Source organism: Allolucifera butyrica (assembly GCF_900476375.1).
In the GTDB taxonomy this organism is placed as follows: Bacteria; Bacillota; Negativicutes; order Sporomusales; family UPPP01; genus Lucifera; species Lucifera butyrica.
In genome coordinates this window covers 1-108,488 of sequence record NZ_UPPP01000059.1, presented here as the reverse complement: position 1 = coordinate 108,488, position 108,488 = coordinate 1, and the positions used below count along the sequence as shown (strand labels likewise).

At 48.0% G+C, this 108,488-nt stretch carries 107 protein-coding genes, 1 pseudogene and 2 riboswitches; of the genes and pseudogenes, 23 read left to right on the top strand and 85 right to left on the bottom strand.

From position 1 onward, the window contains the following. The 5 genes and pseudogenes from LUCIF_RS05355 to LUCIF_RS05335 form a co-directional block, all read left to right on the top strand. Positions 1–504 (top strand): annotated as a pseudogene (locus LUCIF_RS05355) (hypothetical protein); the annotation flags it as partial. After that, entirely contained in the window at positions 483–1,331 is an 849-nt protein-coding gene (locus LUCIF_RS05350; protein WP_122626843.1) for a TIGR03915 family putative DNA repair protein, read from the top strand. The pseudogene LUCIF_RS05355 and the gene LUCIF_RS05350, both read left to right, overlap by 22 nt. 70 nt (positions 1,332–1,401) lie before the next feature. Then, positions 1,402–2,190 carry a tRNA 2-thiocytidine biosynthesis TtcA family protein gene (locus LUCIF_RS05345; protein ID WP_122626842.1) on the top strand — a complete coding sequence of 263 codons (789 nt, stop codon included), beginning with the start codon at positions 1,402–1,404 and terminating at the stop codon, positions 2,188–2,190. Between the two features lie 169 nt (positions 2,191–2,359). Beyond that, the gene (locus tag LUCIF_RS05340; RefSeq protein ID WP_122626841.1) at positions 2,360–2,857 is read left to right on the top strand and encodes an Lrp/AsnC family transcriptional regulator; all 498 of its coding nucleotides are present in this window, start codon (positions 2,360–2,362) and stop codon (positions 2,855–2,857) included. Further along, on the top strand, positions 2,854–4,014 hold the full coding sequence (locus tag LUCIF_RS05335) for an aminotransferase class I/II-fold pyridoxal phosphate-dependent enzyme (RefSeq protein ID WP_122626840.1): 1,161 nt from the start codon (positions 2,854–2,856) through the stop codon (positions 4,012–4,014). Before LUCIF_RS05340 ends, LUCIF_RS05335 begins: the two co-directional genes overlap by 4 nt. A 77-nt stretch (positions 4,015–4,091) precedes the next feature. Here LUCIF_RS05335 and LUCIF_RS05330 read toward each other — a convergent pair whose 3' ends face one another. The 11 genes from LUCIF_RS05330 to hisG form a co-directional block, all read right to left on the bottom strand. Next, entirely contained in the window at positions 4,092–5,324 is a 1,233-nt protein-coding gene (locus tag LUCIF_RS05330) for a divergent polysaccharide deacetylase family protein (protein ID WP_122626839.1), read from the bottom strand. A 10-nt stretch (positions 5,325–5,334) separates the two neighbouring features. Continuing rightward, positions 5,335–6,486, bottom strand: coding sequence for a zinc ribbon domain-containing protein (locus LUCIF_RS05325; RefSeq protein WP_165865896.1), 1,152 nt, complete (start codon positions 6,484–6,486; stop codon positions 5,335–5,337). An 8-nt stretch (positions 6,487–6,494) separates the two neighbouring features. Then, the gene (locus tag LUCIF_RS05320; RefSeq protein ID WP_122626837.1) at positions 6,495–7,259 is read right to left on the bottom strand and encodes a sulfite exporter TauE/SafE family protein; all 765 of its coding nucleotides are present in this window, start codon (positions 7,257–7,259) and stop codon (positions 6,495–6,497) included. A gap of 420 nt (positions 7,260–7,679) precedes the next feature. Further along, on the bottom strand, positions 7,680–8,333 hold the full coding sequence (hisIE, locus tag LUCIF_RS05315; protein WP_207857025.1) for a bifunctional phosphoribosyl-AMP cyclohydrolase/phosphoribosyl-ATP diphosphatase HisIE: 654 nt from the start codon (positions 8,331–8,333) through the stop codon (positions 7,680–7,682). Next, on the bottom strand, positions 8,330–9,088 hold the full coding sequence (hisF, locus tag LUCIF_RS05310; RefSeq protein ID WP_122626835.1) for an imidazole glycerol phosphate synthase subunit HisF: 759 nt from the start codon (positions 9,086–9,088) through the stop codon (positions 8,330–8,332). Before hisF ends, hisIE begins: the two co-directional genes overlap by 4 nt. After that, positions 9,088–9,822: a 1-(5-phosphoribosyl)-5-[(5-phosphoribosylamino)methylideneamino]imidazole-4-carboxamide isomerase gene (hisA, locus tag LUCIF_RS05305; RefSeq protein WP_122626834.1), complete on the bottom strand. Its 735-nt coding sequence runs from the start codon at positions 9,820–9,822 to the stop codon at positions 9,088–9,090. Before hisA ends, hisF begins: the two co-directional genes overlap by 1 nt. Next, a complete protein-coding gene (gene hisH, locus LUCIF_RS05300) occupies positions 9,819–10,427 on the bottom strand; it encodes an imidazole glycerol phosphate synthase subunit HisH (protein ID WP_122626833.1) in 609 nt (202 codons plus the stop codon). Before hisH ends, hisA begins: the two co-directional genes overlap by 4 nt. 12 nt (positions 10,428–10,439) lie before the next feature. Next, positions 10,440–11,027 carry an imidazoleglycerol-phosphate dehydratase HisB gene (hisB, locus tag LUCIF_RS05295; protein ID WP_122626832.1) on the bottom strand — a complete coding sequence of 196 codons (588 nt, stop codon included), beginning with the start codon at positions 11,025–11,027 and terminating at the stop codon, positions 10,440–10,442. Positions 11,028–11,041: 14 nt separating this feature from the next. Continuing rightward, positions 11,042–12,103, bottom strand: coding sequence for a histidinol-phosphate transaminase (gene hisC, locus LUCIF_RS05290; protein ID WP_122626831.1), 1,062 nt, complete (start codon positions 12,101–12,103; stop codon positions 11,042–11,044). After that, positions 12,079–13,446: a histidinol dehydrogenase gene (gene hisD, locus LUCIF_RS05285; RefSeq protein WP_122626830.1), complete on the bottom strand. Its 1,368-nt coding sequence runs from the start codon at positions 13,444–13,446 to the stop codon at positions 12,079–12,081. Before hisD ends, hisC begins: the two co-directional genes overlap by 25 nt. Beyond that, a complete protein-coding gene (hisG, locus tag LUCIF_RS05280; protein WP_122626829.1) occupies positions 13,443–14,108 on the bottom strand; it encodes an ATP phosphoribosyltransferase in 666 nt (221 codons plus the stop codon). Before hisG ends, hisD begins: the two co-directional genes overlap by 4 nt. A 154-nt stretch (positions 14,109–14,262) precedes the next feature. Between hisG and LUCIF_RS05275 the strand changes: the two genes are divergently transcribed. Continuing rightward, complete coding sequence (locus LUCIF_RS05275) at positions 14,263–15,216, top strand: D-2-hydroxyacid dehydrogenase (RefSeq protein ID WP_122626828.1); 954 nt, start codon at positions 14,263–14,265, stop codon at positions 15,214–15,216. A gap of 24 nt (positions 15,217–15,240) precedes the next feature. On the opposite strand, the gene LUCIF_RS05270 is transcribed toward LUCIF_RS05275, so the two are convergent. From LUCIF_RS05270 to LUCIF_RS05260, 3 genes are read right to left on the bottom strand one after another with little or no spacing between them, the layout of a single operon-like run. Next, on the bottom strand, positions 15,241–15,768 hold the full coding sequence (locus tag LUCIF_RS05270; protein WP_122626827.1) for an HD domain-containing protein: 528 nt from the start codon (positions 15,766–15,768) through the stop codon (positions 15,241–15,243). Between the two features lie 5 nt (positions 15,769–15,773). Beyond that, positions 15,774–16,961 (bottom strand): ATP phosphoribosyltransferase regulatory subunit, encoded by a 1,188-nt coding sequence (gene hisZ / locus LUCIF_RS05265; protein WP_122626826.1) that lies wholly within the window; start codon positions 16,959–16,961, stop codon positions 15,774–15,776. 12 nt (positions 16,962–16,973) lie between these two features. Beyond that, positions 16,974–17,276 (bottom strand): YerC/YecD family TrpR-related protein, encoded by a 303-nt coding sequence (locus LUCIF_RS05260; protein WP_122626825.1) that lies wholly within the window; start codon positions 17,274–17,276, stop codon positions 16,974–16,976. Between the two features lie 179 nt (positions 17,277–17,455). Then, positions 17,456–17,564, top strand: a riboswitch (SAM riboswitch). A gap of 117 nt (positions 17,565–17,681) precedes the next feature. On the opposite strand from LUCIF_RS05260, the gene LUCIF_RS05255 reads away from it, so the two are divergent. The 4 genes from LUCIF_RS05255 to LUCIF_RS25975 all read left to right on the top strand — a co-directional run bounded on the left by LUCIF_RS05255 (position 17,682) and on the right by LUCIF_RS25975 (position 20,887). Then, positions 17,682–18,740 carry a methionine ABC transporter ATP-binding protein gene (locus LUCIF_RS05255; RefSeq protein WP_122626824.1) on the top strand — a complete coding sequence of 353 codons (1,059 nt, stop codon included), beginning with the start codon at positions 17,682–17,684 and terminating at the stop codon, positions 18,738–18,740. Continuing rightward, positions 18,709–19,377, top strand: coding sequence for a methionine ABC transporter permease (locus tag LUCIF_RS05250; RefSeq protein WP_122626823.1), 669 nt, complete (start codon positions 18,709–18,711; stop codon positions 19,375–19,377). The genes LUCIF_RS05255 and LUCIF_RS05250 overlap by 32 nt, the downstream gene beginning before the upstream one ends. Positions 19,378–19,494: 117 nt before the next feature. Then, entirely contained in the window at positions 19,495–20,319 is an 825-nt protein-coding gene (locus tag LUCIF_RS05245; protein WP_122626822.1) for a MetQ/NlpA family ABC transporter substrate-binding protein, read from the top strand. A 394-nt stretch (positions 20,320–20,713) separates the two neighbouring features. After that, on the top strand, positions 20,714–20,887 hold the full coding sequence (locus LUCIF_RS25975; protein WP_165865895.1) for a hypothetical protein: 174 nt from the start codon (positions 20,714–20,716) through the stop codon (positions 20,885–20,887). 144 nt (positions 20,888–21,031) lie between these two features. Here LUCIF_RS25975 and LUCIF_RS05235 read toward each other — a convergent pair whose 3' ends face one another. The 9 genes from LUCIF_RS05235 to LUCIF_RS05195 form a co-directional block, all read right to left on the bottom strand. After that, the gene (locus LUCIF_RS05235) at positions 21,032–22,063 is read right to left on the bottom strand and encodes a hypothetical protein (RefSeq protein ID WP_122626820.1); all 1,032 of its coding nucleotides are present in this window, start codon (positions 22,061–22,063) and stop codon (positions 21,032–21,034) included. A gap of 130 nt (positions 22,064–22,193) precedes the next feature. Further along, positions 22,194–22,931, bottom strand: coding sequence for an FCD domain-containing protein (locus tag LUCIF_RS05230; protein ID WP_122626819.1), 738 nt, complete (start codon positions 22,929–22,931; stop codon positions 22,194–22,196). Between the two features lie 128 nt (positions 22,932–23,059). After that, positions 23,060–24,457, bottom strand: a complete 1,398-nt coding sequence (locus tag LUCIF_RS05225) for a hypothetical protein (protein ID WP_122626818.1) — start codon at positions 24,455–24,457, stop codon at positions 23,060–23,062. 64 nt (positions 24,458–24,521) lie between these two features. Further along, a complete protein-coding gene (locus LUCIF_RS05220) occupies positions 24,522–25,826 on the bottom strand; it encodes an FAD-dependent oxidoreductase (RefSeq protein ID WP_207857021.1) in 1,305 nt (434 codons plus the stop codon). A gap of 225 nt (positions 25,827–26,051) precedes the next feature. Then, a complete protein-coding gene (locus tag LUCIF_RS05215) occupies positions 26,052–27,512 on the bottom strand; it encodes a PLP-dependent aminotransferase family protein (RefSeq protein WP_122626816.1) in 1,461 nt (486 codons plus the stop codon). Between the two features lie 65 nt (positions 27,513–27,577). After that, positions 27,578–28,036: a DUF6917 domain-containing protein gene (locus LUCIF_RS05210; protein ID WP_122626815.1), complete on the bottom strand. Its 459-nt coding sequence runs from the start codon at positions 28,034–28,036 to the stop codon at positions 27,578–27,580. A gap of 16 nt (positions 28,037–28,052) precedes the next feature. Continuing rightward, on the bottom strand, positions 28,053–29,867 hold the full coding sequence (locus LUCIF_RS05205; RefSeq protein ID WP_122626814.1) for a cobalamin-dependent protein: 1,815 nt from the start codon (positions 29,865–29,867) through the stop codon (positions 28,053–28,055). A 3-nt stretch (positions 29,868–29,870) separates the two neighbouring features. Beyond that, entirely contained in the window at positions 29,871–30,104 is a 234-nt protein-coding gene (locus tag LUCIF_RS05200) for a hypothetical protein (protein ID WP_122626813.1), read from the bottom strand. 332 nt (positions 30,105–30,436) lie between these two features. Further along, positions 30,437–31,060: a TetR/AcrR family transcriptional regulator gene (locus tag LUCIF_RS05195; RefSeq protein ID WP_122626812.1), complete on the bottom strand. Its 624-nt coding sequence runs from the start codon at positions 31,058–31,060 to the stop codon at positions 30,437–30,439. A 139-nt stretch (positions 31,061–31,199) separates the two neighbouring features. Between LUCIF_RS05195 and LUCIF_RS27270 the strand changes: the two genes are divergently transcribed. Beyond that, positions 31,200–31,538, top strand: a complete 339-nt coding sequence (locus LUCIF_RS27270; RefSeq protein WP_122626811.1) for a helix-turn-helix domain-containing protein — start codon at positions 31,200–31,202, stop codon at positions 31,536–31,538. Next, the gene (locus LUCIF_RS05185) at positions 31,487–32,377 is read left to right on the top strand and encodes an IS3 family transposase (protein WP_122626810.1); all 891 of its coding nucleotides are present in this window, start codon (positions 31,487–31,489) and stop codon (positions 32,375–32,377) included. Before LUCIF_RS27270 ends, LUCIF_RS05185 begins: the two co-directional genes overlap by 52 nt. Before the next feature lie 39 nt (positions 32,378–32,416). Here the strand turns inward: LUCIF_RS05185 and purD are convergent, their stop codons facing one another. From purD to LUCIF_RS05140, 9 genes are all read right to left on the bottom strand, one after another. Beyond that, positions 32,417–33,691, bottom strand: coding sequence for a phosphoribosylamine--glycine ligase (purD, locus tag LUCIF_RS05180; RefSeq protein WP_122626851.1), 1,275 nt, complete (start codon positions 33,689–33,691; stop codon positions 32,417–32,419). Between the two features lie 28 nt (positions 33,692–33,719). Beyond that, complete coding sequence (gene purH / locus LUCIF_RS05175) at positions 33,720–35,261, bottom strand: bifunctional phosphoribosylaminoimidazolecarboxamide formyltransferase/IMP cyclohydrolase (RefSeq protein WP_122626809.1); 1,542 nt, start codon at positions 35,259–35,261, stop codon at positions 33,720–33,722. Next, complete coding sequence (gene purN, locus LUCIF_RS05170; protein ID WP_122626808.1) at positions 35,236–35,892, bottom strand: phosphoribosylglycinamide formyltransferase; 657 nt, start codon at positions 35,890–35,892, stop codon at positions 35,236–35,238. Before purN ends, purH begins: the two co-directional genes overlap by 26 nt. After that, positions 35,885–36,958 carry a phosphoribosylformylglycinamidine cyclo-ligase gene (gene purM / locus LUCIF_RS05165; RefSeq protein ID WP_122626807.1) on the bottom strand — a complete coding sequence of 358 codons (1,074 nt, stop codon included), beginning with the start codon at positions 36,956–36,958 and terminating at the stop codon, positions 35,885–35,887. The genes purN and purM overlap by 8 nt, the downstream gene beginning before the upstream one ends. 30 nt (positions 36,959–36,988) lie before the next feature. Beyond that, positions 36,989–38,428 carry an amidophosphoribosyltransferase gene (purF, locus tag LUCIF_RS05160; RefSeq protein ID WP_122626806.1) on the bottom strand — a complete coding sequence of 480 codons (1,440 nt, stop codon included), beginning with the start codon at positions 38,426–38,428 and terminating at the stop codon, positions 36,989–36,991. Positions 38,429–38,460: 32 nt separating this feature from the next. Next, positions 38,461–39,174 (bottom strand): phosphoribosylaminoimidazolesuccinocarboxamide synthase, encoded by a 714-nt coding sequence (gene purC, locus LUCIF_RS05155; RefSeq protein WP_122626805.1) that lies wholly within the window; start codon positions 39,172–39,174, stop codon positions 38,461–38,463. Between the two features lie 23 nt (positions 39,175–39,197). Next, positions 39,198–39,692, bottom strand: a complete 495-nt coding sequence (gene purE, locus LUCIF_RS05150) for a 5-(carboxyamino)imidazole ribonucleotide mutase (protein ID WP_122626804.1) — start codon at positions 39,690–39,692, stop codon at positions 39,198–39,200. Between the two features lie 72 nt (positions 39,693–39,764). Beyond that, positions 39,765–41,138 (bottom strand): NCS2 family permease, encoded by a 1,374-nt coding sequence (locus LUCIF_RS05145; RefSeq protein WP_122626803.1) that lies wholly within the window; start codon positions 41,136–41,138, stop codon positions 39,765–39,767. Positions 41,139–41,302: 164 nt separating this feature from the next. After that, positions 41,303–41,403, bottom strand: a riboswitch (purine riboswitch). A gap of 88 nt (positions 41,404–41,491) precedes the next feature. Next, complete coding sequence (locus LUCIF_RS05140) at positions 41,492–42,328, bottom strand: 2-keto-4-pentenoate hydratase (protein ID WP_122626802.1); 837 nt, start codon at positions 42,326–42,328, stop codon at positions 41,492–41,494. 233 nt (positions 42,329–42,561) lie between these two features. On the opposite strand from LUCIF_RS05140, the gene LUCIF_RS25970 reads away from it, so the two are divergent. Beyond that, on the top strand, positions 42,562–42,735 hold the full coding sequence (locus LUCIF_RS25970) for a hypothetical protein (protein ID WP_165865894.1): 174 nt from the start codon (positions 42,562–42,564) through the stop codon (positions 42,733–42,735). Between the two features lie 78 nt (positions 42,736–42,813). On the opposite strand, the gene guaA is transcribed toward LUCIF_RS25970, so the two are convergent. From guaA to tsaD, 9 genes are all read right to left on the bottom strand, one after another. Further along, a complete protein-coding gene (gene guaA, locus LUCIF_RS05135; RefSeq protein WP_122626801.1) occupies positions 42,814–44,355 on the bottom strand; it encodes a glutamine-hydrolyzing GMP synthase in 1,542 nt (513 codons plus the stop codon). Between the two features lie 420 nt (positions 44,356–44,775). Then, entirely contained in the window at positions 44,776–45,516 is a 741-nt protein-coding gene (gene pdaB / locus LUCIF_RS05130; RefSeq protein WP_122626800.1) for a polysaccharide deacetylase family sporulation protein PdaB, read from the bottom strand. 62 nt (positions 45,517–45,578) lie between these two features. Then, positions 45,579–46,055, bottom strand: a complete 477-nt coding sequence (locus tag LUCIF_RS05125; protein ID WP_122626799.1) for a DUF1003 domain-containing protein — start codon at positions 46,053–46,055, stop codon at positions 45,579–45,581. A 502-nt stretch (positions 46,056–46,557) separates the two neighbouring features. Further along, positions 46,558–48,201: a chaperonin GroEL gene (gene groL / locus LUCIF_RS05120; RefSeq protein WP_122626798.1), complete on the bottom strand. Its 1,644-nt coding sequence runs from the start codon at positions 48,199–48,201 to the stop codon at positions 46,558–46,560. Positions 48,202–48,239: 38 nt separating this feature from the next. Continuing rightward, positions 48,240–48,524: a co-chaperone GroES gene (gene groES, locus LUCIF_RS05115; RefSeq protein ID WP_122626797.1), complete on the bottom strand. Its 285-nt coding sequence runs from the start codon at positions 48,522–48,524 to the stop codon at positions 48,240–48,242. 423 nt (positions 48,525–48,947) lie between these two features. Further along, the gene (locus LUCIF_RS05110) at positions 48,948–49,532 is read right to left on the bottom strand and encodes an ANTAR domain-containing response regulator (RefSeq protein WP_207857019.1); all 585 of its coding nucleotides are present in this window, start codon (positions 49,530–49,532) and stop codon (positions 48,948–48,950) included. Further along, positions 49,533–50,954, bottom strand: coding sequence for a sensor histidine kinase (locus LUCIF_RS05105; RefSeq protein ID WP_122626796.1), 1,422 nt, complete (start codon positions 50,952–50,954; stop codon positions 49,533–49,535). A 65-nt stretch (positions 50,955–51,019) separates the two neighbouring features. After that, positions 51,020–52,345 (bottom strand): radical SAM protein, encoded by a 1,326-nt coding sequence (locus tag LUCIF_RS05100; RefSeq protein ID WP_122626795.1) that lies wholly within the window; start codon positions 52,343–52,345, stop codon positions 51,020–51,022. A 165-nt stretch (positions 52,346–52,510) separates the two neighbouring features. After that, positions 52,511–53,545: a tRNA (adenosine(37)-N6)-threonylcarbamoyltransferase complex transferase subunit TsaD gene (gene tsaD / locus LUCIF_RS05095; protein ID WP_122626794.1), complete on the bottom strand. Its 1,035-nt coding sequence runs from the start codon at positions 53,543–53,545 to the stop codon at positions 52,511–52,513. 114 nt (positions 53,546–53,659) lie between these two features. Between tsaD and LUCIF_RS05090 the strand changes: the two genes are divergently transcribed. Continuing rightward, positions 53,660–53,860, top strand: a complete 201-nt coding sequence (locus LUCIF_RS05090) for an alpha/beta-type small acid-soluble spore protein (protein ID WP_122626793.1) — start codon at positions 53,660–53,662, stop codon at positions 53,858–53,860. 129 nt (positions 53,861–53,989) lie between these two features. Here the strand turns inward: LUCIF_RS05090 and rimI are convergent, their stop codons facing one another. From rimI to thiL, 4 genes are read right to left on the bottom strand one after another with little or no spacing between them, the layout of a single operon-like run. Further along, a complete protein-coding gene (gene rimI / locus LUCIF_RS05085; RefSeq protein WP_122626792.1) occupies positions 53,990–54,439 on the bottom strand; it encodes a ribosomal protein S18-alanine N-acetyltransferase in 450 nt (149 codons plus the stop codon). Beyond that, a complete protein-coding gene (gene tsaB, locus LUCIF_RS05080) occupies positions 54,436–55,146 on the bottom strand; it encodes a tRNA (adenosine(37)-N6)-threonylcarbamoyltransferase complex dimerization subunit type 1 TsaB (RefSeq protein WP_122626791.1) in 711 nt (236 codons plus the stop codon). The genes rimI and tsaB overlap by 4 nt, the downstream gene beginning before the upstream one ends. Then, complete coding sequence (gene tsaE, locus LUCIF_RS05075) at positions 55,106–55,603, bottom strand: tRNA (adenosine(37)-N6)-threonylcarbamoyltransferase complex ATPase subunit type 1 TsaE (protein WP_122626790.1); 498 nt, start codon at positions 55,601–55,603, stop codon at positions 55,106–55,108. The genes tsaB and tsaE overlap by 41 nt, the downstream gene beginning before the upstream one ends. 16 nt (positions 55,604–55,619) lie before the next feature. Further along, positions 55,620–56,618 (bottom strand): thiamine-phosphate kinase, encoded by a 999-nt coding sequence (gene thiL / locus LUCIF_RS05070; RefSeq protein WP_207857017.1) that lies wholly within the window; start codon positions 56,616–56,618, stop codon positions 55,620–55,622. A 164-nt stretch (positions 56,619–56,782) separates the two neighbouring features. Between thiL and LUCIF_RS26965 the strand changes: the two genes are divergently transcribed. Together LUCIF_RS26965 and alr are read left to right on the top strand one after the other, a co-directional pair. Beyond that, entirely contained in the window at positions 56,783–58,357 is a 1,575-nt protein-coding gene (locus LUCIF_RS26965; RefSeq protein WP_122626789.1) for a sigma 54-interacting transcriptional regulator, read from the top strand. A 35-nt stretch (positions 58,358–58,392) separates the two neighbouring features. Further along, positions 58,393–59,505 carry an alanine racemase gene (gene alr, locus LUCIF_RS05060; RefSeq protein WP_122626788.1) on the top strand — a complete coding sequence of 371 codons (1,113 nt, stop codon included), beginning with the start codon at positions 58,393–58,395 and terminating at the stop codon, positions 59,503–59,505. 47 nt (positions 59,506–59,552) lie between these two features. Here alr and LUCIF_RS05055 read toward each other — a convergent pair whose 3' ends face one another. The 9 genes from LUCIF_RS05055 to splB form a co-directional block, all read right to left on the bottom strand. Further along, the gene (locus LUCIF_RS05055; RefSeq protein ID WP_243638690.1) at positions 59,553–60,146 is read right to left on the bottom strand and encodes a GerMN domain-containing protein; all 594 of its coding nucleotides are present in this window, start codon (positions 60,144–60,146) and stop codon (positions 59,553–59,555) included. Further along, on the bottom strand, positions 60,146–61,231 hold the full coding sequence (locus LUCIF_RS05050) for an N-acetylmuramoyl-L-alanine amidase family protein (protein WP_207857013.1): 1,086 nt from the start codon (positions 61,229–61,231) through the stop codon (positions 60,146–60,148). The genes LUCIF_RS05055 and LUCIF_RS05050 overlap by 1 nt, the downstream gene beginning before the upstream one ends. 165 nt (positions 61,232–61,396) lie before the next feature. Next, positions 61,397–61,747 carry a type II toxin-antitoxin system PemK/MazF family toxin gene (locus LUCIF_RS05045; RefSeq protein ID WP_122626787.1) on the bottom strand — a complete coding sequence of 117 codons (351 nt, stop codon included), beginning with the start codon at positions 61,745–61,747 and terminating at the stop codon, positions 61,397–61,399. Position 61,748: 1 nt separating this feature from the next. Then, a complete protein-coding gene (locus LUCIF_RS05040) occupies positions 61,749–62,027 on the bottom strand; it encodes a CopG family ribbon-helix-helix protein (protein ID WP_165865893.1) in 279 nt (92 codons plus the stop codon). Between the two features lie 84 nt (positions 62,028–62,111). Further along, a complete protein-coding gene (locus LUCIF_RS05035; RefSeq protein ID WP_122626786.1) occupies positions 62,112–63,671 on the bottom strand; it encodes an NAD(P)H-hydrate dehydratase in 1,560 nt (519 codons plus the stop codon). Continuing rightward, the gene (gene acpS, locus LUCIF_RS05030; RefSeq protein ID WP_122626785.1) at positions 63,634–64,050 is read right to left on the bottom strand and encodes a holo-ACP synthase; all 417 of its coding nucleotides are present in this window, start codon (positions 64,048–64,050) and stop codon (positions 63,634–63,636) included. Before acpS ends, LUCIF_RS05035 begins: the two co-directional genes overlap by 38 nt. A gap of 167 nt (positions 64,051–64,217) precedes the next feature. Continuing rightward, positions 64,218–64,991, bottom strand: coding sequence for a flagellar motor protein MotB (locus tag LUCIF_RS05025; protein WP_122626784.1), 774 nt, complete (start codon positions 64,989–64,991; stop codon positions 64,218–64,220). 3 nt (positions 64,992–64,994) lie between these two features. Next, positions 64,995–65,777: a flagellar motor stator protein MotA gene (gene motA / locus LUCIF_RS05020; protein WP_122626783.1), complete on the bottom strand. Its 783-nt coding sequence runs from the start codon at positions 65,775–65,777 to the stop codon at positions 64,995–64,997. Positions 65,778–66,031: 254 nt separating this feature from the next. After that, positions 66,032–67,057, bottom strand: coding sequence for a spore photoproduct lyase (splB, locus tag LUCIF_RS05015; RefSeq protein WP_207857011.1), 1,026 nt, complete (start codon positions 67,055–67,057; stop codon positions 66,032–66,034). Between the two features lie 227 nt (positions 67,058–67,284). Here splB and LUCIF_RS05010 point away from each other — a divergent pair, with 227 nt between their 5' ends. Beyond that, positions 67,285–67,755 carry a hypothetical protein gene (locus tag LUCIF_RS05010; protein WP_122626781.1) on the top strand — a complete coding sequence of 157 codons (471 nt, stop codon included), beginning with the start codon at positions 67,285–67,287 and terminating at the stop codon, positions 67,753–67,755. A 94-nt stretch (positions 67,756–67,849) separates the two neighbouring features. On the opposite strand, the gene LUCIF_RS05005 is transcribed toward LUCIF_RS05010, so the two are convergent. After that, complete coding sequence (locus LUCIF_RS05005) at positions 67,850–69,544, bottom strand: FAD-dependent oxidoreductase (RefSeq protein WP_122626780.1); 1,695 nt, start codon at positions 69,542–69,544, stop codon at positions 67,850–67,852. A gap of 187 nt (positions 69,545–69,731) precedes the next feature. Here LUCIF_RS05005 and LUCIF_RS05000 point away from each other — a divergent pair, with 187 nt between their 5' ends. Continuing rightward, a complete protein-coding gene (locus tag LUCIF_RS05000; protein WP_122626779.1) occupies positions 69,732–70,889 on the top strand; it encodes an MFS transporter in 1,158 nt (385 codons plus the stop codon). A gap of 53 nt (positions 70,890–70,942) precedes the next feature. On the opposite strand, the gene LUCIF_RS04995 is transcribed toward LUCIF_RS05000, so the two are convergent. From LUCIF_RS04995 to LUCIF_RS04895, 22 genes are all read right to left on the bottom strand, one after another. After that, a complete protein-coding gene (locus tag LUCIF_RS04995; protein WP_122626778.1) occupies positions 70,943–71,476 on the bottom strand; it encodes a permease in 534 nt (177 codons plus the stop codon). Beyond that, positions 71,476–71,955, bottom strand: coding sequence for a permease (locus LUCIF_RS04990; protein ID WP_122626777.1), 480 nt, complete (start codon positions 71,953–71,955; stop codon positions 71,476–71,478). The genes LUCIF_RS04995 and LUCIF_RS04990 overlap by 1 nt, the downstream gene beginning before the upstream one ends. A 35-nt stretch (positions 71,956–71,990) precedes the next feature. Further along, the gene (locus tag LUCIF_RS04985; RefSeq protein ID WP_122626776.1) at positions 71,991–72,350 is read right to left on the bottom strand and encodes a PadR family transcriptional regulator; all 360 of its coding nucleotides are present in this window, start codon (positions 72,348–72,350) and stop codon (positions 71,991–71,993) included. A 148-nt stretch (positions 72,351–72,498) separates the two neighbouring features. Then, positions 72,499–72,741 carry a hypothetical protein gene (locus LUCIF_RS04980; protein WP_122626775.1) on the bottom strand — a complete coding sequence of 81 codons (243 nt, stop codon included), beginning with the start codon at positions 72,739–72,741 and terminating at the stop codon, positions 72,499–72,501. A gap of 102 nt (positions 72,742–72,843) precedes the next feature. Beyond that, the gene (locus tag LUCIF_RS04975) at positions 72,844–73,527 is read right to left on the bottom strand and encodes a ferredoxin-like domain-containing protein (RefSeq protein WP_122626774.1); all 684 of its coding nucleotides are present in this window, start codon (positions 73,525–73,527) and stop codon (positions 72,844–72,846) included. A 100-nt stretch (positions 73,528–73,627) separates the two neighbouring features. Further along, positions 73,628–75,028, bottom strand: coding sequence for an ATP-dependent zinc metalloprotease FtsH (ftsH, locus tag LUCIF_RS04970; RefSeq protein WP_122626773.1), 1,401 nt, complete (start codon positions 75,026–75,028; stop codon positions 73,628–73,630). Between the two features lie 277 nt (positions 75,029–75,305). Continuing rightward, entirely contained in the window at positions 75,306–76,265 is a 960-nt protein-coding gene (gene hydG / locus LUCIF_RS04965) for a [FeFe] hydrogenase H-cluster radical SAM maturase HydG (protein WP_243638687.1), read from the bottom strand. Next, the gene (locus tag LUCIF_RS27510) at positions 76,240–76,725 is read right to left on the bottom strand and encodes a radical SAM protein (RefSeq protein WP_243638686.1); all 486 of its coding nucleotides are present in this window, start codon (positions 76,723–76,725) and stop codon (positions 76,240–76,242) included. Before LUCIF_RS27510 ends, hydG begins: the two co-directional genes overlap by 26 nt. 97 nt (positions 76,726–76,822) lie before the next feature. Next, complete coding sequence (locus LUCIF_RS04960) at positions 76,823–77,086, bottom strand: TM1266 family iron-only hydrogenase system putative regulator (RefSeq protein WP_122626772.1); 264 nt, start codon at positions 77,084–77,086, stop codon at positions 76,823–76,825. A gap of 305 nt (positions 77,087–77,391) precedes the next feature. Further along, positions 77,392–80,778: a UvrD-helicase domain-containing protein gene (locus LUCIF_RS04955; protein ID WP_207857009.1), complete on the bottom strand. Its 3,387-nt coding sequence runs from the start codon at positions 80,776–80,778 to the stop codon at positions 77,392–77,394. 101 nt (positions 80,779–80,879) lie between these two features. After that, positions 80,880–81,626 carry an ABC transporter permease gene (locus tag LUCIF_RS04950; protein WP_243638685.1) on the bottom strand — a complete coding sequence of 249 codons (747 nt, stop codon included), beginning with the start codon at positions 81,624–81,626 and terminating at the stop codon, positions 80,880–80,882. Further along, on the bottom strand, positions 81,620–82,582 hold the full coding sequence (locus LUCIF_RS04945) for an ABC transporter ATP-binding protein (RefSeq protein ID WP_122626769.1): 963 nt from the start codon (positions 82,580–82,582) through the stop codon (positions 81,620–81,622). Before LUCIF_RS04945 ends, LUCIF_RS04950 begins: the two co-directional genes overlap by 7 nt. Beyond that, positions 82,569–83,462, bottom strand: a complete 894-nt coding sequence (locus tag LUCIF_RS04940) for an AraC family transcriptional regulator (RefSeq protein WP_243638689.1) — start codon at positions 83,460–83,462, stop codon at positions 82,569–82,571. Before LUCIF_RS04940 ends, LUCIF_RS04945 begins: the two co-directional genes overlap by 14 nt. Before the next feature lie 188 nt (positions 83,463–83,650). After that, entirely contained in the window at positions 83,651–84,934 is a 1,284-nt protein-coding gene (locus LUCIF_RS04935) for an MFS transporter (RefSeq protein ID WP_122626767.1), read from the bottom strand. Positions 84,935–84,963: 29 nt separating this feature from the next. Further along, entirely contained in the window at positions 84,964–87,453 is a 2,490-nt protein-coding gene (locus tag LUCIF_RS04930) for a glycoside hydrolase family 31 protein (protein ID WP_122626766.1), read from the bottom strand. An 83-nt stretch (positions 87,454–87,536) separates the two neighbouring features. Next, positions 87,537–88,397, bottom strand: a complete 861-nt coding sequence (locus LUCIF_RS04925; protein ID WP_122626765.1) for an SDR family oxidoreductase — start codon at positions 88,395–88,397, stop codon at positions 87,537–87,539. Between the two features lie 19 nt (positions 88,398–88,416). Next, positions 88,417–89,454 carry a mannonate dehydratase gene (gene uxuA / locus LUCIF_RS04920; RefSeq protein ID WP_243638688.1) on the bottom strand — a complete coding sequence of 346 codons (1,038 nt, stop codon included), beginning with the start codon at positions 89,452–89,454 and terminating at the stop codon, positions 88,417–88,419. A gap of 47 nt (positions 89,455–89,501) precedes the next feature. Next, entirely contained in the window at positions 89,502–90,911 is a 1,410-nt protein-coding gene (gene uxaC / locus LUCIF_RS04915) for a glucuronate isomerase (protein ID WP_122626763.1), read from the bottom strand. A 194-nt stretch (positions 90,912–91,105) separates the two neighbouring features. Then, positions 91,106–92,107: a LacI family DNA-binding transcriptional regulator gene (locus LUCIF_RS04910; RefSeq protein ID WP_122626762.1), complete on the bottom strand. Its 1,002-nt coding sequence runs from the start codon at positions 92,105–92,107 to the stop codon at positions 91,106–91,108. Between the two features lie 290 nt (positions 92,108–92,397). Beyond that, positions 92,398–94,347, bottom strand: coding sequence for an oxidoreductase (locus LUCIF_RS04905; RefSeq protein WP_122626761.1), 1,950 nt, complete (start codon positions 94,345–94,347; stop codon positions 92,398–92,400). A 14-nt stretch (positions 94,348–94,361) separates the two neighbouring features. Next, entirely contained in the window at positions 94,362–95,642 is a 1,281-nt protein-coding gene (locus tag LUCIF_RS04900) for an MFS transporter (RefSeq protein WP_122626760.1), read from the bottom strand. A gap of 326 nt (positions 95,643–95,968) precedes the next feature. Next, on the bottom strand, positions 95,969–97,396 hold the full coding sequence (locus LUCIF_RS04895) for a sigma-54 interaction domain-containing protein (protein WP_207857007.1): 1,428 nt from the start codon (positions 97,394–97,396) through the stop codon (positions 95,969–95,971). Positions 97,397–97,592: 196 nt separating this feature from the next. Here LUCIF_RS04895 and LUCIF_RS04890 point away from each other — a divergent pair, with 196 nt between their 5' ends. Genes LUCIF_RS04890 through LUCIF_RS04880 form a run of 3 tightly spaced genes read left to right on the top strand, consistent with a single transcriptional unit; the run spans position 97,593 to position 99,734 of the window. Beyond that, positions 97,593–98,018 (top strand): MarR family winged helix-turn-helix transcriptional regulator, encoded by a 426-nt coding sequence (locus LUCIF_RS04890; RefSeq protein ID WP_122626759.1) that lies wholly within the window; start codon positions 97,593–97,595, stop codon positions 98,016–98,018. A 30-nt stretch (positions 98,019–98,048) separates the two neighbouring features. Beyond that, positions 98,049–99,254 (top strand): MFS transporter, encoded by a 1,206-nt coding sequence (locus LUCIF_RS04885; protein WP_122626758.1) that lies wholly within the window; start codon positions 98,049–98,051, stop codon positions 99,252–99,254. Between the two features lie 36 nt (positions 99,255–99,290). Next, the gene (locus tag LUCIF_RS04880; RefSeq protein ID WP_165865892.1) at positions 99,291–99,734 is read left to right on the top strand and encodes a universal stress protein; all 444 of its coding nucleotides are present in this window, start codon (positions 99,291–99,293) and stop codon (positions 99,732–99,734) included. 58 nt (positions 99,735–99,792) lie between these two features. Here the strand turns inward: LUCIF_RS04880 and LUCIF_RS04875 are convergent, their stop codons facing one another. Genes LUCIF_RS04875 through LUCIF_RS04865 form a run of 3 tightly spaced genes read right to left on the bottom strand, consistent with a single transcriptional unit; the run spans position 99,793 to position 101,556 of the window. Beyond that, the gene (locus LUCIF_RS04875; RefSeq protein ID WP_165865891.1) at positions 99,793–100,470 is read right to left on the bottom strand and encodes a flavodoxin family protein; all 678 of its coding nucleotides are present in this window, start codon (positions 100,468–100,470) and stop codon (positions 99,793–99,795) included. Then, entirely contained in the window at positions 100,451–100,978 is a 528-nt protein-coding gene (locus tag LUCIF_RS04870; RefSeq protein WP_122626755.1) for a flavodoxin family protein, read from the bottom strand. The genes LUCIF_RS04875 and LUCIF_RS04870 overlap by 20 nt, the downstream gene beginning before the upstream one ends. Further along, positions 100,975–101,556, bottom strand: coding sequence for a PadR family transcriptional regulator (locus LUCIF_RS04865; RefSeq protein ID WP_122626754.1), 582 nt, complete (start codon positions 101,554–101,556; stop codon positions 100,975–100,977). Before LUCIF_RS04865 ends, LUCIF_RS04870 begins: the two co-directional genes overlap by 4 nt. Positions 101,557–101,775: 219 nt before the next feature. Between LUCIF_RS04865 and LUCIF_RS04860 the strand changes: the two genes are divergently transcribed. Then, the gene (locus LUCIF_RS04860; protein ID WP_207857003.1) at positions 101,776–103,269 is read left to right on the top strand and encodes an arylsulfotransferase family protein; all 1,494 of its coding nucleotides are present in this window, start codon (positions 101,776–101,778) and stop codon (positions 103,267–103,269) included. A gap of 100 nt (positions 103,270–103,369) precedes the next feature. Beyond that, positions 103,370–103,951: a spore coat protein gene (locus LUCIF_RS04855; RefSeq protein ID WP_122626752.1), complete on the top strand. Its 582-nt coding sequence runs from the start codon at positions 103,370–103,372 to the stop codon at positions 103,949–103,951. A 105-nt stretch (positions 103,952–104,056) separates the two neighbouring features. On the opposite strand, the gene LUCIF_RS04850 is transcribed toward LUCIF_RS04855, so the two are convergent. The 5 genes from LUCIF_RS04850 to LUCIF_RS25965 form a co-directional block, all read right to left on the bottom strand. After that, on the bottom strand, positions 104,057–104,257 hold the full coding sequence (locus LUCIF_RS04850; RefSeq protein WP_122626751.1) for a small, acid-soluble spore protein, alpha/beta type: 201 nt from the start codon (positions 104,255–104,257) through the stop codon (positions 104,057–104,059). Positions 104,258–104,349: 92 nt separating this feature from the next. Further along, the gene (locus tag LUCIF_RS04845) at positions 104,350–106,413 is read right to left on the bottom strand and encodes a thioredoxin domain-containing protein (RefSeq protein WP_122626750.1); all 2,064 of its coding nucleotides are present in this window, start codon (positions 106,411–106,413) and stop codon (positions 104,350–104,352) included. Positions 106,414–106,612: 199 nt separating this feature from the next. Then, the gene (locus tag LUCIF_RS04840) at positions 106,613–106,807 is read right to left on the bottom strand and encodes a Flp family type IVb pilin (protein WP_207857001.1); all 195 of its coding nucleotides are present in this window, start codon (positions 106,805–106,807) and stop codon (positions 106,613–106,615) included. A gap of 52 nt (positions 106,808–106,859) precedes the next feature. Continuing rightward, on the bottom strand, positions 106,860–108,029 hold the full coding sequence (locus tag LUCIF_RS04835) for a sensor histidine kinase (protein WP_122626749.1): 1,170 nt from the start codon (positions 108,027–108,029) through the stop codon (positions 106,860–106,862). A 24-nt stretch (positions 108,030–108,053) separates the two neighbouring features. Beyond that, positions 108,054–108,488 (bottom strand): CpaE/TadZ family protein (locus LUCIF_RS25965; protein ID WP_207856999.1); only part of this gene is annotated, 435 nt, incomplete at its 5' end.

Here is a 108,488-nt window from a genome sequence, read left to right as displayed (position 1 = left end):
CCGCCGCTGTGGCGGGAACACCGGCTTTATCAGGCGGACTGGCTGCTCCGGTTTTACGGTTTTGCCGCCAGCGAGCTTCTTGATGAGCAGCGGCAAAATTTCAATCCTTATGTAGATCCTAAATGCAACTGGGCTCTCAATCATATGGATTTTTTCCCTGTGGATGTAAACCGGGCGCCCTTTAATGACCTGCTGCGGGTGCCGGGCATTGGCGTAACCGGCGCCAAACGGATTTTGACGGCACGCCGTACAGCAACTCTCCGGTTCGACGATCTGAAAAATCTGGGGATTGTTCTGAAACGGGCGCAGTATTTTGTCCTTTGCAATGGAAAAGCGGCGGACGGCATAAAAATCACTCCTAATGCCATGCTCCACTCTTTATTATCGGCAAAAACTCTGGAACTCTATCATTCGAATTTCGCCTTACCGTCAGAACAGCTCTCCTTATTTGGTCCAACGTCATTCCGGGAGGATCTGCCAGCATGCCCATCCGCTCTGATCTAATTTACCACTATGACGGCAGCTTTGACGGCTTATTGTGCTGCGTATTTGAAAGTTATGAAAAAAGAGAACTTCCATTGGATATTCTTCTCACCGGTGGATCCCAGTCCGGGCTCTTTTCCGGCAAGGAAATTCCGACTGAATTGCCGAAAGCCGGCCGGGTCCTGGCTTCCATTCCTAAAAAGATGGGAACGGCGGCGCTGGATTTTGTACGGCACGCCTTTTTAACCTGTCTGCCGCAAAAAGAGTTAACCATTCTGCAATTTCTGCGGCTGGGATACCGTTATGGACCCTCCGTAATAAATATGCTGACCAACGAAACCGTAAATACCCTCTTTAAGGCGGTTAAGCATTTAGAAAGAGAAAGTCATTTACTAAAAGGTTTTTTGCGATTTTCTATCTTCAACAACGTTCTTGTGGGCGAAATAGCCCCGAAAAATTACGTGCTGCCGCTCTTAGTGCAGCATTTCTGCGAGCGGTATCCGGAAGAACGCTTTCTAATTCACGATAAAAACCATGGCATGGGGCTGGTTTACCAGCCTTACCAGTCTGCAGTCATTCCCATAACAGCGCTTGAACTGCCGGCAGCCGATGCGGAGGAACAACGGTTTCGCGAATTATGGCAGTTGTTTTATGATACCATTGCCATAAAGGAGCGGTACAACCCGACCTGCCGCATGAGCCACATGCCCAAACGGTACTGGGAATCCATGACCGAGTTTAGCCGTACATCCAATACTCCGCCCAAGCTGCCCGGCTCCGGCGAAAAGTTACTGCCGGAAACTAAAAGCAAGTATTTGCTCGAAAAACTGCCGGCAGCACCTGAATAAAAATAATTGCTGCCCGACAACCCGATTTTGTTTTATAATATTTTTATACATTTTAACGTGAGGTTAGTCTATGCGTAAACATCTTCCCAAAGATTATTTCAGTCATTTATGGCGGGCAATCATTGAATTTGACATGCTGGCACCGGGTGACCGCGTTCTCATCGGCTTATCCGGCGGCAAAGACAGTGTTTTTCTAACCTATGCATTATCACTGATCCGGCAGCACCTTCCCTTTTCCATTGATTTGGCTGCCTACACCCTGGATCCCATGTTTACTCCCGATTTTGATCTTTCGCCGCTGGCTGATTTTTGCTCCCGTCTGGATATCCCTTTTTCCACCGAACAGTTCAACATTGCCGGTATTATCGAAAAAAACCACGGCAACGACCCTTGCTTTTCCTGCGCCTTTTTCCGGCGCGGCGCAGTCAATAACTTCGCCGTAAAGCACGGTTTCAACAAAGTTGCCTTAGCTCATCATCATGACGACGCCGTGGAAACTTTTTTTATGGGACTTTTATATTCGGGCCAACTGCGGACTTTTTTACCTGTCACTCATTTAGACCGTACCAAACTGACCGTAATCCGCCCCCTGATCTATTTCCGGGAAAAGAAATTGGTCGGTACATCCCGGCTGCATGGCTTTACGCCCATTCCCAGTCCCTGTCCGTTCAACGGCAAAACCAAACGCCAGGAAATTAAAGAAATGATCCGTGATCTGCAAAAAAATAACAAGGCGGTCTATACCCATCTGGCTGCCGCCATGCGCGCCGACGCCGCGATGGAATTATGGCCGCCGGAACCCGGCCGGGCGGAAATGAAGCAAAAATTTGTTTCCTTCTGGAACAAGAAAGACCGCTGACGCGGTCTTTCGGCTTGTGGCGCAGAAGGATTCTTTCGGACAGGCGTTGAATTTTTTACAAATGTTTTAATCTTTTCCTTTCCAGGGAATAATTGTTCAATATCATTTTAAACTAAATTATTAACCTATTTACAGAAAAATAAAAATAGATTTGAGGAGTGGGCTACCAATGGAGAAAGATGCAGAAGTAAAAGAATTACTGGAATTACTGGAGAAAAATCATAATCATACGGTGGAAGAAATGGCAGTCATGCTTGGCCGGTCTCCGGCCGAAGTACAGGCCCAAATTAAACAATTGGAAGATGAAAAAATCATTGTTACATATCAGCCCATTATTAACTGGGAAAAAGCCGGCGTCGATTCGGTTACGGCAATTATTGAAGTAAAAATCACCCCGCAGCGGGAAGTCGGTTTTGATGCTCTGGCGGAACGCATCTACCGTTTTCCCGAAGTGCGCAGTTTATATCTTATGTCCGGCGCGTTTGACCTCCTGGTAATGCTGGAAGGACAGACCCTCCGGGAAATTGCCGATTTTGTATCCACCAAGCTGTCGACCATTGAAGGCGTCATCAGCACCACCACCCATTTTATGCTAAAACAGTATAAATACGCCGGCGTCATCATTGAAGATGAAGAAGAAGACCATAGACTGGTGGTGACACCGTGAGCTGGGCTGACCGCGTATCCCCTGTCGTAAAAGCCATTCCGCCTTCCGGCATACGCCGTTTTTTTGATATCGTCGCCGAAATGAAAGGAGTCATTTCCCTGGGAGTCGGCGAACCGGATTTCATTACCCCCTGGCATATCCGGGAAAGCTGCGTATACGGCCTGCAGAAGGGTTACACTGCCTATACCTCCAATTACGGCTTATTGGAACTGCGGGAGGAAATTGCCCGGATCATGCAGAAGGACTACCGGATTTCTTATAATCCGCGCAATGAAATTCTGGTTACCGTGGGCGTCAGCGAAGCGCTGGATCTTGCCATGCGGGCCATTCTCAGCCCGGGCGATGAAGTTCTGATCCCGGAACCTTGCTACGTATCGTATAAAACTTGCGCCACCCTGGCTGGCGGCGTTGCCGTCCCGGTGCCGACAACCATGGACACCGAATTCCGGGTCACCGTAGACCAATTGGAAAAACTGGTCACGCCCCGCACCAAAGTTCTGTTGATCGGCTATCCCAACAATCCCACCGGCGCCATCATGCCGAAACAGGAACTGGAGGCAATTGCCCGTTTCGTCCAAAAGCACGACCTCATTGTCATTGCCGACGAAATTTATTCCCTTCTTACTTACGAAGGCAAGCATGTCTGTTTTGCCGGGCTGCCAGAAATGCGGGACCGGACCATCCTGCTAAACGGATTTTCGAAAGCTTATGCCATGACGGGCTGGCGAATCGGTTACGCCCTTTCCAATCCCGACTTTATCGGCGCTATGACCAAAATTCATCAATACACCATGCTGTGCGCGCCAATTACGGCACAGGTAGCCGCCATTGAAGCCTTACGGCGCGGCGAGCACAGTATGCAGGAAATGGTAGCCGAATATAACCGGCGGCGGCGGCTCATGCTGGACGGATTCCGGCAAATGGGACTGACTTGTTTTGAACCGAAAGGAGCTTTCTATATCTTCCCTTCCATCCGGCAAACAGGATTGACTTCCCTTCAGTTCGCGGAAGAACTTTTAAAAGCGGAAAAAGTGGCGCTGGTCCCGGGTGACGCCTTCGGCCAGAGCGGCGAAGGATTTGTCCGCTGTTCCTATGCGTCTTCCATTGCTAATCTTTCCGAAGCGCTGGAGCGGATCGGCCGGTTCATTTCCCGCTAACCGCAAAATTCATATATTGGACGTGCAAAAAACGCCTGCCTCTTTAACGAGAGGCAGGCGTTCCCTTTTAAATTAAACTATTTTACTAACTGGGAAACAAATACCAGCCGGATTCCATCCGCTTCCAAATCCGGTATGGCTTCCCGAATCGCTATAGCCGTATTGGAACGCGCATGGCCGATGACAATTATACTGCCATAACGCAAGGCAATTTGAGCCGCTCTCTGCAATTGCTCTTTGATTGCGGCAATGTCGGAACTATTGTCAATAAACAGGCTGTTTTCCCCCGTGGGGACACCGGTCTGTTTCGCCATGTCAAAGGCTACGGACCGGCTGCTTGTCCGGCTGTCAATAAAAAATAGATCATTATTTTTTATGACGCCCAGAACCGCTTTCATAACCCGGGGGTCCGCAGTAGCCCGCGAACCTTCATGATTATTTACGCCAACAATACCCGGTACCGACTGAATCGCCTTGGTAACAATGTCGCGAATCTCAGCATCGCTCATAGCAACCTGAATACTGGTCTTCTCCTGCCCCACAGAGGCGGACATCGGCTCCATGGGAAGGTGCAGCATGACCTGCTGTCCGGCGGCAAGACCCCGGGACGCCGCTTCATTACTGAAAATATGATACGGCAAAACCGAAAAGGTAAGCGGTCTTCCCATACTGGCAAACATACCGATTGGCTCCTGGTTGTAACCAAAATCGTCAATAATAATTGCCATTTTAGCCCGTTCGGGAGCAGGCGGCCGAACTTCCGTTTTCTTCTCCGGCACTAGCGCCGTTTTTCCCCCGGCTACCTTTTCCTGAGCAATATAGACCTTTTCGGCAATCATCGTAACCGGATCACCGGCCAGTGTGTCTTTCAGGCCAATATCCATTCTCAGAACATCCATACCCTTATAGGTATCCGGCTGAGCGGCAAATACCTCCCCGCCGGCCGCTTTTATGGCTGACTGAATAGCGCTTTGAACATTGTCCAGGCTGGCATTCGCCGGCGCCGCTGCCAGCACTTCCCGCAGAGTCCAGCGAATGGTCCCCTCAACCTCCTTGCGCGGTACTTCCCTTTTACTGTCTTTCACATCCTTCACGCTAAGCCCTGCTTTTTGCATTCCCTGGTCGACAGCACTATGAATTTTGTTAGTTGCAGCGGAAAAATCGGCAACTACACCGGCACCGGTTTTTTCCGTATTATACTTGTGGCCAGAATCCTGTTTCTCTTTGTCCGGCAACTGAAAATAAAGAATGGCAGCCAATAGCGCCATTCCGAGCAAAATCCAGCCCTTTCTGCTGCTTCGTTTAGCCATATAATTTCTCCTATTGTTTTTTATCGATTAATCTGCGTTCCAGCCGCTTACCGCAAACGAGGCAGCCTTCCCCGGCATAAGCCGTATCCACCTCTTCCCGGGCAACATCGCCGCAGTTTCCGCAGCTTCGCTTTATAAACCAGCGATAACCGCCGGCATTGATTGCCTTTTCCAGCACCGGATACAGGCGGTCCAGATCACCGTAACTGTCGAAAAGCATCGCATCCAGTTCGTCCGTATCCCGGTAACGTACAGTCAGCGCGGCTGGCGATTCGTTTCGGCTGCGGGAAGTCGCCGCAACCCGGTAATAGGAAATAACGGTCCAACATACCGGTCCGGCGGCGGTCTGCCGGTAGACAAAATAAAGAGCCTGATCCGAAACGGCCAGCGCGCCCCGGCATTGAAATGCCTTATGAATCGCTTCCACTACGAGATAAAACGAATCGCCCAGCCATAAATTGGCCGGCGCCGCCTGCATTAGCTCCTGCAAAAATGGCGACAGTTCCCGAAAATCGGGAATCATTTCTGCGGCGGAACAATTCACTTCCAGTTGGCCGCCAACTACTGTAATGGCCGCTTTCTCCGCTTTAAAAGCCTTTATCAAAGCCGGCATCGTATCTACCCTGGCCTTGTAAATAATGATACCGGGGATTCTGTCTAAAGCCAGTTGAATAGCAAAATAACTGCGCAAGAGCCGCTTTTCCAGCCGGCGTGCCAAGCTTTCCCGGCGAGAGCAGGCCTTCAAAATGAGACTGTAATTCTCAAATTCAGAATCTTGCGCTGGATGCTCATTCACTGCCGGCGAAAATTTCTTCTTGGCAACCGTCGTGATATGAATGTTCAGCCGGCGTTTTAACGTTTGGACCAATTCCCCGGCCTCAATCCGTATCTGTTCTTCCGGCAATCCCAACTGCCGTTTTTCCCGGATAAACTCATCGTAATACCTGACGATATCTTCCACCGTCTCAACGGGCCGGCTTTCTGCCGTTACCTGTTGATTTTCCGGCTCATTCCCAACTTCACTCAATATTAGTTTTTGGCCGCAAAAGGGACAAAAATGAAAGGCCCGCTGCGCCAGATCAGCGCCGCAAAAGGGGCAAAACTTAAAATATTCCTTCTTCTCCTGCTCCATCAGCCTTTTCACCTTCCCTCTATCATACATTTTGCTGCTTAGGATAATAAATCCCAAATTTGCTTGCCGATCAGCACCGCCGTCACACAGATAAACAGCGGACGAACATAGGCAACTCCCTTGCGGATGGCGACCTGTGAACCGACGATCGCCCCGGCAATCATGCCCAGTCCCATGACCAGCCCGTATTGATAATTTACGGAATGCAACACCACAAAGGTAATAATGGCAGCAATATTACTGGCAAAGTTAAGCACCTTGGCATTGCCTGCCGCCACAACAAAATCAAATCCAATCATTACAAACGCGAAAACCAGAAACGAGCCCGTACCCGGCCCGAAAAAACCATCATAAAAACCTAACGCCGCAGCCGCAAGACCGCTTAAAACTGCTGTTTTACCCGTTATCCCCGTATACGTCGAACAGGTTCCCCAATTTTTTTTGGCAACCGTATAAATCGTTACGGCCACAAGCAGTACAACTACTAAGGGCCGCAAAAATTCGGACGGAATTTGTTTTACCGTATACGCTCCCAAAACCGAACCGGCAAAGGACAGGGGAAAAAGCCAGGCTACCAAACGGTACTTTACCTTACCGGAATACATAAAGGATAAGGTACTGGTCAGAGAAGACATGGAACTGGCCAGTTTATTGGTGCCTAAAGCCAGCGGCATCGGCAGGCCGGTCAGCAGTAAAGCCGGCAACGACACAAGGCCGCCGCCCCCGGCTACCGAATCAATAAAAGAAGCGACAAAACCGGCTCCCAATAAGAAAATAGTCATTTGCAAAGTTAATGATTCCATTCAGGGTCTCCTTCAACACGTTAGCTGTCTAAAATACAATACTGCCAAGGCAATCATTCTCTTATAATAAGTATTCAAGCAAAAACGGCAGACTCCTGCCGCTTAACACAAATGCCCTCATTTTCCCCGGTTTCTCTTTCGATATAAGAAAAACCGCTGATGCGGTCTTTCGGCTCTTGGCTCATGGTACAGGGCGCGGGGAAACTATCTGAAAATCATTTTTGACGCCAATTCAGGCAGAAGGATCGTCTTGTCATAAGCGGAGGTTAAGTGGCAACGGCGGGGCGTTGATAAGGCGATTCTTCTGCCGTTAACGGCTTTCTATGCAGTCTTTAAAACTATACTTATAATAAAGCCGCCAGCCACAACCGTGACTGGCAGCCTAATAGCTAACAGGGAATCATAAACTTTTTTGATTTCTTATTTCCGCCGGCTTTGCAGTTCCGCCAGCAATTCCGCGGGGGTAATCCCGTGATAGGCCAGCAGCACCATGCAATGATACCAAAGGTCGGCCATTTCGTACAGGATTTCGGCCTTGCTGTTGTTCTTGGAGGCAATGACCGTTTCCGTCGCTTCCTCACCTACCTTTTTCAGAATCTTATCCTGACCTTTGGTAAAAAGGTAGTTGGTATACGAACCTTCCTTGGGGTTGGCTTTGCGGTCGGTAATGACCTGATACAGTTCCTGCAGAATAGCGGCCGCCGACCCGCCATACACCTTTTCCGGGTCAAAAAGTTTCGCTGCTTCGCTCTTTGTCTCTCCCAACTTCCGGCTAAAGCAGGAAAACGTTCCTTCGTGGCAGGCGGCCCCTGTCTGTTCCACTTTCACCAGCAGCGAATCGGCGTCACAATCATAATAAATATTCCTAACCGTTTGCACATGCCCGGACGTTTCCCCTTTTTGCCACAAACGGTTCCGGCTGCGGCTATAAAACCAGGTAACGCCGGTCTCCACCGTTTTGGCGAGCGACTCCCGGTTCATATAGGCCAGCATCAATACGGCGCCTGTTTTTTCGTCCTGTATGACAGCGGGAACTAACCCGTTAACATCAAACTTTATCCCGTCTAAATTCATAATCTGACCTCCACATTGCGCGATTGCAAATATTCTTTTACCTGACGCACTGTAAACCGGCCGTAGTGAAACACCGAAGCCGCCAGCACGGCATCGGCCTTGCCTGCCGTCAGCACCGCATAGAAATGTTCCAGTTCCCCGGCGCCCCCCGAAGCAATGACCGGTACATCCACCGTCTCCGACACAGCCCGCGTAAGGGGGATATCGTAACCGTCCTTCGTGCCGTCCTTATCCATACTGGTGAGAAGAATCTCTCCGGCACCAAGGGCCGTGGCTTTGCGCACCCAGTCGAGCACATCCAGGCCGGTGGGCGTCCGTCCGCCGTTAACATACACTTCCCATTGGTCCTTGCCGGTCTGCCGGGCGTCGACCGCCAGAACAATACACTGCCGGCCGAAACGTTTGGCCCCTGCTGCAATTAAACCGGGCTCCTTGACGGCGGCCGTATTCAGAGAAACCTTATCCGCGCCGGCTTTCAGCATTTTGCGGATGTCTTCCACGGTGCGGATACCTCCGCCCACCGTAAAGGGAATAAAGACTTGCGCCGCCGTGCTTTCCACCACCTGCACCATGGTATTGCGTTCCTCGCAGGAAGCGGTAATATCCAAAAACACCAGTTCGTCAGCTAGTTCCCGGTCATAAACCGAGGCCAGTTCCACCGGGTCGCCGGCATCCCTCAGGCCGATAAAGTTAGTTCCTTTTACGACCCGCCCGTCTTTTACGTCCAGGCAGGGAATGATTCGTTTGGTATACATCAAACCACCTCTTTCCCGGCTGCCCGGATCGCGGTCTTCAAGTCCACCATGCCGGTGTAAATGGCTTTGCCGACAATGACACCCTCAATTCCCGCCGACTGAACAGCCTGCAGCGCTTCAATATCTTCCAGCCCCCGCACGCCGCCGGACGCAATGACCGGGATCCCCGCGGCCTGTGCCAAAGCAGCAGTGGCCTCTACATTGACCCCGGACAAGGTCCCGTCGCGGGAAATATCGGTGTAAATAATCCGCTCCACACCGGCGGCAGCCATTTGGGATGCCAGCTCCGCCGCCTCCACGCCGCCGCTCACACCCCAGCCATCCACCGCGACCTGTCCGTTCCGGGCGTCAATCCCGGCTACAATCCGGCTGCCATAGCGCCGACAGGCTTCTTTTACGAGTTCCGGCTGCCGGACCGCTACGGAGCCTAAAATAACCCGCTGTATACCGCATTGCAAAAGAGCGGCAATATTCTCCATAGTACGAATGCCCCCGCCCAGTTGCACCGGAATCGATACGGCCCGGACAATGGCGGTAATTACCTTTAGGTTTACGGGCTGTCCGGCCCGTGCCCCATCCAGATCCACTACATGCAAAAACTCCGCTCCCTCGGCAGCCCAGCGGACAGCCATTTCCACCGGATTATCGGCAAATACCGTCTCGGCGTCAAACCGGCCCTCGGTCAGGCGGACACATTTACCGCCCCGGATGTCAATCGCCGGAAAAATGATCATGCTTTCATCTCCTTGAAGTTTGCCAGGATGGCCATCCCTACGGCACTCGATTTTTCCGGATGGAATTGTACGGCCTGCACATTATTCCGGCCCACGGCCGCCGTCACCTCACCGCCATAGTCGGCCACCGCCGTGACCAGCCCGGGATCGGCCGGTACGGCATGATAACTGTGAACAAAATAAACGAAAGAATGCGGTGCCAGACCGTCTAACACCGGACTGGCAGCGCGAAATTCGAGACTGTTCCAGCCGATTTGGGGAATTTTCAAGCCGGGCGTCACCAGCTTGCGGACCATACCGGGAAAAATGCTCAGTCCGGCCACGCCCGGATCCTCTTCACTGCCGTCGAACAGCATTTGCAGACCGACACAGATGCCCAAAAACGGGGTTCCGCGCTCAATGACCCGGTGAATCACTTCCTCCAGGCCATATTGGCGCAGATTACGCATACAGTCGCCAAAAGCGCCCACGCCAGGTAATACGACTTTATCCGCTTGCCCGATTTCATCAGCCTGACGGGTTACGGCAACTGCCGCGCCCAGTTTTACAAATGCCTTTTCCACACTATATAAGTTGCCCATCCCATAATCAATAATGGCAATCATTGTACTCTCCCCCTATAAAGTGCCTTTGGTGGACAACACACCGGCAATCCGCTCATCAATCCGGCTGGCTTCCGCCAAGGCCCGGCCCAGAGCCTTAAAAATCGCTTCCACAATATGATGGGCATTTTTGCCGGCCAACAGGCGCACATGCAATGTTAATCCGGCATGCACGGCCAGAGCCCGTAAGAATTCTTCCACCAGTTCCGTATCAAATTCACCGATGCGGCCGGCAGGCAAAGCGGCATCAAAGACTAAAAAAGGGCGGCCGCTGATATCCACCGCCACCATGGCCAGGGCTTCATCCATAGGGACAAAAGCGGTGCCGTAGCGCCGGATTCCCTGCCTGTCACCCAGGGCGCGGTTAAGTGCCTGCCCCAGGACAATTCCCGTGTCTTCCGTCGTATGATGGCCGTCAATGTAAAGATCCCCCTGGGCCTCAACCGTTATATCAAATAATCCGTGCCTGGCCCAGAGGGTCAGCATGTGATCCAGAAATCCGATGCCTGTCCTGACAGCAGCCGTTCCCCGTCCCTCCAGGCTCAATTCAACGGTAATATCCGTTTCCGCCGTCTTTCGCGTTACTTCTGCGCTGCGGTTCATTTCCTTCACCTCACTTATCGATCCTTGCCATACTGACGGGCCGCCGCCAGCAAACTGTCATTTTCCGCCGCCGTACCCACGGTAATCCGGACACAGCCGGTAAGGCCGGACGCTTTGCTAAAATCCCGGACACCAATTTCCCCTTGCCGGAAACACTGCAAAAGAAGTTCCGGCGCTTGCGCCTGGACAAGCAAAAAATTAGTGGCCGAGGGAAAAACCGTGAGTCCCTTCACCCGGCTCAACTCGCTGCTCAAACGCTCCCGTTCCGCAATAATTTCCCGGATGCCGGGTGCAAAATCATCCCGCCGGGCATAAACGACTTCCGCAGCCGTCAGCGACAACGCATTCACATGATACGGCAGCAGGACTTTACTTACCTCTCTCGCCAGGGCCTCGCCGGCCACCATGTACCCTACCCGGGCGGATGCCAGTCCATAGGCCTTGGAAAAGGTTCTGGCAACAATCAAATTGGGATATTTACCGAGCAGGGACAGCGCCGACGGGCCGGCGGCAAACTCCTGATACGCCTCATCCACAATTACCGGGCAGGACGCCCGGGACAAAATGTATTCAATATCCGGCAGGGGGATTACATTGCCTGTCGGATTATTCGGCGTGCATAAGATAATCAGACCGGCTTCCGTTTTCGCGGCCGCCGCCAAAACTTTTTCCCGGTCCAGGGAAAAATCCGTCTCTAGTTGGACAACAGCCGGCCGGCTGTCGGACAGTTTCGCATAAATCCCATACATGGAAAAAGACGGCGCCGGAAATACAATATGCCGGTCCCGTCCGCCAAAAATCTGGCATAATACCGCCAGAATCTCGCTGGAACCGCTGCCGATGAGCACCTGCCCGGCCGTTACCCCTAGGCTCCGGGCGATCATGGTCCGTAAGGTTGTCATATGCATGTCGGGATAACGGTGAAAAGGCAGCGCCGCCAGCCGGGCAGCCACCTCGTCCCGCACCGCCGGCGGCAGATTGGCCGGCCGTTCGTTGGCGTCAAGCCTGATTTTCCACGCTGTTTCCTCTACCGAGTAGGGTTTTAAGGTTTCTAAACCCGGTCTGATTTGCCACATAGTCTTTCTCCTCTCACCCGGATCGCGTTGGCATGCGCCGCCAAACCTTCCGTCTCGGCCAAACGGATTATGTCCTGGCTTACCCCGGCCAGCGCTTCCGGCGTATAGGCTATAATGCTGGTCTTTTTCATAAATGTCTCCACATTCAGAACCGAATAAAAACGGGCTGTTCCGCCGGTCGGCAGGACATGATTCGGACCGGCCAGGTAGTCTCCCAATGGTTCCGGCGAATAAGGCCCCAAGAATACAGCCCCGGCATTTTTCACGTAAGGCAGCAGTTGGAACGGCTCGGCCGTAACGATTTCCAAATGTTCCGGCGCCGCTAAGTTGGCAAGTTCCATCGCTTCCATTATATCCCCGGCGACAAGTAACAGGCCGTTTTTCGCCAGCGCCGCCTGAGCGATTTCCTGCCGCGGCAGCCGGGCCAGCTGTCTTTCCGCCGCCAGCATGACCTGATCCGCCAATGCCGCATCATCGGTAATCACAATGCTTGAGGCCAGTACATCGTGTTCCGCCTGGCTTAACATATCGGCGGCCACATATTCCGGATCCGCCGTCCCGTCGGCCACAATTAAAATTTCACTGGGACCGGCCAGCATATCAATGTCGCAATACCCGTAAACCGCCTTTTTCGCCAGGGTAACAAAGATGTTGCCCGGCCCGGTGATTTTATCCACCTGCGGCACCGTTTCCGTACCAAAGGCCAGCGCCGCTATGGCCTGGGCCCCGCCGGCTTTAAAAATCCGGGTCACACCGGCTTCTTTCGCCGCCGCCAGTACATAGGGATTCATACTGCCGTCCCTGGCCGGCGGCGCCACCATAATAATCTCCCCGACACCGGCCACTACCGCCGGTACGGCGTTCATAACCACCGAAGAAGGATAGGTTGCCGTTCCTCCCGGGACATAGATTCCCACCCGGTTCAGGGGAAGGCAGTTTTGACCAAGCATGGCGCCTTGCTCCCGGTAAGTCAGCCAGGACCTAGGCATCTGCTCTTCATGATAACGGCGCACATTGGCCACGGCTTTACGCAGGGAAGCAAGAACCGGCGCCTCTATTTTTTCATAAGCTGCCTGCCACTCTTTTTCACTGACTTCCAGTGCAGCAGCCGACAAATCTACGCCGTCAATCGCCCGGGTATAGTATAGCAGCGCCTGGTCGCCCTGCTGCCGGACCTCCCTGACAATCCGGTCTACAACCTGAGCTGCCGTCAATTCCTCGCCAAAGAGTTCCTTGACCCGCCGGCGGGCCGTTTCTCCCAACTCCAGCTGGTCAAAGGAAGGTTTGGTTAAAAGGCTTCTTAGTTCCAAACGGGTTAAGTCCCGCGTTTCTATACGTCTCATTCGGCAGCCCCGCTTTCCAAGACAGCGCGGATCTCTTCCGCCAGCTGATGAATCCGGTCGAATTTCACCTTGAAACTGACCCGGTTGGCAATCAGCCGGGCCGTAGCCGGATGAACCTCAGCCACTTCAATCAGGTTGTTTTCCCGCAAAGTACGCCCCGTTTCCACCAAATCAACAATTAATTCCGCCAACCCGACCATGGGCGCCAGCTCAATCGAGCCATTCAGTTTAATAATCTCCACTTGAATTCCCATACTGTGGAAAAACCGTTCGGCCGTCGCCGAATATTTAGTGGCCACCCGCATATGGGCATAATCACTGAGTTTTTCCTTTAATAACTCCTTAGGAACAGCGACCATCATCCGGCAATAGCCAAATTTTAAATCCAGTAATTCATAAACATCTTTATTTTCTTCCAATAACACATCCTTGCCGATAATGCCGATGTCTGCCGCGCCGTATTCCACATAGGTAGGCAAGTCGCCGGTTTTGGTAATAATAAACCGGATCCTTTTTTCTTCATTGGCAATCACGAGCTTCCGGGAATTTTCACTCAATCCCTGGGCCGTATAGCCTGCTTTCGCCAGAATCCGGGCTGCCGGCTCAAACAATTTTCCCTTCGGCAAGGCGACCGTCAAATAATCCATATCACTTGATGTCATCCAGCAACCTCCTGCATTTCTTTAGTTATTTAAAGTATTAATATATTGAATATCTTATCATCCACTAAAGAATTCGTCAACCCTGCAAGTAGGAAATTCTATGTATATGTAGAATAAATTGGCACGATACTAAATGTAATAAAGGGGGGTTATCATGTCACCCGCACTGAATATCCTCGTCTTAAACCATCTGTCGGCCCGTCATATCGACGCTATCCAGAATGTGGCTCCTAACGCCAATATAATATGCAGCACCCCGGAGCAAGCCGGCGAATCTATCCAGGACACGGAAATCCTGCTTGCCTGGGGCTATATGGATATCCGTCCCTTAGTTGCCGCCGCGCCGAATCTTAAATGGGTACACGCCTTGACCGCCGGGGTGGAAGGTCTGCTTTTTCCGGAACTGCAGCAAAGCGATATTATTATTACCAATTCCAAAGGCATTCATGGAATTCCCGTATCAGAACATGTTTTGTCCCTTCTTCTGGCTTTCACCCGCGGTATCAACCTGTTCATTCGCCAGCAGCAAAATAAAACCTGGGAACGGGTCCGTACCGACGAACTCTACGAAAAAACCATAGGAATCATCGGTTTGGGCAGTATTGGCCGGGAAATTGCCAAAAAGGCCAAATGCCTCGGCATGCATGTTCTTGCCACCAAACGAACCCTGACAAATGAAATTTTTGTGGATAAACTGCTGCCGCCCGAACAGCTTCCCGAGTTGCTGGCCGCGGCGGATGTCGTCGTCGTCGCCTTGCCGCTCATTGAAGAAACCCGGGGGCTGTTTACCCTGGAACACTTCCGGGCCATGAAACGGTCTGCCTACTTTATCAATATTGCCCGGGGACCGGTCGTATGCCAGCAAGACCTGATCACCGCCCTGCAGCAGGAACTGATCCGGGGAGCCGGCCTGGATGTGTTCGAGCAGGAACCGCTGGCCGCAGACAATCCCTTGTGGGAAATGCCCAATGTTATCATAACGCCGCATGTTGCTGCGTTGTCGCCTTTTTATCTGGACCGGGCCATAAAACTATTTGCCGAAGACCTTGCCCGGTACTGCCAGGGAAGAGAAGTGTCGAACCGGATTGACAAAATGAAAGGGTACTGACATAAAACCATAAAAATGGGATAATTAATTTTTATCATCCGCTTGCCGCAATATAATCAGCTCCGGTGGATCCTCTTCCACCGGAGCTGCATGATGTTTGGCCACGATCTCGACAACTGCGGCCTCAGTTCCGGCCTGTTTCAACAACTGTGCCCCGCGGGCGGGATGATGAAAATAAATATAGAAGGCATGCCGCAAATTGGCAAAACGGCCGCCGCGCCCCGGACGGCCCCAGCGGGCGGCCGGTCCCGGCAGCAGTCTCCGGGCCAGAACGGTAATCACTTTATCGGCCGTGCTTACATCCCCTTTTGTTTTTCCCACGTCATGCAAGAGAGCGCTTTTTATCAAAACGAACCGCCGGATCTGAGCCCTACCGGCAATCAAACGAAGCACCGTATAGGCCACATTGAGCGTATGCCGCTGGTCAGGCCGGTTCATTTGCCAAAAGAGTCTCTCTTCTGCCGGCGTTAAATACTGCTTGACAAACGCCCGGTCTGCGGGAGTAATTTTTGCCGTGAGCGCTGTAATAAACTGTTTTATACGCTGCCGCATCCCGCTTACCCGCCAATATATAACAGGGTGCCATACCCTTTTTGACATCGTTCGGCTTCCGCCTCTGCCTCCGTCTGCGGCGAAAGAGCCAATTCAACGGTCCGTCCCTGCCGGCGAAGCCGTCCGGCCTCCCCGATCGCCTGCGGCAATTTGCCAGCCAGCCAGCCAATATATATGTCTTTGGGCTCACAGGCAACGGAAATTCCTTGCCGCTCAAGAGCCAGCAAGACCCGTTCAATCCCTAAAGCAAAGCCGGTAGCAGGACAATCGACGCCAAAAGAAGCCAGCATTTTGTCATAGCGTCCGCCGCCACAGAGGGGAAAACCTAATCCCGGGGTATATCCCTCAAATACCATGCCCGTATAATAGTCAAAATCCCGGATAATGCCCAAATCAAAATTAACGTATTTTTCAACGCCATAAGCAGTTAACAATTGATATATTGACGATAAATTCGTCAAAGCCTGCCGGCTGGTTTCATTCCGGACCAGGCCATAGACGCGATTCAGCATATCCTCTTTGCCATAAAACAGGGGAATATTTTGCAGCAATTCCTGCGCGGCTGCGTCCAATGCGCTTTTTTGCAGAACTTCACCCAATCCTACCAAATCCCGGCTGACCATGAAGTGCTTGACCAATTGCCGTTCTCCGGCGGACAAACCGCTCTCCTCCATAATACCGTTTATAAACCGGACCTGGCCAAGACTAATCTGGAAATTTTGCAAGCCTGCCTCTAACATAGACTCAACCGCCAGGGCCACGACTTCGGCGTCGGCCGCCGCATCCGCCCCGCCCAGCAATTCCACTCCGGCCTGGTAAAATTCACACTGCCGGCCTGCTTGCGCTTGTTCATACCGGAATACGTTGGTCAGGTAAAACAGCTTTACCGGCAGAACATCTTCCTTCAGTCTGGTCGCAGCCACCCGGGCTATGGGCGTAGTCATATCGGGGCGAAGCACTAAAATCTGATTGCTTTTATCAAAAAACTTGAACATGTCCTGCAATATGTCATTGCCGGCGCCGGCAACCAGGGTTTCCGCATATTCAAAGGTCGGCGTCACAACCTCATCGTAGCCCCAGCGAGTGAACAAACCGGCAATTGCATTTTCAATCATCCGCTTCCGTTTCGCTTCCTGCGGTAAAAAATCGCGGGTACCGTAAGGAATCTTGAGTACCATATCATTCTGTTTCATCACCAATACACCTCAATCCATTTCTCCGTCCAAACGTGCCAATACAATTTTATACCCGTCCGCACCATAGTATAAACACCGTTTTACCCGGCTGATCGTCGCCGTACTGGCGCCGGTTTTAGCGACAATATCATCATAGATATGCCCATGTTTCAGCATGTGGGCTACTTCCAGCCGCTGGGCCATCGATTTCAGTTCGCTTATGGTGCAAATGTCCTCAAAAAACTGATAACATTCTTCTTCATTTTTGAGCGACAAAATAGACCGTACCAGTTGGTCTGTTGCCTCGTCTTTCAATTTCGGATTCGCTGCCATCCTTTTCTCCCTCCATAGTATGATATAGTATTCATTCTCTGCCAATTCATTCATTTCCTGCCTTTACTTCTTTTATTCTTTATCGTATAAAAATATTTGTAAAAATTAATCTTTTTTTGTTCATCTTGACAGGACTATCCATCCATGGTACTATTTGTTTCAACAACTGAATCAGATGTTTTTCATCAAGAGTTGGCTGAGGGATAGGCCCAATGAAGCCGCGGCAACCATTCGTGTCTGAACGAAACGGTGCCAATTCCTGCAGGATGGATTCCTGGCAGATGAAGAATAGTCTTTAACGTGTTTAAAGCCTCTTCTTGTCTGAAGAGGCTTTATTGTTTGTTAAGAGAGCCTGCTGGAATTAATGCATTTCTTAAGTAGGCTCTAGGAGAGGAGAATGACCCCGTGATACAGCTAAAGGGAATTGAAAAAATCTATCAGGGCTCCGCCGCATCCGTTCACGCCTTACAAGGCGTAGACCTTACGGTCAATCGCGGCGAAATATTCGGTATCATTGGTAAAAGCGGCGCCGGCAAAAGCACTTTGATCCGCTGCATCAACATGCTGGAACAGCCGGACAGCGGATCCGTAACCGTAGACGGGGAAGAACTTACTTCCATGACGGAACCGCATTTGCGCCAAGTACGGCGAAAAATCGGCATGATTTTTCAGCATTTTAATCTGTTATCATCGCGAACGGTATTTGAAAATGTTGCATTTCCTTTGGAACTGGCGGGAAAAAGCAAAGCGGAAATTGCCGCCGCCGTGCTCCCCTTATTGGAGCTAGTCGGCTTGGCGGATAAAAAAGACCAATATCCTGCTCAATTGAGCGGCGGTCAAAAACAGCGGGTTGGAATTGCCCGGGCTCTGGCCAATCAACCGAAAGTGCTGCTCTGCGATGAAGCCACATCCGCCCTGGATCCTCAGACGACCAAGTCCATTCTGGAACTGCTGCGGAATATTAACCGTCAATTGCAGTTGACCATTGTCTTAATCACCCATGAAATGCATGTAATCAAAGAAATCTGCGACCGGGTCGCCGTGATTGACGGCGGCAAAATTATCGAACAGGGCCCGGTGCTGCAATTGTTCACCAATCCGCAGACAGCCATTACCCGGGATTTTATCAGTGCTATTATCAACCATGACTTACCGGCTCTATTTCATGACACGGAATTCTCGCCTGAGCCTTTGCCGCATACGAATCTGGTTTTGCGTCTGTCTTTCATCGGGCGCAGTGCGGAAGAACCGGTGATTGCCGGCATGATCCGCCGCTTTAATGTAGACACAAGCATTCTTTACGGTAATATTGACCACATTCAGCGTACCACTTTCGGCACGTTGATTATCGAATTATCCGGCGAACAAAGTTCCCTCCAAAGTGCGCTGCATTACTTGCGCACCCGGGAATTACGAATTGAGGTGATTGGTTATGTCGCAAGACATGATCGCGCTGCTGGCTAAATCACTGTGGGAAACCACCTATATGGTAGGCATCTCGTCCTTTATCGCCGCCTTGGCGGGCATTCCCCTGGGGGTCGTCCTGGTCACAACCGACCGGGGCCACATTCTGGAAAATCTGCCGTTTAACCGTCTTCTGGGAGCGGTGGTGAATGCCACCCGTTCGACGCCGTTCATTATTCTCATGGTGGCTATTATTCCCTTTACCCGGTTGATTGTTCACACTTCCATCGGCACGAACGCCGCGATTGTGCCCCTCAGCATTGCCGCCATTCCTTTTCTCGCCCGCGTTGTGGAATCGGCTCTGAAGGAAGTCGACTACGGAGTGGTCGAAGCATCCAAAGCCATGGGCGCCTCCCCTGCCCAAATTATCACTAAAGTTCTCATCCCGGAAGCTCTTCCTGCCATTGTGCTGGGAATTACGCTCACCATAATCAGTCTTATCGGTTATTCAGCCATGGCCGGTGCTATTGGAGGAGGTGGATTGGGAGATTTGGCCATCCGTTATGGCTATCAGCGTTTTCGCGTCGATATCATGCTGGCAACCGTTATCATTTTGATTGCGCAAGTACAAGTTGTGCAATCCTGCGGCGATTATTTTGCCCGCCGTCTTAATAAGAAAGACTCAAAGGGTCTTTAAATGGAAGGAAAGTATTTTACTTTTCGGGAGTCTGAGAAGAATGCATTATTTAGAAATAACCCGAAAAGTTATACTTTCTGATCCCACAAAAAATAAAAACCAACAGGGGGATTTTTCATGAAAAAAATTGTTTTCTTATTCATCGCATTGCTAACTGTCGCCTTTGTCGCCGGTTGCGGCAGTGACAAGGCCGGAACGGCCAGCCAGGCGGCAGCACCGGCCAAAACGGTCTTAAAAGTAGGGGCAACGCCCGTTCCCCATGCCGAAATACTCAAGGTGGTTAAGCCCATCCTGGCCAAAGAAGGCATTGATCTGCAAATCATAGAAATGAGCGACTATGTCCGTCCCAATATGGCCGTTGCCGACAAAGAGCTGGACGCCAACTTTTTCCAGCATATTCCTTATTTGAAAAAGTTCAGCGCCGAACATAACCTGCAATTAACTTATACCGCCGCGGTTCATATTGAGCCCATGGGCATTTATTCAAAGAAAGTCAAAAATCTCAATGACGTTCCCAATGGTGCGCAAGTAGCCATTCCCAATGACCCGACAAATGGCGGCCGCGCCCTGCTTCTCCTGGCGAAAGCCGGTTTGATCAAACTCAAAGACGGCGCGGGCATCAATGCCACCACCAAAGACATTATCGACAATCCTAAAAATCTGAAAGTGGTAGAACTGGAAGCCCCGCAGTTACCTCGCGCCTTAGACGATGTTACCCTCGCCGTCATCAATACCAATTATGCGCTGGAAGCCAAGCTGGTGCCGACTAAGGATGCGCTGTTCATTGAACAAAAGGATTCTCCTTATGTGAACGTACTGGTAGTCCGCAAAGGGGACGAAAATAGACCGGAAATCCAGGCATTAACCAAAGCGCTTACTTCCGATGCAGTCAGGAAGTTCATTAATGAAAAGTACAAAGGTGCCGTGGTTCCCGCTTTTTAGCTGCCAAAAGGACGCAATTGCGTCCTTTTTTCATGGGATCGAGCCTGCAAACAGTATACAAATTCATTATCATTGTCCACTCCCAAAGCCAACGCATTGCAAAAATCCCTATAAATATACAAATACCCTATTGATTTTTGTAAATATTTGTCTTATACTGAAATCAAGAAGAACAAATAAGTTCTTCGGAAATGGGGTGATTCCATTGAAAGAGTTCGTGGAAGAGGAACCACAGCTTTACGAAGGGATTGATTCCAGTGGGACAAGTACTTTTACACAGGCAATTTAATACGGGTTCGAAAACACGCTTGTACAATGGAGATTGTACTTTGATATAGCAGAGGAATAAGGAGCACATAAGTGCTCCTTTCCTGTACCGGGAGGGAATTAACATATGGGCAGAGAAACTGTAAGCGGCATGATCACTTCCCTACTCACCTGGTTATTAGTTCCCAGTCTGGTGATCGGGTTCATTTATTTACTGATACATAGTGAAAGCATTTTACTGTGGAGCAGTTTGCCTCTTTTAGCTATCATTTTTATTATAAAAAATCATATCGATAATTAATAGAAAAAACCGCTCCCGGAGCGGTTTTTTGTGGGATCAGAAAGTATAACTTTTCGGGTTGTTTCTAAATAACACATTCTTTTTAAGATAGCCGAAAAGTAAAATACTTTCCTTCCATTTAAACACCCTTTGGGTCTTTCTTACTTAAAAGCACATCACATCAGGACTTTCCCACGGCCGGGCATAGGTCAAAATGCTATCCACAAGTTCTTTGGCTCCCTGCCTGCATACATTGTAGACAGGAACCCGGATATTCTTTTGAATAGCGACTTGCAGCCGGATAAAATCTACAGTTGCCGGTTGATAACTCATGCTTTCAGTCCGGTATTCCGGATAAAAGGGATTAATGGTTACGGCCATTAACGGCACCCGTTTCAAGACCCCTACCAATGCACCGGCCCTGTCCAAATCTTCCAGTAATTGATTCAGCAGGCCAATCTCCCCTGAAACCAGCAATTTGACCGGATCGGCAAAAGCCAATACCACCCGCCGGGCATTACGGCGAAATATTTCACTCATCAGACGGAGGGCCGCCATGCTAACTATGCCGGGAATATATAAATAACTATCTTCCGGGGCGGATTTTAGGAACAGGCCGGCCGTATCCCGGACCGAAAGCAGGGATGACAGGGGCCAATCCTGTATTTTTTCCAGTTCCGGTGTCAGAAGAGTAACCCGGTCGAGATTCCGCCGTGCCAATTCAGCAGCCCGCGGTACAACCAAGATATTGCAAATCCCCCAAATCCATTCCGTCTCCCTTGCCAGCCGGGATATATCCGGAGTTCTGGCTGCGCCTGTAGCCAAAACGAACCCGTCCGTTTCCACCATGGGCGCAATCCGGTTTAAGGCACCGTCAAATAAAATAGCGCCAGGTCCGATCCGACGCAGTATTTCGGTCAAACTGCGCACTTGACTGCTTTTATTGGGTCCGGCGGTCACCACCAACCCGGGTTTCTTTACCCGGGTTACAACCACATCGCCCAAGGGCGTGGTAAGTCCCGTTTTCTGAAGAATATCTAACTTTGCCGTACCGGCGGTCAGACATTTTTCTGCAGTCACCACTATATCCCCTGTCTCCGCTCTCAGTTTCGGTTTAGGCAGCCCCGTTATATTGTCCAGACCTTCCCCGTCATAGCCAATACTGGTTAGACAGAAAGAAATGTCCCGCCGCCGCAATTCCTGAATAACGGCCGCCGTGGTTGTTGTCTTTCCTGTATTTTTGGCAGTGCCGGCGAGACCTACTTTTATTTCGGCAAATATAGGTCCCCACCTCTTTCCGGCTCTACTGGCTTAAAATGGCTTCGCTTTATTTATTGTTCCTGCGTTCCCAATAGGTCTCCACATCCTGAATCAGATTGTTAATATGCGCAACCATGGCTTCTTTGGCCGCATCCGGCATCCCGCTATGAATAGCCTGAAAAATATTCTGATGGTCAATGTATACTAAACTGTGCACATGTTTGCGGATATATTCCAATACCGGCGACAACTGGGTATCCTGCCGGATTAATTCAATCGACATGGCCAAAATCTTATTTCCGGCCATTTGGGCAATAGCGGCATGAAAATTAACATCCGCCTGGGCCGCCCCGCCGCCATTCTCCATTATACTCCGCTGTTTTTCCAAGGTCGACTGCAGCTGTTCCTTTTCCGCGCCGTTACCATTCAGAGCCGCCAAAGCTGCCAATTCTCCTTCTATCGCCCTGCGGGCTATCAGAACTTCCAAAAGCTGCTCCTTCGTATGTCCCTGCAGCGCACTCGCGAATTCCGCCCCCCACTGCAGGCTTTTTTCCCTGTTGGCCAATTCAGTTAGCCTGTCGCTTCCCCGCGCCGACAATATCCGTCCTTGATAACCCGCTTTTTCCGTATAGCCGGAATGGTCAAAATCGCGCAGCACTCTTCCTACCGTTGCCTCGCTAATACTGATTCCCCGGCTGTTCAATACCGCGCTGATAGCACCGCATCCTACGGGCTGGCCGGTTTTACTTATCAAGGACAATATTTCTTGTTCCAGCTGTTCTTTCTCACCTAACATATCCATCATCCTTCCTTATCACAGAAAAACATCATGCAGCTCATCCATGATGAGTATTCGATATAAGCCGAACGATTTCCTTCCCATTTTAAGGAAGAATAGGAATCGTTAAAAGGGCCCAAATTGGGCCCTTTTCGCTATGCCAGAAAGCTTGTTACAATCACGCCGGCCACTAATCCCAACAAAGTCGGCCAAAGATTTCGCCGTGCCAAATCTTGCGGATCAACCCCGGTCATAGCTGCTGTGACCGCCAGAAAGCCCCAGGGAACCAGGGTTGCTCCCGTCCAGATTGCCGCCATTTGAGCCATAGAAGCCAAAACAGCCACATTCGCTCCGATTGGTTTGCCTAAAGCCATGGCAATACTGGCCCCCAGCGGAATGGCTGCATAGCCGGACCCGTCAAACGCGGCAAGGACGCCGGCGACAGTAACCATAACCGCCACCATAAAGGGATTAATCGGCACATGAGCGGCAATATAATATCCCCAGTCGAACATCAGCCCTTGCGCATTCTTGTCACGGAGGATATCTTTCAGTGAATCGCCCCCCAGCCAGAAGAAGCCGGCTATAATAACCACGGGCCCGAATACTTTTACAGCAAACTGCCAACCGCTACGGGCATGTTCCATGACTTTGGCAAACGCTTTGTCTTCGTATTGGAAAATCGCACTAACCATAGTAAGAGCTAGTACGGTACCGCCAATCAGCGCAGTAGCATCGTCTCCAACTATTTTCCGCGTAACCAGGACATAAATATCAAGTACAAGCGCCAGGGGAATACCCCAGGCCATAATCCTGCCAATCGTACTGGCCTGAATCGTCGCAGTGGCCGCCGCCGCCTTTTTAGCCATATCCTCATCAACCTGTGCGAATGAGCCGGTAACCTTGCTGTTCTTAATTGCCTTGCGGGCGATTAAGAAAGCGACAACTGCTGCAACAACCGATACGGATGCCCAAACAGGAATGTTCGCCGCGATAACTTTTTCAATAGGTATCTTGGTCAGTTTGGCAGTAACCGCAGGTGTTCCCTGAATAATAAAGTCACTGGATAATGCAATTCCTTTGCCGAATAACGCCATAGACATTCCGGCAATAATCGGCGGTAACCCGCCCACAATAGCCAGTGGTACCACTAAAGCGCCGAGCAGTGCGGCCGCGGGAGTTGGCCAGATAAACCAGGATACAATCATCATTGCTATACCGACAACCCAATAGGAAATACCGGGGTTGTTCAACATACCACGGAGTGGTGCGACGATAAGCTTATCCGTACCCATATCCGCCATGGTCTTGGTCATCATGACTACGAGAGAAATAACAATAATAATATTTAAAAGATCCGTTGTTGAAGCCATAATTGCGTTAAATGCCACTTGTAACCCGCCGACCAGACTGCCTTTCAGAATCGTGCCCACAACCAGCAAACCGATTGATGTAGGTAACAGCGCGTCCCGTCTGGTAGCAAGACAACCCAGCGTAATTAAAACGAAAGCCATGAAGACCCAATCCACAAAGGACAATGTTGCAACCTGCATAGAATACCTCCTCAATTATTAGTGCAAATTGGGGACCGGTAGCAACGGGTCGTCGAAGCCTTTTTCATCCCAGTTTCCGGGTAAAAACATCCGTCATACCGGCGGCCCGGACCCGTTCCCGGATCGCCGCCACATCCGTCGTATACAGGTTCAGTTGTTTCATTCTTTCGAAATATACGGAACCGGAGAAAGTATATTTTTTGGCTAGTCCTTCTTTGGTCTGCATACGTTCCCTGACATGGGCTATTGCATCGCCACAGGCGAGAGAAACCGGTATTTCCAGCGGTTCCAGGCCGAAAGCCTGACGAGCGGCATTGTGCCCGGCAAGGGTTCCGGTAACAATCGCTTCCGTATGACCGACCAAGAGACCTGCTTTTTCTCCGCCGCAAAAAACATTATTAAGTCCCGTAACTTTTAAAGCATTATCCCGGGGCAGCATGCCCAGGTAGCGCATGGAATTGCCGATTCCACCGGCATAAGGGTCTTCAAAGCGGGCATTTTCGCAACCGGGAATCTGACGCAAAATATCCAGCGGATAGTAGGCCGTCATTAATTTGGCGTGGCCCGTATCCAACAAAACAATATTTTCGGCAAATTCTTTTAGTGCGTATTGCTGACAGGCCTTTTGTCCCAGCGAGGCAAGACTTTTTTGCAGATGGGGCGGAACCGGAACCACACAGACTCCCGTTTTCTCCAGTTGTTCACGAATCTCCGAGGATAAGGAATCTTTATGTAGTTTACAGGACCCGCTCATAGCCCCAAAACTACCATCTGCTTTCTCGCCGATCACTTCTTTGATGCCGGCTTTCGCCGCAATACTGAGACGGGGACCGAAAGTCGGACAGCGATAAATACACATCGCACAACCGTTGCCATACTTTAGACAATTTCCCTGGGGACCGGCCGTACCGGACACATCCACAAACACGTCCCCTTCGCCTTCCAGGGTTTCGCCGTCCCTATGGAAAATTTCGGCTGTCACTTTGCTAACGATTCCTTCATTCATTGTCACATCCTTGACCCGGGCTTTCAAATGAATCAGGATCCCTGCCGCCAGGAGAGCTTGACGCACAGCGGGTTCTATGGTCGATACATCATAAAGGCTGGCATGTTTGTGGCCGGGAAACTCAATATTTTTGTGGCGCGAATTCAGGTCGGTAATGGCAAACAAGTCACCGCCGCCCATGGCGACGATTTCTTCTGTTGCGGTAAAACGGCCGTTATTCCGCATGATACCGCCAACTAGTCCGGTACCCAGGAGCATATCCGTTCTCTCAAATAATTCCACCTCACAGCCTGCCTTGCGGGCCGCCAGGGCCGCGGCGCTGCCGGCCCAACCGCCGCCAACTACGACTATTTTTCTTGTCACCTTGCTCCCTCCCGCTTGTATAATTAGGAACCCAGCCATGTTGTCCGTTCCTGCTGCATCTTTGGCCTCATTAAGCCGCAGTAAGAACTCATCTTTGATGAGCTATTAATTCTACAAAATCTTACATAATCCCTGCTATGGATACAGCAAAATGGTTGGTATTTTTTGAAGTTTATCAACAATTCAACCTATTTGCTGCTTCCTTTTGATTCATGTCCGGGAAAATCAGATGATTCCCGCATAACGGGCAATAATTTCCATTAACCGCACCTGCGCTTTCACGCCATACCGCATAACATCCTTCAGCAAGTTTCCCTTACTGTCGGTCGTCGCTAAATCGGGAGAGATATAGATATTACCATCGTAAGCAACCGTAGGAATAACACCCATCTGCGCCATGCCGGTCTGCAACAAGTTGGTGCCGGAATACATATCCTCGATGGAAAAAATAGGCAGACCCATTTCACCATTGGCCCAGGTTCCTTCATAATTTACTTCAACCGCGCGGGAATTATACGATTTGTTGATGAGAATACCCGCTTTCAGTTTAGGGTGAATTTGCGAAAATTCTTCCGTAACTACAGCGAACAGATCATCAACGGATTGGGTATAAACCTCCGGCCGGTCACGGAGAACTTTTAATGCCTGAATTTGCGTGGCTAACGCTTCTTTGCCCGGGTCAAATGTTACATAGGCCGCTTTGCCGTAGGAGGAACCCGTTCCCCACCGGTCACCGTGCATTCCCATAGCCCGGCGAAGGGGAACCATGATATCTTCCCGGCCGATAATAAGACCGCTGGTAGCCGCTCCGCTGGCTTTATCCATACTGTAAATAACCACGTCGGCGCCTGATTTGCGGATATCGTGACCAATACCGGGAACGCCCCAGGCATTATCGATTACGTAAGGTATACCGAACTCTTTGGCTAATTTAGCGTATAATTTCTGCAGCACCGGTGTTCCGTCCGCGTCTTTGACGCCATAACCGTAACCGGGCGTTTCATAGCCGAGTGAAGTGATGCCGGTAAGCATGCTCGCATGAATTTGCGCCTGTTTCTTCATTTCTGCATAAGTTTCATCCGGATTGACGGTGGTAAGCAAGGGAACCGGATGATACTTTATGCCATGCACGTCATATTTCGCTCCTGCCAACTGAACAATCAGGGTATCCAAATTATTCTGGCGTTTGCCATAAAAGCCAAGTTCCCCCGGAGTTGTGCCCCGGTCGGCGATAATATCCTTGTAACGGCCCGGAAAGGGGCGTCCATATCCGCCCTGATGATGAAAATGCTTTTCCAGCGGAGCGATATAACGGGCCCGGTAATTATCACCGCGACCAAGATTGGGCGGCGTAAACAGAGAATCAAAAGTAACCCATAGCCCGGCTTCACAGGTACTGGTGGGAACGGCATCATATTCGTCGCCATAAGTGTCTTTTACTAATTCCCGGATTTGATCCACCATTACGGATAAAGGAATTACCGCTTTGCCGGCTTCCTCACCGGCCTGCATGATATCTTCCCGGAGTGGCGCCGGACAACCGGAAATACCGCCGGTTAACCCAAATTTGCCCCGTATTTCGCGGGGAATCTCCAATTCTTCAGCCGCTTGGCGGGCATCCGCGTAAATGTTGGCAATATTAGCCTGCAAATGCTTATACATTTGAAATTTGTACTTGAAAGCCATGAATCATACCTCCTGTTTTTGATCAAGTATACTTCCCGATTCCATTAGGAAAAAGCTGCCGCCCTTTATTGCGTTTCCCTCCTCTCTTTCGCCGGTAAATGAAAGGTGATTTTCATGCCCGGTTCTGCGTTCAGTTCGGCACCGGTAAACAAGTGCCCGGTTCTTATAACCAGGTTCAGATGATTTGGCATATGGGTTTCATCAAAACCGGCCAAATGGCCAATCATCCTACCATTCATATGTACCTCGTCACCCTGAACAAGGACGCCGCTATTTTCCAAAGTAATAAATCCTAAATAAGCAATCCGATTGACCTGCTCACCCGGTGAAGCCTCTTCTTCGTCCGTCAGGATCAACTCATGAACTACGTCTTTAACAACACAGCGGGAGATGGGAATAATCAATTCCAGTCCCCGGTTATTCATCCTGCCGTCAAGTACGACAACGAGAGCCCCCGTAACATCACTCTTTTTAAAATAAGGATTCACCGCAAATTTTCCGTCAGCGTAGGGGTCTTTTTTCACCAGAATCGCTCCCTTCCTACAATGTTTTAACTGAGTCCCTGCCGATTCGTCCGGGATAGGCCCCTTCTTGCCTGCTGCCTAAAATTCCGCGGTGCATAGCTTCTACAAAATTGCCGCAGTCGATAACCTCGTCCAGTACGCGTCCAATCCTTTCCACCATCACTTCTGCCTGTTCGGCTGCCTTGGGACCGGGTTGGATCCTGGTTTGTCCCAAAAACCGGAACCCTTCTTTTACAGCTTGTAACGTATCGATCTTAGCCGGAACGGAAATTGGCCCGCCTGAGTATGCCTCATCAGTGGAGGCAATGGAAATCGCATCGACTTCCAGAGACGCGGCCAGACAGGCATGCAGGGCCGTCGTCATAGCCGCTTGAACACGGTCTTCCGTATGGGTCAGAAAGCCAATGGGCGCACCAGGCCATATGGGAGCGTTAATAATCGAACGCAGAGCCGTAATTTTCGCTGCGTTGAAATCCACATAATTATCGGTCATGTAACCATGGATCATAACTTCCGGTGAATAGGCAAACAATGGCTGCAGAATCGGCCTGGCGCCGAGCCGTACCGATAAATCCGCAACAATCAGCATGCCCGCAAACGCCTTGTACGCCGGAACACCGCATAATTCCTCGTTGGTCACAACATCGAAAGGCAAGCTATATTTTTGTGCATATAAAATCGAATGATAGCCATCGACGGTCATGCGTTCCGGGTCCGTTCCCGCTCCCAGTGCACCATAGCAAATATTGATTTTAGTCAGATCGGCTCCCAGTTTTCCCGCCAAAACCACCGTTTCCGGCGTATTTAACCCGCGGTGCGCTCTCACTTGCCATAAGGTCGACGGTTGCAGCGCCGACCGGATCCGGTTCAAATTAGCGGGAGTAATGACGGTACCGTCTTCCTGGTGAGTTAGAACACCGTCCAGAAATCCTTCCGTTCGCGCTCCCCAGGAAGGGTCAAAATGAACGACTCCGTCCACCCCCCAGGCTTCACTGGCTAAAATATGGCCGATATCCATGAAGGGACAGCCTGTGCCATACTGATTAAATACCAGCGGCTTTTTACGGCCATGCTGCAGCCCCTCTCCGCCCACCTGCGCCCTTATCGCGGCAAGATATCGCTCCAACCCCTCAATCTCCTGCCGGTTTAACCGTCTGGTTTTAGGATGAAGTTCCCCCGTCTTGTAAAATTTGCCTGGTATATCACTGCATAAAGCGGAATACTGCTCAAACAAACGGCTGTTTCCCTCCCGCCGCCGCCAAACATTTACATCCCAGATTTCGTCCCGTAAACGGGCCCGTTCGACTCCCGGCGAGGTCTTGTTTTTCACCCAGGCCAGAATCCTGTCGCTTATCTGTTCCAATTGTTTGCCAATGGCTGCATGAAGATAGGCATAATCATAGCCGACTGTCATATCGGTCTTGCCCTTTTTTGAACGCACCACATCCGGTTTATATTCGCGCCCCGCTACAAAAGCCACCACTTCCTCAGGGTTCGTTCCCGGGCCAAAGCCGCCGTCAAACCCAAGTTCCGCCGCCAGTTCCGCCCGGATCGCCATACCACCGATGGCAATCCTGACCCGACTGCGAATTCCCGCGGCATCAGCCATGTCAATAAACCGTCCCAACAGCTCCCCCACGCCGTAACCAAGGGTACGGCTTAAAAGCAGCGTTCTCACACCACCGTCGTGCAATGCTTGTTCCAGGATTTCTTCCGCCGCTAAATCGGGCGGTAATAACATCGTATGATAACCGGCACATTCCAGTTCTCTGGCAATCATTTTTAGTCCAATATCGTGAACCGGATCCAACGGTGCCAGTAAAACGCTCATGGTTTATTCTCCCTCCGGTTTCAGCCAGCCGTATTTATCTGCCGGACGATGTACATAGGCTCTTCCCCGTACTCTCACTCCCGGCCCTTCAAAGCGGGCAAAAACAATGTCTACATCCTTGAATCCCCAGCCACGTAATAGTGCAAGCATTAAACTTCGTCCACTCTCCTCATTGGAACAAACAAAAAACGTTTCCACATCTATTGCATCCATAACCCGTTTTAACGGCTCGTCCATTCCTTCCCTCCTTACTTGTCTCATCGTACGCTCATCAAAGATGAGTAAATAAAACGATTTTAATTGCTCATCTTTGATGAGCTAATTGTTAATATTCTCGCTAGAGGATTCAATTCCTGCTATAAATGATAGAAAATTTAAAATTTTAAGAAAAAAATTCAAGAAAAACCGCTGATGCGGTTTTTCGGCTCGTGGTGCAGGGCTCAGGGCGCAGAAGAAACTATATAAAAAAAACAGCATGCTTGCGCATGCTATTGGACGTTCTTAGTCATACAGCTAAAAACGATTTTTCCAGAAATCGACTAACCAGTCAATCTGCGTTATAAAAATAATTACTTTTTAGCAATTCCATACAAAAAAATATCTGCCGTCATATGGGCCATGCCGCTAATGTCGTCACCGACAAACTTTTGAAATACCATCATCAGAATAACACTAAAAAGACCATAAGCCGACTTGGTAACATCGCAATCCCGGATCGTTTCCTGGGCAATTCCATCCTGCAAAATCTGAGCCAGAGCACCAATCGTCCGGTTAAACCAGTCCTGGTATTTTTCTTTCTGGCCTTCTTTCAAACCGGAAGCTTTTTCACAGCTCAACCCGCGGATTTCATGCATCATTACCCGCCACAAATCACCATTTTCCATAAAAAAGTGTAAAAATAATTTGACTGCTTTTTCTACTTTTTCCAGAGCCGGCTCCTTTGCAGCAACCAGTTGCATTAGAGCTGCTTCAAAGGGTGCGCTTTTTTCCATAATCAACGTATAAAACAGTTGTTCTTTGTTGACAAAATAATTATATACTGTCCCTTTCCCCGTATCCGCCAAAGCAATAATTTCATCCACCGTTGCCCTATGGTACCCTTTGCGGGAAAAAACAACATACGCCGCATCCAGAATATGCTGGCGCTTCGTGCGTAAATCCTCCGAACCCGTACTCTCCCGAATATAATTCATAAGCGCCTCCAGAAAGATTATACATATTCATTATAGAAACTCCCGGAAACGGTGTCAAATAAAAAAAGAGCCCGGGAATTGAACTGCACCCCCAAAGTTAGACAGTATGGTATACTGAAATAACTTTGGGGGTGTTTTTATGCCAAAAGGGAAACTGTTCAGCGGTGAATTCAAACAACGTGTTGTAGAAGACGTATTAAACAATCACATCAGCTATAACGAAGCTATGAAAAAATACGGAATCAAAGGTCGAAGTAAAATACAGCAATGGGAGCGAGTTTATCTTACAGAAGGGGCAGAATCGCTGTATGTGGATCGCAGAGGACGCAAAAGCACAGGGCGTCCTGCAACATTGCCGAAACAAGTGGAAGAAGATTTACTGGCAGAAAATCAGCGTCTGAAAATGGAGATTGATTACTTAAAAAAATTGAATGCCTTAGTTTTCAAAGAGGAACAGCAAAACAGAAAGCGCAAGTAGTCTGGGAGCTGAGGCAGAAATATAAGATTACGGCGCTGTTGCAGTTGGCTGGAATTCCACGCTCAACATATTACTATTACACTAAACTGAGGATGAAACCTGATAAATACAGCAACATCAAGGAACAAATCACGCATATTTACCATCAAAACCGTGGTCGGTTGGGCTATCGGCGTATTACACTGGAATTACATAACCGTGGCTGTTGTATCAACCATAAAACCGTACAACGCTTGATGAAGGAACTGGGAATCATGTGTAGGGTACGAATGAAAAAGTATCGCTCCTATAAAGGAGAAGTTGGTAAGGTTGCACCGAATCTGCTGAATCGTGACTTTGAGGCAGCGATGCCGAATCAAAAATGGGTTACGGATATCACTGAATTCAGCTTGTTTGGGCAAAAGTTATATCTGTCTCCAATTCTTGATTTGTATAGCAGGGATATTATTAGCTATACCATTTCAGCCAGACCGGCATTGTCTTTGGTGACTTCCATGCTAGACAAGGCATTTGCCCACATCCCGGACAATACAAACCTCATTCTCCACTCTGACCAGGGATGGCAATACCAGCATAAACACTATCGGGGGATGCTCAAGACCAAGGGCATCCGGCAGAGTATGAGCCGGAAGGGCAACTGCTTGGACAATGCCGTAATGGAGAACTTCTTCGGTCTGCTTAAGAGCGAGCTGTTATACCTGCAAGAATTTGATTCGATAGAGCACTTCAAAGCCGAACTTATCGATTATCTCGAATACTACAATCACCGACGGATCAAGGCAAAGCTAAAGGGCTTGCCGCCTGCTTCTCACAGACAACAAGCCCTCTCGGCTGCTTAATTTAATTTTTGTCTAACTTTTTGGGGTCAGTTCAAATTATTACCTGGCTCTTTGCAACGCACGATAGGCAATATCGGTCCGGTATTGCATCCCGGTAAAACTGATTTTACCAACCGCTTTGTACACTCTTTCAACCGCCAGGGAAATTGACGCCGCACTTGCCGTAACTCCCAAAACGCGGCCTCCCCCTGTAACAATTTGTCCGTCTTGTTGTCTTGTACCGGCATGAAACACACAGGCCCCCTCGGCTTCAGCCCTCTCAAATCCGTGAATGACATCGCCCTGAGCATAGGACCCGGGATACCCTCCCGCTGCCAGCACTACACAAACGGCCGCTTCCTCTTTCCAAACAATGTCGGCCGTGTGAAGTTTTCCATCCAGACAGGCCTCCATAATATTCACCAAATCAGAATCGAGGAGAGGCAAAACAACCTGGGTTTCCGGGTCGCCAAATCGGGCATTAAATTCAATCACTTTGGGTCCTTCCGGGGTAATCATCAGTCCGGCATAGAGACAACCTTGATAAATGCAGCCTTCCTGGCGCATAGCATCCACCGTGGGCTGTAAAATTTCCCGGATAATCCTCGTCTGAATCGCGGGCGTAACAACCGGCGCCGGGGCATAAGCGCCCATTCCGCCTGTATTGGGGCCCCGGTCGTGGTCAAATATCCGTTTGTGGTCCTGAGCGGCCACCATGGGAGAAACAGTATAGCCATCGGTAAACGCCAGCAAAGAGGCCTCTTCGCCGGTTAAATATTCCTCCACAACGATCTGGCGCCCCGCCTCGCCAAACACCGCATCCTGCATGATCCTGTCAATTGCGGCCAGCGCCTCTTCCAGCGTCATGGCCACTACGACCCCTTTACCGGCAGCGAGTCCGTCCGCCTTTATAACGATCGGGGCCCCTTGCCGGACAACATATTGCCTGGCTTCTTCCGCCCGGGAAAATACCCGGAACTGAGCCGTAGGAATATGATATTTCTGCATCAATTCCTTGGCAAACGTTTTTGAACCTTCAATTTGGGCCGCCTGGCGGGAGGGTCCGAAAATTCTAAGTCCCCGGGCGGTAAAATAATCGACAATCCCATTAACCAGAGGTACTTCCGGCCCAACCACGGTCAAATCCACTTTATTTTTTATCGCAAACGCACATAGTGCCTCCCGGTCATTACTATCAATATTCACACACCGGGCAATTTTCCCAATTCCGGGATTACCGGGCGCACAGTAAACTTCCGCTACCCGGGGACTTAAAGACAGTTTCCAGGCCAGCGCATGTTCCCGGCCACCACTGCCAACAACTAATATCCGCAAACAAAACACCTCACGTTCAAAATAGCGCTTAATGTTTAAAATGGCGTACACCGGTAAATACCATGGCAATCCCCTGCTCATCCGCCGCCTGAATGGATTCCTCGTCCCGCACCGAACCACCGGGCTGAATAATGGCCGTAACCCCGGCCTTGGCAGCCGCATTCACCGTATCCTGAAACGGGAAAAAAGCGTCCGATGCCAAAACCGCCCCCCGGGCTTTCTCCCCGGCCTGCTCTAACGCAATCGCCGCGGCTCCTACCCGGTTCATCTGTCCGGCCCCTACGCCAAAGGTCTGATTATTGCCGGCAATCACAATGGCGTTCGACTTTACATGTTTAACCACTTTCCAGGCAAATAAAAGCTGTTCCCATTCATCCGGGGTAGGGCACCGTTTGGTTACTACTTTCATCTCGTTTTGTACGGCGTCATACCGATCCGTTTCCTGCAACAGGATACCGCCGGATACGCGTTTGATATCCATCATCCGGGAACTCCCCGTCAATAAAGGCGCTTCCAGCAAGCGAATATTCTTTTTGCGCGTCAGAACTTGCATTGCTTCCGGCTCGTACCCCGGAGCAATCACGGCTTCCAGAAAAATTTCGCCGATTTTTTCCGCTACCGCTAAATCCACGGGACGGTTTAAGCCGACAATCCCCCCATACGCTGAAACAGAATCCGCCTCATAGGCCTTGGCATAGGCTTCGTCCAGACTCGCACCGGTTCCGGTGCCGCAGGGATTGGTATGTTTTATGATCGCAGCGGCCGGTTGTTCGAATTCCGCGGCGATCGCATAGGCTGCTTCCACGTCGACAATATTGTTAAAGGACAATTCCTTGCCATGCAACTGTTTTGCATAAGCGATTCCATGAGCCGGCGCGTACTTATCCCGGTAAAATGCCGCTTGTTGATGCGGATTTTCCCCATATCGCAAGTCCTGCACTTTTTCCCAGATTTTATGCAGCGTTGCGGGAAAAATCCCTTCTCCCAGCTGCCCTGATAAATATCCACTGATGGCAGCATCATATTCGGCCGTATGCTGAAAGGCTTCCCGGGCGAGCAACATGCGCGTGCGCGGCGAAACTTCCCCCTGTCCGCCGAGTTCCTGCAATATTTGTTCATAACGGCCCGGATTTACAACCACGGCAACGTAACGGAAATTTTTGGCCGCCGCCCTCACCATAGCCGGTCCGCCAATATCGATATTTTCCACGGCATCATGCAAAGTCACATCCGGCTTGGCAATGGTCTGGCGAAACGGATACAGGTTTACAACGACCATGTCAATACCCTGAATTCCATGCTGCCGCATTTGCGCTTTATGCTGCTCATTATCCCGTATCGCCAAAATCCCCCCGTGAATATAAGGATTCAGGGTTTTGACCCGGCCGTCCATGATTTCCGGAAATCCGGTCACATCACTGACATAAGTTACAGGAATGCCTGCTTCCCGCAGAACTTTCATCGTTCCGCCCGTGGATACAATCCCAATCCCTAAGGCATGCAATTTTTTGGCAAACTCCACAATACCGGTTTTATCCGATACACTAATCAAGGCCCGTTTCATTTTCATCATCACCCTTCCCTTCTACTTCTTGCAAAATCCGTACCCGGCGGTTTTCGGTGCAAAGACGTCCGTCACAATACAATCCAATGGCCCGGGGATACAAAATGTGTTCCACGTGCAGAATCCGCTCTGCCAGCGTCTCGACGGTATCTTCTTCCAAAACCGGCACCGCCTCTTGCAAAATGATGGGGCCCGTGTCTATGCCCTGATCAATAAAATGAACCGTACAGCCGGATACTTTCGCTCCGTATTGAAGCGCCTGCTGCTGGGCATCCAGCCCGGGAAAAGCCGGCAGCAAGGACGGATGGATATTCATGATTTTACCGAAACAGCGTTGAATGAAATAGGGGCTTAAGATCCGCATAAATCCCGCCAGCACAACCAATTCAACATGATGAATGTTGAGCTCATCGGCGATCGCCTTTTCGAAATCCTGTTTGGCAGTGAAGTTTTTTCTTTCAATACAGACCCCCGGGATATCAAAGCCGGCAATCCGTTTGAGGGCATTTGCCTCCGGATTATCACTGATAACCACCCCGATTTTGGCATTCAAACGTTCTGCATGGATGGCATCTAAAATAGACTGTAAATTGCTGCCCCGTCCAGATACCAGGATTCCCAGAATGATTTTAGACACCGAAAATGCCTCCTTTCAGGACGACCTCCCTGGTTCCGCTAACTACCCGGCCAATTTTATAGGCGGCTTCACCGCGGCTTTTTAAATACCGGAGGATTAAGTCTTCCTGTCCGGCAGTCACAATCAGCATCATGCCGATTCCCATATTAAAAGTGCGGTACATTTCCGGCCACGCCACGCTGCCCCATTGCTGAAGCATTGCAAAGATAGGCGGCTGGGGCCATAGGGCCGTATCAATCTCCACGGAACAATCGTCCGGTAAGATCCGGGGAATATTATCGTAAAATCCTCCGCCCGTAATGTGCACCATCCCTTTGATAGTGAATTCCGGCAAAAGCGGCAAGCATACTTTGGGATATAACCGGGTCGGTGTTAATAATTCCTCACCCAGTGTTTTGCCTAATTTTTCGATATACGTGTTCACAGCAAACCCCATGACGTCAAAGCAGATTTTCCGTACCAGCGAATAACCGTTGGAATGGAGTCCGCTTGACGGCAATCCGAGTATTACATCACCGGGACAAATTGCAGCGCCGGTAATAATCCGCTCCTTGTCCACAACGCCTACGGCAAATCCGGCAATATCATATTCGCCGTCGGCATAGAATCCCGCCATTTCCGCCGTCTCCCCGCCAATTAGCGCACAGCCGGACTCACGGCAGGCCCGGGCTACACCGCCGACAATGGATGCCACTTTCACCGGCTCCAGTTTGCCAACCGCCAGATAATCCAAAAAGAACAGCGGCTCCGCTCCCTGAACCAGAATATCATTCACACACATGGCCACGGCATCCTGTCCAATGGTATCATGCCGGTCCATCATCAGGGCAATACGAAGCTTGGTTCCGACTCCATCCGTGCCGGAAACCAGTACAGGCTGTTTATATTTATGCTGATTCAAAGCAAACAAGCCGCCAAAACCGCCAATATCGCCCAATACCTCCTGACGGTATGTGGCCCGGACATGCTGTTTCATTAAATCGACGGCCCGGTTACCGGCATCAATATCTACACCGGCATCCCGGTAGGTAACACCTTGTTTGAGATTCGGCTTTTTTTCCATCATTCACCTCAAAAACTTTCTACATTGATCGCATTACGATTTTAGCACCGGTTTTTGTTCAAAAATAAATTTATTGGTGCCGCAATCACCGCCGCACGGCGTCTGATCCGGATACTCCGAATTAAAACAGGCATAACACATGGTATCGGGAGGAATATTGGCAATGGATTTATGCAATCCTTCCAAGGATAAATAATAAAGGGCATCGGCGCCAATAAATTGACGGATTTCTTCCGTCTTCTTGGTAGCGGCAATCAATTCTTTACGGACCGACGTATCAATGCCGTAGAAACAAGGAAAACCGATCGGCGGTGAACTTACACACATCTGCACGCTGGTCGCGCCGGCATCTTTGAGCATCCGCACGATCTTACCGCTCGTCGTTCCCCGGACGATCGAATCGTCCACCATAACAACAGACTTGCCTTTCACGACCGACTCCACAGCATTTAATTTAATACGCACACCCAAATCGCGGTTTTTTTGTTCCGGTTGGATAAAAGTACGGCCAATATAGCGGTTTTTCATTAACCCTTCATAAAAAGGAATGCCGGAAACATGACTAAATCCCAGTGCCGCAGTCGTACCGGAATCCGGTACGGATATCACAATGTCGGCCTGATAGCCGCTTTCTTTCGCCAGTTGCCGGCCCATGGCCAGCCGTGCCTGGTAGACGCTCTGTCCGTCTATTACGCTGTCCGGCCGGGCAAAATAAATATATTCAAACACGCACAAAGCCCGTTTGTCTCCCGCAGAAATTTGATAGGAATGCAGCCCCGTATCATCGGCCACCACCATTTCTCCCGGTGCCACATCGCGTACAAACTCGGCGCCCACCGTATCAAGAGCACAAGATTCCGACGCAATTACCCAGCCACCGTTCAGCCGGCCGACACACAGCGGACGAAACCCATGTGGATCTCTGGCGCCAATCAGCTTGTCCTCGGTCATAATCACCAGACAATAGGCGCCATGAATTCTGGACAGACTCTCGACCACCTTATCTTCCAGTGTTTTTTTACCGGAGCGGGCCAGCAAATTGACAATGACTTCACTATCAATGGAAGTTTGAAAGACACTACCCTTCTTCTCCAGCTCCGCTCTTAGTTCACGGGCATTTGTCAGGTTACCGTTATGAGCCAGACTGATATTACCGCCGGAATAGGTAACCGTTAAGGGTTGCGTATTCATCAGCAAACTGGAACCGGTAGTCGAATAGCGTACATGCCCGATGGCAATGTGCCCTTTCAAACCGGGAATTCCCTGACGGAACACCTCGCCGACCAAGCCCATGCCACGCTGCAAATCCATATGGCAACCGTCGGTGACAGCAATGCCGGCGCTTTCCTGGCCTCGGTGCTGCAGCGCATATAAGCCCCAATAGGTGCTTAAAGCCACATTATTCTGCCGGGAATAGATGCCGAAAATACCGCACTCTTCACGCAGCTTGTCGCTGTCTTTTTCGTAATACACGCCATGTACTCCTTCCAGATCTTAAGATTTCTTTATTTTACGGTTTCCCCGGTTAACCGGAACAATACCTCTTCGTAGGCGTCTTCCACATCACCCAGGTCCCGGCGAAAACGGTCCTTATCCAGTTTTTCACCGGTTTCCGTATCCCAGAAGCGGCAGGTATCGGGAGAAATCTCATCTCCCAGCAGAACTTCACCCTTATGAATGCCAAATTCCAGTTTAAAGTCAATCAATGCCAATTTTTTGTTTTTTAAGTAATCGGTTAAAATGTCATTAATTTTGAGAGCATACGTTTCCATAATCCGGATCTGTTCGTCCGTAGCTAAATTAAGAGCCTTGATATGATAAGCATTAATCAGGGGATCTCCTAATTCGTCATTTTTATAATACATTTCTACTACCGTACAGGGGAGTTTACGGCCTTCTTCCCAGCCGATCCGTTTTGCCAGGCTACCGGCGGCAATGTTTCGTACCACCACTTCCACCATCAGAATGTCTAGCTTTTTAACCAGCATTTCCCGGTCATTCAACATCCGGATAAAGTGATGCGGTATCCCGTTCTTGCCCAGCAAGTCAAAGAAAAAGGTAGATATTTTATTATTAAGCATCCCTTTGTTGACAATGGTCCCTTTTTTCACACCGTTAAAAGCGGTAGCGTCATCCTTGAAATACACCAGCAATTCATCCGGGTTTTGGGTGGTAAATATTTTTTTGGCTTTCCCTTCATATATAGGTTCTTGGTTCATTCATGGACCCTCCTTACTTTGGCTTATAATTTATTTAATTTTTGTTGCACCGTATTGGCTTTACTCTCTACTTCTTCCGCCATTTGCCGCCGGTAAGCCTGCAGTTTGGCCTCCAGTTCAGGGTTGTCCACCGCCAGCATGTGTATGGCGAATAAAGCCGCATTTTTTGCTCCGTTGATCGCCATGGTAGCTACCGGAATGCCGGAAGGCATCTGAACAATACTCAGTAATGCATCCAGTCCGCCAACGGATGTGCTGTTTACCGGTACACCAATAACCGGCAGCGTAGTGTAGCTGGCAATCACACCGGGCAAATGCGCTGCCGCTCCCGCAGCGGCAATGATGGCTTTTACGCCGCGTTCGCGCGCCCCGGCGGCAAATTGCTGCACCTTCGCCGGCGTCCGGTGCGCCGAAGCGACGACGACCTCTGTTGCGATCTGAAACTCCGTTAACAAGCGGACCGCCGGCTCCAAAACCGGCAAATCTGAGTCGCTGCCCATAATAATAGCAATTTTCATACTATTCTCCTTTCTGATTAGTAAACCCAGATATCCAGGTTTTCACCTTGATATCTGGGTTTAGTTTTTCCGCTATTCGTTAAGGAATACAAACCGGGCGATGACCAGAACGGCCAGTACATAGACAATCCAGTGGACTTCCTTGGCCCGGCCCGTGATAACTTTCATCAGAGGATAAATAACCAGACCGGCGGAAACGCCATTGGCGATGCTGTAAGTAAAAGGCATCATAACAATGGTCAAAAAAGCCGGCAGGGCTTCCGTAAAATCTGAAAAATCAATGTTGCGCACGCCTTCCATCATCAGCGCGCCGACAATAATCAGGGCCGGTGCCGTGGCGGCATCGGGAATCAGTCCGGCCAGAGGCGAAAAGAAGAGAGCCAGAAGAAACAAGATGCCGCAGACAACCGCCGTTAGTCCGCTACGGCCGCCCGCACCGATACCGGCAGCACTTTCCACAAACGCCGTAAGCGTACTGGTACCCAATAATGCGCCCAGACTAACGCCGGTCGCATCAACCAGCATGGCTTTGCCAATACCGGGGAATTTGCCTGTCTTCGGATCCATAATACCCGCCTTGGTAGCCGTACCGACTAACGTACCCATGGTATCAAACAATTCCACAAAAGTGAACGTAAAAATAATCGTCAAAAGTCCCATATGGATCGCGCCGGCAATATCCAGAGCAAAAAAGGCATTTCTACTGAAATCGGGCATAGCAACCGGCGAGAAGCCGGCAGGGATTTTTACCACTCCCATAAAGATACCGACAATCGTGGTAATTAAAATACCGAGCAGCATAGAGCCTTTGATCTGGCGGGCCATTAAAACGGCTATTAAAACAAGACCAAAAATTGTCAACAAAATATCTTTATCAGCCAGCTTGCCCATTTCAATGATCGTTTCGAAGGACAAGGGCGTACCATTTCCTTTTGCAGCCACAATTTTGGCCAAAGTGGACGGGATCAGCGACAAACGGATAGACATAAGACCGGAAAGTTTAAGACCGATAATAGTAATGAAAAGACCAATACCAACTGTAATTGCATGCTTCAACGAAGCCGGCATTCCTTCCACCAGCAGCTGGCGAATCTGGGTTACTGTCAAGATTATAAAAATAATACCGGAAATAAATACGGCTCCCAAGGCGACCTGCCAGGATACCCCCATACCTAAAACAACCGTAAAAGCATAAAAAGCGTTCAGTCCCATGCCGGGCGCTAAAGCAATGGGATAATTCACAACCAATCCCATCATAATCGTCACCAGTCCGGCACCAATGGCCGTAGCTAACAAAACAGCGTTTTTATCCATACCCGCTGCTCCCAAAATGCTGGGATTCACAAAAAGTATGTAGGCCATAGTCATAAATGTGGTAATGCCGGCCATAATTTCCGTTTTCACGTCAGTCTTGCGTGCACTAAGCGCAAAATACTTCTCCAACATGATTGTTTCTCTCCTCTTTTTCCTTTTTACTTTTCTCTTTTATTTCTAACCCACTTTGCTTTCCTCTTCACCCCCAAAAACAAAGAAAACCGGGTTCCGGGAATTTCGTTCTTCAGGAAAATGAGCGAAATTCCCCCCGGTTTTATCTTCTTCAATAATAATACAAGGTGGGCCTTTTCACTCGTAGACAGGTAATTTACGGTTACCGGTAGAGACTTCTGAGCCATATTCTCAAAATTATACGAGCAATATAAAAATTACATTTACATTGTACCAGCAGCTTTTACGGCATGTCAATGAAAAAATGAACTTTACTTCATATTTTATTTATAATGTTCGGATTTTCGCGCAGGTTATTGAATGGTAAATGCAATCCGGCCCAGTTCACCATAGTCAGCCATATATCGGCCGTTTTTTGCCGGGACGGCCTGCCCGAGCACTCCGGTTAACAAAATCTGGCCGGGTTGCAGATTCCACCCCTGCTCCACGGAACGGTTCACCAGCCATAAAGCGGCTTCCCACTGGTCTCCCATGGCATCTAAGCCCATACCCTCGTTAATGCGCTGCCCTGCATGAAATAACGCCGTTTTAACCGCATTGGGGTCCTGGATGTCATTGAGCATTTTAGCCCTTCCGGTAATATAACGGACGGCAGACACATTGGCGGCAATCAGATCCACACCCCGAACTTTCTTGTTATCGGCAAATCCCTGTTCAGTCAGTGCAACTACCGGCAGAACGGCCTGTATATATTCCTTTAGTTCTTCTTTGGTCCTGATTTTTTTTACAATCGGTTTGCTAATTGTAAAGGCGATTTCGGTTTCAATGGCCGGACAGCGAAAATCGGCGGCGTGAATCACAACATTGTTTTCCTTTTGGCCGGACCGGTATAAAACACCGGCGATGGGACTTGGAAAGCCAATCTGCTTCCGGGAATTCTCGTTGGTCAGTCCGGCTTGAAACCCGCCGATGGCATCACCGGCCAACTGCCGGGTAACAAACTTTTTCTGGACCTCATAGGCTGTTTTTACGTCCAGGTCGGGATAAAAGCGGGAAAGCACGGGGATGGGTTGTTTCGCGTTATGGGCCTGGAGTAAAATTGACGACATCTCCGGTACTTTGCCCCAAACAGTGACTGTAATTAACAATACCAGCAACGCCGAACCGCATTGAACCCAGATCTTTTTCAAAATAACCACCCCTATCATTCCAAATATTTATAATATTCCGAATTATAGTTTCGGCACCGGCTAGGTAAATCCTGCCATACAACCCAATTTTTTTCTGCCTAGTAACCTAAACCTGTCTGACAGGTAAAATTTACGCACACCCATCCCCTTGATTCCCGTTCCGGATCTCTTTATAATTACAAGTATACTTTCTAAATTACAATATAGTATATTCAATTAAGGGGGGTTAGTCGATGCGTTTTTTCGCCTGGATTTGGCACGGCCTTCATAAATGTCCCGAAACCGACCTGGAACATACGATGTATGGTACAACGCATTGCCGTTCTTGCGGCCGGGTGACGTTTGTATCGGATTCCCTTCCTAAGATCAAGCATCTGATTACCAGCCGAAGGGTGCCGCATCGTTAGAAATTAACAGGGCCCGAAGGGTCCCATAAAAAACCCCATGCGCCTAGCGCATGGGGTTACATAATTATCAGCGTACTTTTATTCCCATTCAATTGTGGCCGGTGGCTTGGACGTAATGTCATATACCACCCGGTTAACCCCTTTCACCTCATTGACAATGCGGCGGGAAATCTCATCGAGTACTTCATAAGGCAGCCTCACCCAGTCGGCAGTCATGCCATCCTCGCTGGCAACCACCCGCAAACCGACCGTATAGGCATAGGTCCTTTCATCACCCATAACCCCTACGCTTTTCATCGCCGGCAACACCGCAAAGGATTGCCATACCTTACGGTAAAGACCGGCCGCCTTTATTTCCTGATGAACAATCGCATCCGCTTCCCGCAAAATATGCAGCCGTTCTTCCGTTACCTCGCCAATAATCCGGATTGCCAGTCCCGGTCCCGGAAAAGGCTGACGCCAGACAATCTCCTCGGGCAAATTCAATTCCCGGGCTAAAACGCGCACTTCATCTTTAAACAAGTCACGCAGCGGTTCGACCAGCTTAAACTTCATGTCTTCCGGCAGGCCGCCCACATTATGATGGCTCTTTATGACAGCCGCCGTTTCCGTACCGCTTTCAATCACGTCCGGGTACAGCGTTCCCTGTACCAGAAAGTTAATATCGCCCAGCTTGGCCGCTTCATTTTCGAAAACACGGATAAATTCCTCGCCGATAATTTTGCGTTTTTCCTCCGGTTCGACGACACCCTCCATCCGTTTTAAAAAGCGGTCGGCCGCATCGGCATATACCAAATTCATATGAAATCCGTCGCGAAAGGTCTTCACGACCTGCTCCGGTTCCCCTTGACGCAAAAAACCATGATTGACAAAAACGCACGTCAGTTGGTCACCAACAGCCCGGTGAACCAGGACGGCGGCTACCGACGAATCAATGCCGCCGCTTAGGCCGCAAAGAACTTTTTTATCGCCTACCTGCTCGCGAATAGAGCGAATAGCCTGTTCCACAAACGAGCCCATATTCCAGTCGCCTTTGCAATTGCAAATTTCAAATAAAAAGTTACGCAGCAATTTCATGCCTTCCGGAGTGTGCACCACTTCCGGATGAAATTGGACGCCATAAATCCGGCGCTGAACATCCGCCATGGCCGCTACCGGTGAATTATTGGTATGAGCGGTAACGGTAAACCCGGCCGGCGCGCCGGAAATGTAATCGCCATGACTCATCCAGACCTGGGTTTCGACGGCAATTTCCTTAAATATGCCCTCCTGTTTATCAACATATAACCGGGTATTGCCATATTCCCGGGAATCGGCATGAGCTACTTCCCCCCCCAGGGTTTGGGCGGTTAATTGCATCCCGTAACAAATACCTAACACGGGAATGCCAATTTCAAAGACCTTGCTATTGCATTTCGGCGCCGCCGGACTGTAAACGCTGGACGGGCCGCCCGAAAAGACAATGCCTTTCGGGTTCATGGCGGCTACCTTATCCATGGAAATGCTGAATGGCACAATTTCACAATAGACACCGCACTCCCGGATGCGTCTGGCAATTAATTGACTATACTGGCCGCCAAAATCCATAACCAGTACCATTTCTTTTTTCTCTGACTGCATTATGAAAAAACCTCCTTTTATAATAAGCAAAAACTGCTGCCGTGGCTTTCCAGCACAAAACACAAGGCCCTGAGCGCACAAACCGTGAAATTTTCCGCTCGCGTTTTCTGCGCGGGACTCCGACTCAGGCCATCGGAAAGCTTGTCCAACCCTTGCACGGTTCGTATCATGGAAAAAACTATATCATAAAGTATTAAGCCCTGTAAATACCCAGCGGAGGAGTTTCTCACCGGATGGTATTCCATTAAGCAAATAGCAATGCTTATAGAGGTATTTTACGGTATAGATGCCATGCTTTATACTGCCTAAACACATTCCTTCGTCCAGGGCGCAATATTCCGTGCCAAGGCTGGAATGCGAAAAGACTTGGCAGTTGCCAAGTCCCCCCCCGGTCCGTTTGTCCTTCAGGGCGGTAAAATTTTAATGCCTTTGAAGCCCCTGCTGGCTATGGTTTTTCAACAATTCACTCACAGTTACAATCCGATACCCCGCAGCCTGAATTTTATCCAGTAAAATGGGCAGTGCTTCCGCCGTTTGCACCGGAGTATCCGACGCATGCAGCAAAATAATGGCTCCCGGCTTAATCCGCTTCATAACTCTTTCAATAATTACATCCCGTCCGGGATTTTTCCAGTCCAGTGAATCCACGTTCCAGATAATCGTCTTATAGCCCAAACTGTCGGCCACCTTAAGCGAAGTCTGGCTGTAGTGCCCATTGGGCGGACGAATGAGCGTCGGGGTCACCCCGGTTACTTCCTTAATTAATTCACCCGCTTTCTGGATGTCTTCCCGTACCCATTCCTCTGTCCTGTCGCCATAATTTTCATGTCTGTATCCATGGCTGGCGATTTCATGCCCGTCCGCCACCATCTGTTTCGCCACTTCGGGGTATTTTTTAGCCCACGGTCCCATAATAAAAAAAGTTACTTTTACATTGTGCTTCTTCAAGGTATCCAAAATGGCGGGTGTAAATTTATTGCCCCAGGAATGATCAAAGGTAAGCGCAACCACTTTATCGTCTGTTCGGGTCCCGGCAATGGCAATGGGACCACTATTGATTGTATCCGATACTTGCACATATAAAGCAGTGATGGCAAATAAGCCGATGATGCTGAAAAACAAGTGGCGATGATGAATGAGCCGGCGCAAATTAATGACCATATCCGTCCCTCCTTTCGCAAGGTACATTACTATGTATGCGAACCGGTGACGAATTATGCAGTTTATTCTTTTTCTGCACCCAGCGCTTCGATTTTCGCCTTTAGCTCTTTTATCATTTCGTTTTGATGTTCTAAGTATTTCATTACTTTTTCTATTTCCTGCTCAGCCTTCAAATTTACCCAATAGTCGTGTTCGGCCATGAGACGGTCTTTTTCAGCTTGCCGGTTCTGCGACATCATAACAACCGGACCCGTATAAGCGGCCTGAAAACTCAATACCAAATTGAGCAAAATAAACGGATAGGGATCCCAGGCGGCAAAATAATTGGGATCCGTTGCTCTCATATAAACAAGGTATATATTGGCACCCATCCAAAGTAAAAGGATACCACTCTGACACACCATGAACGTCCAGCTGCCAATGATTCCGGCAACGGCATCAGCAACCCGCTGTCCTTTGGTAAGTTGATTCTGAAATACCTGATTTACATTTTTAATAGTATGACCATGAAGATGCGGTTTGACTAAATTGGTTTCCACAAAGAACCTCCTTAAATTTTATTTTACTGACACTAAATGATTTTTTACCCATTCTAACAGGCTAAATGACAACACTATCTCAACATGACGGTTGGCTCAATGTTTGTTAAGTTCGGCCGCCTTGTTAAAATCGGCATTGGCTAAATCATATTGTCTTTTATTTTGGTATACATTTCCACAGTTAATATATGCCTTGAGAAACATATAGCCAAGCCAAAAACTCCTAATTATTTATTAGCTTTCCATCTAAAAAATCCTGCACAGTATGACTATTGCAGAATATTTCAAATAGCGTATTTCTGCAAATTATAACCGCCGGTTACCTCCTGTGACGGAACAAGCCGGGAATCTACCTGCGGATATTCAGGGTAATATAAAAAAGAGGCTGCCCAAAAGTTTGACTGACTTATGGACAACCTCTAATTTTAAAACAAAATTCGGTATTAAAATGGTACTATTGGCATTTCGCAGGCCCTTGTAAATCAAGGGCCGACGGAATTTCTTACATCATGCCGCCCATTCCGCCCATGCCACCCATTCCACCCATAGCGGCAGCTGCGGCTGCCGGGTTTTCCTTTTCCGGTTTATCGGCAACCAGGGTTTCCGTAGTGAGCACCATTGCCGCGATGCTGGCGGCATTTTGCAGCGCCGACCGGGTTACTTTCGCCGGGTCAACAATACCGGCGGCAATCATATCCATGTATTCTTCGGTCAAAGCGTTAAAGCCGTTGCCTTTGCCGGCTTTTTTTACTTTTTCCACAACAACGGATCCTTCCAGACCGGCATTATTGGCAATCTGGCGAACCGGCTCTTCAATGGCGCGTTTAACAATGTTAACACCCGTCTTTTCGTCGCCGGAAACAGTAATCGCATCCAATGCCGACAGAATATCAATAAAGGTAGTACCGCCGCCGGCTACAATGCCTTCTTCAACGGCTGCCCGGGTAGCATTCAGCGCATCTTCGATGCGGTGCTTCTTCTCTTTCAGTTCCACTTCAGTCGCTGCACCAACCTGGATTACGGCTACGCCGCCAGCCAATTTGGCCAAACGTTCCTGCAGTTTTTCCTTATCAAAGTCGGAAGTGGTTTCTTCAATCTGGGCTTTGATCTGATTAACACGGGCTTTAATGGCATCAGCGGAACCAGCGCCATCCACAACAGTGGTTTCTTCTTTGGATACGCGGATCTGACGGGCACGGCCCAGGTCTTTCAGTTCAACACTATCCAGTTTGCGTCCCAATTCCTCAGTGATCACGCTACCGCCGGTCAGAGTCGCAATGTCTTCCAGCATCGCTTTGCGGCGGTCGCCGAAACCGGGAGCCTTGACGGCAACGGCGCGGAAAGTGCCACGCAGTTTATTAACCACCAAAGTTGCCAAGGCTTCGCCTTCTACATCTTCAGCAATAATGAGTAATTCTTTGCCTTGCTGCACCACTTTTTCCAATACAGGCAGCAGATCGGCAATGGCACCGATTTTGCGGTCCGTAATCAGAACATATGGCTCATTGAGCACGGCTTCCATTTTATCAGCATCGGTAACCATGTACGGAGAAATATAACCGCGGTCAAACTGCATGCCTTCCACTACATCAAGGTCGGTGCCCATGGTCTTTGATTCTTCCACGGTAATAACACCGTCTTTACCAACTTTTTCCATGGCTTCGGCAATCAGCTTGCCGATTTCTTCATCCGCTGCGGAAATGGAGGCAACTTGCGCAATGGCGTCTTTGGTTTCTACCTTTTTGGCATTTTTCTTAATTTCATCCACCAGTACACTCACTGCTTTTTGAATCCCTTTTTTCAGGATCATCGGATTGGCACCGGCAGCAACGTTGCGCATTCCTTCACGGATCATAGCCTGAGCCAGCAACGTAGCCGTCGTTGTACCGTCACCGGCTACATCATTAGTTTTCGTGGCAACTTCCTTAACCAGCTGCGCACCCATATTTTCAAACGGGTCTTCCAGATCGATGTCGCGGGCAATGGTAACACCGTCATTGGTAATGGTCGGAGCACCAAATTTTTTATCCAATACTACATTACGGCCCTTGGGTCCCAAGGTAACTTTCACCGCATTCGCCAGGGCATTTACGCCTCTTTCCAGTGCACGGCGCGCTTCTTCATCAAATAAAATTTGTTTAGCCATTTATGTATTCCCTCCTAAATTTTTATATTCATTGAAGATTATTCAACCACTGCCAAAATATCTCTCTCACTGAGAATGAGGTAATCTTCTCCATCCACTTTTACTTCTGTACCACCATATTTGGAGAAAATGACTTTATCGCCGGTCTTAACATCCAAAGCGACTCTTTGACCGTTATCCAGCAATTTTCCGGTGCCAACAGCAACGATCTTGCCTTCGGAAGGTTTCTCTTTGGCAGTATCCGGCAGCACAATACCACTTTTGGTTTTTTCTTCTCTTTCTAATACTTTTACCACTACTCTGTCGCCTAACGGCTTAATCATGAAAAAAACCCCCTTTTATTGTGTGTTATTATTTTTTTATTTATTAGCACTCACTAACAACGAGTGCTAATTCCATAATTTATAATATAAGATTTGCCCCGAAAAATCAAGCGCTTTTAACAAGAAATTTACTATTTTTCACTAGTGGTCTGTAAACTCTAAAGCGATAGGATGAATTGCGAGAAGTTTTTCGTCCTGCGAGGCGGAGAAGGCGCGCATATCGAAATATGTAAGCCGACGACAACAAAGCAGGGCGGAAAACTTCTCGTAAGAACACTATAGAATTAGGGTTTACAGACCACGAGGTTTTCCTGTTAGGCAGCTCAAAATTAATGGTAGTATTTCCTTCCCCTGGTGTTTTATTCCTGCGTACAAAATAAAAAAGACCAAGCCAAACAGCCAGGTCCTCGTCCGATTGCCCGGTTAGCGTTTTTTGACGGCTGCATCTACAATTGCTTCCGCCACTTCCCGAATGGACTTCCGTTTCCCCATGCTATACTGCTGGATACGGCGATAGGCCTCACTTTCCGTAAGTCCGTAAGCATCCATTAAAATTCCTTTGGCCCGGTCTAAGACCTTACGGGTTTCCAACGATGTTTTGACGTCTTCCAGTTCACGCTCCAATTCCATGAACTCCTGAAAACGGGAAAGGGCAATTTCAATGGCGGGGAACAAATTGACCTCCTTAACCGGCTTGACCAAATAGGCCAATACTCCGGAATCCTTGGCCTTCTCAACAATTTCCTTCTGGCTGAAAGCCGTCAGCAAAAGAACGGGAGCCACTTTTTCATTGGAAATAATTTTAGCAGCCGTAATTCCGTCCATTTCCGGCATTTTTATATCCATGATAACCAAATCCGGACGGTGCTTCCGGGCCAGTTCCACTGCCTTCAGGCCGTCGGCCGCTTCCCCAACTACAACATGCCCCGCCTCTTCCAGTATTTCTTTCAAATCCATTCGAATAATCGACTCATTATCGGCCACAACAACGCGTAAAGACTGCATCATTCAACCTCCCTCCGCAATACGGGGAACTGTTATACAGGCATGGGTCCCCCCGTTGGAATACAGTGAAAACTTACCGCCTAAATCACTTTCAATCAGTGTGCGGACAATCTGCAGGCCAAGACTGCTTGAGGACTGAGAATGAAACTCAGGCGGCAGTCCAATTCCGTCGTCATAAATTTCAATCTGATAAGCCTCTTGCATCAGCCTGATATCGACGCCGATAACGCCTTCCCGGCGGCCGACAAATCCATGCTCTACGGAATTTTGAATCAGTTCATTAATGACCAGAGCCAGACTACTGGCCTGGTCGGAAGGCAATATCACCGTTTGGCCGTTGAATACGGTCTGCAAATTAAAGTCCGGTTCCAGCATATTCTGAATCACCATGTCCAGAATATTTTTGGCCACTTCGGCTACATCGATATATTCCCGGTCTTGCTGGGATAAAAATTCGTGAACGACGGAAATGCTCAGAATCCGATTGACACTTTCCCGCAACGCCGCCTTTACCTGCGGCGTTTTGGAACGCCGGGCCTGCAGCCGGAGCAGACTGGCAATGGTTTGCAGATTGTTTTTTACCCGGTGATGGATCTCCTGGATTACAGCCGATTTAATCAGTAATTCCTTTTCCTTCTTTTTTAGCTCCGTAACATCGGTAACAATTACAATATTGCGGATTACCTGTCCGTTATGAAGTACCGGAATCGCCCGCTGCACCAGCACCATGTTGCCGGCTTCCACTTCCGTTTCACAGGGTTCCCTGCTATTGACCGCCTTTTGCGCCAACCGCATATTCACCTGCCGGTCATACGTACGGCGGCCGACCATCCGGCCAACCCCCAATACCTTGTAAATACTGCTGGCGGCCGGGTTGGTAAAAATAATCTGACCGCGCTCATCGGCAATCAGAATCCCGTCGCGGGCAGAAAGAGGACGGTAGAGCGGTCCTCCCGCCGGCTGCTGAACCAGCGTAAGCAGCATATACGCCGTTTCAACCAGAATGCCATGCCCTTCTACACCGGCTTCTTCACTGCTAGCTTCAAAACTGACCGCAGCGATGATAGAGCCGTATCTGTCATATAAAGGATAGACCTGCATTTCCAGTACATCCATCCCGAGAGCCCATTCCCGCTGGCCGCAAATATGGTCGCCGGCTGTAAGGGTGCGCCAAACCAGCGGTTCCTCCGCTGCCGGGATGGTCGTTCCTAAAAGATTCGGTTTATACTCAACAAAACTGGTGTTGGGCCGTACTTGCGCAACCATAACTAAAAAGTTCTCATTACGGGCCAGAGCATAAACCGTGACTTGAGCGTGAGCAAGGTCGGCCACCAATTCCATTATATTTCGCATACTATCCAACGTTTCAATCTGAGCCGGGGTCAACGAAGTTATTTTGCGGCAAACATCACCAACTACACCCATAAAAAAGCCTCCAGGCACATTTGAATTTAATAATATTCAACTCGGCGGAGATAAATTCCTTCTGCCTATAAAATGAAAATTTCTGCAGCCTGATATTTTAAGTCCAAATAGGACCGGCCTGTCACATCCTGCCCCCTGCCGTCAAATGAAATCCGGGGTAAAACAATAAAGTCATGGCCCGCAGCCGTTATATCATCCAATACAGCCTGATAGTCCTGAACCGTTAACAAGCCGGCCGCCCGTATGGAACCGCCAAAAAACAGGCTGGGGACCTTATAAACACAAAAAGACGGCGAAACTTCGCCAAGGATGCTCTTCCACAAAGGATAGGCCAGGACAGACACCATAACCGCCGGATATTCCGCCTGTTTTTGCCGGATCAAATGCTGCAGCTTTTCCACTAACTCCCAGTCAATGTCATGATACATGACAATTCCCGGCCGTGCCTTCCTTTCTCCCTGAAACGGAATAGTCAGGGTATGCCCTTGCCGTTTGATAACCACATCGGCGGTACCGGTCCCGGAAAGCTGTTGAAACGCATCTACCCTTGAACGGGCAGGACGCCCGTTTATAGTTATGATGCAGTCTCCTTTTTTTATGCCGCTGCCAAAGGCCGGTGAACCGGGTAAAACACCTTCCACTACAGCCTGCACATTGTCGGGTACATGGGGCTCTACCGTCAGCGGCACCGTCATTTTAGCATTCCAGTGAGCGGCGGCGATTTTCAATTCAGATTCCAGTGCAGCAGGATACTGCTGACCGGCTGGAGCATATTGGGTAAAACCCGGAACAAATAACCGGACGGAAGCGCCCCCCAACTGATCCAAATAAAAACAGGTATCTTCAAGATCTTTCCATCCTACTAAATGCGGCATGCCGACAATGCTGCCATGGTAGGAAATCCGCTGCCGGTATAGCCGTTCGGGAGCTTGAATTGCCACAGCGGCGTTTTGATCCCGCATGAGACAGGTCCGGCCTGCCATTGTAGCGCTATTGAGCGATAAATTAAGTTCAATGCCGCCAACGGCAGCCAACTCGGCAATCATTAAGGGCGTAAGCAAGGTTCCGTTCGTGGTAATCTGGATTACCGTATCCGGGAATTGGCGTCGTAAAAAATGAAGAACCGCCAGTATATCAGGATGCGTAAACGGTTCTCCCTCTTCAATCGAGGTGACGGCTTCGCCGATAACAATTTTTTTAGCGGCGTCAAGATATTCGGCAAGACGGCTTACTTCCTCCAGGGTTAAAGGAGCAATCCGGTAGGTCCGCACTGTAGGCGGATTCTGCCGGTGACTACAAAACGCGCAGGCAACATTGCAAACTGAAGTAATGGATAAGATATTGCTTTCCGCTGCAGAATAATATAATAAATAATCTATATAACCCGGCATCGGCAAACTCCGTTTTCCAAATTTCCACGAAAACTATCCACAAAACTATCCACAATATCCACAGCGTTATCAACAGCCAATTTCAGCATTTCCACTCCCCTTTGTCGTATTTACTCACATTATCAACAATTGTCGGAGATATTTTTTCCTGCAGTTATCCACAATTTAAATTCCCAGCTTTAAAGACGGAACCGCATTTAAGTGCAAGTCGGCGTATTGACCTGCCAAAAACTGATAATAGGCCCGGCAGGCAATCATAGCGGCATTATCCGTACATAAGACAGGCGATGGATAATACAGCCGGATGCCGGCCAGCCGGGTAGATTTGTTCAATTCCTCCTGTAAGGAGGAATTTGCCGCGACTCCCCCCGCCAAAACTACCTGCTCCACATTACAATCTTTTACTGCTTGCATGGTTTTGGCCACCAGCACGTCCACCACAGCCGCCTGAAAGCTGGCGGCCACATCTTCCGGCGATAGATCTTCCTGCCGTTGTCTGGCACTATTTATATAATTCAAAACAGCCGATTTCAAGCCGCTAAAACTGAACTCATAACTGCCATGATCCGATAAAGCCCGGGGAAAATGGATAGCCTCCCGGTTACCCGACCGGGCCAGACGGTCAATATGCGGTCCTCCGGGGTAGGGCAAATTCATAACGCGGGCAATTTTATCAAACGCTTCCCCGGCCGCATCGTCCCGGGTCTGCCCCATTAGAATCAGGGTATTATAATCTTTGACATGTACCAGGGCCGTGTGTCCGCCGGATACAACCAGGGCCACAAAAGGAGGCTCTAATTCGGCATGGCAGAGAAAATTGGCGAAAATATGTCCTTCTAAATGGTTAACCCCGATTAAGGGTATCTCTTCAGCAAATGATAAAGCCTTGGCTGTTGCGACTCCCACCAGCAAAGCTCCCACTAAACCAGGACCGTAGGTTACCCCCACAGCCTGAATATCTTTTAACGTCACCTGCGCTTCCTTCAGCGCTTCATCCACCACCGGAAGCACATTTTCAATATGTTTACGGGAGGCAACTTCCGGTACGACACCGCCAAACTTTTGATGCAGCGGCACCTGGGAAGAGATAATATTGGAACAAATGGTTCGTCCGTCGGCAATGACGGCAGCCGAAGTTTCATCACAACTGGTTTCCAACGCTAAGATAAGGCAAGGCGCGGCTGATTTGCTTTCAAACATGATTCAAGCCTCCATTAAAATAAACTGCTAATAATTTGCATGTATGTAAACACGGAATAAAAGCCAAATTAAAAATGGGCGACAAACACTACGTCCGGAAAGGAGGAATACTTTATGGCACGTTCGAATAAACCTGTGAATCCTTCGGCTGAAAACGCTTTGGACCGCATGAAATTCGAAGTGGCTAGTGAATTGGGCATTGCCGAACACGTTCGCTCCTCAGGCTGGGCAACTATGACTTCGGCTGACTGCGGTCGTGTTGGCGGTCACATGGTCCGTAAAATGATTGAGCAATATGAATCTACTCTCCAGTAGTAACAGCAGGGCGGCATAGCCGCCCTTACATTTTTTTCGGATACTCCGGAATTGGTAACATTTCACTGCTACAGTGCATACAGTAATAGCACAATCACCCTTATGCCGCGCAAGCGGCTTTTTTCTTTGTTATAGAGCATCTTTCCACATAATGATGGCATCTTCCTGCGTGTCGGTATAATAGCCGGGGCGGACGCCCCGGGATACAAAGCCTAGTTCCCGGTATAGATTTTGCGCCGGTGCATTCGATTTCCGCACTTCCAGGGTCATACTCTTTGCCCCTTGGGTTTTGGCGTAATCAATTAAGACCTGCAGCAGCCTTCGTCCCAACCCCAAGCTGCGGTATCCCGGCAAAATAGCTATATTAGTCACATGGGCCTCGTCCAGAATCAGCCACATACCGGCATAACCGGCCACCCGCCCGGCATCATCAACAACTAGATAATGTGCCAGGTCATTGTCCAGAATTTCGCTTTCAAACGCCTGCCTGGACCAAGGCGTCTGAAAAGACTGCCGTTCCACTTCCACTACGGCGTCAATATCCGCAGCAATCATGTTGCGAATGCGTATCTCACTCATGACTTACCTGCGCTCTGTCTTTTTTCCCACAATTCTTCCGCTTCCGACCGGCGAATATAAACAGGCGCCAAGTTCATCAAATTCTGAGTGTTCCCCCCGTCACGAAACCGGTGAGCCAGCAAAGCCACCATAGCCGCCCGGGGCATAATAAGATGGGGCGGCGCCAATAGTAAATTGCCGCCCAGTTCCAGAATGCGCCGGCTATGTTGAACGGCAGCCTCTCCCATAACCATGACCGGTTCCGGTATTGCCGCCATCTCCGTCAGGGCAGCCTCCAGGTCAACGACCCGTGTAGGAATACTTTGTTCCAGAATTCCGTTCCGCCAGCGGAATAATGCCTGGTACACATTCCCTTTCTGGGCATCCAGCAAAGGCGCCAGGACCATTCCCGGCACCGGACAGGCATATGCCAGGGCCTCCATAGTAGATACCCCGCAGATGGGTATATTCAGGGCATAAGCCATTGCCTTCGCCGTAGCCAGGCCAATGCGCAATCCCGTAAAAGACCCCGGACCAATGCTGACCGCTATGGCCTGTAAGTCCTGTTTATCCACTCCCGCCAGCAAAAGAACATCCCTGATATGAGGCATTAGCGTCTCGGAATGAGTCTTCTGGGTTTGGATCGTCAGTTCCGCCAGCAGGGTTTCTTTGGTACATACGGCCACACTAGACACAAGTGTGGCTGTATCGATAGCAAGAATCGGCAATGTGTTTCAACTCCTCACCCAGTTTTTCATATCGTTCGCCTTGGGCCCGGACACTGATAAACCGGTCCGCAATCTGTTCACCGGCCTCGAGCTTTACCCACAAACATTCGGCGGGCAGCCGGTCAGGGAATTTATCCGGCCACTCAATTACAGCAACACCACCGGCAGACGTATATTCGTCAAAACCAATATCCTCCAATTCCTCCGGAGTTTCCAGCCGGTAAAGGTCAAAATGGTATAGCTTCGTTTTCCCCTCGTAAATATTCAAAATGGTAAAAGTCGGGCTGGTCACCGCTTCCTTGACATCCAGTCCCCGGGCAATCCCTTGAACAAACACGGTTTTACCCATCCCGAGATCTCCCTGCAGACATACAATATCTCCGTCCAGCAACACACTGGCCAAACTGCAGCCAAAAGCAAAGGTTGCTTCCGGCGAACCGGTCTTAAAAATCCACATTGAATTCACTCCTATACTACCGGAAATGATTGTAACCTTTCGGTTCCAGAATCATGCTCCGGCCATCTTCCTTTAGTAAAGTTACGCCCTGAGCAGCCGTTACGACTTCCCCGATTACAGTCAAGCGCACTCCTAAATCTTCCGCCGCCAGTTTTCCGTATTTATCCGGATTTATGGTAAAGATTAATTCGTAATCTTCACCACCGTACAACGCATAATCCAAATAATCCTTTTGCAAAAGTTCGCCGGCCTGTCCTATTTCCGGCAAAACCGGAATCTTGCCGGCCGTCAGTCGCATTCCCACTTTGCTGGCATCGGCTATTTCATTGGCTTCACTGGCCAACCCATCGCTAATATCATCCATACTGGTTACGCCGTGCATCGCCAGCAACCGGCCGGTCCGGACCTGGGGACGCGGCGTCAAATGGGCGGTAATCAGCGGCCAGGCAAACTTGTGCTTTTCCCAGTCGCCACGCAGCAAAAGATCAAGGCCGGCACCGGAACTGCCCAAAGCCCCCGTCACCGCAACCAGGTCTCCCACCTGGGCACCGGAGCGTCTTATAAGGTTAGCCGGCTCCACTTCCCCGGATACAGTCACGTTGATAATCAGCCCCTGCGGGCTGGAGACCGTATCGCCGCCAACAATATTTACAGCAAATTCCCGGCATATTTCCTTCATCCCTTGATAAAAAGCAACCACAAACTCCGTTTCCGTTTCCCGTGGTAAAGCGATGGAAACGACAGCATGTTTGGGAATCCCTCCCATAGCGGCAATATCGCTTAAATTGACCGCCATGGACTTATAGCCCAACTGCCAGGCACTGGTCGTGGCCAGGGTAAAATGCACGTTTTCCACCAGCATATCGGCAGTTAACAACTGCAATTTTCCCGGTGCCGGTAATAAAACAGCAGCATCATCGCCAATTCCTGCCACAACACTGCCCGGGTCCTGGATTGTATTTTCACTAATTAATTGAATTAAGCCAAACTCTCCCAATTGCTTCAAATCCAACACAAAACACCACCAAATGATTCATTTCCTTTAATCATTTCTGTTTTATGCAGTTATTTCCTGCCTTGGTAGTATACCACACCGGGAAAAAAAATTGTATTACCGTAAAGGATTTCGCAATCTTTTGGCTAAATCTCAGAAATAAACAGTCCGGCAGGAGGCAGCCCATGCATAATTTATGTCTTAAAATTCCTAACGTTGACCGGGTAGGCCTGGTACTTGATATTTCCCGGGTTTTGGCCGAGCGGCACATAAACATCGTATCCATGGAAGTTGAACTCAATACGGTTTATCTGGAAACCGAGCAGTTGTCGCCCGCCGACCAGGAGTATGTCCGGGAGCATATCAAAAACATTCCCCAAGTGAATGATGTTTTTGTTATTGAGCTAATGCCGCATCAGGAAAAAGCGGAGCAATTAAAAGCCGTTCTTACCTCGGTCAGTGACGGAATTATTGCGATTGACCATCAGTCCCGCATTACGCAATATAATCCGGCCGCCGAAAAGATTGTTCATATTCCGGCGGTTGACGTTCTCGGCAAATCCATTCGGGAGGTTTTTCCCAGCGACTTGCCCCTCCTGGCTGCTTTGCAGCAGGGAACCGTATACAATAACCGGGAAATTATGCTTGACCGCACTAAAAGTCATTTTCTGGCCAGCGGACGTCCGGTAAAAGACCAGACCGGGCGCAGCATTGGAGCAGTAGCTATTTTAAAAGATATCAGTGATGTACGGGCGTTAATCTATACTGTCACGGGCCAGTTAACCCTGACCTTCGATGAACTTTTATATACCAGCAGTGCTATGCGGCGGGTCGTTGATATGGCTAAAGCAATTGCCGGCGGTCATTCCACCGTTCTCATCCGGGGAGAAACCGGCACCGGCAAGGAATTGCTGGCCCGCGCCCTGCATTCTGCTTCCCCGCGAAAGGACAAAATGCTGGTCCCGTTAAATTGCGCCGCCATTCCCGATACCCTGCTGGAAAGTGAACTTTTCGGCTATGAGAAGGGAGCGTTTACCGGCGCAACCAAGAGCGGCAAACAGGGATTATTTGAATTTGCCAATGAGGGTACCATCTTTCTTGATGAAATCGGCGAGCTTTCCTCCCATTTACAGGCCAAACTACTGCGGGTTCTCCAGGACGGCAAAGTGCGGCGTATCGGCGGAACCCGGGAAATTCCCGTTAACGTGCGAATATTAGCCGCTACGAACCGCAACCTGGAAGATATGATTGCTAAAGGCCGTTTCCGGGAAGACTTGTATTACCGGTTAAATGTCATACCGCTATTTATCCCTCCCCTGCGGGAACGACGGGAAGACATACCAATACTGGCTCATTTTTTTTTACGGCGCTTTGCCGCCCGAATGCAAAAAACGGCCAATGTCATCAGCGAAACGGCGCTTAACAAATTAACCCATTACCATTGGCCGGGAAATATCCGGGAATTGGAAAACGTCATTGAGCGGGCCGTAAACATTGTCAATGATACGGCAATTTTGGCCGAACATATTATTCTCGACCATGATTATACGTCTCTTCCTCCTGACAGCCAAACATTGCCGCCGCGCACACTGGACGAAATGATACAGGAAGTGGAGAAGGACATTCTGCAAAAATCGCTCAGACAATACCGTACATCACGGCAGTTGGGCCATGCCTTGGGCTTGTCCCATACGGCCATACTAAAAAAACTGCGTAAATACAACCTGAGTCTGAATGATAATTTCACTCAGCGCGAATAATCCGCCAATATTCCGAGTAAAGAAGGGACCGACTTATGAGACCTACATACGTTGAAATTGATTTAACTGCCCTGCGGCATAATATGACACAAATACGCTCAGTAATTCCATCCGCCGCCGGCATTATGGCGGTAGTAAAAGCCGATGCCTACGGCCACGGAGCAGTGCCGGTAAGCCGGACAGTGCTGGCAGCCGGCGCTTCCAGCCTGGCTGTAGCCATCCCGGAAGAGGGAGCGGAACTTAGAGAAGCCGGCCTAACTGTTCCTATACTGGTATTAGGGCTGACGCTGCCCGAACAGGCCCATTCCCTTGTCGAAAATAACCTAACTGCCACGGTCTGTACCCTGGAACAGGTAAACGCCCTGGCGGCGGCGGCCCGCGAGGTTGGAAAATCAGCCCAGGTTATGATAAAGACGGATACCGGTATGGGAAGAATCGGCATTCCGCCGGCCCAAGTTCTCCCGTTCATCCGGCAGCTTTTGGCTATACCGGAAATTAAAGTGCAGGGCTTATTCACGCATATGGCTGCCGCCGACGAAAAAGATAAAAGGTATGCAAATTTCCAGATCACCGCCTTCCGGTCCGTTTTGGCCGACTTGAAATCAGCCGGTATAAATCCGCTGTGTGTTTCGGCAGCCAACAGCGCCGGGATCATCGACCTTCCCGACAGTCATTTTACTGCCGTACGGCCCGGCATCATTTTATATGGTCTTCCGCCTTCTCATGATATGCACCGTTCTTTAGACCTGCATCCTGTCATGTCTTTAAAAACCAAAATAGTATATATTAAACAGGTTCCGGCTGCAACAGCCATAAGTTACGGCTGTACTTACCAAACCTCACGGGAAACGTATATCGCCACCTTGCCATTAGGTTATGCCGATGGCTATAGCCGTCAGCTTTCGAATAAAGCGTCTGTCTTGATCGGCGGTAAACGTTGTCCTGTCGTTGGCCGTGTCTGTATGGATCAAATCCTGGTTGATTTAGGAACCGAATGTTCCAGCCGTATTGGGGATGAAGCCGTTTTATTCGGCAAACAGGGTTCCGAGGAAATCACTGTAACGGAATTAGCGGACCTTGCCGCTACCATTAACTATGAACTGGTTTGTGCAATCAGTCCAAGAGTTCCCCGAATCTACATCGGCTAATAGAAATAGTAAAAAGCCGTTTAAACCAAAGGTTAAACGGCTTTTTACTACTTCGTTTTCTTGATTATCTGAACCGAACGGCTCAAAGGCTCACTCAAATCCACATGCCCATATAAAGTATCCAGTTTCTTACCTTCCACCAAAATCTGTACCTGCTGGATATCGGAGAATTCCGTCAGAGTATCTACCACAGCCCCAACCAGCAGCAATTCGGTAGCAGACCCCCGGGACGTACCTGTAAGCAGTTGTTGATTAAAATCCACATAGGCTATGTTCTTTTTTACCGCAATATCTTTTAATTTGGTACCGGCCGGAAAAACCGAAACCAAATCCGGATTCTGCGGACGGGTAAGCAGCAATTCAACGGCAGTCCGGGCCGGATGAGTATTTTTCGCTACCTCATATGTTACCGGCACAAGATTCTCCGCATCTTTTGTTGCATAATAAACAGTCAGACGCATATTTCCCATAGCAGTAGGCTGTTTGGCCGGCGACTGGACAACCGTTGGTTCAGACGCTGATTGAGCAGGCGTCTGAGACGGTTTTGTCGTTAGATTGGCAGGCACATCCGCTGCACAGCCGGCAATGAACCCGGCTGCCAAAATCAAAAAGAGTAACCATAGTTTGACTTTACCAGCCATCACTGCTCACCCCCCATTTTAGCTGCCTGGGCGAAAAAGTCATCGATCCCCTTTACAATCCCTTGCGCCATTTTTTGCTGGAAATCCGGTTCATTTAATAAATTTTCCTCTTTTGGATTGGATATAAAGGCCAGTTCGGCAAGAACCGACGGCATTACGGTATGTTTTAAAACGTAAAAATTGGCGGCATGAACACCACGATTCTCCAATCCGCCATCATGAATTAGATTGGACTGTATCGTTTGGGCCAGTATCAAATCATAAGGTGTTTTTTCATAATAATAGGTAGCCGTCCCGCCAACGTCAGGATTAACAAATGAATTGATATGCACATCGACAAAGATATCGGCTTTATTTCTGTTGGCCACAGATGCCCTCGCACTCAATTCCTCAACCGCGGTATCCCCCGGTTTATATACGTCGCGGTCAGACTGGCGGGTCATAATTACTTTAGCGCCGGCCTTTTCCAGCAAGGCCTTTACCTTTAAGCTTACAGCCAGTGTAATTGTCTTTTCCATTGTTTTTCCGGGTCCGATCGCCCCCGGGTCGCTGCCTCCATGTCCGGGATCCAGAACAATCACTTTGCCTTTCAAGCCGGCAGTGAAATGAAAATTAGCCGGTAGCACCGGTTTATTAATATCTACCACAATCCGGTCGGGTCTTTTAGTGACCGGGTCCTTACGTAAAACAAATACCTTATAATCGGTATCATTAATCATAATCGGCAAGTCAATCTTCATCCGGGTCTCCTTGCCGTTAGAAACCGCGTTGATGCTATCGGCAATTGTCCCGTCCAACTTGGTGTTGCTGCCTATGCCCGCTCCGGGAACAACTCCCGTTAAATTCAAAATAAGGCTGGGAACAGGAACCGCCAACATACTGCTGTTCACTTTAACCGGTCCGGTAAAGTCAAAAACCAGCCGTAGACGTTTGGCCCCAGTAACAGCATCTGTATGAACCGCCCAACGGATTTTCGTCAATACATTCTTAGCATCGTTGGCGGATGCACCCGGCGGCGCCGCCAAGCTTGCTGAAATAGGAGTCATCAGTATTGACAGCAACAACAGGAAAATGATTCGCCTCAACAACAGCACCTCCTATACTCCGACGTGTTTTATCTTTATTCGCTCTTTTTCATAAAAATCCTGCGGGACTTTAGTCGGAATATACGGAAAAAAGACCGCTTGCGCGGCCTTTCAGTTGAGCTCACAAAAAATAGGCAGTCTCCCGCCTACAGTATGTAGCTGCATTTATAGTTGAATGAGTCCTAAACTAATCCGTATAGCTTCATCCACCCGTTCCATAACTTCTTCATTTAAATGAGTAACCTTTTCCTTTAGACGACGCTTATCGATCGTCCGCAATTGCTCCAGTAAAATGACCGAATCTTTATCAAGATTAAACTGTTTGGCAGTCACTTCCACGTGCGTCGGCAGTTTGGCTTTGGAAATCTGCGAAGTAATGGCCGCAACAATAACTGTGGGACTATATTTGTTGCCCACATCATTTTGAATAATCAGCACCGGACGGTGTCCTCCCTGTTCAGAACCCACTACCGGGCTTAAATTAGCATAATAAATATCGCCCCGCTTTACAACCATCCTATTCACGCTCCGCCAGCAAAGTGGGGGATATCGTTTCAAACACTTCGGAATCGATCATTAGCCCTTCTTCTGCTAAAGATAAATTAATAACCGCCATTTCCTGGTAGCCTTTTTTCATCATATCCCGCACCGCTTTGCGCTTACGGTCTTCGATGTACAAACGCATGGCTTCCCGGACAAATTGACTGCGGCTCAATTTATCCATGGCAATAATTCCATCCACTTCCTGCAATAACGTATTGGGGATACTAATCATAATACGCTTTAATTCGGCCACAACTTCACCCCCGCTATTTGCCAAACATACTTTGATATATCAAGTATATAATTATTTATATACCAATGTCAACTTTTTTATATATCATTTTGTTTCATTTTGAATTGCATCTATGGCTACCGGTATCGCTGGCAGCAAGTCTGCAGCTGTCAGGCCAATCAGGCCCATGCGGCGGGCTGCAATATCTCCCGCCATACCATGTACATAAACACCGGCAATGGCTGCATCATGACTTGATAATCCTTGCGCAATCAGGGCTGCAATCAATCCGGTCAATACATCACCGGTGCCACCGGTAGCCATCCCGGCGTTGCCGGTAGGATTAATATATATTTCTCCATCCGGAAAAGCAACAATTGTCCGGGCTCCCTTCAATACTACAATACTTTCCCATTTTTGCGACGACCGGCGGGCAATATCGATACGGTCCTGGTTAATTTCTTCCACTGTCAGGCCGGTCAGACGGGCCATTTCCCCCGGATGCGGTGTAATGATGGAAAGCGCTTTGGTTTCGGTCAAAAGCTCTACCTGTCCTGCTAAGGCTGTCAAAGCGTCGGCATCAATCACCAACGGCTTTTCCGCAGCCCCGATGATTTCCCGCACAGCCTGCAAAGTATCTGTATGGCGGCCCAGCCCCGGACCAATGGCTAATACATCATTTTCGAATTCCCAGGCGCCGACAGACGGAACGGCTTCCCGTCCCATCGTCCCCCGGTCTGCTTCCGGCAAAGGCCGGGTCATAACCTCTGTCAGCTTAATTTCCATAATATCATGCAGGCCGGCGGCAATTGCCAAAGTGACAAGCCCCGCTCCGCCCCGCAGCGACCCGGAAGCAGCCAAAAAGGCCGCCCCGGTAAATCCTTCCGACCCGGCTACCAATAAAACCCGGCCGGACATTCCTTTATGGGCATCCGGGCGCCGCTGGGGCAATAACTTTTTTACACCACCGGCCGTAATTGCATTTTGACGAAGCTGCGTATCATTTAATAACGGTTTGGGAATGCCAATATCGGCAATCACCATTTCTCCTACATGAGAAGCACCCGGATACAAAAATAAACCGGGTTTTGGCAATCCAAAGGTTACGGTATACGTTGCACAAACCGCCAGGCTCCGCACTTGCCCCGTATCGGCATCAACTCCCGACGGAATATCGATCGAAACCACAGTCTTGCCGGCGCCATTGATAATACCGGCCGCCGTCGCCATTGCCCCTGTCATTTCCCCACGAAAACCGGTGCCTAATAAACCATCCACCAGACACGCAGCAAATGCAGTCGCAATCTTTACTTTGTTCCAATCCCTTTCACCGGCCACTTCCTGTACATTGATACCCATCCGGGAAAGAATGTCAAGGTGCAGCCGCGCATCCCCGCTTACTGCCTCCTTCTCCCCGATCAGGAATACTTTTACGTTGGCTCCCCGGTTATAAAGATGTCTGGCAGCCACATATCCGTCACCGCCGTTATTCCCCGTACCGGCAAAAATACAAATCTTTTGCTCTACGAGGGATTCTAATATATTTTCAATGCAGTTTACCACCTGCATTCCGGCATTCTCCATCAAGACAACACCGGGAATGCCATATTCTTCAATGGTTTTCCGGTCAATCTCCCGCATTTCCCGGGCGGTTGCAACTTTCATTTTCATTTCCTCCCCACATCACAACCTGCGCCGCTGCATATTCCTGCGCATGGGTTAATGAAATATAAATATGTGTTATCTTCCTTTGCTCGGCCAATGAGGCAAAATAACCGGTTAAATTTACTCCCGGCCTGCCATTTTCACTCACCTTGATCTCCACGTCCTGCCAGCTTCCTTGCACCAATCCGGTGCCGAATGCTTTTAACACAGCTTCTTTGCCGGCAAACCGGGCAGCATAAGAAGCGGCGCGCTGAACTCCCCGGCCGTCACAATACAACTGTTCCTGCACCGTAAAAACTCTTTTGACGAAAGAAGCACGTTCCAATGCCGCTTTAATGCGGCTGATTTCAATAATATCTATCCCAACTCCGGCAATCATCAAACCACCTCGAAAACTCAGCCATCATTTTTTTACACTGGATCCATAAAATATTCGCTGTAAATAAGCTTTACCCTTTCATTACCAAAACATACTTCCGGCACCGAGTCTGCTTAAAAAGATGCAGATATATAAAAACCTTGCCCTATCCGGCAAGGTTTTAACCATCATGGCTGTTTATAGTTTCGCATAATCAGGACCTCAACCCGCCGGTTCTGCGCCCTTCCCTCCGCCGTACCATTGGTTGCTACGGGCCGGTACTCGCCATACCCCGTGGCACTAAACCGGTCTGGCTGCAAATTCTTTTCCTGGGCTAATAAAAATTTCATAAAGTTGAGCGCTCGTCCCGTGCTTAAATCCCAATTACTGGGAAATTCAGTATTATGAATCGGCACATTGTCCGTATACCCTGATATTGATATTTTTTGTGTCAGCGGCAGCAGCATCCTGGCAACCGTTGCCGCCAGCCGCTGGGAATCAGGGAGCAGTGCCGCGCTGCCTGAAGTAAATAGAGCGGTATCCTTAATGCGAATCATCAATCCATCGCTCGTTAGTTCGGTATCCAACTCCCCGGTCAGCTTGTTGGTCTGTATGTATTGGTCCAGCATTTTCTTAACTTGAGTTAATTGGCTTGTTTCCCGCATATACGCTTCCTGATTTTTAGCGTCCGACGCTGCCATTACGGTCATTTGCGTTGGTTCCGTCTGCTTTTCGGTAACACTTGGCGTCATTTGCGTATTATGGAAAAAAGAAACATTACCGTCAAATGCCTCATTAAAAGAATGTCGGAGCTGATCAAACTTTTTCTGGTCAACCTGCGCTGAAGCAAATAATACAATAAATAAAGCCAATAAAAGCGTTAATAAATCGGAATAAGGAACCAGCCAGGTTTCATCTGCATGCTCTTCCTGCGGCGGCTGATGATTTCTTCTTCTTGACATCGGTTATTCCTCCGTTTTCGGTTTTAGCAAGCTACGTTCGTGCTGAGGAATAAATACAAGTAATTTGGCTTCAATCGCCACCGGAGAATCCCCGGCCTGAATGGATAAGATTCCTTCAATAATCATCCTCTTAATTTCCACTTCATTTTTGGATCTAAATTTCAGTTTATTGGCAAAAGGATGCCATAATACATATCCCGTAAAAATACCTAACAAGGTAGCAACGAAGGCCGCGGCAATGGACTCTCCCAATTTTCCAATGTCATTCAAATTGCCAAGCGCCGCAATCAAACCAATAACCGCTCCCAATACGCCCAGGGTAGGTGCATACATACCCGCCTGGGAAAATATAAGAGCGCCGGCGTGATGGCGTTCTTCCATGGCCTGAATATCCGCCGCCAGCACATCCTGGACAAAGTCGGTATCCAAGCCGTCAATCACCATCCGCATCCCCTCTTGCAAAAAAGGATCTTTAATTTCATCCAGCCGGCTTTCCAGCGACAGCAGTCCTTCCCGCCTGGCCGACTGGGCTAATTCAATAAACAACTGCAATAACTCTGTCTTAGGTATTAATTGCTGCTGCTTAAAAATCAACTTGACTAATCCGGGAAATTTTTTAATATGACTCATGGGAAAAGCATTTAATAATGCGGCCGTTGTCCCGGCGAAAATAATTAAAAGCGCTTCCGGATTGATAAACACCGCCATATTGGCGCCCTTCACTATCATTCCCAGCATAACCGCCAATATGCCGATTATTATACCAATGACAGACGATTTCTCCAATTTTTCAGCCTCCCCGGCAATGACCAACCATGAATTTTCAAATGAACAAAATAAAACACAATTGGTAATACTCCATAAAAATTACCACAACAGTCTATATCTCACTCTATTAGGACTGATATTAAAATCTTAACACTTCCCGACATAATTTGTCTACATCAAAGTTATTTTGACAATATTAGAAAAATTTTTTCATTTTCTGGCAAAAGATATACCCTGGCTACATTTAGCAACCAGGGTATATTAGGGTAATTTTATATAAAATAATTAATGTGCGCTTCCGGAAAATAACTTTCCACCTGTTCTTTCATAAAAATGTTCATTTCTTCTAAAAATTCTTTTTCATATATAAACTTGCCGTAGCCAAACTGGCCATATTTAAATTTCCGATTCTCTTCTTCCATAGGCAATTTACTTTCGGGGAAAATTTCCATTATGTTATTTTTTGCTTTACGGGTAAACCGGTGACTTATAAATTCAAAACTGACACCAGACCGGCCGGGCTGTGGCAAAAAACGCTCAAGGGAACGAAACATGCGGCCATACTCTTCCTGCCAACCGGGAAAATAAAACAGCGGAGCAATAATAAACCCTAAAGGATATCCGGCAGCAGCCACCTTGGCGGCTGCTGCTATGCGTTCCTCCATCGTGGCGGTGGCATGCTCATAGTTATTGATTATTGCAGCGGCGTTCAAACTGAACCGGAACCGGGTATGTCCGTTATGTTGAGCAGACAAAAGAGAATCCACATCATCATGCTTAGTGACAAAACGAAATCTCCCCGCATTCTGTTTACCAAAAAACTCAATTGTTTTATACAATAAACCGGTTAAATACTCCGTCGGTATGGGGTCGGAGGTAGCCGCGCCTTCAAATACGGTTATCTCCGGGCACCTTTCCTGTATATAAGCCTGGGCCTGTTCTAATATTTCATCAATATTTACATAAACCCGCAAGTAAGGTTTTTTCCCCAGAGTAGTTGCCAGATAACAATATTCACACATTCCCGGACAACTAGTTGTTAACGGCAGTTGGTAATGAGCCGAAGGCTTACAGGGAGAAAATGGGGAAATCTTTTTCACTCCTACCACCAAAGTTTTTTTGGCTTCCCGGAATCGTTCCTGTACTGTCCTGCCGGGAATTCCACTCACCCTATTATGAGACGGTGTTTGGTGAATCTCAATTTTCATTGTTTGCAGAGTCTGATATAACTGGCGTCCCAACGGATATTCCAGCGCCCGGGGTTCAAAAAAAATTCGCTGCGGCATATATCTTAACATAATTTCATCCCTTATTCTAAGCTATAACATTATTATTCAGTAACTGCCTTCCGCTCATTCCTGGTAATCCATGGACAGTTTTACTGCGTAACCTCAGTGGAAAGAACAAGCGCAAATTACTGGAAACTTCCGGTTTTGCTGCATAGAACTTTTATATTTGGTAAATCTATTGGATAAACATATAAGCCGTTCCACCAACATCGTTGTCTAAATGAGGAGATGGTATCTTGTTACAAAAAGTTTATCCTTGGTTTTTGGGAGGGGTAAGTGCAGGTTTGGTTGTAAGCCTGTGTCTCTGGCTCATGTTAATGCCGCTGGTCCGGTTATACACTTATGACCGGGGTACGGTGGCACAATCTTTAACCTCGTCAATTATCGAATCCAGTGCCAGCAATCCGGAACTGCAGGACATGATGAAAAATCAAGTCTTAGAGTATTTAAAGTCGCCGGAAGGAAAAGCAAAAATGGCAGAACTGCTAAAATCGCCGGAAATGACTAAGGCCATGTCGGAAAACATACAATCACCGGAAGTCCGTAAAGCGGTTCTCAAGCTTATGCAAGTACCTGAATTCAGGAATGCACTCATGGAAAGCATAAAAAATACACCCGAAGGCCGTATCTTAGGCGCACTGTCTTCAGCCATTGTTTTGGATGACAAACAAGCAAAGCCGGTGCCCTCCATGCCGTCCGGCCGATAAGAAGATATGCCTGCGGGATCTTTCAACGCAAGCGTAAGATGAACGTAAAGATAAATGACACCGGGGAACATTGTCCCCCGGTGTCTGGTTGTTTTTATTCTCCCTTTTCGCACGCGAAAGGCCAGGCGGCGATACCACCTTCCATGACCCTGACATTTTCAAAGCCTTGTCCTGCTAGCATAAGGGCTGCTTCATAACCCCTGAGGCTAATTTTACAAAAGGCGATAATCTCATCATCTTTATTTAATTCTCCGGCCCGCTTGCGAAGTTGTCCTAAAGGAATATTCTTCATATTAGCACCACCGGATAAATGGGTTTGCTTATATTCCTCCGGCGAACGCACATCAAGGAAAACCGTCTTATGATCGTCCATTTTTTCCTTAGCCGTCAGCGAGGAAATGCCTTTCATTACCCCCGCCAATTTATTCATAACTACGTTGGCAGCAACCGCTACATTGTCAATGGGGCCGCTATAGGGCGGAGCATAAGCCAAATCCGCATCAAACAGGTCGTCAACCGTACCGCCGAAGGTTAATGCCGTCGCCAATACATCAATCCGTTTGGCGACATCGCCTTCCCCGAAGGCTTGCGCCCCCAGCAACTTCCGTTTTTTTGCATCGACAATCAGTTTAAGGGAGATCAGCTTGGCTCCGGGCATATAGTGTGGCTTATCATGCCCGGCTGCAATAGCCGTGATATACTCATACCCTTGCGATTTAGCGTCCTTTTCCGTGAGGCCGGTTTTAGCCACCGTATAATCAAATAATTTTACAATCACCGTATTTAATATTCCCCGGAAGGGAACCCGGGCGCCGCAAAGATTTTCACCGATAATCCGTCCGTGCTTGTTAGCCGTCGAGCCCATAGGGGCCAGCACTTTCCGTCCCGAAATCCGGTTTGTATTTTCCACACAGTCACCACCGGCGTAAATATCCGGATCGCTGGTTTGCAAATATTCATTTACGGCAATCGCGCCTGTCGGTCCGATTTCCAGACCCGCATCCCGGGCCAAAGATACATTCGGCCGGACGCCAATACCAAGAATCACCAAATCCGCCGCAATTGTCCGCCGGTCCGTTACTACTTCCCGTACCTGTTCCTCACCGTGAAACCGGACAACCTTTTCCCCGGTTAGTAAGGTTACCCCCTTTTCACGAACATATTTAGCGACCGGCGCAGCCATATCGTGATCCAAAAATCCCGGGAACAGCTGGTCCTGCATCTCAATGACTGTGACCGGAATTTCCCAGGCACTGAATGCTTCCGCCATTTCCATTCCTACCAGACCGGCGCCGATAATAACTGCTTGGGTAAATCGTCCTCTTTCCAGTCCCTGGCGTATGGCCACGGCGTCATCAGGATGCCAGAGCGAATATATATTGGCTAAATTGACCCCCGGCCAATCCGGCTTCACCGGTGTCGCTCCGGTAGCAATCACTAACTTATCATAAGAAATTATTTCCTCCTGACCGGTGGTCAAATTACGAACCGTGACCTTTTTGCCGGCCCGGTCGATTCGGATGGCCTCACTCCGCACCCGTACATCCACATTCTTTACATTCCGGAAAAAAGCAGCATCACGCAACGCTCCGGCCGGTGTCGACATTAATTCCCTGATCTCGCCGATGTCGCCTGCAACATAATATGGCATACCGCAAGCCCCATAGGAAATCAGTTCTCCTTTTTCCAATACAACGATCTCGGCTTGCGGGTCACACCGTCTCACTTTCGCAGCTGCTTTCAACCCGGCAGCGACCCCGCCAATGATTACAACTTTTTGACCTTCCATTCGCTCCAACCCCCTCACCCCCGGTATCCGGGGTTTTTGTTTATATTGTAATCATTTTCCCAGCGATCCGTCAATAGGCAGAAGGGAAATTTATGGAAAACATCTCCATGCTGTGATATACTATAGTAATCAATTTTTAGACGTTGTAAGAAACTTTCTGATCCCACAAGAAATCGAGGTGCTTTCTATGTATAGAAATATTATCATTTTAGGACTGGTCAGTCTTTTTACCGATATATCCAGTGAAATGATTTATCCGCTGGTTCCGCTATATCTAACGGGGGTGCTCGGCGCTTCCCCGGCCATTTTGGGAGTCATCGAAGGGATCGCGGAAAGCCTGGCCAGCCTGCTTAAAGTTTTTTCCGGCCGCCTGTCCGATAAAATAAAACAGCGCAAGCCCATGGCCATAGCCGGCTACGGCTTCTCAGCAGTGGGGAAAGTATTGTTTATTCTGGCTACCAGTTGGGTAGGCATTTTATGGGCCCGCGTCGCCGACCGCTTTGGCAAAGGAATTCGCACCGCACCCCGGGATGCGCTCATTTCCGAGTCAACCTCGCCGGATATTCGCGGTAAAGCATTCGGCCTGCACCGGGCCATGGATACGGCCGGAGCCGTTATCGGCATTTTTTTAGCCTACTGGCTATTCACCCATTATCAGGGAGACTATATTCTGGTTTTCTGGCTGGCCGCCATTCCCGCCGTTTTGGGAGTAGCCATGTTATTTCTGGCAAACGAGGCAAAGCAACATGCTTTGAACACAGTCAAAAAAAATCTTTTTTCCTGGTCCCGGCTTGACCCGCGTCTGCGTTATTACATCCTGATCAGTTTTCTTTTCAATCTGGGCAACTCTTCCAATCAGTTTCTGCTGATCCGGGCCAATCATGCCGGATTTTCCGCCGCAGATGTTATTTTGTTGTACCTATTGATGAATATAACCTATTTTCTAATTTCGTACCCGGCCGGCCGCCTCTCGGACAAAATCGGCCGCCGTTCCCTGCTGGTAGCCGGTTACTTGTTATACGGCCTGGTTTACCTCGGGTTTGCCCAAGCCGGCACCCACTGGACATTTATCCTCCTATTTGCGGTTTACGGCTTATATACTGGTCTGACTAACGGAATTGAAAAGGCCTTTCTCGCAGATCTGGCGCCAACGGATCAACGGGCTACTGTTTTCGGCCTACACGCCACAGTTGTCGGCCTTGCCCTCTTGCCGGCTTCCATATTGGCCGGTTTGCTGTGGAACTTTTTCGGCCCCCAGGCCCCGTTTCTCTTTGGCGGCATTCTGGGAATTCTGGCGGCAATTGCCGTTTGGCTTGGTTTACGGCAACCCCATACCGTTCAGTAAGACGGGAACTAAAATGCCCTGCAGTTCAAAGACTGCAGGGCATTTTTTAACAGTTAGTCAAATTTAGCAGCATTTTCATAAATAAGTTTTTTCTCCTGCGGACCGGATATCTTTTCAATAAAACAAGCAATTGACACAATAATAGGCACATCGAGCAGGAGACGGACCAGCATAAACTTCCATCCCATGGAAGCTGCCTCAAATAATAACAAAGGAATTTTTGTCGTTGACCAGGCGCCAATAAAAACGATTATATTGGCAAACCGGCATCCCTTTCTCAACAAAACTCCGGCAATAGGAAAAGCAGCGTACAATGGACCGGCGGCGACAGATCCCAATGTAAAAGCAATCATCACACCGGTCAAACCGGATTCATCCCCCATCAGTTTTAGCATGACTTCCCTGGGGACCCAAATATCAAGGAGACCCAGCAGCACAAAAATCGGCGGCAGAACCAGGAGCATTTCCTTTAAATTATCTGCCGATATCCGAATCGACTCAACCCCGGTTGCCGGCTTTATCCATAACAAAAAAATCTCAATCAAGACCATCAGTACTGGAAATTTGTATCTTTGTATTAACTGCATTATTCAATCACCGCCTTTAATACAATCGCCACCATAAATGAAAAAACAAATGCCAGCATATTCCGGATATAAGTAACCTTCCAGCCGAAGTATTTTATTTCTACAGGAATCGTAACCACTCCGACCATCATTGAGGTTGATATAAATACAACCACCTGGGTTAAGCCGGCGCCGTTCTTTAATAAAGCAGCCGCCAGCGGAAACGTTACAAAACCGGGTATTAAAGTTACCGCGCCGGCAACGGCAGCAATTAGTATACCGGACCAACCGGATTGTTTCCCGATTAATTGGGATATCGCCGCAGGACTCAATACGGCAAGGACGATTCCAATGAGGAGGATAATCGAAAAAAGCAGGGGTAAAATATTCGCCAGCGACTTCCATCCTTTTTTTAATGCCAGGATTGTCTTTTTCTTATCTTTCACGAAAGAGATTCCCAACAGGATTCCCGTTAAGATATACAATCCAACGGTAAACAAAACGGCACCTCCCCATATATAGTGTAAAAAATAGACTATTTTTCCGTTCTCCGGCGAAAGGTTTCATAGGAATCCAAGAAAAATTCCAAATTCCGTTTCCGCATTTCAATATCTTCTTTAAATTCCTGAAGCCGTTCCAATCCCTTAGGAGTGATTTGATACCATTTGCGGGCTGGTCCCGCTGTATCGGTTTCCCAATAGGATTTTACCGCCCCTTCTTGTTCCAAATCCTGCAAGGAACGGTAAATTACGGCGCTATCCGTATGGTACCAGGGCAGCTCTTTTTGTAAAGTATTTAGCAGGGCAGCACCATATAAATTCTCTCTAACCAGAAAAAGAAGAATAAATGCCGGTGTATGCCGATAGGTTTGACCTTTTTTTGATTTTCTTGCCATTTAAATTTAAATCCTTTCTATGTGTATAATCCATCTATATGCAACTTACATCTTAATTATAACTACAGCAATATTGAAAGTCAATGGCTTCCGTGCAAATAGGAATGCCCTCCTATATTGGAGGGCATTCCATAAAACACCAATATTCTTATTTTTTGTTGCCCTGTTGTCCGGGTTTATTGCCGGAGCTCTTTTGTCCGCCGCCACTTTGGCTGTAATCGTCATTGGCATCGTACTTGGCTGTCATAGTGCCATATTCGGCAACACTTTGGCTGGTAGTAGCAGTAGAACCTTGAGCGCCGTTCTGAGCATCGGCATAATCCCGGTTCGCATCATATTTCGCGGTCAGAGTTCCATACTGAGACTTTGACTGTGTTTGTTTTTGGTCCATATTCATCCTCCTTTATTTTAGAGTCTAATTATATTATGGCCATGCGCACTTAGATACATGCTGAGAAATTAAGTCAAGCCAGCTTCTTGCCGCAACTTTATTTTACTCCGACAAATCCCGCTTTACCGTTTCGAAGCCTACGCGTTCAATCATGTTTCCCAGGCGTTCGTAATTTTTGGCGTGCTCTCTATAGTAATTGATAATTTTGCCAACTAAAGGAATCACATCTTCCTGGGGAACATTTTCCGCTAAGATATCCGCGATTCGCGGTTTGATACCGGCGTTGCCGCCAATCATAACCGTGTATCCTTTCGGGGTACCCATAATTCCCAAATCTCTTACCGCCGGTTCACTGCAAGAATTTGCACAGCCGGCAACACTCATTTTAAACTTTGACGGTAAATCCATGCCATGATATTTTTCATCCAGTTCAAGGCCTAGCGTCACAGCGTCCTGCTGTGCCCGTTTACAAAAGTGAGTTGCCGGACATATTTTTATACTGCGCACACACAAGCCAATAGCATGTCCTTTCTCCATGCCAAGTTCTTCCCACACCTGGTCAATCTTTTCTTCCTCAATGCCAACAATAGCAATTCGCTGTGCACTAGTAAGTTTTAATGCCTTGGCTCCATATTTTTCCGCCGTATCAACAATCTTACGCATTAAATTAAAGTCTAAAATAATACCGCCCGGTATATGCGGCGCCACAGCATAGGTTCTCTTGTCCCTCTGTAACACTGCCCCTTTATCAAGCATATCCCGCTTTGTTTCCTGACCTGCCTGCATAAAGCCACCCCCTTATCCCTTATAACATCTCATAATTACAACGTTAATATGGTACAAGACAGGCCCTACTATACTCATATCTTAGGAACTCAGCCGTTGATTATGCCCTTGTAAAAGATTCCCACTTCACCAACTGCCGGACGTCATCCCCTGCCAGTGTCTCTCTTTCCAGCAGCGCACTCGCAATGCGGTGCAGACTGTTTATATTATCCTGGATTATTTTTTCCGCTTCCCCGTAAGCACTTTTGATAATATCCCGTATTTCCTGGTCAATGCCGGAGAAAAAGCCTTCGCTCCGATTGTGCTGCCGGGTAATATCCCGTCCTAAAAAAACTTCCTCGCTCTGTTCGTAGCTAACCGGCCCCAATGAGCTCATTCCATAGTCGCAAACCATCTTATGCGCAATTTCGGCAGCCTGTTTAAGGTCATTTTGCGCTCCCGTGCTGATTTCCTGCAAAACCAATACTTCGGCGACCCGGCCGCCGAGCAGTTTTTTTATTTGACCGACAAGTTCCGATTTAGTGGTAAAATAACGGTCTTCCCGCGGAAGAGTAAGCGTATACCCGCCGGCCCGGCCCCGCTGGACTATAGATACTTTATGAAGCGGGTCGGCCTGGCCGGAGAGCAGACTGATTAAAGCATGGCCGGCTTCATGATAAGCAACAATTTTCCGGTCCCTCTCACTTAGAACCCGGCTTTTTCTTTCCGGTCCGGCAATTACAAGCTCTATTGCTTCTTCAAAGTCATCCATTTCAATCTGTTTTTTCCCAAAACGAATCGCCAGCAGCGCCGCCTCGTTTACCAAATTGCCGATATCGGCCCCGGTAAACCCGGATATACGTCGGGCGATCACTGCAAGATCCACTTCAGCCGACACCGGTTTGCCTGCCGTATGCACGTTTAAAATTTCCTGGCGGCCTTTCGCATCAGGACGGTCAACGAAGATCCGGCGGTCGAAACGCCCGGCGCGCAAAAGGGCCGGATCCAGAATGTCCGGGCGGTTGGTAGCAGCGATGATGATAACTCCTCTCGAAGCAGAAAAACCATCCATCTCCACTAATAACTGGTTTAACGTCTGCTCCCGCTCGTCGTGTCCGTCCCCCAGCCCGGTACCGCGCTGCCGGCCGACGGCGTCTATTTCATCAATAAAGATAATACTTGGCGTTTTTCTTCTGGCCTGCCTAAATAAATCTCGTACCCGGGAAGCACCCACACCAACATACATTTCGACGAATTCCGATGCGCTAATACTGAAAAAAGGTACTCCCGCTTCACCAGCCGTGGCGCGCGCCAATAGTGTTTTACCCGTTCCGGGAGGTCCATATAAAAGTACGCCGTTAGGTATCCGCGCCCCCATTTCGCGAAACTTTTTAGGGTGCTTAATAAATTCTAGAATTTCCATTAAATCCTGCTTCGCTTCCTCAGCGCCGGCCACATTACCAAAAGTGACTCTGGATTTATGACTAACCCGCAGTTTGGTCCGTCTCTTTCTATAGGACATGGTCTGCAGTTCCCTCCTTATATTGGTTACATAATCATTCCGGACTGGTCTAAAGACCTAGCTGCAACAATGAAGAAAGGGTCTAAATGTTCTTTATAATTTACTATATGAACTGAAAATAGGGAGTGATACATTTTTACATAATACCTTTAGGGGCATTAGCGTTTTCCAATAAAAATTAAAGCCACCCGCAAACAATATTGCAGGTGGCTTCGATTGAATAAAAACAAGCCCGCCCCCTTGACGGGCGGCAAAATACTTTCTAAAACTTTTGCTATTAAAAGCGGAAATCCCGTTTACCGTCTTTAAGTTCAGCCAAATGTTCCATTGCAATGGCCCGGACTTTTGCATTGGTAATCCGGGGAATTTCCCTGGCAATTACCGCTTCCCCCTTTGCCTTGGTATCGGCGGAAGCATAGTCTTCTAAGTATTCCTTAAGCGTCATCAACGCATTGGGCTGACAACAGTTGGCAATTTGCCCGGATTTGACCAGACTCATAAAACGGTCTCCCGTACGTCCCTCGCGATAACAGGCAGTACAGAAACTCGGAATATAGCCCAAACTTAACAACCAATTCACAACTTCATCCAGAGTACGCGTATCGCTTACATCAAACTGGGCCGAGTTATCTTCTTCCGCTTCCGGTTCAACGTAGCCGCCGACACTGGTTCTGGAACCGCCGCTGATTTGGGATACTCCCAATTGCAGCACCCGCTCGCGGGTTTTCTTCGATTCCCGGGTGGAAACAATCATTCCGGTGTAAGGAACAGCAATGCGAAGTACGGTTACTATTTTCGCAAATATATCGTCGGAAATGGCATTGGTAAAGTTTTCCGGATCAATATCATCGGCCGGACGAATCCGGGGAACGCTGATGGTATGCGGGCCAACTCCCATGGCCGCTTCTAAATGTTCCGCATGCATAAGTAAGCCGACAAAGTCGTAGCGGTACATGTTTAATCCAAACAAAACACCGATGCCCACATCGTCAATCTCGCCTTCCATCGCCCGGTCCATCGCTTCCGTATGGTACGCGTAGTCGTGTTTCGGTCCGGTTGGATGCAATTCCTCATACATTTTTTTGTTATAGGTTTCCTGGAAAAGAATATACGTGCCAATCCCCGCTTCCTTTAGCTTGCGGTAATTTTCCACAGTCGTGGCGGCAATATTGACATTAACCCGGCGTATTGCACCATTTTTATGTTTTATGCTATAAATCGTTTTTATGCTTTCCAACACATACTTCGATGGGATTATTAACCGGGTCTTCTCCGGTTTCTAAAGCCAGCCGCTTATGTCCCATGTCCTGTAAGGCAATTACCTCACGGGCAATATCCTCCTGGGAAAGTTTTTTACGGGTAATATGCTTGTTGCTATGATGATATGGGCAATATACACATCCATTTATACAGTAGTTGGAAAGATATAACGGAGCAAACATTACGATGCGGTTCCCGTAAAATTTCTGTTTTATTTCCTGGGCCAACGACATCATTTTTTCATTCTCATCTTCCAGGTCACATTCCAGCAGCACGGCTGCTTCACGGTGATTCAGGCCTTTACAGTCCTTAGCCCGCTCTAAAATGCTGTCAATTAATTCCCGGTTCCTTTTGTTTTCCTGAGCATAGGCCAGGGTATCCAGAATCTCCTGGTCGTCAATAAACTCAGTCGCTTTTTTTGATTTACAATTATACATTGATAAGCCTCCCTTTTCCTTCTCTCCGTCTAATCAGTTTGCTAACGGCAGTGAAACTACGTAGTAGAAAAGCCCGTTTTAACTAAAGGTTGTACTTTCATTTTTCGGCGTTGGAAGATACTTTGGAATATACCGTTTTTATATTGACATGAGGAATCATTCCTAACTTGCCGGACAGAGCGCTGATAATGTCGCCGGGAGCATCGATTACAATGCTGATTACGGCAATATTCCGTTTGGGATAAGGGATACCCATTCTACCGACAATATGGTCTCCGTATTCATGCAGAATATCGTTAATCTTTTTAGCGGAGTCCTTATTTTCGATCACGATTCCAATGAGCGCAATTCTGGTTTCCATACGCTTCGTCCTTTCTTCAATAAGCAAAAAATCCCTGCACCCCAAACAGGCGCAAGGATAGAATGTCGCTAATTTATGGAGGCAATAGCCATACAGCGCGCGCCTCCACATAGTAACCTATTCTCTCGCCTTCTCATTAGGGACGAACCCTCATGGTTCAGTACGATGCTTTGTTTTAGTTAGTTTACCTATGGTTTGCCGCAAGAAAGAATGAAGCTCACTCAATCTCAGACAGCTTACCCGGTTATTATCTATACCGTATCATAAATTCAGGTAAAAAACAAGAATCAATGTCAAATCGTACTTTAGGCAAAAAGACTGTCTTGTTTATATTGGAACATCTGCTTGGGCTTAAAAGCCTTCTCGGTTATAAGTTGTTCTTGCGCTATGTCGGCAATAAAAGGAGAAGGAGTACGGGACGTCAGAAGGATCAGTTCATCCCGGGCCCTAGTCATCCCGACATAGAAAAGCCGTCTTTCTTCCCCCATATCTATATCGGAGTTGCTGTTTCGTAAAGGAATCATGCCATCATTTACGCCGCAAATAAATGTGACGGGAAATTCGAGGCCTTTGGCCGCATGCATAGTCATTAACGTTACCGCCTCCGGCGAATAATCCTTGCTCCCGCTGCGAACAATATCGCTTTCCCGGCCCAAGAGAAGGTTTTGAAGAAAGGCAGACATTTCGTTATGCATCACCGACGTATGGAAAAGAAGGTCCATTGATTTTATACCGGACAGATGGTTGTCGCAAATCCAGGAATCTATAATATTGCCCGGCTTTTCCTTATGGAGGATTGGCTGATATTTCCTTAGCAACTTGATGAAATCCTCAGAAGCATCCAGCTTAGATACCGGCAGGGAAGTCTCTTCCAGAATATTGACGAGGGCTGTTATGTCTTTTTTGCCGGCAACATAGCGATCCAGGATTTTAAGGTTGCCGTCGGTTGAAGTTACATTTTTTGCTTTGAGGCAGGCCAAAAGAGACGTAATATCCCCGGGATTCAGCAAAAAACGGAAAAACGAAACGGTCTCACGGACCGGCTTGTCGGCAAGAAATTCGTCCCTGCCGGCCACTACATACGGAATCCCTTCTTTCAAAAAGCACTGCTCCAGAATTTCTGCCTGGCGATTCGTACGGTATAATACGGCAATATCGGCAAACCCCCTTGTTTGTTTGGCCGCCGGCCTTTTTTTATGGGATGCCGCCAAGGTTTGCGTATCCAACATATCAATACCGCCAACCATACGGTTGATTTCCTTGGCGACAAAAATCGCCTCGGAAAATTCATCATTGCTTTCTACAAGACGCACTTTGCTGCCGCTTCCCCTGGTTGCTTTGAGAGAACAAGTCCGCTCGCCGGCAGCTTGGGGAAAAATTACCGCCTGGGCGGAAGCAATGATTTCAGAGGTTGAGCGGTAGTTCTGAGACAGCCGGACTTGGCTCCCCTGGAATTCTTCGATAAACCTGTCAAAATAGCGGAAATCCGAACCCCTAAATCCATAAATCGCCTGGTCAGGGTCACCAATTATAAAGAGATTACCGCTTTTCCCGGTCCATTTTTTGATTAGGCCGTATTGAATCTCGTTTATATCCTGAAATTCATCCACCAGCAGATAAGCAAATGAGTTTTTGTGGCTCCCGCCTGCATTTTCCTCTTCAAAGCGTTGAAGTACTTCGAGTAGGATATCATCATAGTCCATCACGCCGTAACCTTTAAGCTGCGAACAATACGCCTCATATACGGCAGCCGGAATATCCGTTTTTTTCCCGTTGTCTGCCGCCAGGGCCCCGTTTTTTAGCAGCGAGATCCCTTTCAGGGCATCCCGCGGCGAAATCTTCAAATTCAGCCTCTTTACTATTTCTTCTATTATGGCCAGAGCATTATATTCATCGATAATCGTTATCTTGTTTTTGCCATTCCATTGAGACAAAATTTGCAGGCAGATAGAGTGAAAGGTCCCGATTGTCATGGCGGCTGCCGTCCGCTTGTTCCCGAAATGCTGTTCCAGACGGCTGCGCATTTCCTGGGCGGCTTTATTGGTAAAAGTAACGGCGGTTATCTGCGAGGGATGGACTCCGCATTCTTTAATAAGGTAAGCAATCCGGCATACCAGTGTTTTTGTTTTTCCTGTTCCCGGGCCGGCAATTACCGCAATTGCCTGTCCGGGGGATGAAACAGCCTGCCATTGTTCTTCGTTCAATCCATAAGGAAGGTTTGTAGGAATCGCATTCATACCCGTATTCTTTTCCGGAGCGCCGGCATTCGCCAAATCCGGCGCCGGATCTTTAATTGCCGGCCCTCTTATGCCGGCAATTGATTCAGGAAGCGCCGGTTCTCTGCCGGCAGGACTGGCGGCAGCTAAAAATTGGTCACTCATAAAACATAATTGGCCTGAAAGCATATTGATTTCACTCTTGTCTATCACTTTCACTTTCCCATATTCCCCGTCAAAGCCGGGTTGTATATCGACCTTGCCGCAACGCAGCCGGCGGATGCCTTCGGCAATACAGGGACCTGCCGCCAACTCGATGTCACTCAATGAGGCCTCCCGGAGTATAAACAGTTCCGGTCCCAGGCTCCGTACCAAATCCTCCTGTTTTTTCTTAACTTTCGTACTGGTGACAGCCAAACCAATTGAGGAGGCGATTACTTCCTGAAACGGGACAAGACTTTCAAAATGCTTGGCCGCCGGCGGTATAAACCCTTCCTGCCTGTCCGCAAGCGCTTCAACCCGGTGCAGCACGCCCACAGTCAATTTTCCGCCGCAAACAGGGCATAGGCCGCCTGCGGCTTTGGTATCCGCAGGCTTCCAACACACCTTGCAGTTCCGGTGGCCGTCGTAGTGGTATTTGCCTTCCTCCGGAAAGAATTCGATTGTACCGTAGAACTCCTTGGTGTTACGGTTTTTTAGCGCCTGCAGTATGCACGGATAAGAAAGGCCGGTATCAAAAAGATTAGCCTCTCTTGCCAGGTTTGCCGGAGAATGGGCATCCGAGTTGGACACCAGCGTATACTGATCCAGTGCGGAAAGACGCCAATTCATCGGCGGGTCCGAGGACAGACCGGTTTCGAGGGCGTATATGTAGTCTGTAAGGTCCTCGAAGCACTCCCGGATGTCGTCAAAACCGGAATAGGCACCGAACAGGGAAAAATGGGGCGTCCATATATGCGCAGGTATAAAAATAGCCTCCGGGCAAGTATCCAGGACAATTTCCAGCAAGTCCCTGCTGTCAAGCCCCAGGATCGGCCTGCCGTCCGACCGCAGATTCCCTATATTCTCCAGTTTGTGGGATATTAATTCGGCCGGTTCCAGGCCAGGTAAAAGAATCAGGTTGTGTACCTTGCGTACTCTGCCATTCTTTTTGTAGATGGAGCTGATTTCGCCGGAAACAATGAATTGAGGCTTAAAATCTCCTCCGGCGACTTTATCCTCCTGGCGGAAATCATTTTTCAGGGCATAAAGGCCCTCTCCCGTGGGAACCAGTTTTTCCTTCAATTCCTCCCGCCAGGCCGGATGAGTGAAATCACCCGTACCAATCACGTGAAGTCCCTTGCGCCGCGCCCAAAATTCGAGCACTTCCGGCACACAATCCCGGCTCGTAGCCCTTGAGTATTTTGAATGTATGTGAAAATCGGCAATAAACATCATAATCCACCTGTCTTGGAATATGGTAAAACCATTTTCCATCTTAATTAAGAATATTATTTTTTTACATTCTCACCAAAATGGAAATTTCCTGCCAATAATCCCACATTTCGCACCCTGAACTTGCGGCGACAAAATTTCTCCTAATTGGTTTCCTTTTTCAATCGCCACATTGCCAGCGCAAAGCTTCCGCAGCACATCACGGCAAATAGCACAGTAACAGGCAGAATCTCTCCAATCAGGACTGTCTCTCCTAATATCAAGCTGCGCAGAGCGGAGATAATATAGGTAAATGGGTTGAGCATTACAGCTATCTTCAGTCCTCCGGATAAACCTGCGAGGGGAAAAAGAGCCGGACTCAGAAAAAAGATGGGCAAAACAATCGCGTTCATTATTGTCTCATAAATTACTTCATTCGGCAGCAAGAGACTGATAGAATAGGTAAGACCCGACATGAAAAAGGCTGTCATAAAGATCAACAATATTATGAGCGCCATCCCGGCAAGGCCTGATGCCACCGTTACCGAGAAAAAAGTGCTAACAGCCCATAAAATTGCTACTTCTAAAAAGGAAACCAGTACGGCCTCCAGCATTTGCCCAAGCACGATGGAGCTTCTGCTAACGGGCGCAATCAGGATTCTATAAAAGCTGCCATTGGCTTTCATGATAAAATTGATGATACCGCCGCTGCAACAGGCGGCCAGAATAACAAGCACCATGATGCCGGGCAGAATGAAAGCGGTGTAATTGCCGATCCCCATTCTTTGCATTGCCTGGCCTGCGACAGCGCTATATAAAACAAGCCAAATAAGCGGCTGCAATAGGGTGACTGCAATCGAAACGGGGTTTTGAAACCGCCACTTTATATTTCGCCACAAAATATTCAGCACAGCCATTGCTCCTCTCGATTTTCTCCTGAACCGGTTAGTGTCAAAAAAACATCTTCCAGACTGGGTTCTACGATTTCGATTGCGTCAAATCCCACCTGATGCTCCAAAAGCCACTTGTTCACCGTTGTAAAAGCGGCTCTACTGTCATCCACGCCTACAAAAACAGAATGGTCCCGCACACGGGTAAACTGAATGTGCCCCATACCGGCAAGGATATCTTTGTATTTTTCTGTTTCCCCGGCGCTGGAAAATGCGATGCGAAGCATGTTTTGCCCGGTGTAACTGCGTAAGCTGCCGGGTGTTCCCTGCGCTAATTCCCTCCCGTCTTTCATAATGCAAATGGAGTCGCTCAATTGGTCGGCTTCCTCCAGATAATGGGTTGTAAGAAAAATGGTTGTCCCATATTCATCCCGGATTTGCAGCAACATTTTCCACATGGCTTGCCGGGACTCAATATCCATACCCACTGTAGGCTCATCCAAAAACAGAATTTTAGGGGAAGAAACCATATTCATGGCGATGTCCAGGCGGCGCTTCACCCCGCCTGAGTAGGATGCCGTAGGATACTTCAGATACCCGGCAAGCTCAAAGCTGTCAATCAAAGCAGCGGTTCTCTTTTTTGCCACTTGGGCGTCGACTTGGTACAACCTGCTTTGAAACATCATATTTTCCATAAGCGACAGATGCGCATCAATGGAAATGCGCTGGGCAACGCAAGCAATCTGGGTGCGGACCCAGGCAGGCTCCTTGCATAAATCTCTTCCCAACATGCTTACCTTTCCGGCTGTGGGTTTATAAAAGGTTGTCAGGATGTTAATCAGCGAAGATTTTCCCGCTCCGTTGGGCCCCAGCAAAGAAAAAATTTCGCCGCTATTTACTCTAAGACTTAAACCGTTCAGGGCTTTGACGCCATTTTTATATTGTTTAATCAGTTTCTCAATTTCAATAGCCGGCATTCGATTCCCCTCCTTCAGTTTCTTTGTATTGTTTGGCTTTCTTAACTGCAATCCATACTTCGGAATGTCCGATTTTTATCTTTGGGTTGCCGGCGGGATACACTTCTATATCCGGCAATTCAGCATATTCATAACCCGAAAACGGCAGCCATTCTGTAAGAAACCGTTTGAAGATTGTCTGAACGGACTCTTGAAAATGTCCGTCTCCTTCAAATATAACCCACGTAGCCGCCGGGATTTCATATTCAGCCAATTTTTCCGGAACCGTTTTATCGGTAGCCGCCGCAATATAATAATCAATTTTCTCCGGATTTTGATAAACCGAAACCCCTAAAATACCGTGCGGAGTTTGGTTGGTTAACTGGCAAATTTCTGCAATTACATTGCTTTTTAACGTTGCATCCCAGAATTCAGGAACAATTTTGAAGTTTTGTTCTTGCTCCTCCTGCAGGGCAACTTTGACGCCAACAATTCGAATCGGGTCTTTGGTTTCGATTCGATACCTCATCCTTTCACCTCCGGTAACTTGAATAGAAAAGCTAATACGGGGATAGGCGTTTAACTTAGTTCCCTCCCTGCGGGCAACTGTGGGAGCGACACCATGAACCGCTTGAAAGGCACGGTTAAATGAGGTTGGCGTGACATAACCATACTTTACGCCAATATCCATAACTTTTGCTTCGCCTGCCTGCAATTCAAAAGCGGCTATGGTCATTCTCCGGCGGCGAATATAATCAGACAGCGGAATCCCCGCTACATAAGAAAACATCCGCTGAAAATAATAGGTTGAACAGCAAGCGATTTGCGCCGCTTCCTCATAAGAAATGTCACCGGTTAAATTGTTTTCTATGTAGTCAATTGCCCGGCTTAGCTGCTTCATCCACTCCACCCCATCACCTCCTGGCGTTAGTTTAGCACAATAAAAAATATATATCTTCTCTTTTGGTGTCCAGTTTTGTAAACCGGCTCTCATCGTAAATGAACGCAAATAAAAAGATACCGCAAATCTTTTTCAGACCTTGCGGTATCTTTTTATTATGTTTACAGCATACACCCAGGGTTAAAAGTTTATCCCTTAACTCCGGTTAAAGCTTTTCTACTTCTATCATAAATAAGGGAAATCATAAAGGCAGCGCCAATAATATCAAAGAATCCCATTGCCATAAAGATTGGCGAAAATCCGCTTTGGGGAACGATAGCCCCAATTAACAGGGAGAATAAGAATGCGCTGGTCCATGCCGCAAAACCACGCACCCCATTGATGGAGGCCACTTGATTCGATTCAAAATTCTCCATGATCAGCACGCCTAACATCGCTGAAATCGCTGCATGCCCAAAGCCGCCAATCGATATTAACCCAATGGCTGCATAAGGATTATTCACAAAAGGAACGAAGGCTAAAGAAATCATGAGAACCGCTCCGGATACGGAACTCCAGACCGTAGCATTGTTAACGTTAAAATTAAAATGATTCCGGTACCACTTTGCTAAATAACCGCTCGCGGCACTGCCAATATCGGCTGCCAGAAACGGCAACCACGCAAACATCGCAATCTCTTTTAAGTTCATGCCTCTTTCCGTAGCCAAATATAAGGGAACATAAAAACTCATGGTCTGCCAGGCCGGTTCCGCCAGAAAAGCGGGGATAGCAACTCCATAGAATTTTTTTACCTTGCAAATGTCTTTAAGGCAGGTCCAAATATTAGTTTTCAGTGGCTCTTCTGATCTTACCGTCGCTTCATCGAAAATAAAAGCCTTTTCTTCGGGTGAAATCAATTTGTGATCCCGGGGATTGTTATAATAAAACTTCCATATACCCGCCCAAATTAATCCCATAAAACCAGTTACATAAAAAGCTGCCTGCCAGCCATAATGAAGGCGAATGGCAACAACTAACGGCGGCGCCAGCATGGCGCCGAAAGAAAATCCCACGCCGGCCCAGCCGGCGGCAACCCCTCTTTCTTTCGATGGAAACCAATCTGTTAAAATCTTCAAATTGGCAGGTACTGCGACAGACTCGGTTACCCCCATGAAAAACCGCAAAACAGCCAGCGATTCCCAGCCCGTAGCCAGAGAATGGAGCATGCAAACGATCGCCCAGGCCGAGGCAAAAAACAAAAAGCCGACTTTCAGCCCAATGAAATCCAGCACCCAGCCGCAAATCGGCTGGGAAATCGCATAAGCGGCTTGAAACGCAGCGACCACCCAGGAATATTCCTGCGTAGACATATGGAAAATATGTTCCAGTTCAGGCGCCAATATCCCTAATGTGTTTCTTGTAACGTAATTCAATGTCACCCCTGCAATAAATAAGACGAGCATTGTCCACCGCAACTGCTTAAATTTCGCCATCTTTTCTCACCTTTCCGGATTTTTTTATTTTATACGGAAATCAGATCTTTAATATCAAAATCGACATGGATTGTATGGTCTTCCCTTAGATTGTCATATTTAATTTTAGCTGTTTTTTGTTCCATATCGTAATACCAGCCCGTCTTGCCGGCTTCCCATTCCCGCCGATCAAGGAACATCGGGACTTTTCTGTCTTGCAGTCTGATTTGAATGGGCGCGATATCCTGGCATAACAGCTCTAAAATCACTGTTTTAACCGGAGTGGAATAATTCCCCTTGTTGGTAAAAATAATTTTTGTTCCATTATTTTTATCTATATTGACTGTCGTTTTTAAATATTTACCATGTTTATAATTATTGGTAATGCCGTCATCGTCATACAAGACAAATTCGGCTTCTTGTGAAGGTTCCACAAGCAAGTGAAGTGTTTCCACCGCATCTGTATGAATATTCATTAATTCTTCACTCATTGGGATAATCGCACCGCTGCGAATAAACATAGGAATGGAACTCAAAGATACGTTCACTTCAATCGTCTGTCCGCCTGCGTAACGTTCTTTGGTGTACCAGTCAATCCAGTCTGCGCCTGCCGGCAAATAAACCCGCCTTGTTTTTGCCCCTTTCTCCAGAACATTCGCCACCAACAATGAGCTGCCCAGCATGAAATCAAAGCTTTCTTCCCATGCATTGCAGTCATTTTGGAACTCATAAACCAGCGGTCTCATGATCGGCGCTCCTTCGTCAGACGCTTCAAAAAGCAATGAGTACAAGTAAGGAATTAAACGGTACCGGAGCTGAATAGCCGACTTGATATACTGGGTATAAGAGGGGTACATCCACGGTTCGGTAACAGTATTGTCGGTATTGCAGGAGTGAATGGAAAATCGCGGTTGGAAGATTCCGTTTTGAACCCAGCGGACAAACAATTCCGGTTCCGGGGCCGGACCAAAAAATCCCCCGATATCACAGCCCTGATTCGCTACCCCTGACAATCCCATGCCGAGTATCACAGGTATATTGAATTTTACGCTCTTCCAACTTGTATTGTTATCCCCCGCCCAGGTTTGGGCATAACGCTGAATACCCGCAAACCCGGCCCTGCTGACAATATACGGTCTAATATCAGGGTCGACTTCTAAAACCGCTTCTTGAGCCATAGCGGCCATAAGATTCGGCATAATGGGACGTAAGGCGCCGGCTTTTTGCTTTAATCCCTCATAATGACAAACTGCTGCTAAATTATTCATTTCATATTCATTATTATCATTCCAGATCGAAGTAACACCGAGGGAAACAATCGCCTTCTTCAAATGCTTTTTCCATAATTCGCGGCCTTTTCCGTTCGTAAAATCGACAAAAGAAGCCGGACCGCCCCAATACCTGTCGGTCTGTGATTTCTCGCCATATTCATCTTTTATGTAAGCCCCCGCCGCGTCAAATTCCTTATATAAAGGGTGCGTTGTCAACATGCCCGGTTTGATATTCGGCGCTAAATCAGCACCCTTTTGCTGCATTTTTTCTACAAAGCCTTTCGGATTCTCAAAACGGTCATGATTCCAGTTAAATACATATCTTTTTCCGTCCTGCCCCGTAGTATAGCCGGAAGATAAAAAGAATCCGTCGCAAGGAATCTGTTCTTCCTTGCACTTATCTAAAAATTGCAAAACAGCCTTGTCGGCATCCTGATCCAATTCCGTATAATACATCGTAGAACCCATGTATCCCAGGGAATACTTGGTTGGAAATACTGTTTTCCCCGTTAAATCAGTATAATTTTTGACAACATCTTTTATTTGCGGTCCATAAATAAAAAAAACATCCAGTTCCCCGCCATCGGCGCAAAAATAACTATATTTATGCCAATAGCCGCTTCTTTCACAGCCCATATCAAAAACAGAATCATAGGAGTTGTGATAGAATAAACCGCAGGCTACCTTATTGGTGCTGTTTAACTTGATATAAAACGGAATATGTTTATAGAGCGGGTCTGTCAATTCCGAATCATAGCCGATCGTATCCACATTATGCATTCGCATTCTGCGTCTTTGCTTATTTAAATATCCCGCTTTTTCGCCAAACCCGTAGAAATAATCCCCATCCTCCATACAGGAATAATGATAAATCCGTCCTAAATCGTCCTGTACATAGGCCCGTTCTTTTAAGTCGGAATTTAATATATTGCCATTTTTATCTGAAATTTCAATCGCAAAAGGATCTTTATAAATTTTAATGTCCAGCTTTTTAGTGGTCATCAAGATATACGTTTCATGCTCTTCATAATTAGTGGCAATGGCTTCCACTCTTTTTCTTTCCCTTTGCAGCATAGCGTCCATATGATCCTGCCAGGCTGTCATAACCAGAGCATACGAAGCCTCCGGCTTAAATTCCGCCTCGAAAATACAACGAATTCTGACGATATCATCATTTAGCAGAATTATACGATATTTTGCCGGACCGGCATCAATATCCAAATACTTATGATGATTCTCCACATTCACAATTTTGCGGCTCACTTTCATAGCAAAGCCCCTTCCATTCTTTCGGTTTCACAATATTCCCGACCCCGCAAGAGCAATCCCTGCACCAAAGTGCAGGGGCGCTCTTAGACTCCCGAATAGGCGGAAAAACCTCCGTCAACAGGTACAACAACGCCATTGACAAACCCGGATGCTTTATGATCTACCAGCCATAACAAGGTGCCGGTCAGTTCCTCGCATTCACCAAACCGCCCCATGGGGGTCGCATTTAAAATCTTGGCCGCTCTTTCTGTCGTGCTGCCGTCAGCGTTAAATAGCATATTCCGGTTTTGATTGGTTACAAAGAACCCCGGCGCAATAGCATTGACCCGGACATCTACCTTGGACAAATGCACTGCCAGCCACTGCGTAAAGTTGGAAACAGCCGCTTTGGCGCCGCTATAAGCCGGAATCTTGGTCAGGGGAGTAAACGCATTCATAGAAGAAATATTCAGGATCACCCCATCCTTTTTGCCGACCATATCCTTTAAAAAAACTTGAGTCGGCAGCAACGTCCCGAGAAAGTTAAGATTGAAAACAAATTCAATTCCCTGCGGGTCCAGGTCAAAAAAAGTTACCAGTCCCTCTTGTTCCCCTGCTGCAAGGTCTTTACTATCCAGATATTCTTTGCTCGTCGTGCCCTTCGGATGATTCCCGCCGGCGCCATTGATGAGAATGTCACACAGGCCCAGTTGATCCCGTACTATCTGGCGGGCCCCTTTTAAACTGGCTACTTCCAATACATTGGCCTCTACGCCGACAGCCTGACCGCCCGCTTCCGTGATCTCTTGCGCTACAAGGTCGGCGCTTTTTTTATTCAAATCCAGCACAGCCACTTTCGCGCCGCAAGCTCCCAGTGCTTTGGCAAAATTACTGCAGATTACCCCGCCGGCGCCGGTAACAACGGCTACTTTTCCGTGCAAATCAATTTTAAACGGTAAATTCATGCTTTCCTTATCCTCCGCTTCACTTCATCTTTTCCAACGTTTCCCAAATGCCGTTTAAATACACTGCGCCCAGGGCGCGGTCATAGAGTCCGTACCCGGGTTTGCCTGTTTCCCCCCAAATCATGCGGCCATGATCCGGACGTATCGGCCCCTTAAAACCAATTTCATGGTAAGCCTTCATAATTTCCACCATATCCAGCGAACCGCTGGCACTTCTATGAGATGATTCCTCAAAACATTTTGCGCCTGTGATCTTGATATTGCGGCAATGACCAAAATGAATCCGCCCCAGCTTACCAAAATAACGGATTAAGTCCGGAACCTGATTTTCGGGATCCACGCCTAAAGAGCCGGAGCATAATGTAATTCCATTGTTGGGACTATCTACCAAATGAATGAGCCGTTCTAAATCGGCCTTGTTTTTGATAATACGCGGCAAACCAAAAATAGACCATGGCGGATCATCAGGATGAATGGCCATGTTGATACCGGCCTGTTCGGCCACAGGAATAATACGTTCTAAGAAATATTGCAGATTGCCCCATAACTTTTCTTCGTTGACGTCGCGGTATTGCTCCAGCAGGGCTTTCATACCCTCTTTAGTATAGCTTGCATCCCAGCCGGGCAAAGATAATTCGCCTGTCAGGGGATTCATATTTTCGACTGTTTCCTGACGATAGATCAACGCCGAAGAACCGTCGGCCAGCTTATAATCCAGCTCGGACCGGGTCCAGTCAAACACCGGCATAAAATTATAGCAGACCGTCGTAAATCCAGCCTTTCCCAAATTACTGAGTGTTTTGCAGTAGTTGTTAATATAGCGTTCACGGCTTGGCAGTCCCAGCTTAATATCCTCATGCACCGGTACGCTCTCGATAATCTCGCACTGGAGCCCCTGCGCTTCCACTTTGTGTTTGAGCGCCAAAATACATTCCATGGGCCAAACTTCTCCGGCCGGGACGTCATAAATAGCTGAGACAATCCCTGTAAGGCCGGGTATTTGCCTGATTTTTTCCAAGGTTACCGGATCACTGTCACCGTACCACCTAAATGTCATTTGCAAAGCAATTCCCCCCAAATTTTACTAATACGCCAACAAAGTATTTATTTTATTTCAAAGCCAAAATAGGTCCTGGCATTATGAAAACAAATATCCTGCACCATTCCGCCCATCATATCCCAATCGGCTGGCACCTCGCCGTTTTCCATCCATCCTCCCAGCAAGTTGCAGAGAATTCGCCGGAAATAATCATGTCTGGGATAGGACAGGAAACTTCTGGAGTCGGTAACCATTCCCAAAAAGCGGCTAATCAGCCCCAGGTTGCTCAAAGTAATCATATGCTCAACCATTCCCGTTTTCGTGTCGTTAAACCACCATGCCGGACCAAACTGAACTTTTCCCGGAATACCGCCCGATTGAAAATTGCCGGCCATGCTCCCCAATACAAAATAGTCTTTCGGATTTATGGCATACAAGATCGTTTTCGGCAAGCATCCTTTTCTTTCCAGTGAATCGAATAGCCGTGACAGCGAACCCGCAACCGGATGGTCGTGTATCGAGTCAAAACCGCTATCCGGTCCCAGCCGGCTGAACATATTGCTGTTATTGTTGCGCATTGGCCCTATATGCAGTTGCATTGCCCACCCCAACCGGGCATATTGTTCGCCGCAAAATTGCAAAAATGCCGTATGATAACGCTCCACATCCCCGGCAGCAATTTGCTTTCCCTGTAAAGCCTGGGCAAAAATACCCGCAATCGTTGCTTCGGAACTTTCTATGTAAGGAACCTTTTCCAAACTGTGATCAGCGACCCGGCAGCCCGTTTCCCGGAAAAACTGCATGCGCTGCTGCAGTGCCGTCAAAAAGGTACTGTAACTCGTAATTGCAGTACCCGTTACTGTTGCAAGCCGTTGTACCCACCGAATAAAACCGGAGCCATTAATATCCATGCCCCGGTCGGGACGGAAAGTGGGCAGCACACTAAACTCAATACGGTTATCCTCCCGGATTTTACGGTGATATTCTAATAAATCCGTAGGATCATCGGTTGTACAAATAACAGCCACATTCGACCTTGCTATCATGCCTCTGGCGCTGCATTCTTCCTGCTGCAGCAACGCGTTGGTCTTTTTCCAAATAGGGACCGCACTTTTTTCGCCAAATGGTTCACAAATTCCGAAAAAACGCTGCAATTCTAAATGAGTCCAATGATATAGCGGATTACCGATACATTTCTCCATGGTTTGGGCCCAGGCCATAAATTTCTCATAGTCGGTGGCATCGCCGGTAATATAGCGCTCGTCAATTCCATTGAAGCGCATGGCCCGCCATTTGTAATGGTCTCCGTATAGCCACGCCTCGGTAATTGTATTAAAATTCTTATTTTCGTAGATTTCCCGGGCTGATAAATGGCAATGATAATCGATAATCGGCATAGAGCTCGCGTATTCCTGGTAAAGCTTTATTGCCGATTGACTTTCCAGCAAAAAATCGTCCCGCATAAAAGGTTTCAAATAAACTCCTCCATAACAACGTCTCCTATGTCGTTTGTTCACGTGAACATTATTCTTTTTCTTAATATTATCACATATTTTCACTGTTTTCAATGTTTTCAATGTTCACGTGAACAAAAATCTCGTAATATCATCCAGATACTATTAGGCAATAAAACATACCCTTATTAATTTACTATTTTCCAATCAACACATCAAATAATACACATTACGGAATCTCTGATTTTCAGCTCCGTATTAATATAAAATACGCCGCTCTCACAATCTTTCCGCTCAATAATATCAATGGCCCTGCGCGCACCTTCCCGGCTCATTTTTTCAATCGGACGGTGTACGGTAGTCAATGCCGGTGTAACATATCTTGCATAAACGGTATCGTCAAAGCCAATAACCGATATATCCGCCGGAACGCTAAGCCCGGATTCGAAAGCAGCTCTCATGGCCCCTAAAGCCATACTGTCATTAAAGCAAAAAACAGCCGTAGGCCGCTCCGCTTCCCTCAATAATTCTTTCATCGCATAGTAGCCGCTTTCAAAACCGTAATCCCCCCACCGGATATAATTGGATAATATCGGCTTATTTGCTTCTTTCATAGCCTTAACAAAACCCTGTTTTCTCGCCATATTCGATTGGAAATCTTCTTTTCCTTCAATAATTGCTATCTTTTCGTGCCCATTCTGCAAGAAATAACGCGTAGCCTCATAGGCCCCCAGACAGTCATTCACGAGAACGTTGACAACCCCTGGGCCGCGGGTTTCACGATTCATTACAACCAGAGGAATATCGTTGAGTAAAACATGCGATATAAAATCATCATCTCCCTCCCGCTGGCTCACGACCAGTATGGCATCAAAATTCCGGCGGTTTATAACGGAATAATCCTGGATCTCATCAATGCCTTTAATAACCACATTATACTTTTCTTTTATGATACCAATGACGCCTGTGACAGCCTGATAAAAAAACTCGGTTGTTGTTCCCTGTTTCAATGTAGAAAAAAACAGCCCGATACTATGTGATTTATCGAGCACCAGGCTCTTGGCATTAAGATTGGGAGCATAATTCATCTCTTTCGCAATTCTGGCTATCCGTTCTCTTGTTTCCGGCCGTACTGATTTATTCCCATTGAGTGCCCGTGATACGGTAATATGGGATACACCGGCCGCTAGGGCAATATCTTTTATCGTAGCGCTCATAGTTCCCCCTGTTTTTATTATTAACCACCTTCATGCACTTAGCCTTAAAATCAATTATCGTTTTCGGCAATTGCATGCAAAATCCTGCCGAAAGCTTCGAAGTTAAAATTACAGGGACCGCCAAAACTAATGAGCGGCAGGGACCTTAATAACATCAAGGTCCCTGCCGGCGATTCGAATAAGTTTTTGTAAAACCTATGGCAAAATCCAAATGTTAAACAGGCCTTTTTGTGCATTACAGAAAAAGTTAGATAAACTCCTGCCGGGCGGGAAAAAGCTGTAGCAAAGAGCTAGATATCAAGTGCGGCATGGTATCCCTGGTAAATGGCTGTAGTTATGGTAGACGCACGAACACAATCCCCAATTTGTGCAACATAAGGCGCACAGTCCAATAATTCTTCTACCACCTCTCTTCTTGCTCTTTGTCCCAGCGCACAGATTACGGAGGTACCTGGAACAACCTGTTCCCTGCCGGAATCATCGGCGCAGACGGCACCTTCTTCGGTTACACGCAATGCCTTATATCCTGTATGGGCGTGAATTTTGTTCTTTTCAATTTCCTTTAATAAAATCGGACGATGCCTGATATTTGCATCCGGAGCCAGTTCATTCCTCATCTCTACCAGATGTACAGTCTTGCCTTCCCGGGCAAGATGGATTGCCGCTTCACAGCCTGCCAGACCGCCCCCAAGAACCACTACCTGGTCGCTGACCTTATCCTTCTCCATATAATAGTTGTTTACAACCACTACATTATCGCCTTTTAGCCCGGGAATCGGGGGGATAAGCGGTTCAGAACCCACTGCAATAATCAGCGCATCTACCTTTTCTTTTTCTGCATACTCTTTGGTAACCGTTGTCTGCAGACGAATTTCAACACCGGCATCTTGCGCCAGTTTTCCCAAAGTAACACCGAGTTCATACATCTCATACTTAAAGAAAATAGCCTGCTCGCCTTTTAAAATTCCACCTAACTCATTCGTTTTCTCACACAAGATTACTTGGTGGCCGCGCCGGGCAGCCGTGATAGCCGCTTTTAGCCCGCCCGGCCCGCCTCCTGCTACCAAAACCTTATGCGGTTGCGCGGCGGGAACGACTTCCGTTCCGTCCAGTTCCCGTCCGATTAAGGGGTTTACGGTACAGCGCCGGGTGGATGTAGCAACCCGTTCCGCCATACAGGTAAAGCAGCGTAAACATTTTACAATGTCCGCACCGCGATTGCTCATAACTTTCCGGGGAAGTTCGTGGTCGGCCAGCAGGGCCCGGGCCATCTCAACAATGTCCGCTTTACCGCCGGCAATAATTTCTTCCATTGCTGCCGGGTCATTTAAACCGCCAAGGGTCGCCACCGGCACACTTACCTGTTTTTTAATCGCTGCGGCAAGATACACATTGCAGCCATGAGACAGAAACATGGAAGGATGGGTTATGCTGAATCCCCGCTGATAAGTTCCTGCCGAAACATGAAGCAAATCAACTCTGGATTCAAGCAGTTTAGCAATCTGAATTCCTTCCGCCAAATCATAGCCGCCATCAAACAATTCTGAGCCGCTCATTCGAAACTCAATGGGAAAACCAGCGCCCACTGTCTTTCTGACACGATCCAGAACTTCCCGGGCAAAGCGCACTCTGTTTTCGAGGGAACCACCATACTTATCGGTTCTGCGGTTGAAATAAGGCGACAAAAATTGATTAATCAACCAGCCATGCCCGCCATGAATCATCACCATTTCAAAGCCGGCTCTTTTAGCCAGACCGGCGCAATTTCCATAAGCAGCTGCAATCTCATCGATTATTTCCTGGGTAAGTTCCTTTACTTCCAGGCCATCCGGACGGACTCCGGCACTTGGACCCCACTGGGCAAGGCTGCGTTTCTTATCTTTGTCCGTTAAATAGGTTCCGGCATACTGCCCGGAATGAGACAGTTCCACACTGGCAATTGCACCATGGCGGCGAATCGCGTCTGCCGTATAAGTGAAACTCGCCAAAGACCCTACGGTCTGCAAATCCAGATGATATGCATGCGACCCATCGGTGTCCGGATGAACCATACATTCGCTAACAGTAACCGCCGCAGCCCCGCCTTTGGCTCTTAACTCATAAAAAGCAGTGGATGCGCGTCCGATCGTGCAATCAGCGGTAATATCCGTACCGCCCATAGGAGCGGAAAACATTCTATTGCGAAAATCTACATTGCCGATTTGAATGGGCTTACATAAATTGGGGTATTTTCTTTGCATCGTTTTTATTCTCCTTATTGATTCAATTTTATTGCAGTCTTTGGCGGCTCCGGCATGGTTGCAAAACATAAAGTGATAATACCAAAAATACAAATACCAATAATCAGCTCAAAAGCCGGTGTATAACTTTGGAACATATCAAACAGCTTTCCTCCCACTATTCCCGCAGGGGAGCAGCAAAGCGCGGAAATGAGCAGAACCGAGCCGTTTACTTTCGGAAATGCCGCCGGTCCAAAGAAATTGCCCGACATAGTATTTAGACAAACGAACGTCCAGCCAAATCCGGTCCCGTAAAGAATCGCCGCAAGAAAGGCAACCGGAATCGTACTCGCAGAAACATGAATTGCCAGAAAAGAGCCGATAAAATAGCAGCCTATACCCAGCATAAAAGCAAACCTGGCGGCCATTTTGTCGATTAACCAGCCGCCGATTATCCGGCCGGCAATTCCCCCCATAGTAAACAAGCCCATCGCCATGGCCGCATCCGCCGGATTGATGCCAACCCCTCTTAGATGCATTATCCAGTGAGCTGTAAAAAAGAAAAACGGAAATTGACAGGCAATAGAACTGATTGCAACCATCCAGAAGGTTCTTGTTTTATAGGCTTCCTCCGGAGTCCACGCATATTGGGTTGCTAACGCATTTTGCGCAGAGGACTGCCCGGATAAGGCCGGCTCCGGTTCGCCATCTACAACCTGTCCTATATCTTCCGGGCACTCTTTTATAAATAAATAGGCGATTATTACTGCCAGCACTTCAATACCGGCGACAATTAACCAGGCTTTCCGCCAATCACCGCCATTTGACGCCAATATCCAGTTCATTAAAGGCGCTCCCACAAAACCGGCAAAGCCCGATGCGGTCATGGCGAGGGCCATTGCTCTGCCCCGATAGCGCTTAAACCAGCGGATGACCGCCGTAGAAAGCGGAACAATCGTGCCAAAGCCGATGCCAGTACCAACTAAAACGCCAAATCCCACAAGATACTGCCACGGCTGTGACGCTAGCAAACTCATCCATAGCGCACCGGCGCAAATAAATACAGAACCAATACCAAAAGCCGTTTTAATACCCCATCTAACAATTGCAGCAGCAATGATTGTCGACGGAACACCAACAAAAAAATTCATTATCGTAAAGCCTAATCCATACATACTCCGATCCATAGCAAAATCTTTCATCATATAAGTATTAATTACGGTGCCGCCATACAACGGAAATCCCATGTTCAGTAAATACAGAAACCAGAGTGCACCGACCAGTTTCCAGCCATAAAACTTCTGTCTCTCTTCCATTTATTTACCCCCTCCTCTACTTACCGCGCAAATACTCTTATCTAAGGCCCGTCAAAATCCGCTGATTGCCCCCCCTGCTGCCAGCATTAAGGCTTGTTTGCTGAATCCCCCTATCTGTTACTGATTTCACATGCTTACGCACTCCTTTCTGAGCTATGTCATATTGCAATAAAGCAAGTTCTATACCAAACATTCTAAATTTAAAGAAATTCAATATTAGCAAGACATTCCATTATCTTACCTTACGCAAGCCCCTATTTTTTGTACCATTTTCATTCCATGGATAGCAAAAAAACGAATGACAATGTACCTTTTTCGGTACATTGTCATTCGTTTTGCATTTCCCTTTGCTTTTCTATTTCTTTTAATTTCCGGTAGAGAACGGTACGGTAAATTCCGAGACGTTCCGCCGCTTTCCCCACTTTTCCACCACATTCGTTTAATATATAATTTATATATTTTCTTTCAACAGTTTTTAAAACATCCCGTAAATTACCATCCAATCCCAGCAAATTGAAAATATTGTCCCTAAACGCATTTTCTTGGTCAGCTGCATCCAATGCCAATAAATCAGCTTGTCCATCCTGCAAACTGCTAATGACTTTTCGTTCCACCGCACTTCGTAATTCCCGCACATTACCCGGCCATTTATAACTTTGCAGGGCGGCAAACGTCTTAGCGTCAAATTCAACGTGCAAGCCATATTTCTTGTTAAAGCTGTCTAAAAACTTCAATGCCATTGCTGCAATATCTTCCGGTCTCTCTCTCAAGGGCGGTATCACGATCGGTATAACATGCAAACGATAATACAAATCACTGCGAAACTTCCCTTCCTGTACCATTTTTTCGAGGTCCCTGTTCGTCGCAGCAATGAGCCTAAAGTCCATCTTGCGGTCAATGTTGCTGCCAATGCGCCGGACTTCACAGGTTTCAAGCACTCTCAGCAATTTGGCCTGAAGGAACAACGGCAGTTCGGCAATCTCATCCAAAAATAATGTCCCCGTATGAGCGGCTTCAAACAGGCCAACTTTTCCTTCCGCACTCGCCCCTGTAAAAGCCCCCTTTTCATAGCCGAACAATTCCGACTCAACTAAAGTTTCCGGCAAATTAGCACAATTCAGGGCAATAAATGCTTTCCCGGCTCTTTTACTATGCCGGTGTATATATTTAGCTAAAACCTCTTTGCCGGTGCCCGATTCTCCTAAAAGTAAAACGGTACTGTCAACCTGCGCCACATTATGAGCTCTAAGCAATACCTGCTTCATTTCCTGGCTTTCAGCCACAATCGTACCGGTTTCTAAAACAGTTCTTCTTAAGTATTCTATCTCGCGTTTACGCCGGCTGTTTTGTTCTTTCTCTTCAAGACTAAGACCCGGTTCCTCCGTACTATGAGGTATACCATAAGTTACAACTAAAATTACTTCCCCCCGGTCGTCAATCACCGGCGTACTTCTCGAATAATGCACAATCCCAATCTTAGTTGTTAACACTCCGCTTTGCGGGCACTTCTTTTCCACAGCCTCCAACGCATACGATTTATCATAAAATCCCCGCTCTACTAAATCTCTAACATTCGATTTTAGCAATTGGTCCAATGTCATATCTAATGTCATAGCGGTTGTTGAATTAGAAAGCAATATATTGCCGCACTTATCTGTTACAAAAATGGTATGCGGCAGATTATCAAATATCTGTTTCAGATTGGCTTGGGCAAGTTCATAGTTTTTCTTTGCCCTTTTTTGTACGTCTTTCACTAATCAGCCCCCTAATTCTACTATATTAGCTGATTAGTTCGTCAAAAATCTTAGTAATCCTGTTTCCAGTCACCGTACTGCTTTTCTTTTCCCTGCCAATACTTGACTATAAACAACAAAAATAATAAACTAGTTAATAATAAACTAGTTTATTATTAACTAGTTTATTATTTAATCCATATAAATGAGGTGGACCATGAATGCAGCTAAACTAATTCATTTACTCTATCAAACCACGCGGGCTATCTCCCAGGGCGTAAATCAAGAACTGGCAGAATATGGGCTATATAGTTCGGAATGGTCAATTATTGTGGCCTTGAAAGAAACCGGCCCGCTCCCGCAAATTGCTTTGGCAAATTATCTAAATGTTGAGCCGGCGGCAATCTCAAAAACGGTAATAAAGCTGGAAGAAAAAGGATTGGTGGAAAGAAAATCCGGGAATGACAAACGGGAAAAAAAAGTCTTTTTAACCGAGAAAGCGCTTGGCCAATATGCTGTTTGGGAAAAAGCGGTTGACAATCATAGACAATCGATTTTAATTGACCTGCCGGAAGAAAAACAGCACGATTTATACGGAATGCTCGAATCCATTTATTTAAATTCTCAAAAATGTAAAAAGTAATATTATTATTTACTTGGAAAGGAACCTTAAATGACAACCAGTACCGCAAGTTTATGGACAAAAAACTTTATTTTATTTACTATCTCCAATACTTTTTTATTTAGTGGCTTTCATATCTTTTTGCCAACTCTTCCGGTTTACGTCCTGCACCAGGGCGGAACGAGCACCGACGTCGGATTATTGTCGGCAATCTTTGTATTTTGCGCCATTCTGGTGCGTTTTTTTACTAACAATGGAATAAAAAAATGGGGCAAAAAATATTATTTATACATTGGCTGTATCTTATGTTTTGTTGCCGCCATAAGTTATATTTTGGCGACTACTGTCCCCCGGTTACTTTCTTTACGGGTAGTTCATGGACTAGGCTTTGGCATAGCCACCACATTATATGCTGCTATTGTCATCGACCTAATCCCGAAATCGCGCCGGGGTGAAGGCATAGGTTATTTTGGCCTGGGCACTACTTTGGCAATGGCAATTGCTCCCGGTCTGGGAGTATGGATCGTTGATAACTTTTCTTTTACCAGTCTATTTATCGTGGCAACGTTAAGCCAGATTCTTGCCCTCTTGTGCTTGAGCCTCTGTTCTATTCCCGATGACCGCTCTATACAGGCGGAGACCCAGGAAAAAATTTCGTTGATAGATAAACTGGTTGAAAAAGAACTGCTGTTTCAGGCCTATCTTGCCCTGTTGTTCGGGATTTGTATCGGCGGGGTTTTAAATTTCATCGCTTTATTAGCCCAAGAAGCCCATATCGCTAATGCCGGGGCTTTCTTTCTCATGTGTACCGTATGTATCTTTTTATCCCGTCTGATAACAGGCCGCATATTTGATAAAAAAGGCCCCGCCTGGGTCCTTTTTCCCGGTACAATATTATTTTTACTGGGATTCGTCGTTTTGGCGCAAAGCAAAAGTATGACTTCTTTTCTAATCGCTTCGTCCCTGTACGGATTAGGTTATGGCACCATCTTTCCGGCAGTGCAAGCCTGGATGTTTAATCTTGTATCGCCGGCGAAACGCAGCGCAGCCAGTGCGACCTTTTATAACATGATTGATATCGGTAATGGCGTAGGCTCAATCGTCCTGGGAATACTTGCCGGAAAACTTGGTTATGCCTCGATTTACTGGTGTTCTGCTATCATCATGGGTATTTTTTTTCTTAGTTACACCTGGTTCGTAATTCAGCAAAAATGCGCTGCGGCCAACAATCTTGACGATATAGAAGCCAAGGGGTGAAATATAAACGTTGTCTTGGAAATGGAGTGAGCTATTTTGTTTGGAAAAATTTTAGTACCGGTTGATGGCTCTGATGCAGCATTCAAGGCTGCTAGTTATGCAAAGGGGATTGCTGAAAAATTTGAAAGTGCAGTTACTTTGCTGCATGTTATTGAACACCCGGGATATTTGTCAGGTACCAATAGTTTTCCGGCCAGTGTACTTCAGGACATGGACAAAAATGGGGAACAGGTTTTAGCCAGGGCTTTAGAACTATTTGCTGATTTTGATGGCAGGGTTTCTACCAAGCTGGAATATGGGCATGCGGGGATAAAAATTACCGAGCTTAGCAAAGAAAATAGCTATTCATTAATTATTATGGGGCGAAGAGGGTTAAGCGGTGTAAAACAGTTGCTGATGGGCAGCGTTAGCAATTATGTGCTCCACTATGCTCAGTGCCCCACATTAATTATAAAAGGCGAATGCATGTCTAAAAAGTAAGCGTTCTTAAAACTTCATCCGTTTCGGGCGACTGTGCCATATTAATGTTATGCATGGCCTATCCCCGCCTTTCATCCTCGTATGGTTTTGCATAGCTTTCTGCAATCGTTACACCATTCTTTTTTAAAGCAGCTCCCCAATAGAACCGATTTATCAGTTTTAATATAATGTTCATGATAAACCGGGAATGTTGTTTTTCAAACTCCGGTGCAGAATAGGCCGCCAGTTCGTCCGGATTCAGCAGGCCCGTTTTGCCAAAGCTCACACCAATGTTGTAAATCCCCTTCAAGGTACCTTTATTTCCATTTCCCCGCCCCGCCGCCAGGCCATCGCAGCCGCCCTTAATAATTGTGCCAAGATATTCACACCCCAGAATGCGTGAAACAGTGACCAGATACTTTTCCAGCGGCCGGGCATGGATCGCTTCGCGAAATCCATATTGCACAAGAAAAGCAAGTTTCTTATCCGAACATTTTCCGCATAACGGCTGCAGCGTTTCGATAAAGCTTTTCACACCGCCCGGCATCGCATAGGTATATAAAGGAAAAGCAAGCAAAACAAGTTCCGCCTCTTCAAATCTCCTTACCGCCTCTGCCGGTGATGCAAACTGATTGAGTTTGAATATTTGAAACTCATTGCCACTCTCCCGATGAAAACCAGCCGTGAAATGCTCCAGCATGACATCGGTATTGCCTCTTTGCAGTTTGGGAGAGCCATTAAATATTGTCAATTTCATAAGCAACCTCCTCAACCGGGCTTTGCATGGTTTTAATAAACCTTGCTTTACTGTAGACCTTTTTGATGATTTCAATAGCCTCATCAAAGCGTTCTCCGCCATCGAGCAGTAAACCCAGGGCATATTCTTTATCATATCGGGGATAGTGGGTCATACGGTCGTTATTCATTTTCAAAAACGGATGTACAAGCGGAAGCATCCGGTCATTCGCCTTTTTGATCAGTGCACTGACAAATCCCATGATGGTAGGGGATGCCAGCACGATGCAATCGGCCCATAAATACCCCCGCAGCACTTCTTCCTGTTCATCCTTTAAGGCGCAAATCCCCGGCGTTTTCAGCCAGCAAGCATAACAGCCGATACAGTCGGCTATTTTCTTTTCCCGCAGAGTAATCAGCTTTACCTCATTCCCCTGTACCTGCATACGCTGCCTTAACTCCTCACAGTACTCATCAAAATTTTGCCGGTTAGTATCCGGATTCCCATTAACGATTAGTACCTTCTTCACAAACCTTCCTCCTCGTCCTGATTTGAAACCCTGTTTATTAACGCGATGGTTTCGTCACACCACGCGATTTTTGCTTTTAAGTCCAATATGCCATAGCGAAGAGTGGAATAGCGGTAAGCCCACCCGCTTTCCAGACATGTTTTATTGGCCAATCCCATTTTTATTTTTTGTTCCATGCTTTCGTATTGCTTTAATATGGATTGGCACAGGATTTTAGACTCATTTAGCCGCTGAATCACCATTTGCGCCGGAATATCCTTGGAAAAAAACATTTTAAGCAAAAATTCATATCGTGGCTTTGTCACCTCGGGCTGTACACTTAACCATTCCACAAGTCTTTCCCGTCCCCGTGCGGTGATGCTGTACACATGTTTAAGTTTTCCCTCACTAATTTCAGTTTTCTTTTCTACCCATTGTTCTTCTTCCAATTGTTTTAAAACCGGATAAATGTGTCCATAGTTTTCCTGCCAGAAGTGGGCAATGGTTTCATCACAAAACTTTTTTATATCATACCCTGACGCCGGCTTTAAACTTAGTACACCAAGAATCGCGTATTTTGTCTTATTTTCTTTCGCCATATAATCCCCTGTATCTTCCAAATATTCATTATCTCACTTTGAAATATATCATACTGATATATATTTGTAAATAGTCAGTCAAGTCTCAAATTACAAAAATAGCTGCTGATAAAAAGTTTCATCCCCAAGGTGTAACCCTTTTGAAATTCATTCAATATATTTTACTAAGTACCTATTTTTAGTTATTTTCGTCTATGACTACAATAGGGGATGAATAAGATGGATACCTTAAAGAATTCAAGTGCACAAGTATGGAACTTCGTTTCGGCCCCTGCCTTGCACCCTATGAAAGTTACTATAAATGTGAATAAACCAGGAACCGCTTCCGGTTTACTATTCGTTGCGCCCTATACTTCCTATGAGGCAACTATGATTGGGCAGACCGGCGCACTGATTATGGACCAGGCCGGAAATCCTGTCTGGTTTAGATCGCTCGACAGCATTTATAAGCAAAATACGAATTTTAGAGTACAATCCTATCAGGGAGAACCCGTTCTTACCATGTGGCAGGGAACCGCATCGGGAACTCAGTCTGTAAAACCGGATCTCCCATTAGGTACTCCTGAGCCGGGGGCCTATTACCTGATCATAAATCAAAATTATAAAGTGATTAAGGAACTTACTGCCCGGAAGGGATACACCGCCGATATCCATGAATTTACTATTACTGCCCGGAATACTGCTTTGTTTACCGCCGTTAAGCAGGTGCCGGCAGATCTAACCCCGTATGGCGGTCCCGAGGACGGATATTTTAATGATTACTCCATCCAGGAAGTCGATCTTACAACAGGCCAGCTTCTTTTTTTCTGGAATGCACTGGCCCATGTTGATCCGGCCGACTCGATGGCAGCCGCTTTTTCTGCAAGAATCGCCAATAATATTTGGGACTGTTTCCATGTGAATTCCGTTGAAGAGGGGGCGAACAACACCCTCCTCATCAGCATGCGCAACATGTGGGCCATATATAACGTTGATAAAGAAACGGGAAATATAATTTGGCAATTAGGAGGAAAACAAAACGATTTTGTTTTTGGGCCTGAGGCTGCATTTGCCTGGCAACATAATGCACGTCACAGACCGGGAAATAGGATAAGCCTGTTTGATAATGCCTGCTGTTCTCTAATCTCTCCGCCTAAAGGGCCTGCCCATGGTTTAATCCTTCGGCTTGATTTCCGCAACATGACTGCCAATGTAGACCGAGCCTATTATCACGATCCAAATCTAATTGTTCCCAGTCAGGGAAATGTCCAGAAGCTGCCGAATGGGAATCAATTTGTTGGCTGGGGACAGAGACCCTATCTTTCCGAATTTGCCAATGCCGGCAATACGGAAAAAGACTCTTTCTTGAATTTTTTATACGATATGCAGTTTCCTAATCGAAATATGTCCTATAGGGCGTTTAAGAATGAATGGGTAGGTTTGCCGTTTTACCCGCCAAGTATTGCTGTAGAGCCATCCTATGAAGCTTCGGCGATTGTTTATGCATCCTGGAACGGTTCAACCGAAACCGTTGCTTGGCAGATACTGGCCGGTCCTACCCCCTACAAATTGTCGGTGGTGATAAATAGCACCCCTCGCACCGGATTTGAGACAAAGATTGAAGTTACTTTACCTGGGCCGTACTTTAGGGTAAACGCACTAAATTCGTCCGGCCAAATTATCGGTATATCACGGATTGCTCATGTGTACGAAGATCGTACCGTCCTCTCTTAACTATCCAATTTTCTTGCCATGTATCCTCACACAATTCGAGAATATTCTATGTCTAGGCAGGACATTCTAAGGATAAATCTATAGGAAAGAGGGACGATGGATGAAACTAGTAGCCCATGAAGCACAAGATTTGAGAGAACTGGCGCTGAGTTGTTGCAACTCCATAGCAAATATGGCCTACTTTCGCGCTCACGCCAAAGATCCCGAACTAAAAGCCATGATTGACCGGCATTTCCCTTTTCACATCCAGGATTACAATATGAAGGTAGAATTTCTAACTAAAAGTGAAGGTGCTCAAACCAAGCTTCCTCTCCCGGATCTTAATGTCGCTTTGCGCTCTTACTCCGAATCGCCTACGGCCAGCTACTCGCCTCTTACTCCCAGGACCGACGTCCAGGATTTTAATGATCAGGAAATTGCAACTGCTTATTTACTGACATTGAAAAGAGCAGGAAGGGAATATGCCTGGGCCGCCATGGAAGCTAGCCATCCCCAAATCAGGCTGTTCCTTGAAGATGCCTTCCGGATGTCGTGCAGAAATGCATACGATGTCTGGCAGTGGATGGTCAAAAAAGGGTATTATCCTGTCGAAACCGCGTCACAAGAGGAAATGAGTATAATGGGCCAAATGTATCAGACAGTCCAAAGTCCGACAGGGATAAACCCGATGCAAATGCAGTAACCTTATAAATTGAGGAAAAGGGACTACAGTAAATTACTCTGTAAGTCCCTTCTTAATTACCTAAGCAGAATATGCCCGGAACCATATTGTTCCGGGCATTGATTCTTATTCGGCATTTTGATGCGCCGCACCATTTGCTTTGGCTTCTTCCGCCATTGCCTGTTCGCCGCGCTTGATGGCTTCTCTGATCATGGAGCCAACTTCACCCGTGGTTACATCGGACCAGTCACCATCTTCCACTTTTTCACCAAAGCCAAGGTCATGAGCTAACTGATTCTTCGTTTCTTCCGACATTACTTTTCCCATCCAGAGCCACCTCCAATAATTATTTTTGGTGTACGTATATTATTTACCGTTATATCGCATGCTATTCATTTACAAAAACTTCAACCCCCTCTTCAGTCCTCTAGGCTTTGCAACAGGGCATTCATATCGGTAACCGGCGCCTGGCATGCAAAATCACGGCAGACATAAGCCGTTGCCTTGCCCTGCAGAGCTTCCTTGCCGTTCAAAAGAGGAAGTGCTGTTCCGCTTTCATCCTGAAGCTGGGAGTTATTAAACAGAATATCTGTATCCGGTAAATAGGTCCGGCTGAGAGCGGTCAGCATTGCTTTGGTTCCTTCTTCCGCTGCTCCCGCAATCACAATATGCCGGGGAGGAGACAAATAATAGTCCAGTCCCAGGAGATAAAAGGAATAGGCTTTCGGATACCGTGATACCTCCCCGGAAAAGGCTGCCAACGATTGTTCCGCCAGCTCTCCTGTCTCAGAATCGCCGGTCAGCCGGGCCAGCTTCAATAAACCCCATATAGCTACCGAATTGCCGGACGGCAACGCGCCGTCATAAACCTCTTTGGGACGGGAAAGCAGCGGTTCGCCGTCAATTCCATAAAAGTAGAAGCCGCCATGCTGAGAATCCCAAAAGAGCCTTTTCATCTCCCGGCTTAGTTCCATCCCTTGCCGTATATACTTTACCGCAAAGGTCGCGCTATATAGTTCCAATAACGCCCACAATAAAAAGGCATAATCATCGAGATAAGCGGGATACGCCGCTTCTCCTTCCCGGAAACGGGCCAGAAGACGGCCATCTTCCCGCCGGAGACGGGTCCAGATAAAACCCAGCGCCGTTTCCGCCGCTTCGGTATATTCCGGGTTGTCCAACACCTGTCCGGCTTTAGCCAGAGCGGCAATCATCAGTCCGTTCCAGGCCGTAAGAATTTTATCATCTTTATGCGGATGAATCCGTTTCTCCCGGACTGAAAATAATTTTTCCCGCCCCTGGGCTATAGTTTTCTGCAATTCCTCCTTCGATAGGCCTTGCTTCGCTGCATACTCCTCAAGATTGTTATGAATCCGATTCAGTATATTCAGCCCCTGTTCGAAATTTCCCTGAACCGCTGTCCCGTAAAAGCCGGCAAAAACCGGTCCCTGCTCCGGTCCCAGAACAGAGAGAATTTCTTCATAAGTCCATACATAAAATTTCCCCTCCACCCCTTCGGAGTCTGCGTCCTGGGCCGAATAAAAACCCCCTGCCCCCTCCGTCATATCCCGCAGAACGTAGGACAAAATCTCTTCGGCAACCTGGGAAAGAAGCACATTGTCTGTAGCCTGGTAGGCCTCTAAAAAGGCATAGCATAATAAGGCATTGTCATATAGCATCTTTTCGAAATGAGGCACCAGCCATTTTGCATCCGTAGAATAGCGGGCAAAGCCGAATCCCAGATGGTCATAAATACCGCCGTTATGCATGGAAAAAAGTGTTTTTTCCACCATCGACAAGGCGCTTTTGCGGCCGGTACGGTACCAATATCGCAGCAGAAAAAGCAGATTGTGCGGCAGCGGGAATTTCGGAGCGCCGCCAAAACCGCCATAGACAGGGTCAAAGTCGCTTTCCAATTGCCGAAATGCAGTATCCAGCATAGCAGTCGATAAAGCCCCGGCCGGCACAGCGGCTTCGTTGCAGCGAACCGCGTGTGCAACCTGCCTGCCGGACTCAATCAAGTCTTCCCGGTTGGTCATCCATTGTTTATGAATCGCCTGTAAAATATCCACAAGTCCAGGTCGACCCCATTTGCTAATTTTCGGAAAATAAGTACCCGCAAAAAACGGAGTCTTATCCGGCGTCATCACCACGGTAAGGGGCCATCCCCCTTGTCCGGTCATGGCCTGGCATACGGACATATAAATATGGTCAACGTCCGGCCGTTCTTCCCGGTCAACCTTGACCGCCACATAATATTGGTTCAATATCTCCGCGACCGCTTGATCTTCAAACGACTCTCTTTCCATTACGTGGCACCAGTGACAGGTGGAATAACCGATACTCAGAAAAATTGGTTTATTTTCTTTTTCAGCTTTTTCAAAGGCTTCCCCGCTCCAAGGGTGCCAGTCCACCGGATTATAGGCATGCTGCAAAAGGTATGGGCTTTTCTCTTTGATCAGTTGATTGGGCCTTTTTTCCACGAAATCACTCCTTTAAATCTGCCGCATAGACCGTCCTGTTCTAATTAGTATATACAAAAAAAGTACCAGCATTACGCACGATACTCCTATAACTTATCCTTTTCATTTAAAAAAACACTGAATTAATCAATTCTGTCGATAGCGCAGTTGACCTTGGCATAAAGAGTAAGCCCCCGGATTAAACCGGGGGCTACTGTAACTAGTTACCCGTAGTTAATTTGCCGGCAACTGTTGTGAACATATTGCCGAGGTTAGTTCCCATACTAGTAAGGGCAACCAGCGCAGCCAGAGCAACAAATGTCAAAATTAATCCGTATTCAACCATTCCTTGACCTTTTTGATTACGCAGATTCGCTTTCACTGATTCCCACCAGAGATACATTTTCATACACATAGTTTTCACCTCCTTTCTTTGTTACGACGCCTGGCAAAACAGTGCATCTTCCTCAGGCCAGCTGTTTTGCCTCCCGGGTTGCGGCTGAGAGCGGAATTCGTACCCGGACTTCCGTCCCCTCCCCCGGCCGGGAATGAATCGACAACTCACCATCGAGCAGGCTCACCCGTTCTCTCATCCCCAATAACCCGAAGGAGTCTCCCTCATAGTGATTCTTCTCGGCCTCAAATCCTTTGCCGTTATCCTTTACCGTGGCCGTCACCCAGTCGTTCTGAAAGTCAATCAAAATCTCCACTTCCGTTGCCTCGGCATGTTTTTCGATATTATTTAAGGACTCCTGGATAATCCGGAACAGGCCGATTTCTATATGGGACTCCAGCTTTTCCGCGTGCCCCAACGGTTTGACACTGACCTTTATGCCCTTGCGTTCTTTTAAGATATCGGCAATTCGTTTCACCGTAGGGATTAACCCAAGATCATCTAACGCCATGGGCCGTAAGTCAAAAATAATTTTTCGCGTCTCGTTGAGACAGCCCAAAATCTGCTGCCGCAGCTCATGCAGCTCTTCTTTGGCCCGGCCCGTATCCAGCTCAATCAGTTTTTCACAGACTTCCGCCAAAAAAATAACATTGGCCATGGCCTGGGCCGGCCCGTCATGCATTTCCCGGGCCACCCGCCGCCGTTCCTCTTCCTGGGCCATAATCACCTTGAAACCGAAACTTTGGCTTTGTACCAGCGCCTGAACTTTATCCGCCAGTTCCACCATGCAGCGCACATTGTCCACCAGTCTTCCCATCCGGGAAGTGAGCGCCGCCATTTGGCTTTTTCGTTCCCGCAATTCCGCCAGGCGCGCTTGCAGTTCCCCATAATTTCGCTGCAGATAAAAATCCCGTTCTTTCGCAACCGCCAGCTGCACCTGGTCTTCCAGAACCGTCTTGTACGCCACCTCCACAGCCGGCAGACAGCCATTGCCTTGATCTGTCTGCTCCCTTAAACCGGCCTGGCTCTCTGCCTCCCTAGCCGCAAGCTCCTGAATCCCTGTCCGGCTGACCGCCATTTCCCGGGCCAGCTTATCCAGCACCGTTTCCACGTGTTCCATTTCCGCCTGGACCGATTGACTGACCTGCTCAAGCTCATCCCCGCCGGACCATATTCCTTTTTTAATGCCGTTCACCAGGCCGTCAAACTCGTGCAATAGCATTTCCTCTTTTTCCATTTTCATCGTCCCATCCTCAGTTTCCCGTGTCTAAGACAACGACCAGATCGAGCGGTCCAGCGTCTCTTCACTGCTTTCCTTTAAACTGACCTTCTTCTCACTGCCGCTACCGCCACGGCTGAACAATTGGGCCGCCTTCTTAATAATCCCTTTCCTGGCCTGCGGTTTATTCGCCGTGGTAATATATGCCTCATCGCCGCTAATGACGTAATTGGCCAGTCGCAGCAGGTTCTGCGCCACTGCCGTCTCCGGACTGCCCGTTACAAACGGCACTCCCTGGTTCACTGCCGTAACCACCGTCTTGCCGTCACTCGGCAGCAAGGCCAAAAACTGCCGCCGCAGCAACTCTTCCGAGTCCTTAATATTCAATCCCCCCAGGGAATTCGCCCGGTTCAGGAGTACTTTGATCTTTTCCGCCGGATAATTCAGGGATTCCAGGATTTCCAGGCAGAGCTTGACGTTCTT

Excerpts from the sequence above, each read along its gene's own strand:
- LUCIF_RS05350 (WP_122626843.1), top strand. The coding sequence starts at position 483 with ATGCCCATCCGCTCTGATCTAATTTACCACTATGACGGCAGCTTTGAC.
- LUCIF_RS05345 (WP_122626842.1), top strand. The coding sequence starts at position 1,402 with ATGCGTAAACATCTTCCCAAAGATTATTTCAGTCATTTATGGCGGGCA.
- LUCIF_RS05340 (WP_122626841.1), top strand. The coding sequence starts at position 2,360 with ATGGAGAAAGATGCAGAAGTAAAAGAATTACTGGAATTACTGGAGAAA.
- LUCIF_RS05330 (WP_122626839.1), bottom strand. The coding sequence starts at position 5,324 with ATGGCTAAACGAAGCAGCAGAAAGGGCTGGATTTTGCTCGGAATGGCG.
- LUCIF_RS05325 (WP_165865896.1), bottom strand. The coding sequence starts at position 6,486 with ATGTATGATAGAGGGAAGGTGAAAAGGCTGATGGAGCAGGAGAAGAAG.
- LUCIF_RS05320 (WP_122626837.1), bottom strand. The coding sequence starts at position 7,259 with ATGGAATCATTAACTTTGCAAATGACTATTTTCTTATTGGGAGCCGGT.
- hisIE (WP_207857025.1), bottom strand. The coding sequence starts at position 8,333 with ATGAATTTAGACGGGATAAAGTTTGATGTTAACGGGTTAGTTCCCGCT.
- hisF (WP_122626835.1), bottom strand. The coding sequence starts at position 9,088 with ATGTATACCAAACGAATCATTCCCTGCCTGGACGTAAAAGACGGGCGG.
- hisA (WP_122626834.1), bottom strand. The coding sequence starts at position 9,822 with ATGATCATTTTTCCGGCGATTGACATCCGGGGCGGTAAATGTGTCCGC.
- hisH (WP_122626833.1), bottom strand. The coding sequence starts at position 10,427 with ATGATTGCCATTATTGATTATGGGATGGGCAACTTATATAGTGTGGAA.
- hisB (WP_122626832.1), bottom strand. The coding sequence starts at position 11,027 with ATGAACCGCAGCGCAGAAGTAACGCGAAAGACGGCGGAAACGGATATT.
- hisC (WP_122626831.1), bottom strand. The coding sequence starts at position 12,103 with ATGTGGCAAATCAGACCGGGTTTAGAAACCTTAAAACCCTACTCGGTA.
- hisD (WP_122626830.1), bottom strand. The coding sequence starts at position 13,446 with ATGAGACGTATAGAAACGCGGGACTTAACCCGTTTGGAACTAAGAAGC.
- hisG (WP_122626829.1), bottom strand. The coding sequence starts at position 14,108 with ATGACATCAAGTGATATGGATTATTTGACGGTCGCCTTGCCGAAGGGA.
- LUCIF_RS05275 (WP_122626828.1), top strand. The coding sequence starts at position 14,263 with ATGTCACCCGCACTGAATATCCTCGTCTTAAACCATCTGTCGGCCCGT.
- LUCIF_RS05270 (WP_122626827.1), bottom strand. The coding sequence starts at position 15,768 with ATGCGGCAGCGTATAAAACAGTTTATTACAGCGCTCACGGCAAAAATT.
- hisZ (WP_122626826.1), bottom strand. The coding sequence starts at position 16,961 with ATGAAACAGAATGATATGGTACTCAAGATTCCTTACGGTACCCGCGAT.
- LUCIF_RS05260 (WP_122626825.1), bottom strand. The coding sequence starts at position 17,276 with ATGGCAGCGAATCCGAAATTGAAAGACGAGGCAACAGACCAACTGGTA.
- LUCIF_RS05250 (WP_122626823.1), top strand. The coding sequence starts at position 18,709 with ATGTCGCAAGACATGATCGCGCTGCTGGCTAAATCACTGTGGGAAACC.
- LUCIF_RS05245 (WP_122626822.1), top strand. The coding sequence starts at position 19,495 with ATGAAAAAAATTGTTTTCTTATTCATCGCATTGCTAACTGTCGCCTTT.
- LUCIF_RS25975 (WP_165865895.1), top strand. The coding sequence starts at position 20,714 with ATGGGCAGAGAAACTGTAAGCGGCATGATCACTTCCCTACTCACCTGG.
- LUCIF_RS05230 (WP_122626819.1), bottom strand. The coding sequence starts at position 22,931 with ATGATGGATATGTTAGGTGAGAAAGAACAGCTGGAACAAGAAATATTG.
- LUCIF_RS05225 (WP_122626818.1), bottom strand. The coding sequence starts at position 24,457 with ATGCAGGTTGCAACATTGTCCTTTGTGGATTGGGTCTTCATGGCTTTC.
- LUCIF_RS05215 (WP_122626816.1), bottom strand. The coding sequence starts at position 27,512 with ATGGCTTTCAAGTACAAATTTCAAATGTATAAGCATTTGCAGGCTAAT.
- LUCIF_RS05205 (WP_122626814.1), bottom strand. The coding sequence starts at position 29,867 with ATGAGCGTTTTACTGGCACCGTTGGATCCGGTTCACGATATTGGACTA.
- LUCIF_RS05200 (WP_122626813.1), bottom strand. The coding sequence starts at position 30,104 with ATGGACGAGCCGTTAAAACGGGTTATGGATGCAATAGATGTGGAAACG.
- LUCIF_RS05195 (WP_122626812.1), bottom strand. The coding sequence starts at position 31,060 with ATGAATTATATTCGGGAGAGTACGGGTTCGGAGGATTTACGCACGAAG.
- LUCIF_RS27270 (WP_122626811.1), top strand. The coding sequence starts at position 31,200 with ATGCCAAAAGGGAAACTGTTCAGCGGTGAATTCAAACAACGTGTTGTA.
- purH (WP_122626809.1), bottom strand. The coding sequence starts at position 35,261 with ATGAAAATGAAACGGGCCTTGATTAGTGTATCGGATAAAACCGGTATT.
- purM (WP_122626807.1), bottom strand. The coding sequence starts at position 36,958 with ATGATGGAAAAAAAGCCGAATCTCAAACAAGGTGTTACCTACCGGGAT.
- purC (WP_122626805.1), bottom strand. The coding sequence starts at position 39,174 with ATGAACCAAGAACCTATATATGAAGGGAAAGCCAAAAAAATATTTACC.
- purE (WP_122626804.1), bottom strand. The coding sequence starts at position 39,692 with ATGAAAATTGCTATTATTATGGGCAGCGACTCAGATTTGCCGGTTTTG.
- LUCIF_RS05145 (WP_122626803.1), bottom strand. The coding sequence starts at position 41,138 with ATGTTGGAGAAGTATTTTGCGCTTAGTGCACGCAAGACTGACGTGAAA.
- LUCIF_RS25970 (WP_165865894.1), top strand. The coding sequence starts at position 42,562 with ATGCGTTTTTTCGCCTGGATTTGGCACGGCCTTCATAAATGTCCCGAA.
- guaA (WP_122626801.1), bottom strand. The coding sequence starts at position 44,355 with ATGCAGTCAGAGAAAAAAGAAATGGTACTGGTTATGGATTTTGGCGGC.
- pdaB (WP_122626800.1), bottom strand. The coding sequence starts at position 45,516 with ATGGTCATTAATTTGCGCCGGCTCATTCATCATCGCCACTTGTTTTTC.
- groL (WP_122626798.1), bottom strand. The coding sequence starts at position 48,201 with ATGGCTAAACAAATTTTATTTGATGAAGAAGCGCGCCGTGCACTGGAA.
- groES (WP_122626797.1), bottom strand. The coding sequence starts at position 48,524 with ATGATTAAGCCGTTAGGCGACAGAGTAGTGGTAAAAGTATTAGAAAGA.
- LUCIF_RS05110 (WP_207857019.1), bottom strand. The coding sequence starts at position 49,532 with ATGATGCAGTCTTTACGCGTTGTTGTGGCCGATAATGAGTCGATTATT.
- LUCIF_RS05105 (WP_122626796.1), bottom strand. The coding sequence starts at position 50,954 with ATGGGTGTAGTTGGTGATGTTTGCCGCAAAATAACTTCGTTGACCCCG.
- LUCIF_RS05100 (WP_122626795.1), bottom strand. The coding sequence starts at position 52,345 with ATGCCGGGTTATATAGATTATTTATTATATTATTCTGCAGCGGAAAGC.
- tsaD (WP_122626794.1), bottom strand. The coding sequence starts at position 53,545 with ATGTTTGAAAGCAAATCAGCCGCGCCTTGCCTTATCTTAGCGTTGGAA.
- LUCIF_RS05090 (WP_122626793.1), top strand. The coding sequence starts at position 53,660 with ATGGCACGTTCGAATAAACCTGTGAATCCTTCGGCTGAAAACGCTTTG.
- rimI (WP_122626792.1), bottom strand. The coding sequence starts at position 54,439 with ATGAGTGAGATACGCATTCGCAACATGATTGCTGCGGATATTGACGCC.
- tsaE (WP_122626790.1), bottom strand. The coding sequence starts at position 55,603 with ATGTGGATTTTTAAGACCGGTTCGCCGGAAGCAACCTTTGCTTTTGGC.
- LUCIF_RS26965 (WP_122626789.1), top strand. The coding sequence starts at position 56,783 with ATGCATAATTTATGTCTTAAAATTCCTAACGTTGACCGGGTAGGCCTG.
- alr (WP_122626788.1), top strand. The coding sequence starts at position 58,393 with ATGAGACCTACATACGTTGAAATTGATTTAACTGCCCTGCGGCATAAT.
- LUCIF_RS05055 (WP_243638690.1), bottom strand. The coding sequence starts at position 60,146 with ATGGCTGGTAAAGTCAAACTATGGTTACTCTTTTTGATTTTGGCAGCC.
- LUCIF_RS05045 (WP_122626787.1), bottom strand. The coding sequence starts at position 61,747 with ATGGTTGTAAAGCGGGGCGATATTTATTATGCTAATTTAAGCCCGGTA.
- LUCIF_RS05035 (WP_122626786.1), bottom strand. The coding sequence starts at position 63,671 with ATGAAAGTTGCAACCGCCCGGGAAATGCGGGAGATTGACCGGAAAACC.
- acpS (WP_122626785.1), bottom strand. The coding sequence starts at position 64,050 with ATGATTGCCGGAGTTGGGATAGATATTATTGAAATCAGCCGCATTAAA.
- LUCIF_RS05025 (WP_122626784.1), bottom strand. The coding sequence starts at position 64,991 with ATGTCAAGAAGAAGAAATCATCAGCCGCCGCAGGAAGAGCATGCAGAT.
- splB (WP_207857011.1), bottom strand. The coding sequence starts at position 67,057 with ATGTTAAGATATATGCCGCAGCGAATTTTTTTTGAACCCCGGGCGCTG.
- LUCIF_RS05005 (WP_122626780.1), bottom strand. The coding sequence starts at position 69,544 with ATGGAAGGTCAAAAAGTTGTAATCATTGGCGGGGTCGCTGCCGGGTTG.
- LUCIF_RS05000 (WP_122626779.1), top strand. The coding sequence starts at position 69,732 with ATGTATAGAAATATTATCATTTTAGGACTGGTCAGTCTTTTTACCGAT.
- LUCIF_RS04995 (WP_122626778.1), bottom strand. The coding sequence starts at position 71,476 with ATGCAGTTAATACAAAGATACAAATTTCCAGTACTGATGGTCTTGATT.
- LUCIF_RS04985 (WP_122626776.1), bottom strand. The coding sequence starts at position 72,350 with ATGGCAAGAAAATCAAAAAAAGGTCAAACCTATCGGCATACACCGGCA.
- LUCIF_RS04980 (WP_122626775.1), bottom strand. The coding sequence starts at position 72,741 with ATGGACCAAAAACAAACACAGTCAAAGTCTCAGTATGGAACTCTGACC.
- LUCIF_RS04975 (WP_122626774.1), bottom strand. The coding sequence starts at position 73,527 with ATGCAGGCAGGTCAGGAAACAAAGCGGGATATGCTTGATAAAGGGGCA.
- ftsH (WP_122626773.1), bottom strand. The coding sequence starts at position 75,028 with ATGTCCTATAGAAAGAGACGGACCAAACTGCGGGTTAGTCATAAATCC.
- LUCIF_RS27510 (WP_243638686.1), bottom strand. The coding sequence starts at position 76,725 with ATGTATAATTGTAAATCAAAAAAAGCGACTGAGTTTATTGACGACCAG.
- LUCIF_RS04960 (WP_122626772.1), bottom strand. The coding sequence starts at position 77,086 with ATGGAAACCAGAATTGCGCTCATTGGAATCGTGATCGAAAATAAGGAC.
- LUCIF_RS04955 (WP_207857009.1), bottom strand. The coding sequence starts at position 80,778 with ATGGAAAATGGTTTTACCATATTCCAAGACAGGTGGATTATGATGTTT.
- LUCIF_RS04945 (WP_122626769.1), bottom strand. The coding sequence starts at position 82,582 with ATGCCGGCTATTGAAATTGAGAAACTGATTAAACAATATAAAAATGGC.
- LUCIF_RS04940 (WP_243638689.1), bottom strand. The coding sequence starts at position 83,462 with ATGAAGCAGCTAAGCCGGGCAATTGACTACATAGAAAACAATTTAACC.
- LUCIF_RS04935 (WP_122626767.1), bottom strand. The coding sequence starts at position 84,934 with ATGGCGAAATTTAAGCAGTTGCGGTGGACAATGCTCGTCTTATTTATT.
- LUCIF_RS04930 (WP_122626766.1), bottom strand. The coding sequence starts at position 87,453 with ATGAAAGTGAGCCGCAAAATTGTGAATGTGGAGAATCATCATAAGTAT.
- LUCIF_RS04925 (WP_122626765.1), bottom strand. The coding sequence starts at position 88,397 with ATGAATTTACCGTTTAAAATTGATTTGCACGGAAAAGTAGCCGTTGTT.
- uxuA (WP_243638688.1), bottom strand. The coding sequence starts at position 89,454 with ATGACATTTAGGTGGTACGGTGACAGTGATCCGGTAACCTTGGAAAAA.
- LUCIF_RS04910 (WP_122626762.1), bottom strand. The coding sequence starts at position 92,107 with ATGAGCGCTACGATAAAAGATATTGCCCTAGCGGCCGGTGTATCCCAT.
- LUCIF_RS04905 (WP_122626761.1), bottom strand. The coding sequence starts at position 94,347 with ATGCAAAGAAAATACCCCAATTTATGTAAGCCCATTCAAATCGGCAAT.
- LUCIF_RS04900 (WP_122626760.1), bottom strand. The coding sequence starts at position 95,642 with ATGGAAGAGAGACAGAAGTTTTATGGCTGGAAACTGGTCGGTGCACTC.
- LUCIF_RS04890 (WP_122626759.1), top strand. The coding sequence starts at position 97,593 with ATGAATGCAGCTAAACTAATTCATTTACTCTATCAAACCACGCGGGCT.
- LUCIF_RS04885 (WP_122626758.1), top strand. The coding sequence starts at position 98,049 with ATGACAACCAGTACCGCAAGTTTATGGACAAAAAACTTTATTTTATTT.
- LUCIF_RS04875 (WP_165865891.1), bottom strand. The coding sequence starts at position 100,470 with ATGAAATTGACAATATTTAATGGCTCTCCCAAACTGCAAAGAGGCAAT.
- LUCIF_RS04865 (WP_122626754.1), bottom strand. The coding sequence starts at position 101,556 with ATGGCGAAAGAAAATAAGACAAAATACGCGATTCTTGGTGTACTAAGT.
- LUCIF_RS04860 (WP_207857003.1), top strand. The coding sequence starts at position 101,776 with ATGGATACCTTAAAGAATTCAAGTGCACAAGTATGGAACTTCGTTTCG.
- LUCIF_RS04855 (WP_122626752.1), top strand. The coding sequence starts at position 103,370 with ATGAAACTAGTAGCCCATGAAGCACAAGATTTGAGAGAACTGGCGCTG.
- LUCIF_RS04850 (WP_122626751.1), bottom strand. The coding sequence starts at position 104,257 with ATGGGAAAAGTAATGTCGGAAGAAACGAAGAATCAGTTAGCTCATGAC.
- LUCIF_RS04840 (WP_207857001.1), bottom strand. The coding sequence starts at position 106,807 with ATGTGTATGAAAATGTATCTCTGGTGGGAATCAGTGAAAGCGAATCTG.
- LUCIF_RS04835 (WP_122626749.1), bottom strand. The coding sequence starts at position 108,029 with ATGAAAATGGAAAAAGAGGAAATGCTATTGCACGAGTTTGACGGCCTG.